Consider the following 88,146-nt stretch of genomic DNA (forward strand, 5'->3'; position numbering starts at 1 on the left):
CTGAATACCGTCTGATTACTTTGTCGTTTTTATACATAATGTTTAAAATTATGTAGCCTTTATTCAGGACGGGTCAAAATGTTGTACAACGGTCTCGTATAACCGTCAGTTACGGGTTAATATACGTTAAATTTTCGGTTAAGCACTGACGTTAGCAATTCCGAGTGGATTCGGACGCAGTCGAATCCGCCGTAATTGCGGTTATACATTGTTGGCATTAGTAATTTTTATTCGGTTTTTTGTTTTTCCGTTGTCAGATATTAAAGTCAGTCCATTATTTCCGTCCTTTTCTATACTCCAATGGAATGACTTTATTCCAGTCTCCAAAACTTTGGTTTTATTTTTTAATCGGTCGTAATAAATCAAGTCATTATTCGCTTTAGTATGAACTCCGCTTTTAATCGGATTTGAATTCCATTTTTGAAGATAAACTCCGTTTTCTGTTCTAAAAAACCAGTCTCCGTAAAACTCCTTTCCGAACGCATTTTTTGGTTCCGTTTTGATGTGAATAAAAGCAGGTCCAAATCTTAATTCACCAGCATATTTACTCAATATCTTTAATTCCGAAAATGAAGTCAATTTAGACCATTCATTTTTTTCGTCAGCATACGAGTCAAATTCCTCATTTTTGTCAATCCGCTTTTTTTGTAATAGAAGGACAAGGACTAAAATTCCAAGGATTATATATAAAATTGTCGATGTTTCCATTATTAATGCCAACGTGTTTGTATATGGTTTGTTGCGTGTTTTAAGCACATAATTTAGTAAATACAAACCGAATAGAAAATCCGCGAGGATTTTCGTAAGTAGGCTAGAACTAGCAATAAATTATATACGTTGTTGCCAGTAGTTTTTTAATTTTCAAGTTTTAAATCAGAAACTTTGTATGTTTCCATTGCTTGTCCTAATCTGTCAAAATCTCCGTAGCCACAAACTGCAAATCCGTTCTTAATTTCAAATACCATCATTATTCCCTTTTCATTATCAATATCCGAGTCTTTGTGTCTTACTCGACTTCCTTTTTGTATCATAATTCTATGCTCTAATTCTTGTTATAAAATCTTGAACTCCTGAAATCAGAAGTTTTACTTGTTCGGATTCATATTCATCATAATTTCCGTGTGCAGCATTATTCCGCAAATCTAACCAAGCTGTCACGTTTTTTTGGTCAAGTAATTCATAAGCTCCAGCTTTAGTTAAATCAGCATTTAATTTATTCGCTTTTATTGGTCTTCCGTTATTCTCAAATGGAACAGAAGCTTTATCAGCAACTTTTCTTAAATGACTTTCCAATGTTGAACCAGCAATTACAGCTGCTGCATTTTTATATCCATTATCATTTAGATATTTTGCCATTTCTAAAAAATCAGAAAAAACCTCGGAATGAACAATTTCTGCTAAATTTTGAAGGTAACCTAATTCTAAATCTTCTTTTAAGGCTTTCACAACACCAATTACTGATGAAGTATGCAAATGTAAATGAGGTTGCTTTTGAATTATTCTTTCAATTTCTAAACTGTAAGTTGAATTATTTCCAGAAATTCGATGAACCGAAGCAATTCCTCTTGTAACTAAACTTTGTCTGTCAGCTTTTGGTAAATCACTTAAATCGTTGTGTTGAGATTTGCGTCCCATCTCGTCAAACTTTTCAATAATGGCATCTAATTGTTTTTTAAAAAGTTCTTTATTCATTTATTATCTCTGTTTTTTTAAATTACTGGCAACGTTCTCGTATAAGATTAGTTGCGTGGTTTAAACAACTAATTTAGCAAATAAAAACCGAATAGAAAATCCGCGAGGATTTTCGTAAGTAGGCTATTACCAAGCAATTAATTTTATACATTGTTGTGCATAGTTTTTTATTTCAGTTCAGGTTTATTTTTAATTGCTTCTTTAACAACCAAAGCAACTGTATCTTTTGTAATTCCTTTGTTTTTACAATATTTACTTTCAAGCCATACTTCTAATAACTTAGCACCTTTACTTGCATTACAAGACATACAACAAAGCGCAATATTGTCAACTCCATTTATTCTAATGTCATTAACTATATGTTCCCACGATTGTTTTGTTTTTCTAGATTTGTCGTCTTTCGTAAAAGTGATTCCACAATACACGCAAGATTTATCTCTTGATAACACAAAGTTTTCCACTTCAATTGGAATTCCCCATTTATTAGCCATATTTATTATTCATAAAGACTATTTATTAACTTCTTCCATTTCTCAGAAGCAAATAATATTCTTCTATTTGTCAAAACATTAGATATTCTTTGAGCTAACAGTCCGCCATAAACCATAAGCTCTTGTATATTCATACTACTTTGAATGTGTTGGTTACATCTTGCTGAGTAAAGTCCAATATTTTCAATTGAACTACTTTTTTCAGGCATTTGATTTTGTGAAAGTAAATGTCCCCATTCATATTTTATATAATCAATATTCCAATCTGAAGGTCTATTCCAACAAAGAGGTAATTCAGTTCCTTCTACGTGAAAAAAAGGTCTATGCTCTTGTGCCTCAAAAAGTAGAATTACTATTTCTCTTAAAATTTCTCTTTTCTGTTGGTCAAATCTGATATTTGAAAAATCATTACGAATATGATTAATGATTGATTTAACTAATCGTTCAGATTCTAAATCCGTTTCGTAAGCTTGAGGATTCTTATTTATTATTCTTCTATGTTCAATTAGTTTCATCGGTCAAATTATGCACAACGGTTTTGGCTATGGTTTCGTTGCGTGAAAATCCGCGAGGATTTTCCGCCGTAAACCGAAGATAGCAAATTTGCGAGGACTTTCCGAAAGGAAAGTCAGAAGCAATGAACTATAGCCGTTGTTGTGCATAGTGTTTTTTTATTCAGTTCGTTTGTAATTCAGTCCAGTTTTTATTCCGCTTATTGCTAGCAGAATTATTAAAATCAGTTGGATTATTAATAAAACGAAATAAGCATTATTCCATCCATTTCCAGCATTTTCCACAATTCCGCCACTCAAAGGTGGATATTCGGTTGAGCCAGGAATTTCTCGGATAGAATTAACCAATGAGATTAGAAATGTGAAAATTAATATCAGGCTTATGTCCGAAATCATAAAAATCAGATTTGCGGTCAAGTTTTTAAAATTCCGCCGTAACATTCGGGTTAGGTAAACACCAAAGAAAGTCAGCGATGCAATCAGAACAATCAGATGAATATTTGCAATTACATAATAAGTATCGTGAACATTTATGTCAGTAACTGCGTCAGATTTTAGTCCGTCAATTCCAAAAAGTCCGATTATTAAAATCAGAAGGAAAGTTATTGTTCCAATTAGCCAAAATGTTTCTTTTTTTCTCAAATTTTAATTCGGATTTCGTTTTTCGGACATTATGCACAACGGTCTCGTATAACCGTCAGTTACGGGTTAATATGCGTTAATTTTCGGTTAAGAACTGGCGTTAGCAATTCCGAGTGGATTCGGACGTAGTCGAATCCGCCGTAATTGCGGTTATACATTGTTGTAAACAGTTATTTTTTCAGTGATGTATTTTTCAATCCGTTCTTTGTCCGCTTTATTTTTTAAAATTAATAATTCATTGTTTTTATGTGTCCGATAATTCATTAAGAACTTCGTTTTTCCACTCCGAGTTAACTCAGTATATTGAAATCGATTTGGGTCAAATTTATCACATATCAATTCCGTTTTTTGAGTTCGGTCGAGTATTTTTTTCAGTCGAGTTAATTTTCCACTTTTCTCATCAATTTTTAGTTCCGAATAATAAATCCACGAAGCAAATCGGTAAAAAGTATAACAGATTAATGTCAGAATTGCGATAAAAAGTCCCACAAACCAACCAAAAAATAGAATCAGGAAAATGAAAGAAGCAGAAGTAAAAATCATCAATTCTTTCCATTTAAAAGGAATTCTGTCACTCAACGTGTGAATGTTTCCATTTTTAGAAATTCTAAAGTAATCTTCGCGTTTGTTCATAATTGTTTACAACGGTCTCGTATAACCGTCAGTTACGGGATTAAAGTTAATTATTTTCGGTTAAGCACTGACGTTAGCAATTCCGAGTGGATTCGGACGTAGTCGAATCCGCCGTAATTGCGGTTATACATTGTTGTAAACAGTTTTTTATCCGTCATAACCGAACCATTCATTCAAGCATTTAACTTTGTCTGTCTCAATTTCTTTAAACTTATTTTCGTTTAAATCAATAACCCAAGTTTTTAATATTTTATCGAAATATTCAACTTCATCATTTTCAACAAGGCTAAATATTATTTTTTCATCAGGATTTTCAATTAACTCACAATGAGTTAAGGCAATATATTGGTCGGAATTTTCAAATGTCAAACTCACTTCATCAAGAATTGAATAATTGGGTTTAGGTGATGAGTTTTTTATTATTTTTTCTAGAATTAAGACTTTTAAACTGTCCTTTTGAATATAAACCAAAGCTTTGTCAGAATTACCTAAAACTTGTCCGCTGATTTTTTTAAATCCGTTATACTTTTCCAATTCTGTAATATCCCGAAAAATCGCATTTTCAGAATTCGTTTTTGAGATTGAATTGTTGTCAGATTTTGGTTCCGCTTCTGAATTATTTTTACCAAGTTCAATTTTTGAGTCAGTATTTCTTTCTGATGATTTCTTTTCTTGTTGACAACTTAAAGTCAAAAAAAGAACTAAAATTATTATGCTTTTTGTGGTTTTCATAAATTGTTTACAACTCGTTATATATCAACGAATATAAGGTTTTATTTGTTAAAATCACGGGATAAACCAAGTTTTAAACTTGCTTTATCACATTAGTCAATGTTCATTAATAGCACTAACCAAAATTCGTGTTTTCAAATCAACAAGTCAATACGTAACCATACGTATTTTTTTAAAACTATACCTCTAAAACCTCATCACCCCCCTAATCAACATCAGTTCCTATACAGTACGCCAGCATTTTGTATCAAGAACCTCCACAACCTCAAAACCACAACTCAACCACCACTAACTTAAGGTTCAGCCGTATGTCCTTCGGGTCTCCTTCGGCTCTCCTCCGGGTCTCCTCCGGATCTCCTTCGGGTTAATTCGGGTAAGCAAAGCACAATAACCATGAGCCAACCACAGCAAAAAACAGACAAAAAGTCACTACAAACCCAATAAAACCAGCCATTTTGTCGTTTTTACACCATCAATTACAAATGGTAAGATAATTGCCTATAGCATACCAAACACAACAACAAACAATTAAAAAACAATAAAGATGTCATTAAGAGCAAACAGTACACCGAAGCTATAATCAAGCTAAAAGCAGAAAACCACGCCACAGCTTCCCTCCTACTGCATACTCAAAATAACACTAAAACAGAACACCATATGAACTTTAATAACTATACAATAAAGTCGCAAGAAGCCATACAGCAAGCACAACAGCTCGCTCAAAGCCATAGTCATCAACAAATAGAAAACGAGCACATATTCAAAGCACTCTTCGAGGTTGATAAAAACGTACTACCATTCATCCTCAAAAAACTAAACGTCAATGTCTCATTACTACAACAAATATTAGACAAAGAGCTACAAAGTTTTGCAAAAGTCTCAGGCGCAGACCTCATAATTTCCAGAGAAGCAAGCAAAGCCTTAAACGAAGCCTCAATCATCGCCAAAAAGATGAATGACGATTACGTATCCATAGAACATTTAATCCTGGCTATTTTTAAGTCCAAAAGCAAAATTGCTCAGATTCTAAAAGACCAAGGAGTCACAGAAACCGGACTAAATTCTGCCATTGAAGAATTACGCAAAGGAGATAGAGTAACCTCTCAAAGTCAAGAAGAAACCTATAACTCCTTAAACAAATATGCCAAAAACCTCAACCAGTTAGCCCAAGATGGCAAGCTAGACCCAGTTATTGGTCGAGATGAAGAGATTCGTAGAATACTCCAAATCCTGTCTCGTCGTACCAAAAACAATCCAATCTTGGTTGGCGAGCCTGGCACAGGTAAAACAGCCATTGCCGAAGGCTTAGCACACCGTATCATAGATGGTGACGTACCAGAAAACCTAAAAGACAAACAAATCTTTGCACTAGACATGGGAGCCTTAATCGCTGGCGCAAAATTCAAAGGAGAGTTTGAAGAACGCCTCAAAGCCGTCATCAAAGAAGTCACCACTAGCGAAGGAGACATAGTACTTTTTATAGACGAGATACACACCCTTGTAGGCGCAGGCGGTGGCCAAGGCGCTATGGATGCCGCAAACATCCTTAAACCTGCATTAGCACGTGGAGAACTAAGAGCCATTGGCGCAACCACTCTAGATGAATACCAAAAGTACTTTGAGCAAGACAAAGCGCTAGAACGTCGTTTCCAAAAAGTAACCGTTAATGAGCCAGACACAGAGAGTGCCATTTCCATCCTTCGTGGTATAAAAGAGAAGTACGAAACACACCACAAAGTACGTATCAAAGACGAAGCCATAATTGGCGCAGTAGAGTTATCTAACAGATACATCACAAACCGTTTTTTACCAGACAAGGCAATAGACTTAATGGATGAAGCAGCATCTAAATTACGAATGGAAATCAACTCTAAACCCGAAGAGCTAGATGTATTAGACCGTAAAATTATGCAGCTCGAAATAGAACACGAAGCCATTAAACGCGAGAAGGATGAAACCAAATTAAAGTCCCTAAAGGCAGAATTAGCTAACCTTAAAGAAGAACGAAACGAGCTTAATGCAAAGTGGAAATCTGAAAAAGAAACAGTTGAAAACGTTCAAAATATCAAGCAAGAAATAGAAAACTATAAGCTTGAAGCAGAACGTGCAGAGCGCGAAGGTGATTACGGCAAAGTAGCAGAGCTTAGATATGGTAAAATTAAAGAAGCAACAGAAAAGCTAGAAGCCTACCAAGAGCAACTCGCAGAACAGCAAGAAACAGCATTAATTAAAGAAGAAGTAACCTATGAAGATGTAGCCGATGTTGTAGCAAAATGGACAGGCATTCCAGTCACCAAAATGATACAAAGCGAGAGAGAAAAGCTACTTAAGCTAGAAGACGAATTGCACAAGCGTGTTGTAGGCCAAGAAGAAGCTATAGAAGCGGTAAGCGATGCAGTACGTAGATCTAGAGCTGGTTTGCAAAATCCCAACAGACCCATAGGATCGTTCCTATTCTTAGGTACAACAGGTGTAGGTAAAACAGAACTTGCAAAAGCGTTAGCAGAATACCTCTTCGATGACGAAAATGCAATGACACGTATCGATATGAGCGAATATCAAGAACGCCACGCAGTAAGCAGATTGGTAGGTGCACCTCCAGGATACGTAGGTTATGATGAAGGCGGTCAACTAACCGAAGCCGTAAGACGCAAACCGTATTCTGTTGTATTGCTAGATGAAATTGAAAAAGCGCACCCAGACACCTTCAATATATTATTACAAGTATTAGATGAAGGCCGTCTAACCGACAACAAAGGTCGTATTGCAGATTTCAAAAACACCATTATCATCATGACCTCAAACATGGGAAGCCATATTATCCAAGAGCGTTTTGAAGCTACAAAAGATATAGAATCTGCCATGGAAGCCGCAAAAGTAGATGTGCTAGGTATATTAAAGCAAAGTGTAAGACCTGAGTTTTTAAACCGTATAGACGATACCATAATGTTTACCCCTTTAACCAAAGAGAATATTATTGAAATTGTAGACTTGCAGCTCAAAGGCCTCACTAAGATGATTGCACAACAAGGCATTACTTTTGACGCCACACCAGAAGCAAAAGCCTATTTGGCAGACAAAGGTTACAATCCAGAGTATGGTGCAAGGCCTGTAAAACGAGTAATACAAAAAGAAGTACTAAATCAGTTGAGTAAAGAAATCTTAGCAGGTAGAGTAACCACAGACAGTATTATTCTTTTAGATGAGTTTGATAACAAACTGGTTTTTAGAAACCAAGGAAACATAGTTGTAGAAGAATTATAAACAGACTGTAACAATACAGTCCGTAAAGAGTCTTTATAATGATTGGTTGGTCCTGCTATATTAGCAGGCAGGTAAAGCAACACTGAAGTAAATTCGAAAAGCTATCGAACTACAGACGTGTTGCTTGCTTTTTTTGTAACAAATAACTTCTTCAAACTACTAACAGTTATATTTATAAGCATTTACTAAACAAATCTTCTTACATGAAACGCATTTTATCATTACTTGTTGTAGCAGCTCTTTCAATATTTTCAACAACAGCTCAAAATCTAGAAAACTCTACACTATGGAAAATTGAAGGAAACGGATTAGAAAAACCATCATATCTTTTCGGTACTATTCATATCACATGCAATGCCACACTAGAAGACGATGTAAAAAAAGCTCTGGATGAAACCACTCAAATTGTAATGGAATTAGACATGGATGATCCAAGTATGCAAATGAAGATGATGAAAAGCATATACTTTAAAGATGGAAAAACACTAAAAGATTTTGTTTCAGAAGAAGACTACAAATCAATTGATTCTTTATTTATAAATAATATGGGAATGCCTGTAAAGATGCTAGAAAAGGTTAAGCCTTTCTTTCTTAGTTCTATGTTTTTCCCAAAAATGTTAGACTGTCCTATGCAGTCTTTCGAGTTAGAACTAACAAAAATTGCAAAAGAGCAAGAAGAAGAAATCTATGGTCTAGAAACCCTTGAAGAGCAAATACAGGTTTTTGATGATATACCTTTAGAAGACCAGTATGCAGATTTAGTGCGTATGGCTAAGGACAATCTAGAATACGACAAAGAAACTTTTTCAAAAATGCTAAAACTTTATGAGGAAGAAAACATTACAGCTATTCTAGATATGATGGACGATGACACCAATAAAACAGTTTCAGAGCATCAAGATGTGTTGCTAAAGCAAAGAAATGAAAACTGGATTTCTAAAATTGAAGAATACGCAAAAGATCAACCAACCTTCTTTGGTGTTGGTGCTGGCCATTTGCCTGGTAAAAACGGAGTTATTCAACTTCTTAGAAATGCAGGATACACAGTTGAAGCTGTACTTAACTAAGTAAAAAAAAGAGCCTTTTAAGGCTCTTTTTTTATTGGATAACTGTCTAGATTAAAACTTCAGACCAACACCAAGACCAACTATTAATGGATCTATGCTAACCTCTGATGTGTCTGGATCTCCATTAACAGTAACATCTGTCTTAAGAAATAATTGCTTTATATCTAAGTTTAAAAACCATTTGTCGTTAAGGGTATAGTCTAAACCTGCTTGCAAAGAAAACCCGAATGCATTATCATATTCAATATCATCTAAATCTCCCTCGTCAACACCATAAAATATAGTATAGTTAACACCTGCGCCTACATAAGGTTTAAAATTACTAGCATAAAAATGGTATTGCAGATTCAGCGTTGGTGGTAATAACCAAACATGGCCCAAATCTAATGCTCCTACTCCATCAACATCTAAATCCACATCATGTTTTGTAGTACCCAAAATTAGTTCTGCTGCCCAATTCTTGTTAAAAAAATAAGTAAAGTCCAACTCAGGAACAAAAGCTGTACTTAAATCTACATCTGCGCCATCTATATCATCTCCTGGAGAAGGTATTACAGAAATTAATCTTAAACGTGCTTGCCACTTATTATAATCATTGGCAGCATCTGTATCTTGTGCATTTAGACTAAAAGTTAACCCTATTAATAATGCGAATAATAATAAATTTTTCATGTTAAAGTATTTAAATTTCTCACAAAAATAGATGCTTAAAAAGCCTTAAATACTAACAATTATCATGTACTATTAAAAATAGAAAACGTAACCAACCCTTACTATTTAGAAATAAAAAGCTATATTTCAAACAATTAACACCAAAAAAGGCTCTTTTCGACGAAATGCGCAATTAATTTTTACACAAGCAATGCATTTTAACGGATTTATTATTAATTTTGTCGAGCTATTTAATTCCAACCATACTTAAGAAACGATTAATCTTGTTATAGTTTTTCCCTCAAAAATGGGAATTACTATAGGCAAATATTTTATTAACCTACTTATAAAAACATGGAATTGAACAAATATATAGATCACACCTTACTAAGCTCATCAGCTACAGAAACCGACATTTTAAAGCTATGCGAAGAAGCTCTAAAACATAATTTTTACTCTGTTTGTGTAAACAGTTGTTATGTTCCTATCGCCAAACAAGCCTTAGGTCGTTCTGAGGTAAAGGTCTGTACTGTTGTTGGTTTTCCTCTAGGTGCTATGTCTACGGAAGCTAAAATTTTTGAAGCCAAAAAAGCAATAGAGCAAGGTGCTTCTGAAATAGATATGGTAATGAATATTGGTCGTCTTAAAAGCAAAAATTATGTTGCTGTACTTAAAGACATCAGTGATGTTAAACGTGCTATTGGTCTAACACCTCTTAAAGTTATTTTAGAAATAAGCGAACTTTCTAAAAATGAAATTGTAAAAGCATGCGAAATCTGTATTGATGCTAAAGCAGATTTTATAAAAACATCTACAGGTTTTTCTAAAAGCGGCGCTACGCTTACTGCTGTAAAAATCATGAAAAAAACCGTAAAAGATCAATTAAAAATTAAAGCTTCTGGAGGTATTAGAGATGCAGAAACTGCTCTAAAATACATAGAAGTTGGTGTGCACAGAATAGGTGCTTCTTCTGGTGTTGCTATGATGACAAATCTAACTTCAAATTCGGCTTACTAATTTAAAGCGCTTTGCTTAACTTTACAGCATGAGTGTACATATTGGCGCCAAAAAAGGCGATATAGCAGAGACTATTTTATTACCTGGAGATCCTCTTAGAGCTAAGTGGATAGCTGAAACTTTTTTTGAAAATCCCGTTTGTTTTAACGAAGTAAGAGGCATGTATGGCTATACAGGTACTTATCAAGGCAAACGCATATCTACAATGGGTTCTGGCATGGGAATACCTAGTATTTCTATCTATGCCAATGAACTTATAAAAGACTTTGGTGTAAAAAACCTTATAAGAGTTGGTAGTGCTGGTTCGTATCAAAAACACGTTAAAATTAGAGATGTTGTATTAGCCATGGCTGCATCATCTACATCTGGTGTTAACGAGTTGCGTTTTGGAGGTGCAGACTACGCTCCTACCGCAGATTTTGGTTTGTTCTTAAAAGCAGTAAAAGCTGCCGAAGCTAAGAATATTCCCTTCCATGCTGGCAATGTTTTGTCTTCAGATGAATTTTATGAAGACAATATAGAGGCCTATAAAAAATGGTCTAAGTTTGGTGTACTTTGTGTAGAGATGGAAGCTGCAGGACTTTACACTGTTGCTGCTAAGCACAATGCAAATGCGCTTGCTATTCTTACCATTTCAGATTCTTTAGTTACAGGAGAAAAAACCACAAGTAAAGAACGAGAGACCACATTTAAGCAAATGATTGAAATTGCACTAGACCTGGCATAGATTTAACATTTTACCCAAGGCAAAAACAATATTAAATCATTAATTTTAAGCAATTTAACATCAATCAACTTAAAAAATGAAGTCATTAGTTCTTTCACTACTATTATTAGTCTCGGTTAATATTTTTGCTCAAGAAACCCAAAACAATATTCCAGAAACAACAACGTATTATCTCATAAGACACGCTGAAAAAGATAAGTCTGACAAAGCAGATAAAAATCCACATCTAACCGAAGCTGGTAAAAAGCGTGCAGAAAAATGGGCTAGTGTTTTTGAAGAGATTAAATTCGATATCGTCTACTCTACCAATTACAACAGAACAATTGAAACAGCACAACCCACAGCCAAGGCCAATGATCTAGAGATTACTTTGTATGACCCTAGAAATCTAAATTCTGAAGATTTTACAAAAGAAGCCTATGGAAAAACTGTATTAATTGTTGGGCACAGCAACACAACACCAATGCTAGCAAATGCTTTACTGAATGACAAAAAATACAATCAAATAGACGAAAGCAATAATGCCAACCTCTACATTGTAACAATAACAAGCAACAGCAAGAGTTCTACACTTCTTAAAATTGAATAAAAAACTTTCGTTTCTTAAACCCATATTTTTGCATTTTACCTATTTACCGTAAATAGTATCAATACACAGATAAAAAAATTAATTTCTAAAAATAAATAACTAGTTTTGAGAACATTAATTATAAAAGATTGATTTAAACTATTTATGAAAACTGTAATGTTGTTAGGTGGCACCAAAGGTGTTGGAAAAGAAATACTTAAGGCCAGCTTAAAAAAAGGATATAATGTAGCTTTTTGTAGTAGAAACACAGAAGAAGGTAAAGAAATTATAGAATCCTCTAACAACAAAGATCAGTTATATTTTCATAAAATTGATCTTAATTCTATTGAAGGAATAGAAGATTACTACAAAGAAACCATAAAACGTTTCAAAAAAATTGATGCATTAATTATATATGCTGGTATTACACCTGTGGCTTCATTAATAGATACAGACGAAGACACTTATGATAAAGTGTTTAACGTTAATCTTAAGGCACCCTATTTTTTATTAAAACATGTTTTAAGATCTATGATAGAAAATAATGGAGGCTCTGTTGTTTTCTTTGGTTCTGCACACATGGATTATGGGCAGGAAGACCGTACAGCATATGCATTAACCAAAGGAACATTATATACACTCTCTACTCATATTGCTCATCATTATGCCAAACATGGTATCAGATCTAATTATCTGGTAATGGGATGGACAAGTACAGAAGGTGAACTTCAACTTCGTAAACAAGAAGGTATAAGCGAAGAACAATTAAAAAACGACGCTGGAAACATAATACCTATGGGACGTATGCTTACACCTAACGATCCTGTACCAGCCGTTATGTATTTTATTTCAGACGATTCTGCAATGACAACAGGATCTATCATTAGAATAACTGGAGGAGAGTATATTTAAGAAACATGTAATGACAAAAAACTTAATTTACTTTTCTCAATCTGCAGAACTTTTTGAAGGTCCTATTTTCGATTTTAAACATCAGCTATTATATTTTGTTTCAATCCTAGATGGATTGGTATATTGTTATAATCCTAATACTAAAGAAATTTTAAGTATAAAGTTAGATTCACCTTCAAGCAACGTTTATGTTGTATCTAAAAAAGTTGTTCTGGTTGCTTCAAAAAATGGATTTTACGAAATAGATTTTAATACCCTAAAATCTACTTTCAAATTTCAGATAGATATAGCTAAAAATGCACGCTATAATGATGGTATAGAAGACTCCTCAGGAAGATATATTATTGGCACAATGGGATATCCTGAAGTCATTAACGGAATAGGAAATGTGTATTCTTACCATAATGGTGCATCTAAAGTGATTATTGAAAACACTACTATTTCTAACGGATTAGCATTTTCTGACGATAATAAAACGCTTTATTTTATTGACACACCAACAAAGAAAGTTGCCAAGTACAACTATAACATTGAAACAGGTAATGTTGAGTTTATTGATTATGTCATAGAATTTAATGGAGATGGCAGTCCGGACGGAATGTGCATAGACAAAAACGGTATGCTATGGATTGCAGAATGGGGAGGAGCTTGTGTTTCGCAATGGAATCCTTCAACTGGAAAAAAAATTAATGAAATTTCCCTTCCATTTATAAATGTAACATCTTGTTGTTTTGATGATAAAGCAAACTTATACATCACAACAGCGAAAAATGATAAAGTTAATGGCTATGAAAAAGGTAGTGGGTTATTTTATGTAGAAATAAATCAAGATATATAAGTATGAGCTCTATAAAAATTAGTGTTATTGTTCCTATTTATCGTATAGAAAAATACTTAGCACAATGTATTGAAAGTCTGTTAGAACAATCGTTTAAAGACTTTGAATTAATATTGGTAGACGATGGCAGTCCCGACAATTGCCCTCAAATTTGTGATGATTATGCAAAGAATGATAACCGAATCAAAGTAATTCATAAACCAAACGGAGGTTTATTATCAGCCAGAAAGGCTGGATTAGAAGCCGCGTCAGGCACACACATAGCGTACGTTGATGGAGATGATTGGGTAGATCATTTTTATTTAGACACACTGTACAAACTTGCCATAGCCAATGATGCAGATTTAGCTGTTACTGGTCATTTTAGAGAATTTGATGGTAAAATTGAAACCGTAAAACCAAAAAATCCTGGGTTTTATGATGAAACTAAAATTAAATCTGAGATTTTACCAAAAGCCATATATAATGGCGAGTTCTGCGAACACGGAATGTCTACTTATGTTTGGAATAAGCTCTTTAAAAAAGAACTTTTAGAAAAAGTACTTTACGATGTACCAAACGATGTTGTAATGGGAGAAGATGCTGCTATTGTATATTCTTACTTAGCTTTTACAAAACGATTAGCCATAAGTAAAATTCCTCTGTATTATTACAGACAACGACACGATTCGATTGTAAAATCTGTTGAAAACCCAAAGACAGAATACTACAGACTTGGACTTTTAATGAATTTCCTTAAAACTAAATTAAGCAATGTTTTAGATGAGGAAAATCTAGATACACAAATCACATTCTATCTCTATTCGCAAATCTTAGTAAGGTCTGGTGGACTCATATACAATGAGAAAAACGACACCTGGTTTAATCCTTTTTTAAAAGCAGAAAAAGACTCTAAAGTTGTAGTATATAGCTCTGGGTCCTTTGGCCAGCATATACTTTCTACCAATCTTAAAACAGATTATTTCAAAATCGTAAAATGGATAGATGTAGATTATCACGATTTAAAAATTGGTAAAAACACTGTCAATCCTATCAGTAGTATTTACAACGATGAGTTTGATTATCTAATAATAGCAACCATTAACCCTTCAACTCACAAATCTTTAAAAGAAGAATTAGAATTAATGGGTATTAACCAATCTAAAATCGTTAAAACCAATACAGACGAAGCAAAAATCAATAGCCTACTAACAGACATAGGCTTTGATGAAAATTTTATATTTAATCAAAATAACTAATAATAATTCCCTAACACTAAAAGTTAATAATCTATAAAAATCAACAACAATGAAAAAAATAATTATTCTTGGTGGCAACCCAGAAACAGGTGTTTTAGTAGAATTTGCTAATAACATGGGACTACATACTATTGTAATAGACCCAAACCCAGATGCACCTGCTAAAAAATTTGCTGCCGAAACTTACGACATAGATGGTTTTAACATTGATGGCATTGTAAAGATTGCTCAAGAACAAAATGTTGATGCTGTACTTGTTGGTGTTGCTGATATATTAGTTAAACCTTACAAAGAAATTTGCGATAGACTTGGCTTACCTTGCTATGCTACAGATGGTACAATTGAAGCTTTTTGCAGCAAAGATGGTTACAAACGCTATTGTGAAAAATATGATGTACTAGACATACCTGGAATTTATCTTAAAAAAGACGAACCAATAAGAAAGCCAAAAAACGTAGAACTACCACTAATGGTAAAACCAGTAGATAGTGGCGGAGGTGTTGGTATGAAAATATGTAGGGACGAAGAAGATTATAACGAAACTGTAAAAAATGTTCTTAAATTCTCTAAAAAGGGTGTTGTACTCGTAGAAAAATATATGGATTCTAGTTGCCATGATATGGCTGCATACTATACTTTTAAGGATGGTGTCCCTTATTTATCTGCAGTGTACGATAGAACTTTAACAAGATTGCAAGGCAACTCAAGCCCTATAGGTTTAGCGACATTATACCCTTCTAAATTAGCTAAAGAATTTGTAGAAACTGTACACCCAAAGTTGAGTGAGTTATTTAAAGCTACGGGAGTTAAAAATGGTGTTTTAAACGTTCAGTTTTTTGTTGAAAATGGTATATTCTACAGTTACGATCCTGGATTTAGATTACAAGGAGAAGCGCCTCACATTCATTTAGCACATATCAATGGTTTTGACCATAGAAATATGCTTTTAAATTTTGCTTTAACAGGTGTTTTTGGTGATGATAATTTTGCAGAACAAAACGATTACATGCTACGTGGCAAAAAAGCATGTTCTATTTGGGTACTTTTAAAAGCTGGTAAAATCACATCAATAAAAGGCTTAGAAGAACTTAAGAATCATAAGAATGTAATTTTTGTTGTAGAGCGATTTAAAGAAGGTGACGAAGTATTACCTGCTATGATTGGTACAGAAAGACAAGTTTTGTACAGAATATATACAGTTTCAGACTCAGTTGCAGAAACTAACCAAACCATTTTAGACATTCAAAACATATTAGATATCCGAGACGAAAACGGTGAAGATATGGTATTAGAATGGACAGATTTATGGAATACAGATGAGTATAGTCATCATTAACTATAAAATCAAACTATCAATCAACCAGAAAAAATGAGTATTAACATTTTAGAAAAATTTAGTTTAAAGGACAAAAAATCCATTGTTGTCGGAGGTGCTGGAGATCTCGGTAAAGCTATGGTAGAAGCTCTTGCAGAAGCTGGAGCGCAGGTTGTTGTCATAGATATTGACGACAGAATGTACGATTTATGCAATGACTTAAAAGCTAATGGTTTCAATGTAGAGCCTGTAAAAGCTGATGTTAGCAAAATTGAAGACATCAAAAGCTCTTATAAAAAGGCTTTAGAAATTCTTGAAGGCAAACTGGATATTTTAGTGAATTCTGCAGGAATTCAACGACGCTATCCTAGCGAACAGTTTCCAGAAGAAGAATGGAGCAAAGTTATTGCTATTAATCTCGACGCTACATTCTACTACTGTAAGTATGCAGCCAATACAATGCTAGAAGGCAATGGAGGAAAAATTATCAATGTTGCATCATTAATGAGCTTCTTGGGCGGAATTACAATTCCTGCTTATGCAGCATCAAAAGGTGGTGTTGGTCAGTTAACAAAAGCACTATCAAATGATTTAGCCGAAAAAGGCATTTGTGTTAATGCTATTGCACCTGGTTACATGGACACACAATTAAACGTCGCTTTAATTAACGATAAAAAACGAACTGATGAAGTTTTTATGCGTGTGCCAATGAAGCGTTGGGGAACTGGTGAAGATTTAAAGGGACTTACTGTCTTTTTAGCATCGTCTGCAAGCGATTATGTTACTGGTACTATAATCCCTGTTGATGGTGGTTATTTAGGTAGATAAAAGATTATTTTCTAATAAAAAAAGAAACTGTTGTCTAAAAAAATCTCAAAACAGTCATTCTGAATTTATTTCAGAATCTTTTTGAATTAATTTACAAGAATCTGAAACGAGTTCAGATTGACAAAAACATGAAGTTTGAGACAACAGCTTCTTCTTTTATTGGTTGAGCAATTCAACCTCAATGTTTTTCAATTCAATTTTAGATAATAATTTTAACTCATTTTCTTCAAAAGCTTCACCTAAATCAAACAGTTCTAATTCTTTGTTTTCAGTCTTATAATTGTTATAATCTACAAAACGCATTCCTTCAATATTTTGTTCATTATAAGCCTCTCTAAAACGCATTCCTACTCCATTATCTTCACTGTAGGAATACGCTAAATAATCTAAACCAAAATCCTCTTTATCAAACCAATACACAAACACATCTTCATAGTCCTCACCTCCACCTTCAGCATTAAATGTTACTTTAACTTTATAATAATCCTTGTTTTTTATTTTTTCGCTACCTAACAATGTCTTGTTCACCGCTTCAGCATTTAAACCATACGGTAAAACCGAAAAATAATGCACCGAGTTTACAGAAGCAGAAAACTTAGCCTTCATACTGTCTTCAATAATAACACGACTTTCGTTTATAAAGCGGTCAAAATTATTGTTGGTCAGTAAGTCAAAAACCGAATCATTATCATCTTTAAACATTCTTATTAAAGAAAACTGGCCTTTATCTCGTCTTGCCACATAAAACTTATCTCTAAAATTAAATCTGATAATAGAATTATCAAAGGCTTCACCTCCGGATTTTTCTATTGATTTGGTTACAATCTCATCTGCAGAAAGTTTGATCTCTGCCTTTTCTTCTTTGCAGTTAAAAAGCATTAATCCAAATAAAACCAAGTATAAATATTTCATGATATTGATTTAGGTAATTAAAGTCGTAAAGCTAAGTAATAGTTTACAATAAAACATACTTGATGCTTTTGTACTTTGTACTTTGTACTTGATACTTTCTTATTATCTTTGCCAACTATGCAAAAAAAGGTAAACATACTAAACAAGAAGGCTAAATTTCAGTACGAGATACTAGATAAGTACACAGCCGGAATTGTTTTATCTGGCACTGAGATAAAATCTATAAGAGCCAGTAAAGCCTCTATTGCCGAAAGTTTTTGCGAATTTAATGAGCGTGGAGAACTGTTTGTTATTAATATGACTATAGAAGAATACGCTTTTGGTAATTACTACAACCATAAACCTAAAGCTGAGCGCAAATTATTACTTAACAAACGTGAGCTTAAAAAGCTTGAAAAAGAAGTTAACGTTAAAGGAAACGCTATTATTCCGCTTCGTTTATTTGTTAACGAAAAAGGATTAGCAAAAATTGAAATTGCTTTAGGAAAAGGTAAAAAACTCTACGATAAGCGCGAAACGATAAAAGATCGTGACAATAAGCGTAATTTAGACCGTATTAAGAAAAGTTTTCGATAATTTTAGGATTGCTATAACTTTTACATATTTCATTTTGCTCTAAGTTTGATGCAGTTACAGGCAACCATTAGTGGTAAAATAGCGTCTGTAATTATAAAGGCATGTTTTTTGTGAGATAAACGAAAAAATGTAAATCTCGATTATCGAATAAAATTTATGTCTAAGTTTAACCATCAATCAATATCTATGAATCTAAAACTACACGCTCTTTTTTTACTTTTCTTTTGCACTTTTGCATCTGCACAAATCACAGGAACCATTACAAACACTAAAGGAGAACCGCTTACCTTTGTAAACATCCTTATAGAAAACACCTATAAAGGTACTACCAGTAATGACGATGGTTATTATGAATTATCTATTTCTGAAGAAAAAACCTACACTATTCTATACACTTATTTAGGCTACAAAACAGTTAAGAAAACTGTAGATGTTACATCAATGCCTTTTAATATTAATGTTACTTTAGAAGAAGAATCTGTTTCTCTAAATGAAGTTGTTGTAGCATCAGAAGACAATCCTGCAAACGCAATCATTAGACAAGCTATAGCCAAACGAAAAGAGAATCTTGAAAAAATTGAATCTTTTAAAGCCGACTTCTATTCGCGTGGATTGATAAGAATTAAAGATGCTCCCGAAAAAATACTAGGTCAAGAAATTGGCGACCTTGGAGGTGGCTTAGACTCTACCAGAAGTGGTATTATATATCTATCCGAAACCATTTCAAAAATTCAATATTTACGACCAAATCAACTCAAAGAAAAAATTACAGCCTCTAAAGTAAGCGGAGACGATAATGGTTTTAGTTTCAACAATGCACAAGATGTAGATTATAATTTTTATAACAATACAGTTGAATTTGGTAATCAAATCGTGTCACCAATAGCTAACAATGCCTTTGGTTATTACCGCTATAAATTAGAAGGTATCTTTTATGATGAACATGGCAACCTCATCAATAAAATAAATGTAATTCCTAAGCGCGAAAATGATCCTGTATTTTCAGGTACCATTTACATTGTAGAAGACCAATGGACGCTTTATGCTATTGAACTAGACATTACAGGAACACAAGCCAGAATTCCTGCTGCAGATATCATCTCTTTAAAACAAAGTTTTTCGTATTCTAAGACTGACGATTTATGGGCTTTAATATCGCAAAGTATTGACTTTAAATACGGCATTTTTGGCATTAAAGGAGATGGTCGTTTTACTGCTGTTTATAGCAATTACGAATTCAACTCTAATCTTACTCAAAAAGATTTTGGTGCAGAGCTTGTTTCTTTCGAAAATGAGGCTAACAAAAAAGATTCTCTATTCTGGAAACAAATACGACCTGTTCCATTAACTGAAGAAGAACGTACAGATTATGTAAAGAAAGACAGTATACAAATTGTACGCGAATCTAAAACGTACTTAGATTCTGTAGATCGCGAAAAAAACAAATTTAAACTTGGTGATGTTTTAGGTTACACCTATAACAATTCTTACAAAAAGTATAGTCTTGGTTACAGCATTCCGTTTGGAGGCGTTCAGTTTAATACTGTACAAGGATTTACAACACAACTCAATTTATTTTACACCAAACAACTAGACGAATTTAGACGCTATTTTAATGCCAGTGCAAGCGTGCAATATGGTTTTTCGGATGAACGCTTACGAGCTACAGCATCATTACGATATAAGTTTAACAACACTAACAGACGTTTCTTAACGCTTTCTGGAGGTACAAAGGTAGAACAGTTTAATCCTGCCAATCCTATTTCGCCAATAGAGAACTCGGTTGCCAGCTTATTTTTTGAAGAAAACTACATGAAATTATACGAGCGTCGTTTTGTTCAACTTAATTATTCTGAAGAATTATTTAACGGTTTTAATCTGTACTCTAACATTTCTTACGAAAACAGAACTGCGCTTTTCAACACAACAGATCAGGCATTTTACCCAAGAGGAGATCAGGAATATTTAAGCAATAACCCAATAAATCCAACAAGTACAGATGCACCTTTTGAAAACCATAACATTGTAAAACTTAATGTTACTGGTCAGATTAATTTTGGTCAAAAATATTTGAGTTATCCAGATAGTAAATTCAATATTAACTCAGAGAAATATCCAACTTTAGTATTGAGTTACGAAAAAGGTCTGGGAGCTACAAATAGCGATTATAATTATGACCAAGTTAAGGCAAGACTCTATCAAAGCTTTACCATAGCTGATAAAGGGCGTTTTAATTACAATATTAGAGCAGGCAAATTCTTCAATGCAGACGATATTGCTTTTATGGATTACCAACATTTTAATGGCAACCAATTAGCAATTAGCCAAAGAGGCAATTACACCAATGTCTTTAATAACCTAGGTTATTACGATTTAAGCACCAATGACAGTTATCTAGAAATGCATGCCGAACATGATTTTAATGGTTATATTTTGGGAAAAATCCCTGGTTTAAACAAGCTGAATTTCAACCTTATAGTAGGTGCACACAACTTAGCAACACCAGACAACAAACCGTATCAAGAATTTACAATTGGAATAGATAATATTGGCTGGGGAAAATGGCGTTTCTTAAGGTTTGATTATATTCGCTCTTACCAAGGAGGATTTCAAGGTGATGCTATTTTATTTGGCTTGAAATTCTTTTAAAATTAACTTAAAAAAATGAAAGTTCAGATCTTATCATTATTATTTATTTTTAGTTTAACTCATTCATTTGCTCAAAAAAATAGTGAAATGATAACACCTGAAAACGCTAACGAATTATTTAAAGAATTTATTGCAAAGGAAAAGTTTATAAAAGAAGGAACTTATCCAGGCATTTCAGATGAGAAACTGAAACCAACATTAACAGAAAAAATAAATAGTGTTGCCAAAGACTTTCAAAAAGTTTCTGAAAGTAAAAAGCCTAAAAAAGAAAATTATCTCAATGTCATAAAAAGTGGATTAGCTAAGTTTCCTGAAATTGAACTTGGTTATGATTCAGAAGATAGGGAACGTATTTGTTCTTATTTTGAAGAGCTTATGGATATTGTAAATTTAGAAAGTTCAAACGGATTATTAAATAAATTCTACTATGGTTTCAACCCAAACAATTGATATGTCAAAATATAAATTATTACTACTAATTATTTTTCTAGGGAGTTCGCTAAATATCATAGCCCAAGAAGAAAAAAAAGATTACAGCAAAAATGTAGCTACATTAGATAGCACCATTGAAACTCTATACACCGTCATTTCTGGCGACAAAGGCTTTGAACGCGATTGGGCTTTATTTAAGCATTTGTTTCACAAAAATGCAAAGCTAATTCCTACTGGTAAGAACAAAGAAGGAAAACAAATAGCGCGCTACATGACACCTGACGATTACATTAACAGCTCAGGAAAATGGTTAGTAGAAAACGGATTTCATGAAGTTGAAATTAACAGAGAGGTACAAACATTTGGAAACATTACACAAGTGTTCAGTACTTATGAATCTTTCAAAAATAAAGACGATGATAAATCATTTATGCGAGGCATTAACAGTATTCAGTTACTAAATGATGGCGAACGTTGGTGGATTATCAATATTTACTGGATGCAAGAAACCAAAGACAACCCAATTCCTGAAGATTATTTGCCAAAGAATTAATCTTATTTTTATCAAAAGTAAAAACAACATCATGCTAAAAACACTCAAATTCAATTTCATTCTAGCGCTTGCAATGGCTTTTTCTTTTCAAAGCTTTGCTCAAGATAAAACAGAAAAAGCTACACCCATTTTCAAAGATGGTGAAGCACAAATTGTTGAAGCCTTTAACAATCCCGAGAAATGGATACATCACGATCTTTGGGTAGAGACCGAGTTTGATACAGATGGTGATGGTGATTTAGACAGAATGCATGTTTCTGTTACCAGACCAGAACAAACTGATACCGAAGATTTAAAATTACCTATCATATATGTTACAAGTCCTTATTTTGCAGGAGTGGCAGGTGATACACCAGGTATTATGTGGGATGTAGAAAGAGAATTAGGTGGCAAATCTAAACAACGTACACATCCTGAAGTAAAAAGACGTGCAGCGCAAAGACCAATGATTTCATTTTCTCATATTAAAAAATGGTTACCTAGAGGCTATATTGTTGTACACTCATCTTCACCAGGAACAGGTTACTCTGATGGTGCGCCAACCTGTGGAGGTCCTAATGAATCTTTGGCACCAAAAGCCGTTATAGATTGGTTATGTGGCAGAGCAAAAGGTTATACTAAACGCGATGGAAAAAAAGAAGTAAAAGCCTATTGGTCTACCGGAAAAGTAGGTATGACAGGTACGTCTTACAATGGTACTTTACCTCTAGCTGCAGCAACAACTGGTGTTGATGGCTTAGAAGTTATTATTCCTATTGCACCTAACACCTCGTATTATCATTATTACCGTTCTAACGGTTTGGTGCGTTCACCTGGTGGTTATTTGGGAGAAGATATTGATGTGCTTTACGATTTTATTCACAGTGGTGATGAAGAAAATAGAGCCCACAACAACAAAGTAGTTAGAGATACTGAGATGATGAACAATATGGATCGCCAATCTGGAGATTATAGCGATTGGTGGGCAGCCAGAGATTACCTCAACCAAATGGATAATATGAAAGCTGCACTACTAATGTCTCATGGTTTTAACGATTGGAATGTAATGCCAGAACACAGCTACAGAATATACAAAGCTGCAAAAGACAAAGGGCTTCCTGCACAGATTTATTACCATCAAAACGGTCATGGTGGTCCACCACCAATTTCAATGATGAACAAATGGTTTACCAAATATCTTCATGGTGTAGATAATGGAGTTGACAAAGAAGAAAACAAAGCATATATCGTAAGAGAATATGACGACCCTTCACAACCTACAGCTTATAAAGATTATCCAAACCCAAATACACAAGACGTTGTTTTACATCTTACAGCTGGCGGAAATACTAAAGGTGGATTAACTTTAGATAGAAATGTTCGCGAACATACCGAAACACTATCAGACAATGTTTCGTTATCTGGTACTGATCTTGCCAAAGCGCAAAACTCACCACATAGACTTATTTATGTAACACCAAAACTTCAGAAAGACATACATATATCTGGAGTTCCTAAAGTGAGTATAACACTGTCTAGCAACAAACCAGCAGCAAACCTGAGTGTATGGTTAGTATCTCTTCCATGGGATGATAGTGCTGCAAAAATTACAGATAATATTATAACGCGTGGTTGGGCAGATCCAAAAAACCATAAATCAATATCTGAAGAAGAAGATTTAAAACCAGGTAAATTTTACACTGTTAATTTTGATTTACAACCAGACGATCAAATTATAAAAGCAGGACAACAAATTGGCTTAATGATTTTTTCTAGTGACAAAGAATTTACTATTCACCCAAAGCCAGGTACAGAACTAACTGTTAAGCTACACGAAACAACATTGACGTTGCCAGTTGTAAAAGGTGAAGACTATTTTAGAAAGTTTGCAAACTAATTTTTGTCCTCTAACATAGGTACAAAACGGAATTCACCAAACTCATGCTTTTCAAACTCTTTAGGCCCTTTTCTTATGAAAAGGGTCATTGTTTGTACATCATCTCCAACAGGAATAACAAGCCTACCTCCTATCTCTAACTGACTTAATAAAGGCATAGGCACAAAAGGTGCTCCAGCAGTTACAATAATACTCTTAAAAGGCGCTTCTTTTGGCAACCCTTTATAACCATCTCCAAAAATTAACTTTTTAGCACGATAACCTATTTTAGGCAAAAACTTAGACGTCTTTTTAAACAATTCTTGCTGACGTTCTATACTATAAACTTTTGCTCCAAGATCTATGAGTACAGCACATTGGTAGCCACTACCAGTACCGATTTCTAGAACTTTGTCACCAGGTTTTATTTGTAATAATTCAGATTGAAAAGCTACAGTGTAAGGTTGAGAAATGGTCTGATCTGCCGCAATAGGAAACGCCTTATCTACATAAGCATGGTCTATAAAGCCAGAATCCATAAATAAATGTCTAGGTATTTTACCAATTGCATTTAAAACAGCCTTATCCTTTATTCCTTTTTTAATCAGAGTGTCAACGAGTTGCTGACGCATCCCTTTGTGCTTAAATGTATCTTTCAAATCTTAGTTTAGTTTCAGGCTAAATTAATTCAAACAAAAGCAAAATGCAATTGCAATTTTCAATTATTAAATTCTCATTATTTTAGATTTTCTTTCTTAAATATCTCGTTCAAATCAATTATTTTTGAAAAAAACAGAAAAACATGCTAAAAGCTGGTGTTTTGGGTGCTGGTCACCTAGGAAAAATACATTTAAGACTACTCAATCAATCCAAAAAATATGACCTTGTTGGGTTTTATGATGCCGATTCTGAAAACGCTAAACGTGTTGTAGAAGAGTTTGGTTATACATATTTCGATTCTATTGAAGCTTTAATTGAAGCTGTAGATGTTGTAGATATTGTAACTCCTACCCTTTCGCATTACGATTGTGCCAAGCAAGCCATAAAAAAAGGAAAACATATTTTTATAGAAAAGCCAATTACCAATACTGTTGAAGAAGCTGAAGCCATTAGAACTTTAGTTGCAGAACATGGTGTAAAAGGGCAAGTTGGCCATGTAGAGCGTTTTAATCCTGCATTCATCGCAGTAAAGGATAAAATAGAAAATCCTATGTTTATAGAAACGCATCGTTTGGCAGAGTTTAATCCTCGTGGCACAGATGTTCCTGTGGTATTAGATTTAATGATTCATGATATAGATATTATACTAAGTGTTGTAAACTCGCCTGTAAAACATGTTTCTGCAAGTGGAGTTTCTGTCGTTAGTGATACTCCAGATATTGCTAATGCACGTATTGAATTTAAAAACGGCTGTGTTGCAAACCTTACAGCAAGTCGTATTTCATTAAAGAATATGCGAAAAACACGTTTCTTTCAAAAGGATGCTTACATCTCTGTAGATTTTCTTGAAAAGAAATGTGAAGTCGTAAAAATGAAAGATGCACCAGAAAATCCTGGTGATTTTGATATGATTCTTCAAAATGCAGAAGGTATAAAAAAACAAATCTATTTTGACAATCCTGAAGTTGCAGGTAACAACGCCATTTTAGACGAACTTGAAACATTTGCAGATGCCATTAACAACAACACAAAACCAATTGTAACATTGCACGATGGTACAGAAGCACTACGTGTTGCCACAATGATAATTAATCAGTTTTAATAAAGCCTTCTCTCCTTCCAAAGGAAGGGAACTAGAAGCGCTCTTTCAAATATATATTACTAACAAAATTCTTATCAGCCCAAGTAAGAATTCCTTCCCTTTGGGAAGGTTAGGATGGGCTTATATTATGAAAAACATAGCAGTTATAGGAGCAGGAACAATGGGAAATGGAATTGCCCACACCTTTGCTCAGTCAGGATTTAAAGTAAATCTTATAGATATTAGTGAAGCGTCTCTAGAACGTGGTTTGGCTACAATTTCTAAGAATTTAGACAGAATGGTAGCTAAAGAAAAAATCACTGAAAACGATAAAGCAGAAACCTTAGGAAACATTACAACCTATACAAACACGGTTGATGGTGTTAAAAACACTGATCTTGTGGTTGAAGCGGCTACTGAAAATGTAGATTTAAAACTAAAGATTTTTAAGCAGCTTGACGACGCTTGTGATGAAGCTACAATTTTGGCTACAAACACATCCTCAATATCAATAACACAAATTGCAGCTGTAACATCACGTCCTGAAAAAGTAATTGGTATGCACTTTATGAACCCTGTGCCAATCATGAAATTGGTAGAAATTATTCGTGGATATAATACAAGCGATGAAGTAACTAACACCATTATGGAGTTATCTAAAACGCTCGGTAAAGTACCAACTGAAGTTAACGATTATCCTGGTTTTGTTGCTAACCGTATTTTAATGCCAATGATTAATGAGTCTATCGAGACTTTATATAATGGTGTTGCTGGTGTTCAAGAAATTGATACCGTAATGAAATTAGGAATGGCGCACCCAATGGGACCATTACAATTAGCAGACTTTATTGGTTTGGATGTATGTCTTTCAATCTTAAATGTAATGTATGACGGCTTTAAAAACCCTAAGTATGCACCTTGTCCTTTGCTTGTTAACATGGTACAAGCTGGTAAATTGGGAGTAAAGTCTGGAGAAGGTTTTTACGATTATTCAGAAAGCCGTAAAGCAGAAAACGTATCTAAGCAGTTTGTTTAATTCTTGTATTTAATGTGATTTGACTTGTATCAGGATTTTTGTAATTGTAATGCTTTTTGTTTCGTGTAAACAGAACAAACCAAAGCATAACTCTACTACTGATATACAAGCCAAAGAAACCATTAAAGACAGTGTTAATAAAGCCGACAAAAAGAGCTACAAAACACTTTTTAATGAAAATACAGAGTTTATAGCCAAAGGGTTTGATTTTCCTGTAGGCAAACCAAATGCTCAAGGCTATTATAATGCACAAAAGTTTCAAGAAAATAATCACTTAGGTGATGACTGGAATGGTGTTGGAGGTGGTAATTCAGATTTAGGCGACCCAATTTATGCTATTGCTAATGGTTATGTATCATCTGCTAAAGATCTAAAAGGTGGTTGGGGAAATGTGATACGAATTATTCATTTTCATGAAGAAAAATTGTATGAATCTGTATATGCTCATTGCGATTCAATCATTGTAACAGCGAATACATTTGTAACCAAAGGAGAGCAAATTGCTACAATTGGTAATTGCGATGGTGCCTATTATGCGCATCTTCATCTAGAAATTAGAGATGCTGTAGATTTGGATATAGGAGGAGGATATTCTACAGATACAACGGGTTATCTTAATCCTACTGAGTTTATAACTAAAAATAGATAAAGCATGGCTAAAATAATTCCTTTTAAAGCGGTTAAACCAACCAGAGCTATTGTTGGTCTTGTAGCAGCACGTCCTTATCAAAGTTATACTTTAGACGAACGTGAATCTAGAATGGGATACAATCCTTACAGTTTTCTTCATATTGTTAATCCAGGTTACAAATACGACCAGGAAGTCACTGGTGAAGAACGTTACCGCCTCGTAAAAAGTCGTTATGAAGAATTTAAGGAAGATGGCATTTTTGTTACCGAAAACAAACCGTCACTTTATGTTTATAAAATTGTAAACAGATACGGACAGGAATTCAACGGAATTATTGCTGCAACAAGTGCTGAAGATTACGAGAAAGATGTTATAAAAAAACACGAGGATACCATTGCTAAACGTGAACAAACGTTTAAAACCTATCTACAAACCGTTGGCTTTAATGCAGAGCCTGTGCTCCTCACCTATCCTGATAATGTGGTTATATCAAACATTATAAAAGAAACTCAAAAAGAATATGCCGAATTTGAGTTTACTATGACTTATAGAGACACACATTATTTATGGAAACTAGATAATGATGAAACCATTAATAAAATTCAAAATGAATTTAAAAAAATGGAAACTATATACATAGCAGACGGTCACCACAGATCGGCTTCATCGTATTTGTTGTATAAGGATGAAAAAGAAAAAAACCCAAACCATAACGGTTCTGAGTCTTACAACTTTTTCATGTCTTATTTAATCCCAGAATCCGATTTGGTGATTCAAGAATTTAACCGACTAGTAAAAGATCTAAACGGATTAACAAAAGAAGAATTTTTAATAAAACTGGATGCTGTTTACAGAATTGAAAACAGAGGCATAATGCCTTACAGTCCTTCTAAACCACATCATTTTAGCATGTATTTAGATGGAGAGTTTTATTCGTTATATTTAAGAAAAACGAATTATAATTTTGAAAATGCGCTTGATAAACTTGATGCGCAACTCTTGTACAGCACAATTTTAGATCCTATACTTGGTATTAAAGATTTAAGAAACGATAATAGGATTGAGTACGTACACGGCAAACACGAAATGATAACGATTAAAAGCAGTGTGGATAGTGGGAAGTTTAAAGTTGGTTTTGGCATGTGTCCTGCAACTGTACAGCAAATGAAAGAAATTGCAAACGAAGGCCTTACAATGCCTCCAAAAAGCACCTATATTTTACCAAAATTGAGAAGCGGAATTACAATATATGAGTATTAAAAACAACCTTCAAAACATAATATCTAGCATACCAGAACATGTTACTTTAGTTGCGGTTTCCAAAACCAAACCTATAAGTGATTTAATGGAAGCTTATAATGCTGGTCAGCGCATTTTTGGAGAAAACAAAATCCAGGAAATGGCAGATAAGCATGAACAAATGCCAAAGGATATACAATGGCATATGATTGGTCATGTACAACGTAACAAAGTAAAATATATGGCTGAGTTTGTAAGCTTAATTCATGGTGTTGATAGCTTCAAACTACTTAAGGAAATTAATAAACAAGCCAAAAAACACGATAGAGTTATTGATTGTCTTTTTCAAATAAAAATTGCTGATGAGGATAGCAAATTTGGTATGTCTGCAAATGATGCTTCTGCGCTTTTTCAATCAGATGAATTTTCAGAATTAAAAAATATTAAAATTGTTGGTCTCATGGGAATGGCTACATTTACAGATGATATGACACAAGTAGAGAATGAATTTAAGTTCCTTAAAACTACTTTTGACCAACTTAAAACTCAGAACTCAGAACTCAAAATATTAAGTATGGGTATGAGTGGAGATTATAAACTGGCTATAAAATGTGGTAGTACTATGATACGCGTAGGAAGTAGTATATTTGGTGCAAGAAATTATCAATAGACAGTAGACAAAGTTTACACTTTTAACTTTTAACTTTTAACTTTTAATAAATTTACGCAATACTAGACATAGAAACCACAGGTGGCAAGTACAATGAAGAAGGTATAACGGAGATTGCCATCTACCGTTATGATGGGCATAAAGTAACTGACCAGTTTATTTCATTGGTAAATCCAGAGCGTGAGATTCAACCTTTTGTGGTTAATCTTACTGGTATTAACTCTAACATGCTTAAAAATGCTCCTAAATTCTATGAGGTAGCAAAACGTATTGTAGAGATTACTGAAGATTGCATTATTGTGGCTCATAATTCTAGCTTTGATTATCGCATCCTTAAAACAGAGTTTAAACGTTTAGGATTTCCCTACAAAAGAAAAACGTTATGTACCGTAGAATTATCTAAACAGCTTATTCCAGATATGGAATCTTACAGTTTAGGTAAACTTGCTAGAGCACTTGGTATTCCTGTGAGCGACAGACATCGTGCTAACGGAGATGCTATGGCTACTGTAAAGCTTTTTAAAATGTTACTTAACAAAGACTTAGAAAAAGTAATAATTAAGAGCTCTGTTAAGAATGATAAAAAGCCAAAAATGGCTTCTAATCTAAAGGATATTATAGAAGAGCTACCAACCGAAACTGGTGTATATTATATACACAATGACAAGGGTGAAATTATATACATCGGAAAGAGCAACAACATAAAAAAACGAATAACGCAACACTTTACAAACAAAAGCTCTAAGTCTAAAAAAATACAAGCATTAGTAAGCGCTGTTACTTATGAAAAAACAGGTAGCGAACTTGCTGCTCTTTTAAAGGAAAGTGCAGAAATTAAGAAGAATAAACCTATTTTTAATCGTGCTCTTCGCAGAACCATTTTTACACATGCGCTTTACAGTTTTACTGATGATAATGGCTATATAAATTTAAAAATTGACAAGTCTAATATTGAAGACACTCCTATAACAACCTTTAGTACAAGACCTAGTGGAAAAAACTTTATTCATAAAGTTACAGACGACTATAATTTATGCCAAAAACTTACAGGTATTTATGCTACTAAAACAAGCTGCTTTAACTATGAAGTAAAAGAATGTTTAGGCGCTTGTGTTAATGAAGAACCTCCGTCTGAGTACAATAAAAGAGTACAAGCATTAATAGAAAAATACAGTTATAAAAACAAGGACATGCTCCTCATAGACAGAGGTAGAGATATTGACGAAAAAAGTGTTTTTCTTATAGAAAATGGTGTTTTTAGAGGTATGGGATTTTTTGATCTAAATCACCAGATAAATAACCGTGAAATTTTAGAATCGCTTATTACTCCAATGGAAAATAACAGAGACACTCAGCATATCATTCATAGCTATATGCGAAGAAACAAGCGTCTTAAAATTATTCAACTATAAACAAATGAAAAAAAAATTCCTTTCAATCTTTGCTTTCCTTTTAATCTCAGCACTTTCTTTTGCTCAAAATTATAATGTAGACATGAATGTTAGCAAAAGTGACTTGGAACTTAACTCATATAAAAGAGACTCAACTGCTAATGCTCTTGTTATTTATGATTATGGAAATACCTTTATAGACAGAGAAACGTTTTGGCTGAAATCCCAAATTAAACAAAAAGTAAAAATATTAAGAAAAGAAGGTATTGACTTAGGTGTCATAAAAATAAAATTGTACAAAGGGAAATCGTCGAGCGAAAAAATAGAAAATATTATAGGTACTACATATAATCTAGAAAATGATGAGATTGTTAGAACCCAACTACAACCAAGTGCTATTTTTAAAGAAGAAAATGAAGATTACACCTTAGTAAAGCTTGTCTTACCAAATTTAAAAGTAGGTAGTGTTTTCACTATCAGTTATGAAAAGCAATCTCGTTTTATTACAAAATATCAGCCATGGTATTTTCAAAGTTCAAACCCTGTACTTTATAGCGAATACAATACAAGTATTCCAGGAAACTACAAATATCACGTAAAACTTGTAGGTGGATTTCAGTTAGATGTTAATGAGTCTAAAATAGAAAAAAACTGTTTAAAAGTGGCCGGAGGTGGTTCTGCAGATTGTGCTGTAAGCAAGTATGTAATGAAAAATATTCCTGCCTATAAACAAGAAGGATACACAACTACCGACTTTAATTATATCTCTAGAATTGAATATGAGCTTAATGAAATTTTGTATTTTGATGGTCGAGTAGATAAAATTTCAAAGACATGGAAAGATGTTGATAAAGAGCTAAAAACTGATGCAAATTTTGGCAGGCAAGTAAGTAAAAAGAGTCTTATTAAAAATGTACTTCCCAAAGACATCTCTAAGATTAGCGATAAATTAGAAAAAGCTAAAGCCATTTATCAATTTGTACAAAATAATTACAAATGGAATGAGAAATACGATAGGTATGATGTATCAGTAAAAAAAACGGTTAAGGAAAAAATAGGAAATGCTTTTGAGATTAACCTATTGTTAGAAAACCTATTAACCAGTGAAGGGTACACTATTTATCCTGTTATGATTTCCACCAGAGCTAATGGCTTGCCAACCAAGATTTATCCTGTACTAACAGACTTTAATTATCTAATTCTAAAGGCAACAATCGATGGGAAAGATTATTATCTAGATGCAACAGAACCCTATCTATTTTTTGGAGAACTACCCTACAGATGCTTAAATCAATATGGAAGATTAATGGATTTTGAAGACGGAAGCTATTGGGAAGATATTAAACTAGAAGAATATTCTACAATATCTCACAGAATATCTCTTAACACTTTTTCTAATGACGAATTTAATGGATTACTAGGAAGCAAATTTTCCAGATATCATGCTCATAACCCGAAAAATGCATATCAACAAAACCCAATAAGCTATAAAGAAAACAAAGCAAATAAATACAAAAATATTATAATTGAGGATCATGATGTTATAGACACTGGTAGTGATAGTGAAAATTTTGAAGAAACCATCAATTTCACCCAAGAGCCAGAGTTAATAGCTGATAAAATCTACTATAATCCCTTTATCTTAAAATTCTTTGAAGTCAATCCATTTAAATTACAAGAACGAACATACCCTATAGACTTTGGATACAAAGATTCTTTCGCATATATGCTAAATATAGACTTAGGTGAAAATCTCAAAGTTGTAGAATTACCAGAATCAGAAAATTATATTCTACCTGAAAAAGCAGGCTCTTTTATTTTTAGCACAGAGGTCAACGACAATAAATTAACTTTAATTTTTAAGATAAAATTCAGTAAGGCTATATATGAACCAGAATATTACAATTATCTTAAAATATTCATGAGTAAAGTAGTTAAAATTCAAAATAATACTGTAATAGTACTAGAGAAAAAATAAAATCTACTTTTTGTATTTTTAAAACGTGAAAACAGAAAACAAACATACCTGGAGAACAAGACTGCATGAAATTATTTATGAAGCAGATACTCCTGCAGGAAAATTGTTTGATGTTGTTTTACTCATAGCTATCCTTGCCAGCATTATTTTGGTAATGCTCGAAAGCGTAAGTAGTTTTGATGAAAAACATCATGACCTATTAAATCTCGGTGAATGGATTATTACTATTTTATTTTCTATTGAGTATATCCTAAGAATTATAACCGTAAACAAACCTATAAAGTATATTACTAGCTTTTACGGCATAATAGATCTACTATCTACTATACCAAAATATTTATCCCTAATTTTTGTAGGCACACACGCATTAGTAGCTTTACGAGCGCTTCGCTTAATACGAATTTTCAGAATTTTGAAATTAGCGCGTTACATGGGTGCTTCTAATCAATTGGCAAATGCTATAAAAGCCAGTAGAGCAAAGATTTCTGTTTTTTTATTTGCCGTACTTATTGCCTCTGTAATTTTCGGAACCATTATGTACATGGTAGAAGGTGCAGATAGTGGTTTTACTAACATACCAAAAAGTGTGTATTGGTGTATTGTAACAATGACTACTGTAGGTTTTGGAGACATTGCACCTGTAACACCTTTAGGACAATTTATTGCAGCCGTTATAATGATTATGGGTTATGGTATTATTGCTGTACCAACTGGCATTGTTTCTGCAGAATACACAAAAGCTTCTGGTAGCGATAAAAAAGTATCTGATGAAGAACATAAGCATATACAAACTGTTGTGCTAAACTCTCAATGCTGTATTAACTGCTTGGCAGAAAAGCACCAAGACGATGCTATATTTTGCCACAAATGTGGATGCAAACTACATCATGACTAAAACACTTATATCTATTGTTGGCCCTACAGCCATTGGTAAAACTGCGCTTAGTATAAAGCTTGCGCAACATTTTAATACAGAGATTGTCTCGGCAGATTCTCGTCAGTTTTTTAAAGAAATGAATATCGGAACTGCTGTGCCTTCTACAGAAGAACAAAACGCAGCAAAACATCACTTTATTCAACATATATCAGTAAAAGACAATTACAGCGTAGGTGATTTTGAACGTGATGCCATGTCTAAAATTGAAGCTATTCACAAAAAAAATGATATCACCATAATGGTAGGTGGCTCTGGACTTTATGTAAAAGCTGTCACGAAGGGTTTAGATAATTTTCCTAATGTTGATGAAAGCATACGAACTGAGCTAAATAAAAGACTTATAGATGAAGGTATTGAAGCACTTCAAAAGGAACTAAAGTCATTAGATCCTATAGCTCATGAATCTATTGCAATAGATAATCCACAACGATTAATAAGAGCTTTAGAAATTTGTATTGGCTCTGGACAACCATATTCGTCTTTTTTAACAAATCCTGAAAAATCCCGACCTTTTAAAACCCTATCTATAGGTTTAAATGCAGAACGATCTACAATCTATGATAGAATTAATCAACGTGTAGATATTATGGTGAAAAATGGTTTGCTAGAAGAAGCTAAAACTCTATTAAAACACAAAGATTTAAATGCCCTTAATACTGTAGGCTACAAGGAACTCTTTAATTATTTTGAAGGTGAATGGACTTTGGATTTTGCCATTTCAGAAATAAAGAAAAATACCAGACGATTTGCAAAGCGACAACTGACGTGGTTTAGAAAAGACGAAACTATAAAATGGTTTGATTATACTACGGACATTACTCACATAATCGAATATATCGAGAAAAACATATAAAAAAATCCGATGCTTATTGCATCGGATTTTTTAATCTATAATAGAATTAACTTTCTTTTCCGTTAACCACTAGCCTAAACCCTTCACCGTGAATATTTAAAATTTCAACTTTTGGATCTGGTTTTAGGTACTTACGTAACTTAGCAATATACACATCCATACTACGAGAGGTAAAATAATTATCATCTCTCCATATTTTTGTTAATGCTAATTCTCTTGGCATTAAATCATTTTCGTGTAAGGCAAGTAAACGTAATAATTCGTTCTCTTTTGGTGATAATTTTGTTGGCTCTCCACCATCAAACTTTAAGAAACGAAGCTTAGAATTAAGATCAAAACGACCAATTTTAAACTCAAACTGCTTACTATCTGCAACAGAATCTGTAGCCTTACGTTGCATAATTGCTTTTATTTTCATTAAAAGCACTTCGCTGTCAAAAGGCTTGTTAAGATAGTCATCTGCACCAACTTTGTACCCTTTAAGTACATCTTCTTTCATTGCCTTTGCAGTTAAGAATATAATTGGCACATCTGTGTTTTTTTCTCTTATTTCTTTGGCTAGAGTAAATCCGTCTTTGTAAGGCATCATTACATCTAAGATACAAAGATCGAAATCGTCTTTTTTGAACTTCTCAAAACCTTCCATTCCATTTTTGGCATGGACAACGTCGTAATCGTTCATCATTAAATAATCTTTTAAAACGGTTCCAAAATTTGGATCGTCTTCTACCAAAAGAATTTTCTTGTTTTGCTCTTCCATAATTCGGTTTTATGATATTAACGGCAGCTTTATTATAAAAGTACTACCCTTTCCTTTTTCACTTTCTACTGATATATGACCTTGATGGTCGTCTATTATTTGTTTTACATAGGCTAATCCTAACCCATGACCTTTTACATTATGTACATTTCCTGTGTGTTCTCTGTAAAATTTTTCAAACACACGTTTTGCCACTTGCTTAGACATTCCATTACCTTGATCGGCAATTTTTAAGATAACATTGTTTCCAACATTTTCTGTATAGACATCTATTTTTGGCTCATCTTCTGAATACTTAACAGCATTATCTAGAATATTAACTATAACATTTGTAAAGTGCGACTCGTTTGCTAAAACTGAGGTTTGAGTAGCCTTAAGATGTGTTTTTACATATCCTTTTCTATCTTCTACTATTAACTCTATGTGCGTTATAGCATCTTCTACTAGGTCGTGCAACTCTAAACGCTCCTTACTAATATTAAGTTCGTTTTTTTCTAGTTTAGATATACGTAATACATTTTCTACTTGTGCATGCATACGCTTGTTTTCGTCCTTGATCATTCCTAAATAACGCTTTACCTTATCTTGGTCTGCTATTATTTTAGGATTCTTTATTGCATCTAATGCCAAGTTTATTGTAGCTATTGGTGTTTTAAACTCATGCGTCATATTATTAATAAAGTCTGTCTTTATCTGCGATATTTGACGTTGTCTTATTAATTGGTATATGGCACTAGAATAAGCCAAAATGATAACTCCCGTAAATACTATTGATAATACTATCATTTTTAGTATTGTTGATATCAAAAACTTTTTCCTTTCAGGAAAATCTACGTAAAGCCTATAACTGCTCTCGTTGTTGGTATCTAAAAAAATAGGAACACCTAAAAAGGCATTACTTTTTTCAAAATTTCTTGTTTGTACTTTAGTTGCTAAATCATCGTCGTATATAGCAAATTCAAAGTTTATGTCTATTCCTTCATCTTTTAAATGTCTTTTTAACAGAGTTTCAACCTGAACAGCTGTAACCCTCTTATATATAGGCACTTCTCTTAAAAAGGTCTTAAAAGTATCTTCATAAGCCTTTTTATCTATATCAGAGAGATGAGAAAATTCTACAAGAGTTTTGCTTGGTTTACTGCTTTGATTACCATCTAACGTATTTCTATCAAAATATTCTGTTGTACGCTCGCTGGTAAAATTACTTATATCTATACTGTCTGTATCAATTTCAAAGAACAATGAAGGCACTTTAAAGCGCTCTTCTAAAATGGTGTTACGATGAATTATTGTTTGATCGTTAACAACATCTTCTGTTGTGATGTACAATTGTCTTATTGCTGTGGAATCTGGCTCTCTATTGTTTGCAATGTAAGGTTGAATTAAACCATAAAACTTCCTAATCTCGTAATCTTGAATATCTCTAGATACGAAACTTAAAGCTCTGGTTACACTTCGAGTAAAATTATCTTCCTCATTTTTTAAACTATTATTAATAAAAAATGATTGCACAAAAATGATACCGATGAGCGATAAGCTCATTAAAACCACCAATAAGATGAATAGTTTTTTACTCATCAGCCAAATTTAACATTTTAACATTTAGCATAAATTATGTTTAACCTTACATTAACAAACCGGAGGTTACTATTTTTTTGATTTTTCTAGTAAAGTTTGATGAATGGACAGCGCTTGAGCCTTTGCTTCTTCTAATTTATTGTTATTAATAACGAAGTGAGATTTTTTAATTTTCTCGTCATCAGACAGTTGATTACTTATGATAGACTCTACTTTTTCTTTTGAAGCGTTATCTCGCTTCATAACGCGTTCTATTCTTAATTTTTTGTCGGCAACAACTGTAATTATATAATTGTATTGGTACTCTAAATTGTTTTCAAAAATTATAGCAGCTTCTTTAATAACATATGGAGAATCTTGCTTTTTTAACCACCTGTTAAAGTGTGATGCAACTTTAGGATGAACTATAGCATTCATCTTAGCCAATAATGTTTTATCATTAAAAATTTTTGAAGCTAAGTATTCTCTGTTTAATTTACCTTCTTTGTATGCGTCTTCCCCAAAGAGTGCTACAAGCTTTCGCTTGATTACCTTAGAACGGTTCATTAATGCTTTAGCCTCTTTATCTGCTATATAAACAGGTATACCTTCAGATTGAAACCACTTTGCAATGGTCGTTTTTCCACTTCCTATACCTCCTGTTAAACCAACTATCATCATTACAACCTTATAAAATCTATGCGTTTTTGTTTTATGTTAACGCGTTTAATAAATTTAGGCTTTTTAGCAATTTTAGGTACAAAATATGTTTGATTGCTATTGATAAGACTATAATCGCACTCTACAGAAAATTCTGAAGGTGTAATAGAATTAAAACTCTCTAAATCTACGTAGTAAGAAAGTGTTACAGTTTTTGGAAAGTAGTTAACCAATACATTTTCTGGCTTATTAACTATAGTAAGCGGTACATCTATTTTACCTTCGGTAAAGCGCTTCACTTTTGCTTCTACATTGATTGATTTTGGAAATACCTCAACATCTTTAATTGTATTGAACTTAAGATTGGTCTTTATATCTGTATTTACTTCAGTTAACTTTAATTCATTAGTAATTACAGATGTTATACCTGTAATTTTATCTGTTGGTCCTACAATTTTTACACTATCGCTACTTAGCGTAAAATTACCATACAAATCATATCCTGTTGCATACTTTACATTAGAGTTAAGCTTAACTGACACAAACTTAGACGCTCTTTTAGAATAAGCTATATGCAATAAATCTGGCTTTAAAGATCGTATTTTGTAAGACGTTCCAAGTTGTTCTTCTAGTAAGAAGTTATTTTTTTGTACCTCGAAAACAAATTCATTTTCATTAACAATTACATCTTCATTAGCATTTAGACTAATAGTTTCTGTATTATTAAATATATAAGGTATTAAAGCAAAACCCTTAGCTTCTACTATAGCTTCTATAGTACTAGAAGAATCTGATTTAATTATTATTTCTTCAGCTAAGTCAGTAAACTTTATTTTTAGCTTAATTGGCTGGTTGTAATCACTAGAAAGTTTTGAGAAAATCAAAAAGACAAAAGCTATACCCAAAAAGACACCAAAGCGATTGATGTTTCGCTTTTTGAGGAATTCTAATATATTTGCCTTTTTTTTAGAACACATACTATCTAAAGAATAAATGAGGAAATGCTTTCTCTGGTTGCTTTTTTAACACCACAAGACTAAAGGTAGATCTTATAAAACCGTAACCATAACCAAAAAACTGAACCAAAATAGCCACTAAAGCCAATACCGCTACGACTAAATTTTTACTACTGAATAGCGCTAAAATAAAGGCTACACTAAAATAAAACGCGTATAAATATAATGGCAACATAATACCTAGCAAACTAAATACACCTGCCATGACTAAACCAAACGCAAACAACGTTGGCAACCAATATGTAATACTTTTTGAGGCTGGATGCCATTGATTAAGTATGGGTCTTACCATACCAAACTTATTTACTTGCTTATAGAACTTAGACCAGGATATACGTCTTTTATGAAATACAAAAGCCTTGTCTATTAAAGTAGTTTTAAATCCCAACTTTAATAATCTAAGTGATAAATCTGGATCTTCACCAGGATGAATTTTCCCAAAACCACCTGTTTCTAAAAATGCTTTTTTAGACAATCCCATATTAAAACTTCTAGGCTGAAAATCTTCAATCTGTTGCTTCCCTCCTCTTATACCTCCTGTTGTTATAAATGAGGTCATTGCAAAATTTATTGCTTTTTGTAGATTTGAAAAGGAATGATGTGCTGCATCTGGTCCGCCAAAACAATCATAGTAAGTTTTTGAAAGAAAATTATTAACCTCTATTAAGTAGTTTGAAGGTAAAATAACATCAGAATCCAGGATAATAAAATAATTTCCTCTGGCATGTCTCATACCATAGTTTCTGGAATCTCCAGGACCTGAGTTTTCTTTATAAAAATAAGCGATGTTTAAATCCTCATTATAACTATTGGCAACTTCATCTGCTTTTATGGAAGAACCATCCTCTACAATTACAATTTCATAGTCGAGATTACCTTCTAAATTTTTAAAACTATCTAGAAGTTCCTTAATCTCATCTGGCCTATTGTACACAGGAATTATAAAAGAATAATATATCTCGTCCATAGCTACAAAAGTAACTAAAGAAAACACAAAAGCCACCTTTAGAGGTGGCTTTTGATAAATTATATTAATCTAAAATTACTGCTTAATTACTTTTATTGTTTTAGTAATATTAGCGATAGTTACCTTAACAAAGTAAGCACCATCTTGTAAGCTAGACATATTTAATTCACTATTAACAGCGTTTGGTGTAGCTCTTAAAACTTCTTGACCTAACATATTATACATTGTAACATTCTCAATAGTATTTTGAGCATTTAATGTTAATGTATTTTTTACTGGGTTAGGGAAATATGTGAATGCTGATTCATTTTCAAAGCTACCAGTAGAAAGCGTTGCGCTAAATGCAGATACTTGGAAATTAATTATAGCATCTCCACTATACTCCCATACTCTTACGTATACTGTTTGATCTGCTAAACCATCTGCTGGCTCTATAACAACTTGAGAATAATTACCATCAAGAGAATCATCATCATCACACTCTAATAGACTTAAAGAACCGCAGGTACCAGTGTAAACAGCCATACCACTATCTCCTCCATTTCCAGTAGGATCAGCATTGGTTTCTATTGTTAAATTTCCATCAGATGGAACCGTAACAGCATACCAAACATCTCCACCATTTCCTGTACTATCAGCAGGATCATAAGAAGCGCAGCCTGGTAAAGGTAACTCTCCTGAACCTGTTGCACCTACGTTAGTTTGTCCTGTAACCGGACTATCTTCAAAAGTTCCTCCAGGAGTTAGTGTAATTGCGTTAGCACAATCGTTGTTTACAGGTGGTGTAGCTGGTGTGGTGTAACTTATCATAGCCCATGAGCTATAGGTACCACCACAATCAACTCTTATATAAAAATCATAATCAGTTTCTGGCGTCAAATCCGTGAATCCTACAGAAGTATCCATAGTAGATGTACCACTTGCAGGTTCAGCAGAAGGTGAAGGTAAGTTTGCATATTCCCAAGTAGTCTCAGTACCAGCTACAGACCAAGAAAAATCTGCTGTCATGTCTGTTAATGAAGTCATCATTAATGATGCTGGATCTGGACAAGATGGTATTTCACGAACTATAAATTCACCTATATGAAAATCATAATCCTCACTATCGTCTACTGCACCATCTGTAGCGTATATAGCAAACTGTACATTTCCTGTAATTGCAGTTAAATCTTCAACATATTCTATACCTCCAACTGGTGGCTCATTACCTGCATTCCAAGTCGTTAAGTTTGACCACGAAGCACCTCCATCTGTACTCATAAGTAATTGTACTTCATCATCACTTCCCATGGTATCATCTTGTGTTCCATTATTCCAGTTAGTTACCGCTACGTTTAATTCCAATTGATACGGTCCTGCAACTGATAAATCAAATATTGGAGACAATAACCATTCTTGATCAACATTAGAATATAGATTAATAGCATTACTAGAACCTAGCGCATAAGACGTACCTTGTCTCCAGTCTGAAGCACCTAAATCCATAGGACCAGTTGTGGTATCACCAGAACCAGCTTCATTCCAACAAGAGTCAGGCACATTTACCGACATATCTGCAGTATAATCTGGCACTAATGCAGAGCACAATGTTGTAAATGCAAAAGGACCAACCCATCCGCTAAGACTTCCGCCAGTACAATCTGCTTGAACATAAAATTCATAATTTGTAAAAGAAGTTAATCCCATTTTTGTAAATCCATTAGCAACACCTGAATCTGTTGCTGTACCCGTAGGAGCATCTCCTGCAAAAACAACTTCTACATTGTAAAGAGCAGCATTTCCGTTTTCTGTCCAGTTTAAATCAGCTTGATTAATCCCAATATTAGTAGCATTTCCTCCCGAAGGATCTAAACAAGGTACCGTTATTGATTGCTCTACACAACCTGTAGCAGGACCATTATCGTTGTAAGGCACAATAGTAACATATACAACATCTCCAGGGCTAAGCGCTCCTACATTGTATGTAAGCACATCTCCTACATCAACGTTATCAGCTAAATCATTACCTCCTGATGTAGTACCTACAGTTATTGTATATCCTGTAGGAAGACCTGTCGCTGATGTCCAACTTATATCACCATCATATGTAATGTCTGTTAACGTAGCATCACAGTTTGGAGGATCAACAGCCGCTTGCATTACTACAAAATTATCTACATAAAAATAGTAGTCTCCCGCAGCCCATGTATTGATAATTTGTAATTTCACATCTGACCCATTAGGTAAACTCGCCGCAGGGACAGTTACCATCATAGTTGCACAAGTTGAGGAAGCTGTATGGTTACCATCATCTATTGTAAGTGCGGTCACCCAATTAACACCATCATCAGTTGAGTACTGAAGCTCCGCTGTTCCCCAGCCCACAGGTGTAGGGTTGTCCGAAGCACCAAAGGTAGAACTATCATAATCTACAATTTTATAATCAAAACTTACATCTAAATCTGTTCCATTAGATGAACCGACTTGATTAGAAGTTGTTAGATTAGCACTTGCATTAGAGGCATACAAATTAACACGTGCCGAAGTACCATCACACGAAAATGAAGTTGAAGTAGAGTAAGTAGCTGACCAATCGCCAGGCATACCTGCTTCAAAATTCTCATCAATATTAACTTGAGCAGATGCTAAGAAACCAATTAATGAAAATAGCAAAAAAGTAATTTTTTTCATACGAGAATGAATTTTAAGTTAGTAATATGTTAAAAGTATATTAATATTTTAAAAGAATTGGTGAGAACATCTCTAAATCGATTAAAGTAAAAAAAACATCGCTATAATACATGTTGATGCAATTCAATTATAACAACAAAATCTTTTTAGTAAAACTCTTATTATCCCTAACAATTTTTAACACATAAACACCTGTATTAAAACCTCTTAGAATAAGATTTGTTGAGTTATTAATTATGCTATAAACTGAACTATAAGATTGTATTTTTCTACCTCCAACATCATAAATCTCAATAGTCTCAGAACCATTTGTATTTGTTATAGTTATTTCACTGTTTGTAACAGGATTTGGATAGACATGCATATTAAGATTAAGATCATCAACACCTAACGAACCATTAAAATATGGCACGGCAAAATCAAAAGTATCACCAGCAACTTCCTGACCAATAAAACGACCAGGAATATCATCTGCAGGTGGATGAATTCCGCCCCAAATTCTACTTAAACTTGTTTGGTCTGACGCGTCTCTATATGTAGCCCATTGCAACACGACATCAACTGAAGGTCCTTCTTCAAAAACTAAAAATTCATTTGCTTTAGCTGTAAATTCGCCTAATCCACCTGGAAAAAACTCACTACCTGTCATCATGGTCATTAACTCTGATGCTGTTCTCGAAAATGTAGAATGACCAGATACATACCCAGCAAAAGGTGGTGTTACAAATGTTGGTCTTTGATAAGGATACCAATCATCTGCTAAAATCCAACCTACACCTGCTTGATCTGTTTCTGTATTACTTATATAGTCATGACCTCTCCATGTATATAATTTTATTTTCCCAACATGTTGATTAGCAAAACCTGCTAATGGATCACCTGCTTCTACAACTTCTACATAACCATCAATTAATTCTATACCTCCTACATGATAATTATCTAAACTACTATCTGTACTTTGTCCACGCTTTGCCATAGAACGTATAGCAGATATTGGCCTAATATAATCATACCAACCTTTTACTCCCCAAGCCGAAACAGCAGCATCATGCATACCTCCACCTAAAATGAAATAAGCTTTGACATCCCATTCTATTGGATCTAAAATATCTCCCTGACCTTCAAATCGTCTTTCAAACATTGGATGATCATTTACATAATTTAATATCGAGAACCAATGTCCTGGAGGAGTCTCAGAATCTGGTCCGTCTGCCCAAAACTCTGCCAATACTCTTGCATAATCACCTCTAGGCACCATATTAACCTCATAAGGATTACCTGTTATTGGATTTATTGTATATCCATCACCAATAGCACCTCCATCGAAAAAATTATAGAAGCTCGAATAATCTGTATAACTGGTTGGAAAAGTACTTATATCAACATTTCCAATGGAATTTGGTGAAATATCCCACATAACTCCATCGTTTTGATCTAGATGAGATTGCCATACAGACACCATAGAAAAGCCCCATTTATAGGCATCACTTGCTGTATTTTCTTCTGATAGACTTATGTAAGGAGGATCTGAAGGGTCATGAAATACTTGATAGTTATCTCCATCTCTTTGGTAAGTAACCATATCTGCATCACTTAACGCAAAACCGTAAACATTTCCCCATTCTGGACTTAAAAATGGTGGCACATTGCTATCTATAATATTTCCTCCCTGATCAATAAAAGAATCTAAACCTAAAGGTTGCCAACGGTTAGGATATTGAATAGGCGGATTATTATTATCATCTAACGCATAAGCCTGATTTGCCGGTTGGTAATAGGCATTGTCGTAACCTGTTGCTTCTCTTGATCCGTCTTGTAAGCCGTAATCTATAATAGACTGAGCTATAAAATTACCCAAAGCAGCAGCATCACCATCTTCATACATTAGAGATGTATTATTGATATCGTAACCCAGTTTATCCATCAACAAATCAAATCTTGCTTGAGTCTCTTCTAGTCCTGGCGAATTTTGAAAACGATGTGTCATCAAACGATACATCGCATAGCTAATAGCCTTACTGATAGATGTATCGATATCCTCATTTGGTGTAAACTCTTCTAAAACCGTTGTAAAACCATGAACTGTATTTCCTATAAAATATGGTACTGCAGTATCGTCATAAATTGCCCAAGCATCGTACATTGCAACGCTTGTGTGAAACAAGTTTCTTGCATGTACTGTAGGCCTTGCAAAATCGTCTCTTATAGCTTCAAGTAAAGCTTCGTTCCATAATCTAGCAATTGAAACATTGTCAGGAAGATCATCAACACCTAATTCAATATCTATTGCTACTTCTTGACTAGAACATTGGTCATCTGTTTCTGTAATAGCTACGCTTCCAAATTCTTCTAGATGCCATTTTACTGTTATTGAGTTTGTGCCTTGACCACTTATCAATTCACCACCAGACACAACCCAATTAGCCGTAGAACCTGTATCAATATTATAAGTATAAGTTTCTGTACTCAAAAAAGAAGAACTCGTATTACCAACAATAGTTTGAGAAGGCAAATACACACAAGAACCATCATTTAAAGTAGCGTTTGGATTGTAGTTGCAAGAAACAGGGTCTGTACATCCATACACTTTTTGACTAGGCTCAATATTTAAAACTTCCATTCCACTTCCTTCCGTTAATTTTACTGTAGTGTTTGAAGAAATATTAGAATAATTTTCAACTAATCCTGAAGGCCATTGTACCTCTAAAGTAAGTACTTCTGTTGCATCATCTAAACCAAAATGCACAGCTTGCAGACTTTGGCCTAAAAACCCAACACCTGTATAATAACGTTTTAGTGTTCCGTTGGCAGTGGTTAATGTTAGTGTAGTACCGATTGCATCTCTGTTAGATGTTGTGCCTTGTAAATGAATTTTAAACCAATTTAAAGTCGTCTCAGTATCATCAAAGTTTAACTCCTTGTTTTCATAAAAAAAACATCCTCTATCACTATTTGTTACTAATAGATCTAGATCTCCATCATTATCATAATCAAAATCAAGCGCTTCTACACTAACCGATAGTTCATTCAACCCTAAAGAACTTGATATGTCACTAAAAGTTGCATCACCTTGAGTTGCATTATTTTTAAAGTAAAAATTTGGTTCTTCCGATCTTCCATTCAAAACATATCCATTAGACACAAATAGGTCTTCATCTCCATCTAAATCAAAGTCGGCAAACTTTGTGCCCCAAGACCATAATGTATTTCCTACACCATTTTCTACAGCATTTTCTGTAAAGGTGTTATCTCCATTGTTAGTTAATAAAAAGTTGATATCTATTGCTGTTACAAAAATATCTATGTACCCATCTAAATTGTAATCTCCATAAGCAATAGCCATATCGTCGCCTTGTGTATCGACATTATAAGATAATCCTTGTTCTACAAAATCTAACCCATTCTGATTTATATATAAATGATTTGGATCATTAAGATCATTAGTGACATACAAATCCATAAGACCATCTTCATCAAAATCAAAAGGAAAACCTACAAAAGAATGAAAAATGAAGCTATTTGTAATCCCAGCTGAAACACTAACATTGGTAAATGTTTCATTACCGTTATTTAAATAAAGAGAATTTCCGGCGCAACGTCTCCAATCTGCAATAAAAAGGTCTAAGAAGCCATCGTTATTATAATCAAACCAAGTGGCTCCAGTGTTTCCACAGTCATTACTTTCGGTAATTCCCGAAATACTTGTTACATTAGAAAATGTACCATTACCCATGTTTCTCCAGAGTTGAACACTATCTAGGAAGGTCATAAACAAATCAGGGAATCCGTCATTATTATAATCGCCCCAAAACGCTCCGTATTTAAAACCAGATAAACCATAAAACTCTTCAGGGTTATTTTCAGAGGGATATAAATTTGAAAACCCTGCACTTTCTGTTACGTCGGTAAAAGATCCATCATTGTCGTTTCTAAACAGTCGACTAACTGTCTTTTCATTATTTAAATTGTCTTTTGCTTTAGCTACGACAAAAATATCTAAATCGTTATCTCCATCATAATCTGCGACAGCGACACCATTATTATCTTCTAATATTCCCAAACCAACGAGACTTTCTACTCTTTCAAAAGATTGGCTAGAAATAATACTACTAAATAAAAACAAACAAGCTAAGGGGTAATATTTATTCACAAGTAATAGTTTTAATTTTAAATATAGTTTATTGATTTTTAGGATAAAATTAACACAAACAACAATCGTTGAAACGGATAAATCTACGACAAAAGACTTTGAAACATCTAACTATTTCTTAATCAACTTTAAAGTTTGGGCATAGCTGTTATTGAACTTTAACTTACAGAAATATAAGCCTGATTCTAAAAAACCTATATCAACATCTAATGTAACACCATCATTTACTTTATTTATGATCGTTTTTCCTAATTCATCATAGATTTCATACTCATTTATTTCTTGTGAGGATATAACTAAAAGTTTATCTGAAATAGGGTTTTTAAATTTAACAACTGGTACAAATTGGTTTTCATAAACCGATAAAGTAGACCCTTCTACTATATTTAATGTTTGATTAACTGGCACATCATACAAAACATCTTCTATACCACTTAACCAAGTAACCTTAACGTAATCAACCACTAAATTTGAGCTTAATCCAAAAAACTCAGACCCACTATTTTGCCCTAAGTAACCTTCTCCGCAAAGTGTATATCTGTATTGCTCTTGCCCATTAACACTGATTTCTATCCTTGAGCCAACACCTTGTCTATTGCTGGTAACACCTTGTAATTTTACTTTTAACCAATTATTTGTAGTTGTAGTTAGGTTTTTCCAAAGAAATAAATCTTCATTACTAGAATTACTAACAACAATCTCTGGATAGCCATCGTTATCTATATCTCCAATAGCGTTGGAATAACTCTCTCTATTATCATTATTAAAACTTCCATTATTTAAAACGGTAAATGTATTATTACCCAGATTTTCATAAAAGGCAGCAGGCATATATTCTGGATTTATACCGCTGGACTCAGAGCTTACGTAAAGATCTAAATCTCCATCATTCTCTGCATCTAAAAACACAGAACTCCATGCTGAACTGTTGAAAGTAGTTCCGGAGTCTTCTGCCATATTGGTAAAAGTACCATCTCCATTATTTTTAAATAGCACATTACCATTAGGTCCATTTGTTACATATATATCAAACCATCCATCATTATTATAATCTCCAATGGTTGTACTCATTGCATCTATAGCGACATTTGTACCAGAAACCTCACCCATTTCGGTAAAAGTTCCATCTCCGTTATTATGATATAGAAGATTCACTGTTTGTATTTTATCGTTAGACACATATATGTCTTGCCAGCCATCATTATTATAATCAAAAAAAGCGGCACATAGAGATAAATGACTACCTGAGCCAATACCAGAAGTCATACTTACATTAACAAAAGTACCATCCCCTTTATTTTTGAATAAATAATTTGGAATCTGTAAGCTAAGATCTCTATTGCAGATAAAGACATCTAAAAACCCATCATTATTATAGTCTCCCCAAGAAGCACCAAATGTGTACAAATTATCTAATGGAAGTCCTGAGGAGGCAGTAACATCTACTAACTCAACTGTATCATTTCTATACAGTCTATTACCATTTGTAGTACTTGTTATAAACAAATCATTATCCCCATCATTATCAAAATCTACCCATAAAACTTGTTTTTGCTGAAAATTATTAAAAGGAATTAATGCTGTGTCTGGAATAAAAAAACCATCTTGTGTATTCTTAAATATTTTTAAATTCTCATTGTTTTCGGTAGCAAGAGTTATATCATCCCAACCGTCATTATTATAATCATAAAAAGAGATACCTCCTCCATAATTTATAATACCACATGTTTCACCAACACCTCTGGCAGAGGCTTGATCTTGAAAAGAAATCTGTCCGTTAGCCATCATAAAACTTAACCATATTAGCAAATACACACTTTTCTTCATAGATTTCTATTGTTTAATAACTCTCTTTGTAATTTCGCCCTCTGTTGATTTAATTTTTACAGTATAAACACCATCACTATAGTTTTTAATATTTAAAGAATAGTTTAAAGAACCTGGCTTAGCAACGTTAAGTAGTTTCCCCATTGAATCATATATACTTAGTGTTAACATCGGTTGCACTGACTCTATTTTTATAGTTTCGGAAGTTGGATTAGGATAAACTTTTACATGTTTTTCTAATTCAAATGTATTGTTTGAAAGCGTAACTCCTTCAACAATATTTAATGTTTGATTAACTGGCACATTATACAAAATATCTTCTATTCCACTTAGCCAAGTTACCTTCACATAGTCCACTACTGTAAAATGTTCTGTCCCAAAAAACTCTGCTTGTGAATTTTGTGATAAATAACCTTCACCACAATGTGTATATCTATACTGTTTTTCTCCATTAATAGAAATTTCGATAACAGAACCTATACCTTGCTTATTACTTTCTGTTCCTTCTAACTTCACTTTTAACCAGTTGTATATATCTGGCGTCTCATTTTTCCATAGAAATATGTTGCTATGGTTAATGTTATTAACTATCATTTCTGGATAGCCATCGTTATCTGTATCTCCTATAGCATTGCTATAACTGTGAGCAAAATCATTAGGAACTGCATCATTATAAAGACTAAAATTATTATTGCCATCATTTATATAAAAACCAGATGATAATAGACTGGTATTACTTCCGTTTCCCTCTCCGCTAACATATAAATCTAAATCCCTATCATTATCTGCATCTAAAAATACTGCTCCCCAACTTGTACTATTAAATGTAACATTATAAGATTGAGCCATATCAGTAAATGTGCCGTCTCCATTATTTATAAAAAGAACATTATTATAAGGATCATTAGTAATATAAATATCTATCCAACCATCATTATTAACATCTTCTACTGTTACCGTCATAGCATCGATACTTACATCTGTACCTGTTTCTTCAGCAACTTCGGTAAATGTACCATCTCCATTATTTCTATACATTAGGTTTCTAACCACATATTTATCGTTAGAGACGTATATATCTTGATCTCCATCATTATCATAATCTAAAAAAGCTGAGCAAAACGACATATAACCAGTATTAAGCAGACCTGCTTCATTATTTGCCAGAGTAAATGTATTGTCACTGTTATTTTTGTATAAGATATTTGGAATAACATTGTGTCTAATGCTTAAAAAAACATCTAAAAACCCATCATTGTTGTAATCTCCCCATGACGCTCCATAATATGGAAATTCATCAAGAAGCATTCCTGAAGACTCAGTAATATCTTGCATAATCATATTACCAGTGTTTTCGTACAGTTTTACACCTGCATTCTCACTTGTAATAAATAGGTCATTATCTCCATCATTATCTATATCAACCCAATTTACTTGTTTTGCACTAAGATTGTTTGTTATAATATTGAGTGTATGAGGCACAAAATTTCCGTTGATATTTTTATAAAAATAGACAGGATCTCCATTAGATGAAGCTATAGTTATATCATCCCAACCATCATTATCATAATCATAAAAGCTTATGCCATTACCCAAATATGTGTTTCCACAACTTGCTGAGACTCCTAGTTGTTGAGAACTTTCTGTGAAAGAAATCTGTGCTAAAGAAAATTTAAATGCTATTAAAGTCCAAATCCATACTCTTTTCATAACCTGTAAAACATATTCTATAACCGAGAAATAAAACACTCATGACCAAAATATAATATTAACATCTATTTAACAAAAAAAGCGCAACTTTTTTAGAGTTGCGCTTTTACTATTGAATTATTATTTAAAAACAAGCTATTCTTCTGTGAATTTCTCCATAACAGCATCACTTACTCCCATATTACTAAATCCTCCATCGTTATAAAGGTTTTGAAGTGTAACACGACGCGTTAAATCACTAAATAATGTAACGGTATAATTAGCACAGTCCATTGCTGTTGCATTTCCTAATGGAGACATTTTTTCTGCATAAGAAATAAAACCATCAAAACCTTTTACTCCACTTCCTGCTGTGGTTGGTGTTGGTGATTGAGAGATTGTATTAACTCTTACCTTTTTGTCCCTTCCAAAGAAATAACCAAAACTACGAGCAATACTTTCTAAGTAAGCTTTATTGTCTGCCATATCATTATAATCTGGAAATACGCGTTGAGCAGCCATATATGTTAGTGCCACAATACTTCCCCATTCATTCATTGCATCTGCTTTATAAAGTGTTTGCATTACTTTATGAAAAGACATTGCTGACACATCTGTTCCCTTTTGGGTCCAGTCGTATTTTTGATCTGTATAATGCTTTCCTTTTCTAACATTGATAGACATACCAATAGAGTGCAATACAAAATCAATTTTTCCGCCTAAAATTTCCATAGACTTCTCTACAAGGTTCTGTAAATCTTCTTCTGAAGTTGCATCTGCAGGAATAATTTGAGAACCTGTTTTCTCTGCCAAGGCGTTAATTTGTCCCATACGCATTGCCACAGGTGCGTTAGTTAATACAAACTCACCACCTTCTTCATGTACGCGCTCTGCGGTTTTCCATGCTATTGAGTTCTCATCAAGAGCTCCAAAAATGATTCCTTTTTTTCCTTTTAATAAGTTATACATAGTGTATTATTTTAGTCAGTTTTAATGCTGTAAATATAGTATTAATTCAACAATTGCTTAGCATGAGCCATGGCAGATTCTGTAATATCTGCTCCACCTAACATTTGCGCTATCTCAACAATACGCTCTTCTTCTGTTAAACGTTTTAAGTTGGTCTCAGTAATGTCGTTGTTGTCTGTTTTATATACTTTGAAATGCGAATTTCCTTTTGCGGCTATCTGAGGTAAATGGGTAATAGCATAAACTTGCATTCTTCCGCTCATCTGCTTCATAATATCTCCCATTTTATTTGAAATTTCACCAGACACTCCTGTATCTATTTCATCAAACATTATAGATGGCAACTGGATATATTCTGACAATATTGATTTAATAGCCAACATTATTCGAGATAACTCACCACCTGATGCAGATTTCTTCAATTCGTTATAACTAGATCCTTTATTAGCCATGAATAAAAACTGCAAACTATCTTTTCCGTTAGGTAAAAATCGGTCTACTTCTGCTAAGTCTATTTTAAATTTTGCATTAGGCATCCCTAAATCTGACAACAAACTTTCAAGTTTTTTAATTAAAACTGGCAATACAGATTGTCGTTTTTTAGTGATTTGACCTGCTATTTTATTCAGCGTCTCCTTAACATTAGATAGCTCTGCTTCTTTTTCTTTTATAGCCTCATCTAAACCTTCTGTATCAGATACCTTAGACGCCAACTCATTTTTAATAGAAATTAAATCTTCTATCTGAGAAACCGAATGTTTTTGAAACAGGTTATTAATAATTTGAAGTTGAGAATTTATACGCTCTAACTCTTGAGGATCTGTAGACAAGGATTCTTCTAAATCATCTAACTCCAGTAACAAGTCATCTAACTCTATATGAACGCTTGTAATACGCTCTGCGATTGCTTGATAAGATTTCCCAAAACCAGATATCTTATTAAGCTCATGCTTTAAAACATTTAATTGATCTATAACACCTTGATCCTCCAAGCTTAATACCCCTTTAGCATTAGCTAGTTTCTCTCCTATAATTTCTACATTATTGAGCTGCTCGTACTGTGTTTCTAAATCTTCAAGATTAATCGATTCTAGCTTTATTTCATTAAGTTCGTTTACCAAAAAAAGATTGTAATCATATTCTTTAATCAACTCTGCTTTAGAATCCATTAAAGCCTGTAACGTTTTCTGCAACGCTTTATAATCTGACAGTTTCTTAGAATACAATTCTAAGTTTTCTTTATGATCTGCTAGAGCATCTATAACCCTAAACTGATAATCATTCTCAACCAATTGCTGTGTTTGGTGCTGCGAATGAATATCTATAAGGTGTGAACTTAAATCAGACAACGCATCTAGCGTTGTTGGTGTATCATTAATAAAAGCACGAGACTTGCCTGATGGTAAAATCTCTCTTCTTATAATAGTTTGCACATCATAATCTAAGTCTAACGCTACAAATAGGTTCTTTAGATTGTAATTAGCTATATCAAAACTTGCTTCAATTATACATTTTTCGTCTTTATCTTTTACCTGGCTTAAGTCTGCGCGTTTACCCAAAACTAAAGACAAGCCTCCTAATAAAATAGACTTACCAGCTCCTGTTTCGCCTGTAATAATAGTTAATCCATTATTAAACTGAACATTGAGCTCGTCAATTAAAGCGTAATTTTTTATGTAAAGTGAGGTTAGCAAAAATCTATAATTTGTTTTTTACAAAAATATAGAATCTCAGTTAAGTTGAGAATGGCTATTGAAAAAATAAACAGAAAATTAAAACTTAATTTTTCGCCATTTCTGAGAGTGCATTGGCGCAATTTTATTGAGTATATCTACAGCTTCTGCAATATTAACACTTGGTCCTCCTGAGAGAACATCCATAATTTCATCTGATTTAGCATCAAAAAACACACGTAGCAAGTACGAGTTAGGTCTTCTTTTATGAATTTTTTGCAACTCTGATAATGAAGAAATAACTTCAGATTTACCTTTTTTAGTATCGTCTGCCATAACATCCATACCTAGCATATGGTAGTTATACATGGTAGTTCTTATTTCTTTAAATGTTGGCGAAAGCAAGTTATCTATTAAAGCAAAACGCGATTGTAAACCATCTTCTAACTTCCAGCCTTGTCCACTTAATTGCTGTGAGTAATTAGCTATAGTTTGCGCTTGAGAAAAATATTCATCTCCTCCATTTAATGCAAACGAATCTGCGTCCATTCCTAAAATCATAAACACATGAAACGAAAGTACAGACACTAAGTTAGACTCAAACTGCAGTGGATTAAATACCATATTTTGATATTCTATATACTGAAAATTGAAATCCTTATCATTATAGTTGTATACAGGTGAGCTGTAAGTAGAATTAAAAACAGGTCTTGATGATGACACCTGCAATGTTGCACTAAAACTATCGTTTTCGTAGCCAGTTACATTGATAACCATACTACAGTTGATTCGTTCTTCAGCGCCAAAGTTTTTTTCGGTCCATTTGGTGTTGTTAATAAACTCATTCAGCTGCTTTTCTAATGTTTTAAAAACAACATTATTATCATTACCTGTTTGTTGAGCTATAACATTAACGGTACAATTCAACTCTTGCGAAAACACAACGGCTGAACATAAAAAGGCGAATAAAACTAGTAATCTACGCATTTAGCTGTTTTAAGATCTGTTGCATTAAATCTTTAGCAACTTCTGCCTTAGATTTAAGCGGATTTTCTATAACATCGTTAGTCGATGTTATAAATGTAACTTTATTTGTTGATACTCCAAAACCTGCTCCTTTATCTTGCAATGAATTGAGAACAATTAAATCTAAATTTTTAGATTGTAATTTTCCTTTAGCATGCTCTAACTCATTATTGGTTTCTAGTGCAAAACCTACAAGTAGTTGGTGCGCTTTTATGGCACCTAAAGATTTTAGAATATCTTTTGTTTTTTCTAACTCTATACTAAACGTAGCATCCTTCTTTTTTATTTTTTGACTCGCTACATTTTTTGGTCTGTAATCTGCAACAGCTGCAGAAAGAATTGCTATATCTGAAGCTTCAAAATGCTTATGAACTTCATTATACATATCCTCTGCGCTTACTACAGGCTTTACTGTAACTAAACTGTGTGTAATAGTTTGATGCGTTGGTCCTGATACAAGAACAACCTCAGCACCAAGGTTTGCTGCTGCTTTTGCAATTTCAAAACCCATTTTTCCGCTAGAATGATTTCCAATAAATCGCACAGGATCTAATGCCTCATAGGTTGGTCCAGCTGTAATAAGTACCTTTTTGCCATACAAAGGCAATTGCTTCAAAATATCTTTTTCTACAAAACTTACAATATCTTCTGGTTCTGCCATACGACCTTCTCCTACCAAACCACTAGCCAATTCTCCAGTTCCTGCTGGTATCATTTTGTTGCCATAAGCGGTTAGTTTTTCAAAAGATGTTTTTGTAGACTCGTGTTTGTACATATCTAAATCCATAGCAGGAGCAAAATATACAGGACACTTAGCAGAAAGATAGGTTGCTAAAAGGATATTATCGCAAACACCATTAGCCATTTTTGCCATAGTATTTGCTGTGGCAGGAGCTATTATAAAATAGTCTGCCCATAATCCTAATTCTACATGATTGTTCCAAACCTCATTATCATCATCTTCGTCAACAAAAGATGAATATACAGGATTCTTAGATAAGGTTGAAAGCGTAAGTGGAGTTATAAAATCTTTAGAAGCAGGCGTCATAACAACTTTAACGTTAGCGCCTGCTTTAATGAATAATCTGACTAAACTAGCAGATTTATATGCGGCAATACCTGCGGTAATGCCTAATAAAATATTTTTGTCTCTTAGAATAGACATCTAAGGATTATTGTTTTGAATCCTCAGTGTTTCTGTGGTAAATCTTACCATCTAACCACTCTTTTACTGCTAACGCATGTGGCTTTGGTAATTTTTCGTAAAACTTAGAAACTTCGATTTGCTCTTTGTTTTCAAAAATTTCTTCAAGACTATCGTTGTAAGTTGCAAACTCTTCTAGCTTGTCTATTAACTCACGTCTTATGTCTGTGTTAATTTGCTCAGCACGCTTAGAGATAACCGAAATCGCTTCGTAAATGTTATCTGTTGCAGCATCAACTTCATTTCTGTTATACGTTACAGTTGAAACAGGTGCATCTGTCTTTTTTAAATCCATCGTTATAATGATTAACTTTTAGTAAATGTACTTAATTCTTGTTCTAATTCTTGATTCATTTTAGTAGCGTCTTCCATTAATTCTGAATTTGGATAAGCTTTCTTAAATGAATTATAGTATCCTATAGCATCTTTTAGTCGCTCTTCTTTTAGTTGATCGATACTTAAAATAGCTAAATTGTACGAAGCATCAAATCTGTAAAACATTGCTTCATCTCTTAGTGATGTACCAGGAAAATCTAACAAAAAGTTGTTGAACGATTTAATTGAGGCTTTATAATCTGTAATAAGGTCGTATTGCTTTGCAATTTCAAACGCCTTCTTTTCTAATTTAAAATCTAATTCCTTAACTAAAGTATTAGCTTCTGCCAAATACTGAGATTCTGGATATTGGTTAACAAACAACTGTAATTTTTCAATGGCTTCTACAGTTTCTTTTTGCTCTTTAGAATATACTGGCGAATTAAAATAATACCCTTTTGCTGCTTTAAAAGCTGCTTCTTCTGCCTTTTCACTTTGAGGGTATATGTCTGTAAACTTATCAAAATGATAACTAGCTATGTAGTAATCTCCCATTTCGTAAGAACAGTTAGCATGCATGTACGTTAACTTCTCTGCCTGAGGTTTCCCTCTATACTTTGGTAAAATTTGATCTAAAAGTCTCTTAGACTTACTCCATTTTCCAGCTTCGTACAATTCATCAGCCATAGTAAATTTCTTTGCAACATCTTCAGATTTTAAGGCTTTCTGAAAATCGCTACATGAAACTAATAAAAGTGTTGCGAAAAGTATGTAAATTCCTTGCTTCATAAATTTTAAACAGGATGCAAAAGTACGCATTATTAACGGATTTTAAAAACAAAAATTGTACGCTAAAATAGTGGTTGTTTTAGATGCGCTGTGTAATTTAAACTAAGTTTAACTTTTACCTAAATCTTTTAAGGCACTTTTAATATCATTTTTAAGCTTATCTGTTGCCTCTACTAATGGTAAACGCACGTGAGATTCTGAAATATTCAATGCTTCTAAAACTGCTTTGATACCAGCAGGATTGTTTTCAGAAAAAATTAAACGTGTTATTGGCATTAGATCAAAATGCGTCTTATATGCTTCTTTGGCTTTACCAGCAATACCTAATCTAATCATCTCAGAAAATTCTTTTGGTAAGGCTTGCCCTATAACTGAAATTACGCCAGAACCTCCTGCTAATGCCACACCTAATGCTAAATCATCATCTCCTGACAATACCAAGAAATCATCTGGCTTGGTTCTTAACAACTCTAAATATTGATGTACATTATTACCTGCTTCTTTAACCGCAATAATATTTTTAAAATCATTAGCTAATCTTATTGTGGTTTCTGGCAATACATTAGATGATGTTCTTCCTGGAACATTATATAAAATAATTGGCTTTGGAGACACCTCTGCAATAGCTTTAAAATGCTGATAGATTCCTTCTTGTGTAGGCTTACTATAATACGGAGATACAGATAAAATAGCATCTATGCTAGACAAATCTGTATTATTAATTTCGCTAATTATAGACGCTGTATTATTACCTCCAATACCTAAAACCAATGGCACTCTTCCGTTATTAACTTTAGATATAAACTCTACTAACATTTTCTTTTCTTCAGCAGTAACTGTAACACTTTCTCCTGTTGTACCACTTATTACCAAGTACTCTGTACCATTGTTTATATTATGCTCTACCAATCGCTCAAGCGCTTCAAAATCTATACTTAAATCTGCTTTAAATGGTGTAATTAGCGCTACTCCTGTTCCTATAAATTTGGTCATTATAATTTGTTTAAAATGTTTAAATATTTTTTTAATTCGTTTTTAAAGGTTTTTACGTCTTTAGGATCTATATCTATGATTAAATCATACAGACGCTCATCCTTTCGGCTTAATCCAACTTTTAAATTTGCCTTTGATGCAGCTGTTATAAGGTCTAACTCTGGAGTTTCTGTTTTGTAATAACTCACCAACACATCAAAAGGGTCATCTATAAAAGCTTGTAAGTCTATGTTGTTTATTTTTCCCTTCCATCCAAAATGTTTTGGAGAAAAATAGGTTTCCCACTGGCTTCCTTCATACTTATCATCTTTTGTAAAAGCAACGATTTTGTGCTTTGGAGATGTTAAGTTTAGCTCTTTAAAATAATTTCTAAAGACCTCAAAATCTTTAAATTCGCTAGCATTAAATAAAATCGCAATTACCTTAACCTTATTGTTATTTACTGCAGCTTTACGAGCAGACAACAATTTGTTTACATATTTTTGATTTGATTTTTCCTTAAATGCTTTTAAAATCATTTACCTTTAGCCTTTGATGCAAATTTAACAAAAGCACAAGTATTATTTAATTACTATTTCAACTAAATCGATGATAAAAAATTCACTTTTATTAGTTCTTTTTTTGAGTATTGCTTATTCATGCAAAGAAATACCAAACAGAGTTGAAGGTAGCCGTTTAGAAATTAACGACTCTATTACCTTAGACAAAGAGATTGAAAACTTCATAAGTCCTTACAGAGATAATGTAAACAAAAATTTAGACAGTGTCATTTCTTATGCTCCAGAAACCTATTCTAAATCTAATGGCGAATTTAACACTGCTATTGGCAACTTAATGGCTGACGCTGTATATAATGAAAGTAATCCTGTCTTTAACAAACGTACAGGTAAAAATATTGATTTTGTAATACTAAACCATGGAGGAATTAGAGCTATAATTTCTCAAGGAAATATAACATCAAGAACGGCTTACGAAGTAATGCCTTTTGAAAATTCTGTTGTGGTTGTTGCATTAAAAGGAAAACAAATCAACGAACTCTTTGACTATCTTTCTAAAGCCAAACGCGCTCATCCTGTTTCTAAGCAAGTTGAATTATTATTAGATAAGGATTACAATATTAAAAAAGCACTTGTTAACAGCAAGCCTGTTTCGGAAGACGAAACATATTATATAGCTACAAATGACTATTTATATAACGGAGGAGATCGTATGACGTTTTTTCACCCAAACGATAGCCTATACACACTAGATTATAAAATTAGAAATGTATTGATAGATTATTTTAAAAGAAAAGATACTATCCGTCCTAAAATTGACAATCGTTTCACAAAGTTAACTGCAGAATAAGAATGAAAAGAAGACACTTTATACAACAAACAACAGCTGCTACAGCATTAGCTGGTTTAGGAGCTTTAAATCTTCAATCTTGTGTTTCTAACAGAAAACACATTACTATTCTGCACACCAATGATGTGCATAGCCACATAGATCCTTTTGGGCCCAACGATAAAAGAAACCCTAACAAAGGTGGTGTTGCAAGACGCGCCTCTTTGGTAGAAAATATTAGAAAAGAAAATCCTAATACATTATTATTAGATGCTGGTGATATTTTTCAAGGCACTCCTTACTTTAATTATTACGGAGGTGAATTAGAATTTAAGCTAATGAGTATGCTTAATTACGATTTAGCTACCATTGGTAACCATGACTTTGATAATGGTATAGACGGACTTTATGCTCAATTACCACATGCAAAGTTTGAATTTGTTTCTGCCAACTATGATTTTTCAAATACTGTAATGGACACACATGTAAAACCTTACAAGATTCTTGTAAAAGATGGTGTAAAAATTGGTGTGTTTGGACTAGGTATTCAACTAGATGGTTTGGTAGACAAACAAATGTATAAAGAAACTGTTTACCATAATCCTATTGAAGTTGCGCAAGATATGTCTCGTATACTTAAAGAGGAAGAATCTTGCGATCTTGTGATTTGCCTGTCTCATATTGGCTACCACTATAAAAACAGTCCAGATAGAGCCAGCGATTTAAACCTGGCTAAAGCCACAAAAAACATCGATTTAATTATTGGTGGACACACGCACACTTTTTTACCTAAACCTACTGTTGCACAAAATAGTGAAGGTAAAAATGTACTTGTTAATCAGGTTGGCGCTTACGGATTATATTTAGGTAGAATTGATTTTTATTTTGAAAAAGGAAAGCCACTTTATTCAGACAGCACAACAATTATTGTTTAGCAACTAATGTAAGTTTCTAAAAATGAAACGTCTAAGATTTCAACTAAACCAAAGTTTATGAAATCTGACAAAATCATTTTTATACTTAGAATTGCTGTAGCTGTAATATTAATTCAAACACTACGGTTTAAGTTTACCGCACATCCTGATAGTGTATATATTTTTGAAACCGTTGGTTTAGAACCTTACGGAAGAATTGGAATTGGAATATTAGAATTAATCGCAGGAATTTTGCTCTTAATTCCAAAAACAGTTTGGATCGGTTCACTTTTAACCCTAAGTCTTATTGGAGGTGCTATTCTAATGCATCTAACACAGTTAGGAATAAACGTAAATAATGATGGAGGTCTGCTGTTTTACACAGCAGTAATTACATTTTTACTAAGCGTAGTGATTCTTTATTATTACAGAAAGGACATTCCGGTTATAGGACAAAAATTAAGCTTCTAACTGCTCGTCCATATCCAAATATGTAGGCTGTGGTCCTGTATGCTTAAGTTGCGACTGTAGATAGAAAAACACAAAAGCTACAACAAGAAAAAACGAATAGATAAACCCTAAATTTCTATTTTCTAGAATGTAGTAATACGCTAACTGTATAATTTCAGAAAAAACAATACAAATAGAGCCTAAAAGAAATAGCATTGATTTGTTATCATTTCTGTACATATAATCAACTAGAGCTGCAGATAATAATGCCATTATAACACCATTATATATAAACTCTAAAGCATACTCATACGCAGAAAGCTTACCTTCGGTTGCATCTGTAACAATAACAACGCAGAAAACATCTAACACAACAAGAATAACAATAGGTATTGATAATTCTTTAAAGACCTTTTTAACATCAATAGCAGACAAAACCTTTACTATTAATAATACGTAAGCAACTATAAAAAGAGCATTGGCACCATAATAGTGAATATCTAATTGATCCTCTTCTAACAATGGCATAAACCAACCTGTGTAACTTAACAGATGACCGATTGAAAAAAACACAAGAAACCAAAAGAAAAGCTTAGACCTCTCATCAGTCCAAACACAGTACAAAATGGTTAATAGCACGAGCATTATAGCACTTACAGCGGCACCTTGAACTTCATAGGCCAAACCTTGAAGTATTATAAAAATACCACCTAAAAGCAATAGCAATGCTTTTAAGATTTTATTCGCTAACATTAATTAATCCCTTATTATTGAAGCGAATATATAAAAATTCTACAATTAAACGATAAAAAAATACTTTTTATCGATAAATATTTCATTATTTGTAGGAATTTACTCTAAAAATTGTAAAAACTCCTCTTCAGAAAGGATTGTAATACCCAAGCTTTCGGCTTTAGTTCGCTTACTTGGTCCCATTTTATCACCTGCTACAACATAACTTGTTTTAGACGAAATAGAAGACGACACTTTACCTCCATTATCCTCAATTAGCTTTTTAAGATCATTTCTAGAAATGGATTCAAACACACCTGAAACCACAAAAGTTTGTCCTTTTAGTTTTTCAGTTTGGTTAGCTAATTTCTCTGCAGAGATTTCTAATTGCACTCCGTATCCTTTTAAGCGCTCAACCATCACTTTATTCTCTTCTGATGAAAAGAACTCTACAACACTTTCTGCAATACGCTCACCAATCTCATCTACAGTTACCAAATCTAGTACCGAAGCAAACATTAATGCATCTATAGATTTGTAATGCTTTGCTAATTTTTTAGCAACAGTTTCTCCAACATATCTAATACCCAAAGCAAATAAAACACGCTCAAATGGAATTTGCTTAGAGGCTTCAATGCCATTTACCAAATTCTCAGCACTTTTCTCTGCCATGCGTTCTAACGGAATAACTTGTTCAACCGTTAACTCATATAAATCAGCATAGTTTGTAATTAAGCCTTCTTTTACTAAAAGTGCTACGGTTTCTCCACCAAGACCTTCAATATCCATAGCTTTTCTTGAAATGTAATGCTGAATACGACCAACAATCTGTGGTGGACAACCATTATAATTAGGACAATAATGTTTAGCTTCGCCTTCTGGTCTTACCAATTCAGTTTGACACTCTGGACAATTTGAAATATAAGTTGTTACCTGAGAATCTACAGGACGTTTTGCAAGATCTACTGCAATAATCTTCGGAATAATTTCACCACCTTTCTCTACAAACACCTCGTCTCCTTCCCTAATGTCTAACTTTTCAATCTGATCTGCATTATGCAACGATGCTCGTTTTACTATTGTACCAGCCAATTGCACTGGCTCTAAATTAGCCACTGGTGTAATAGCACCTGTACGACCAACTTGATAGGTAATTTCGTTTAATCTTGTAGAAACTTGTTCGGCTTTAAACTTATAAGCCATAGCCCAGCGTGGCGCTTTTGCAGTAAAACCTAACTCATCTTGCTGATATAAACTATTCACCTTTACCACTACTCCATCTATTTCGTATGGCAGATTGTGTCGGTGTTCATCCCAATAATTTACATACTCTAAAACCTCATCAATAGAATTAACCAATTTTGCTTCTTGTGGTACCTTAAATCCCCATTCTCTGGCTTTTTCTAAACCTTCAAACTGTGTAGAAATATTAAGATTATTACCTTTTATACTGTATAAAAGACATTCTAAAGGTCGTTTTGCCACCTCAGAACTATCTTGAAGCTTTAAACTTCCTGAGGCTGTGTTTCTTGGATTTCGATAGGGTTCTTCATCATTAGTAATACGCTCTTCATTCATTTTTAAAAACCCTTCAATAGGCAAAATGATTTCACCTCTTATATCAAAACGCTCAGGATAATCTCCTTTTAACTGAAGTGGTACCGTATTAATGGTTTTTACATTAGCCGTAACTTCATCACCTTGAACACCATCTCCTCTGGTTACAGCTCTCACGAGTTTTCCGTTTTCGTAAGTTAAGTTCATGGATGCACCATCGTACTTTAACTCACACGTGTACTGCACATCTCCATCTACCATTTTTTTGATGCGCTTTTCCCAATCCATTAAATCTTCTTTAGAATAAGAATTGTCTAAAGAATACATTCTGAAATCGTGCACAACCGTATTAAAATTCTTAGTAATTGTACCACCTACACGTTTTGTCGGCGAGTTTTCATCATAAAATTCTGGATGTGCTTCTTCTAAAGCTTGAAGCTCTTTCAACTTCATATCAAACTCGTAATCGCTAATGGTAGGATTATCGAGTATGTAATAATTATAATTGTGTTGACGAAGTTCGTCTCTTAAGGATTGTATTTTTTGTTGTGTGTTCATTTTACATATCATTCCTACACAAGTAGGACTCTTTTAATTTTCAGATTTTTAATAGATTCCTGCTTTCTCAGGAATTTTAGAGACCTTCTTTATTCAACCACTTTGGAGCTGGCAATGGTTTGTAATTATTCATTTTATTTAAAAGTCCTTCAATTGTTGTGTCTATAACAACAGCATCTAAATTTTCTTGTTTTAAAAAGCCTCGTTCTACCATCACTTTGCATTGTTCTATCAAAGCATCGTAATAACCATTGATATTTAAAATCCCAATTGGTTTGGTATGTAAGCCTAATTGTCCCCAAGTTGTGATTTCAAAAAACTCATCCATTGTACCAAAACCACCAGGAATAATAATGAAGCCATCGCTTTTTTCATACATAATAATTTTTCTATCATGCATATTGTCTGTCGTAATCAATTCCGTTAGTTGAGTATGAACGATTTCTTTAGTTTTAAGAAAGGTTGGAATAACTCCTATTGTTTTACCACCATTTTCTATAACACCTTCTGCCACCTTTCCCATGATACCAATCTTAGCCGCACCATAAACAAGCGTTATATTTTTTTGAGCAAATTCTTTACCCAAAGCATAAGCTGTTGTGATAATTTCGTTGTCATTTCCGTCGCTACTTCCGCAAAAAACTGATATACTTTTCATATTTATTTCCCATGAAAATGGGAATCTTTTTAGTTTAGATTCCTGCCTTCGCAGGAATATCATTCATGTTACTTTTTTGTTCCTTTTAGCATTCTGTCATTACCATTTAAATCTTCTCTCAATTCAATCGCTTTAAATTCGGCATCAACTAAAAGTTGCTTTGTTTCTTGTCCAAGATACTGGTTAATTTCAAAATAAAGTGAGCCATTAGACTTCAACTTATCAACAGCAAAATCAGTTATCGCTTTGTAAAAAATCAAAGGATTATCGTTTTCTACAAATAGTGCTAAATGAGGCTCATTATCGAGAACGTTTGGTTTTATTTCTTGCTTTTCGAGTTCACGAACATATGGCGGATTTGAAACGATGATATCGAAAGAGCCCTTCTGTCGCAAAGCGACATCTTCCCAAAGGGAAGACTCTAAAATATCAGCTTTAATAAACTTAACCTCAACACCATTACTATCCGCATTCTCTTTGGCTATTTCTATAGCAGACTCTGATATATCAACTGCAAAAACCTGAGCTTCTGGCAAGTGCTTTGCCAACGAAATTGCAATACAACCGGAACCTGTTCCTATATCAAGGATTTTTAATTGACGATTGACGATTGACGATTTGGGATTAGAAAGCTCTGAACTCAGAACTCTAGACTTATAACTTTTCAAAATCCAATCTACAAGCTCTTCGGTTTCTGGCCTTGGGATGAGTACATAATCATTCACTTTAAATTGCAATCCGTAAAACTCGGTTTCTCCCAGCAAATATTGAATTGGTTTTTGCTGTTTTAACCCTTCTAAAATTTCAAAAAAGAAATCAACTTCAGTTTTAGATAAGGTAAACTCAGGCTCTAATTGCAACTGAATTCTGGCCACATTAAGATGGTGCTCTAAGCCTAAATAAAAAAAGCTTGCCACCTCATCTTTGCCATAAATTTGGTTTAATTCTTTATGAAATATGTCTTTTAAATCCTTTGCTTTCAAAATTAAAATGTTTTAAGCATCCATACGGTACACGAATAATGGCCTGTATTGCCAAGTGGTTTTTCTAAAAATTCGAAACCAACTTTTTTGTATAATTTTCTGGCATCATCCATATATGGCATGGTTTCTAAATAACAACTTTCAAAACCAGCGCTTTTGGCAAATTCTAAGCAAGCATTCATCATTTTAGTTCCTAATCCTTTTCCTCTTGCCTCTGGCATAAAATACATTTTTTGCAACTCACAAACATTGCCTTCGTAGTGTTCTAAAGGTGCAATACCAGCACCTCCGAGAATCTCTTCATTCTGAGCTAAAACAAAATATCGGGTTTTAGGATGACTATACGTTTCTGTCATACAATCTAACGACACATCTTCGTATGCAGTACCAACTTTTGGCACTCCCATTTCTATTAAAACACTTCGTATAGCCTTGGCTATTTTAGGATTATCCTTTTGTTCTATTTCTCGAATAACTATGGTATCTTTACCCACCTTTTTTAAACTTTTATACCGTTTTTTTCACGGTATGAAGATAGTTATTATTACGTTTTTATGAAGAAAAGCATCGTATTCATTTTAGTAATTTGTTCACTTGTTTTTAACTGTACAGTGAAAGAAAAACCTCAATTTATTGGCATTGATAATATCAAGGTTTTAGATTCTAATAGTGAGAACATTACTTTTAGTGCAGATGCTGAGTTTAGCAACCCAAACAATGTTGGTGGCACGCTTCAAACAGATGCATTAAAGGTGCTTGTTAACAACAGAGAGGTGGCCACATTTACATCAAAAGAATTTAAAGTACCTTCTAAAGACAAGTTCAAAATTCCGCTTACGGTTTCTATCGCTACAGATAGCATTATTAACAAAGGTAATCTTAGTGGTTTATTGGGTAGTTTATTATCTAAAAAACTAAAAGTGCAATATATAGGAGATATTAAGTACAAGATTTTTGGCTATGCTTCTACCTATACTATCAATAAAACTGAAGACGTAAAAATAAAATTATAGTTGCAAACACACGAGTACTACATAAAACGTTGCTTACAAATTGCCAAAAACGGATTGGGAACCACCAGGCCAAATCCTATGGTTGGTGCTGTTATTGTGCATAACAACAGTATTATTGGAGAAGGTTTTACCAGCGCTTATGGCGGACCACATGCCGAAGTTAATGCTGTAAATTCTGTTAAAAACAAATCCTTACTAAAGGACAGTACAATGTATGTCCTTTTAGAACCTTGTAGTCATTACGGAAAAACACCTCCTTGTAGTGATCTCATTATACATCACAATATCCCAAATGTGGTAATTGGCTGCGCAGATGATAATCCTGAAGTCGCAGGAAAAGGCATTGCCAAATTAAAGGCACATGATTGCAATGTTATTGTTGGTGTTTTAGAAGCAGAATGCAAAGCGCATTTAAAGCGTTTTTTTGCCTATCACAATAAAAAACGACCATATATAATTTTGAAATGGGCCGAAACCGAGGATGGTTTTATTGCACCAGAAACTAAGGATGAACAAAAACCAGTTTGGATTACAAACACTTATTCAAGACAATTGGTACACAAATGGCGGGCTGAAGAACAAGCCATTTTAGTAGGAACAAATACAGTTATAGAAGACAACCCAAGTCTTACTGTTAGAGATTATACTGGTGAAAATCCTGTTAGAATTGTTATAGACAAGACTAATAAACTTGATGAGAGTTATAGAATTTTTGACTCCTCAGCTAAAACCATTAAACTCACTAAAACTGAGCTTAATTTTGACAAACCTCTGGCTTTTCAGATTTGTAATTACCTACACCAACATAATATAAACTCTGTGATTATTGAAGGTGGCGCTAAAACGCTTCAAACTTTTATTGATGAAAATCTATGGGACGAAGCTCGAATTTTTATTGGCAAAACTGAATTTAAATCAGGTACAAAAGCACCACAACTAAACGGTAGATTAATTTCTGAAAAAAAATTAAAAGAAGACCGCATAAAATTCTACATAAATGATTGATACGCTTATTTTCGACTTTGGAGATGTTTTTATCAACCTAGACAAGGAAGGTGCTATGCAAAACGCACTTAATTTGTTTAAGCTAGACACGTTTGAAGAAGACATGACTAACACCAATATCTTATATGAAATTGGCAAAATTTCAACGGAAGAGTTTATTGCGTTTTACAGTTCTAAATTTCCTCATTTAACGAAACAACAACTCATTGATGCCTGGAATTTTATTTTAAGAGATTTCCCAAAATATCGCTTAGAATTTCTTCAAAAATTAGCAAAAGAACAACGCTATAAACTCATATTATTAAGTAATACCAATGATATGCATATAGATTTCATAAAAGCTAATGTTAGTTTTTATGAAGACTTTAAAAACTGTTTTGATCAGTTTTACTTATCTCAAGAAATTCATCTTAGAAAACCTAATAGAGATATTTTCGATTTTGTTTTAGACAACAATAATCTAAAACCAGAACAGTGCTTCTTTGTTGACGACACCAAAGACAACACTGATACAGCTAAATCTTTAGGCATAAACGTTTGGAATATTGATGAAACCAAAGATGATGTCATTAATTTGTTTAACCAAAATCATTTACGCTCTTGATTTATCTATTACTAAGCGTTTTATCTTCTACAGCTATTTTTGTACTCTTTAAGCTTTTTAACAAGTACAATGTAGACACATTACAAGCTATTGTATTTAATTACATTACCGCATGCTCTTGCGGAATTTTGCTATACAACAAACCTATAAACATTGACAGCTTTATATCAGAAAATTGGTTTTATGCAGCTTTAGGTTTAGGCTTTTTATTCATTAGTATTTTTAATGTTATGGCACTTACAGCTCAAAAGAATGGACTATCCGTTGCTTCTGTTGCTAGTAAAATGAGTATGATTATTCCAATAGTGTTTGGAATTATTGTTTATAACGAAAGTATTGGCTTCCAAAAGGTCTTAGGTATAATATTAGCACTTTTAGCTGTTTACCTTACCTCAATAAAACCAAAATCTAACGTTGTACTAACTAAGACTATTTATTTACCTATTATTTTATTTTTAGGTTCTGGTGTTATTGACACAAGTGTTAATCATTTTGCACCAAAAGGTAATTTACCATTATTTTTATCAATCATTTTTGCCTGCGCAGGAGTTATAGGTTTAGTTTCTGTAAGTGTAAAAGCAACAAAATCCAAGCAAAAATTCAACCCTAAAAGCATACCTTTTGGAATAGCTCTAGGAATCGTAAATTACAGCTCAATGTATTTTTTATTAAAAGCACTAAGAGTAGATGGCTATGAAAGCTCGGCTATTTTCACAATAAACAATGTTGCTATTGTTGCTGTATCATGTTTAACAGGCTTATTACTTTTTAAAGAAGTGATATCTTCTAAAAACTGGATTGGTATTGGCTTAGCTTTAATTTCTATAATATTAGTAACCTTATAATGCATACCGAAGACACATACAAAACCATTTCCAAACCTTCAATAGGAGAATTATTTAAAGATAAGAACAGTAAATTTATTGGATATGCGTTTCATGTTGAAAACGAAGATGAAATAAAAACTCATATTGAAGAGGTTAAAAAAGAACACCATTCTGCAAGACACTGGTGCTATGCATACCAACTAGGAACAGAAACTATAACCTTTAGAGCAAATGATGATGGAGAGCCAAACAATTCTGCAGGTATGCCAATATATGGTCAAATTCAATCTTTTGACTTAACAAATGTTTTAGTAATTGTTGTACGATATTATGGAGGTGTAAAACTTGGTGTTGGCGGATTAATTAATGCTTATAAAACTGGTGCACAATTAGCACTTGAAGCTTCAGACATCATAGAAAAAACTATTAACACTAACTTCTCTCTCAAGTTTGAATATAAAAACATGAGTAAAGTAATGCGAATCTTGAAAGAGAACCAAATAGACATTATAAACCAAACATTAGAACTTAATTGTTTGTTAGAAATATCTGTCAGAAAAGGTAACGCTTCAAGAGTATTTGAAATATTTAACCAATTTTACGGTGTAAAAATTGACGAATTATAACGAATAATTTTGCAGTTTGTCTAAAAGATATTTTGGGCAACGTGTAGGTCTATTTCGAGTAGAATCTATAAATGCTAAAACTGTATTTCCTGTTGCCAGCAATTGTCCTTTATCATTTATCAATTCATAATCAAATTCTATAGAAGCTGTTGGCATTTTTTTTAACTGAGTTTTTACTTTAAGCACATCGTCATAACGTGCTGAATTTTTGTAGTTTATACTCAATGAAATCACAGGAAGCATTATCCCTTCTTTTTCCATAGCATTGTAACTAAGTCCAAACTCTCGCAACCATTCTGTTCTACCTACCTCAAAATAAACAGCATAGTTAGCATGATACACAACACCCATTTGATCTGTTTCGCCATAGCGAACGCGTATTTCTGTTTCGTTATAATTCAAAATTTAAATAATTTTAAATAAAAAATTTGTAGTTTTAAAGGATTTTAAACATGGGAAAAAAAATCTTAAAATTCAATATTAATTGATTTTTTTTTTTAATTTTTTGTTCACATATTTGTCATGTTCAAAACGCAAAGAGAATCCTAGTTCTCTTTTTTTTTGCTAATCTAACTAACAACATAAATCTAAATTTAACTAATGGAGATCACAGCGGAATCTGTATGGAGTAATTGTCTCTCATTTATAAAAGATAACATACAACCTCAAGCCTACAAAACATGGTTTGAACCCATACAAGCTGTAAAACTTACTGGCAATGCACTTAGTATTCAGGTACCTAGTAAGTTCTTCTATGAGTGGTTAGAAGAGCATTATGTTAAAATCTTAAAAGTAGCACTTACTAAGGAGTTAGGAGACGATGCCAAATTGGTATACGTTATTAAGATGGAGAACACTTACGGTAACAAACAACCGTTTACAGAAAAAATTCCAAGTTCTAACAGAACACCTGTAAAATCTCAAGATGTTGATGTTCCTTTCAATAATAAAAGTCCAGAACTTAAGAATCCGTTTATAATTCCTGGAATTAGAAACGTAAAAATTGAGTCTCAACTTAACCCAAGTTATACTTTTGAAAATTTCCTGGAAGGTGACTCTAACCGTTTAGCAAGAAACGCAGGTATTGCAGTTGCTAACAAGCCTGGAGGAACATCTTTTAATCCACTTTTAATTTTTGGTGGAGTTGGATTAGGAAAAACACACCTAGCACATGCTATTGGTGTAGATATTAAAGACAAGTATCCAGAAAAAACAGTTCTTTATATCTCTGCTGAAAAGTTTACACAACAATATATTGATTCTGTAAAAAAGAATAACAGAAATGATTTTATTCATTTTTACCAAATCATTGATGTTTTAATTATAGACGACGTACAATTCTTATCTGGTAAAACAGGTACGCAAGATGTATTCTTCCATATCTTTAACCACTTACACCAAAATGGTAAGCAAGTTGTATTAACAAGTGATAAAGCACCTGTTGATATGCAAGATATTGAGCAACGTTTATTATCTCGTTTTAAATGGGGACTTTCTGCAGAGTTACAAACTCCAGATTTTGAAACCAGAGTTTCTATTCTTAAAAACAAACTCTACAGAGATGGTGTAGAAATGCCAGATGAAATTGTAGAGTATGTAGCTAAGCACATAAAAACTAATGTTAGAGAACTTGAAGGCGCTATCATATCTTTAATAGCACAATCATCTTTCAACAAAAAAGAAATTACAATAAACTTAGCTAAGGATATTGTAGATAAGTTTGTAAAAAACACTAAGCGCGAAGTATCTATAGACTATATTCAAAAGGTGGTTTCAGATTATTTCCAGATGGATGTAAGCACACTGCAATCTAAGACGCGTAAACGTCATATTGTACAAGCACGTCAGTTAGCTATGTTCTTTGCAAAAAAATACACAAAAGCCTCTTTAGCCAGTATTGGTTCTCAAATAGGACAACGTGATCACGCAACAGTATTACACGCATGCAAAACTGTAGATAACCTATCTTCTACTGATAAGCAGTTTAGAAAATATGTTGAGGATTTAGCCAAGAAATTATCGCTTTAAATTACCAGAAACATGACTAAAATTTTAATGGTGTGCTTGGGCAATATTTGTCGTTCGCCATTAGCTCATGGTATCTTAGAATCTAAACTAAATACTTTTAAATTTTATGTTGATTCTGCAGGAACAGCAGCATATCATGTAGGCCACCAACCAGATCACAGATCGATTAAGGTTGCAAAAAACAATAACATAGATATTAGTCACCAAACTGCCAGACAATTTAATGCTTCAGATTTTGATAAGTTTGATTATATCTATGCAATGGATGCCTCTAACTACACCAATATTATAAGCTTAGCGAGAAACAATTCTGATATTGGTAAAGTGAAACTATTCCTTGAAGAAAACCCTAATATCTCCAACAAAAATGTACCAGATCCTTATTACGGAGATATGAGTGATTTTGAATATGTTTTTGATTTAATAGAAACTACTTCTACAATTATTGCCAAAAAACTTCTTGAAGATTGAGTAAATCTTTAAAAGCAATTATTTGATTTTTCGTAACTTAGAATCGTTAACACTTCCAAAAAACTAAGCTATGAAAAAAACAACTACGTTTTTATGCCTTTTGTGCTTTTACTTCTCACTTTCTCAAGACATAGAATTAGAATCTTTTGCCACAGGATTTAATAGACCTGTTAATATTAAACACGCTGGTGACGACAGACTATTTGTTGCAGAACAAGATGGTATAATTAAAATTGTAAATTCTGATGGCTCTGTAGAACCTACAAATTTCTTAGACATAGATGCTATTGTTGGCAGCAACGGAAACGAGCAAGGATTACTTGGCTTAGCTTTTCATCCAGATTTTGATACTAACGGCTACTTTTTTGTAAACTACACCAATAATTCTGGAGATACTGTAATTTCAAGATTTTCGAGAATTGGTATTAATCCTACCATTGCAGATCCAAATTCAGAATTAATAATATTAACCTATTCTCAACCTTACAGCAATCACAACGGAGGTGAATTGCAATTTGGACCTGATGGCTACTTGTATATTTCAAGTGGTGACGGAGGTTCTGGTGGTGATCCTCAAAACAACGGTCAAAACCTCAACAGCTTACTTGGTAAACTTTTAAGAATAGATGTTAATAATGCTTCTGCTTCAAATCCTTACGATATTCCTGCAGACAACCCTTTTGTTGGTAACGCAAGTGCAAGAGATGAAATTTGGGCCTACGGCTTACGCAACGCTTGGAAGTTTTCCTTCGATAGCGCTAATAATGACCTTTGGATTGCTGACGTTGGGCAAAATGCCAGAGAAGAAATTAACATGGTTGCTTCTACCAATGCTGGACTCAATTATGGATGGAGATGTTACGAAGGCAATAATACCTATAATACAAGTGGCTGTCCAAGCAGTAGCACATTGACTTTTCCTGTAGCTGAATATTCTCATTCTGGAGGACGATGTTCTATCACTGGTGGATATGTTTACAGAGGTACAACTTACCCAAATCTGGTTGGCACATATCTATTTGGTGATGTATGTACACAGGAGATTGGCTATTTAAAATTTGAAGGAGGAAGTTGGAATTCAACTTTCGAAAATTTTTCTGGCAACTGGGTAGCTTTTGGTGAAGACATAAATGGAGAACTCTACGTGTCTAGCCTTGGTGGTACTATTTATAAGGTTACAGACTCTCTTCTTAGCATTGATGAAAACACACAAAACTCATTATCAATCTATCCAAATCCAGCAAACACTATTTTGAATATTGACCTTCCCGATAGTACTTCTGGAAATTCAACAACTTTTAATATTTATGATGTTCAAGGAAAGTTAATAAAGTCTATTTTAAAAGATAATAATGATACCTTTACAAGCATAAATATTTCAGATCTAAAAAGTGGTTTTTATGTCCTTGAAGCAAAGTTAGACGAGGATGGAAAAATCACTAAAAAATTCGTGATAAATTAAAATGACAAGCTCAAAAGGCCAACTTTATCTTATTCCTACTCGATTAGGAGACAATCCTCCTCTAGAGGTTTTACCTATTTCTATTAAAAAAGTAATTGAAGATATTGATTATTACATTGTTGAAAACGAAAAAACTGCACGCAGATTTATAAAACGTATTTCACCAAGTAAGTCTCAGCCTTCTCTAAAACTAAGTGTACTTAATAAATATACAACCGAAGAGGAACGCAATACGTTTTTAAACCCATGCTTAGAAGGCCACACCATTGGACTACTTTCTGAAGCTGGATGTCCAGCAATTGCAGATCCAGGCTCTGATATTGTTAGTTTAGCACATAGCATGGATATAAAAGTTACACCTTTAGTTGGACCATCTTCAATAATATTAGCTTTAATGGCTTCAGGAATGAATGGGCAAAGCTTTTGTTTTAACGGCTATTTACCAATAGATAAAGCTGAAAGAAAAGCTAAATTAAAAAGTCTGGAACGCTTATCATCAGAGCATAATCAGTCTCAGATTTTTATTGAAACTCCATACCGAAATACAAAAATGCTAGAGGATTTATCTAGTGTGCTACACCCAGAAACAAGAGTCTGTGTTGCTTGCGATATTACCTTGCCTAGTGAATTTATAAAAACGAAACCTGCCAAGGAATGGAAAAACAATAAAGAAGACTTACACAAAAGACCTGCAATCTTTATTATTCAAAAAAGTTAGATTCTAGCTTTAGCCTTTTTGTTTGGTTTTATAATTGTAGTATCGTAACCCGAAAACTTTTTCATGTAGTATTTTACAGTAGAGCCATACGCATCAGAAAGATTATAGCCTCCATAGCTGCGTAAAAACTTTTTTACGGTACCAGGACCAGCCAAATGTGCTGCTGCTAAAATACCAGATTCTGTTACTTTTACACCTGCTATAAACTTACCTTCAAAACGCTTAATGTCTTTTCTTAAAATCCATTTGTTTCGAGAGGCATTAGCCATAAATGCTTTTTCTTGAAGTTCTGGGTTGTATAAAAAGTGATTAGGATTGTAAATACCAATTAATTTCAAAGTTTCAGCTCCAAACTGATACTTACCTAAATATCCTAATGTATTTACTGTAAAATAATCTCCTCTAGATTCTTTAAAAGCTAAAGCTTCTTTAAAACCTTCAAAAGACTTTCCTAAATGTGGAGTAAAAACATCTAGCTTAGCTAAATCTACCCCTTCTGCCATTGCTAAATCAGACTTAATATTATAATTTAAATCTAATCCATCTGTAGAATACAAGTCTGTATTTAAAGAGGAATTTGGGTACAGTGCCAAAGCAGCAACTAAGCAAATTGAAAATGGCAACAAGTAATTCTTAACGCTATTTTTTATCATAACAGCCAATTTTTAACTGATAAAACTTTCCCCATAAGCTTTTATCAAAATCGCGTGCAAATATACAACTTTTATTTAAATATTGAAAATCAACATGTTAACGTTTGTTAAAAGTTTCAATAGTAGAAATAATGCATCTTTAAGCGCCCTTTACTATTTAGCTCTACAGCTGGGAAAGGCACCTTAATTACGTTTAAAACGTCAAAAATGGTTTTCAGAAAATGAGATTTTGTTTTAATTCTACTTAAATCTATATCGAGACTTAGATAATATTGCCTTGTTCTGTTTTGGTTTATAAATAAAGGATCGTTTGGCTCACCTGTTAACATACCATCTGCTCCATAGCCAACTGCAAGATTTAACCAATTTGGAATATAATCAGTTTTTAAAAACGAATTAATATTAGCACTCAACCAATAGGTCTGACCATTATAATCTTTTAAAAATTCTTCTGATAATCCATTTCCCAATTTGTCTGGTCGTTGTTTTGCAAACCGTGTTTGATGAAATGAATATTTTAAGAGTATACGTTGTTCTTGCCACAATAATTCCTGACCAACAAAAAGTCCTGAACCCAGAGTATTTGCAGCCATATCTGTCCACGAAAATCCCCATTCTTCAGAAAAACCATCCATAAGCTCCACAGCTGTTAAAAATCCTAAGCCTAATGTAGAGCCATAAATGATTTGATTTTTTTTACTTACACCAGCCCAATTAAGTGTATTTGCTCCCAACCTACCTAACTGATACGAAGAAAACACATGACCTAACTTATCCATCTGTAACCACTCTCCACTATCGTCTAGTGTCTTAAATTTTGATCTTGGATAATCAGCATACCATAACTGGTCTAAGCCAATGAGTGCAGTGGTAGCTAATGATACCTCAGAAATAAGAACAGCATTTCTTCGAGATTTATTGAGAGAGTCACTTGGTTTTAAAAACTGATTGATCTTAGATTGTGCAAAAAAAGATCCACTAACACAAAGCAGAAATATGATATGTGTTATAGCTTGCCTCAAACCCTGACCTTATCTATTAATTCCTTGCGAAGATAAATACCTCTGATATTCTCTGGCATTGTTATTATGCTGCGCCAAAGTTTTTGCAAACTTATGATAACCTAAACGTTTTGCATCTGCCGCAAAATAAAGATAGTTGTGCTTTTCTGGATTTAGAACAGCATTTATGGCAGACAAATCTGGCATTGCAATAAGTCCTGGAGGTAAACCTAAATGTTTATAGGTATTGTAAGGAGAGTCTATTTCTTTATGAATATTCAATACACGTCGTATTACCGTATTCTTATATTCTGGCAACTGATATGCGGCATACTTTAAGGTTGGATCTGCTTGTAATGGCATACCAATTCTTAGCCTATTTAAGTAAACACCAGCAACTCTTGGCTGTTCATCGGCTTGCTTAGATTCTTCATGCACAATAGACGCTAAAGCCATTACTTCATTTGGAGATAAGTTTAATTGTTTTGCTTTTTTTAACCTTGTTTCATTCCAAAAACGGTTATACTCTTTTAGCATTTTATCTCTAAAACCTTCAGCAGATGTGTTCCAAAAAAACTCATAACTATTAGGTAAATACATACCTAATGCTATTGCATTTGTAAAACCATTCTTCTTTAAGAAGTCTTCATCTGTCATAGCTTTTAACAGAGAAACGCTATCCGCTTCAATCTGAATGCTAATTCTTCCTGCTAAATCTTCTAAACTATGCTGATTATTGAAAGCTACTTTTACAGGAAGATTTTTGCTTCGGATAGAATTAATAATCTCGTTATTATTCATCCCTTTAGAAATAGCAAAACGACCTGCTTTAATGTTAGATATATATTTTTTCTGTTCTGCAACCGCATCAAAAGAGTCAATATTATCTAATAAAGGCTCTAATTGCTGTCTTACCTGAATGTAATTAGCATTGGTTGGTATAAATACGTAAGCTGTTTCATTTTGAAATTTTGTATTTGGTTGAAACATGGCACCATAGATATAGTAAGCTATACCACCAAAAATTAACAACCCTATAATGGCAACTGCCCAAAGTATCTTTTTTATATACATCTTATTCTAGTGAATTTTGAGACAAAAATATTAGAAAATGTTAGTTGGAATGATTCTGAAGGATGAAAAATTAATCCTTAGTCACTAAATTTTTCGAAAAAAGCAACACAAATTTATGTGCTATTAGTTGTTAATTCGCTGTAACATATACTCGTTTGAAAATTTTTGACCATCAAAACTCCAGTCCTTTTTTAAACCTATTTTTTTGAAACCATTGTTTTCAAACAGCGCTAAACTTGCTGCATTAGTTTCTGAAATATTAGCATAAACCTGATGCAAATGAAGCGTTTTAAAACAATAATTTACCAACAAGTTTAAAGCTTCTTTGCCATAACCCTTATAACGATTGGCTTGGTCTTTTATTAAAATACCAATACCTGCACGCTTGTTTTTAATATCAAAATCAAACACATCTATTAAACCAATTGCTCCTCCTTCAGCAGTACAAATAACTAAGCGCAATTGTTTGGCTTCAAATATATCTTGCTGCGCGTTTTCTAGGTATTGCTTTATTAAAAATCGAGAATAAGGTGTTTGCGTATCACTCAACGTCCAAAGAGAAGTGTCGTTTTCTATTTCATAAACAAAATCGAGATCCTCTGGCTCTAAAGCTCTTAGATAGATATGTTCTCCTGTTAAACTTACCATGCTACCTCACCCTTAAACACCTGCTCAGCAGGACCAATGAGCCAAACATCTTTGTAACCATTAGCATTTTTAGAAAAATGTACTTTAAGTTCACCACCTTCTACTTTGAGCTCTACTTGATTGTGAGGTGTTTTATTTAAATTGTGCATGGCTAATGCTACAGCCGTAACACCTGTACCACAAGACAAAGTCTCGTCCTCTACTCCACGCTCATAGGTTCTTACCGCAAACCTGTTTTCTGCTAATTGCTCTACAAAATTAACGTTACTTCCTACTTCATTATATGGCTCACCATATCTAATTGCAGACCCTTTAGACTTAACATCTAATGTTTCAATACTAGATACCATCTCTACATGATGCGGAGAACCTGTATCTAAAAACATATGATGGTCATAAACTTCAATCGTATCCACATCTTGCATGTGCAAATGCACAATACCATCTTCAACTTTAGCTTTATGCAAACCATCAATGGCTAAAAATTCGGTTTCATTTTCTATAATTCCCAAAAATTTAGCAAATGCTACAATACATCGTCCTCCATTGCCACACATTGTGCTTTCATTGCCATCAGAGTTGTAGTACACCATCTTAAAATCCGAAGAATTGTCATTTTCTAATAGTATAAAACCATCTGCTCCAATGCCAAAACGTCTGTCGCATAATTCTGCTATGCGTTTGGTATTGTTTTTGTCTATTTGTTGTAAACGATTATCTGCAATAATAAAATCGTTTCCTGTGCCTTGATATTTATAAAATGTCATTGTCATAATTCTACGCAAATATAAGAATTATAGACGGTAACAAGCGATGTTAAAAGGCAGTTAAAGTTGACGTTAAATAGTCGTTAAAATGAAAATTAAAATTCAATATATATCTAAATTTAAACGTTAAAAAGAAAAACTTAAATCCTGAAAAATTATGAAGAAGATTCTATCATTAGTCGGTGTTTCGGTATTAGGTGGTCTGCTAACCTTAGGCGGTTACAAGCTTTTTATTGAAAAACAACAACCCGAGCAGTTAGCTGTAGAGCAGGTTTCTGACTTACCTGTATATGTACCTACAAACACAACTTTAAACAACTCTGCTGCAATAACACCAAACTTTGTTGAAGCTGCAGAAAAATCTCTAGATGCGGTAGTACACGTAAAAAACACTGCCATTGTCTCTGCTCCTATAACTATGGGAGATTACTTCTTTGGAAGATCGCAACCTCGTGCGCAAGTAGGCACAGGAAGTGGTGTTATTATTTCACCAACAGGCTACATTGTTACTAACAACCACGTTATCCAAAATGCTAACGAGATCAGTATCACACTAAACAATAACAAGACTTACATGGCAGAACTGGTTGGAACAGATGAAGCCACAGACATTGCATTGATAAAAATTGAAGCTGACGAAGACTTGCCGTTCTTAGCATTTGGCGATTCTGATAATGCTAAAATTGGCGAATGGGTTTTAGCTGTTGGTAACCCTTTTAATCTAAACTCTACTGTAACTGCCGGAATTATAAGTGCAAAATCTAGAGATTTAAGCGGTAGAAATACGCAGTCTTTTATTCAAACAGATGCAGCAGTAAATCCAGGAAACTCAGGTGGTGCTTTAGTGAATACAGAAGGAAACTTAATTGGTATTAACACTGCTATTTCCTCTAGAGATGGCTCTTACATTGGCTACTCGTTTGCTGTACCTAGTAATATTGCTCGCAAAATTGTAAACGACATTATGGAATACGGAAATGTACAAAATGGTATTCTAGGTGTTGTTGGTAGTGCTCTAAACAGTCAAACAGCAGAACAAATAGGCACTGACATGACAGAAGGTTTCTACGTTAGTGATGTTACCGAAGATACTGGAGCCGAAAAAGCAGGTATTAAATCTGGTGACATTATTAAGAAAATAGATAATGTTGAAATCAATAAATTCTCAGACTTATCGGGTTATCTAAAAACTAAAAGTCCAAACGACGAAGTTAAAGTAACACTTATAAGAAATGGTAATAAAGAAATTGTACCTGTTACACTTTTAAAACCTTCGCAAACCATAATACAGACTATTGGTATGGTAAAAAATGCTTCAAAAACAGATTTGAAAAAATTTGATATTGACTATGGTCTGAAAATTTATGAATTTGATGAACGCTATAAAGCTTACTGGAACAGAGAAGGCATTAAAGAAGGAAGCATCGTTACACGTATTAATGGCAAAAAATTATATTCGGTAGATGATGCGCAAAACGCTATAAAAACAAGAAGCCTAAATGAACCTCTACAGATTGAGGTTATAAATAGCCAAGGAGAAAAGGTGGTCTATAACTTTAGATAAAAGACTAAAACAAATAGATTAAAATTACCCTTCAAAGTACATTTCTTTGAAGGGTTTTTATTTTCGGCAAAAAGTGCTACGAAAACGTTTGAAATATGTATTTTTGCGCAAAATCAAAAACACTAAACCAATAAAAAATGGGTTCTAACGACACTTACGAAAAAGAGTTAGCGTTTCAAGCAGACCGTCGCAGAGCAACGGTTGAATTTATTAAAACAGTAAGCGACCTTTGGTACGATAATTCCATTGAGCTTGTTTTATTCAGAAATCAATTAATTGATAGAAAAGTGAGCGAAATTTTAAATCTGCATGAATATGCTGGTGAATTTGTTCAAAAACCAATTTCAATTTTTGATTCTGTAGAAATTGCTCAGGCAATCAAAACATTAAATTTACCTCCTGCTAAATTAGACATTGGTAAATTAACGTACGAGTACCACTTAGAAGATCAGAAGTACAATAATGCAACTGCTTTTGTTGCTGCTAAGTTAAATGAAGCTAACAACTCTAAAGAGTTAGAGCCAAAAGATGTTGTTCTTTATGGTTTTGGTAGAATTGGTAGATTGGTAGCACGTGAGCTTATGACACGTACTGGTAAAGGTAACCAACTACGTTTAAGAGCTATTGTAACTCGTGGAGAGATTAACGAAACTGTTTTAGAAAAACGTGCTTCTTTATTAAGAAACGATTCTGTACATGGAGATTTCTCTGGTATGGTTAGTGTTGATGTAAAAAATAGTGCACTTATAATTAATGGTACAACGGTAAATATTATTTCTGCCAATGCACCAGAAGATATAGACTACACAAAATACGGTATTAATAATGCTTTAGTTATTGATAATACAGGTGCTTTTAGAGATGATAAAGCTCTAGAAAGACACCTAAAATCTAAAGGCGTTGAGAAAGTTCTTTTAACAGCTCCCGGAAAAGGAGTACCAAATATTGTACATGGTGTTAATCACTTAGAACACAATCCAGACGAAGTAAAAATCTTCTCTGCGGCTTCTTGTACAACAAATGCAATAACACCAGTTTTAAAAGCTGTTGAAGATTCTTTTGGTGTAAAATCTGGTCATTTAGAGACAATTCATGCTTACACCAATGACCAAAATTTAGTAGATAACTTCCACAAAAAGTACAGACGTGGTAGAGCTGCTGGCCTTAACATGGTAATTACAGAAACAGGTGCTGGCAAAGCAGTAAGCAAAGCTTTACCATCATTAGAAGGTAAATTAACATCTAATGCTATTAGAGTTCCTGTACCAAATGGTTCTTTGGCTATTCTAAACCTAGAATTAGAAAAAGAAACTTCTGTGGAAAGTATGAATACCATTATGAAAAAATATGCTCTAGAAGGGGATTTAGTAGAGCAAATTAAGTACGAAATGAGCGACGAGCTAGTATCTAGCGACATCGTTGGTAGCTCTGCACCTTCTATCTACGATAGCAAAGCAACCATTGTAAGAGCAGACGGTAAAAATGCCATTTTATATATATGGTATGATAACGAATATGGTTACAGCCATCAAGTTATTAGACTTGCAAAATACATATCTAAGGTAAGACGTTATACTTACTATTAGGATCATTTGAAAAAGGGGAAAGTGAAAAAATCTTGTCGTAAGGCAAGATTTTTTTTGCTTTAAAAACATCCAAAGCAACACTAAGAGCGTATATCAAATGTTGAGTAAAAATGATGCTACATTTGTTTTATAATTTATTAAACCAAATGCATATAAAATCATTATCTTGGCACCTAGTTAATCGAAGTCAACCAAAATAATTACAATATGAAGTTTTTAGCTAAAGTCGCTGTAATTCTTATAGTTACCTTTAACCTACAAACCTTAATCGCACAAACTCAGCAAGATGATGCTGATGAACAATACTCATTAAGCAGTGGTAATATTGATAGTCAATTTGAGTATGTTTTTAGAAAATCTGGAAACTTTAAAGGCACCAATGGCCAACCTTACGAAGCCGTAAAACAAGCTTGGTTATTAAAACTAAAAGCCAACGTTTTAGATTCTCTTAAAACAACTTACAAAGATTTAGCTAATTCAGAAGCTACAGTTGCCAACCAAGTTAAAGAAATAGACGATCTTAAAGCAAAACTTGGTAACACACAGACCACCTTAAACGAAACCAACGAAGAAAAAAACAACATGGCATTGTTAGGTATGCAAACCAGCAAAACCAATTATAATGTCATTATGTGGACGATTATTGCTGCTCTTACTGCATTATTGTTGTTCTTTATATACAAGTTTAAAAACAGCAACTCATTAACCAAAGAAGCAAAACACAAACTTGAAGAAGTAGAAACAGAGTTTGAAGAACACAGACGCACTGCACTAGAACGTGAACAAAAAGTAAGACGTCAACTTCAAGATGAGATTAATAAGAATAAAGCTTAATAATTACCTTTTATAAATATTGAAAATCCGCAATTAGTATTGCGGATTTTTTTGTTGTTAAATGATTATTAAAGATTTAAGTTTACATAACTTAATTGACTACAAATGAAAACTGTTTTTACCCTTTTTTTATTTCTACTCTCATCAAATTCAATCAGTATTAAAACTGAAAAAATTTTTATTCAATCTGAAAGTCCAATAAACAATCGTTTATTAATTATTGAAGAAGACGAACATTCAGTTTATGCATATATAGTTAGAGAAGATCGAAGAAGCATCGAATTTGATGGCTTTTTGTGTTCTGTAACAAATCCATTTAACAACAATATAGACCTTGAAAAACATAAAGAATCTGGCTATCCACCTCCTTTAATAGAAAAATACGCTAATGAGCATAGCTATATTGAAAATCTTAAAGCTGAAGATATTAGTGTAAAATGGAGTGAAAATTTAGCAGAAATTTCAATCAAAGGAGTGAAATATTTAAAAATGGATTTAGCCAATAAAATAAGCTATTCAAAGAGTCTAAAAACAGATTGTCCTTATGGAAAACAATTAACTGAATAAATCAGGAAATAGAATAACTATTCTAAATCATCTAACTAAATTATTTTAATAAACCTACCTTTGCACATAATTTAGAAAGACCATGCGCATAGATATCATTACCGTTTTACCAGAACTTTTAAAAAGTCCGTTTGAAGCTTCAATACTTAAACGTGCCATAGAAGCAGATTTGGTTGAAGTTCATTTTCATAACCTTAGAGATTATACCACAGACAACTATAAATCTGTAGACGATTACCAATTTGGTGGTGGAGCTGGTATGGTAATGATGATAGAGCCCATAGATAAATGTATTTCTGGTTTGCAAGCAGAGCGCAACTACGACGAAATTATATACATGACACCAGATGGTGAGCGTCTTAACCAAAGTATAGCCAACCAAGTATCCTTAAAAGAAAACATCATCATACTTTGCGGTCATTATAAAGGTGTAGACCAACGCGTGCGCGATAAATTTATCACCAGAGAAATCTCAATTGGAGATTATGTATTGTCTGGTGGAGAATTGGGTGCAGCTGTACTGTGCGATGCAATTATTAGATTAATACCAGGTGTATTGGGCAATGAGACGTCTGCCCTAACCGATTCGTTTCAGGATAATTTATTAGCACCACCAATTTATACAAGACCAAGAGATTACAATGGTATGAAGGTGCCAGAAGTTTTGTTTAGCGGTAACTTTGGTGAAATAGAAAAATGGCGAGAAGAACAAGCCTACCAACGCACTAAAGAAAGACGACCAGATCTTTTGAATGAAGAATGAAGAATGATCAATGGCTAATGGCTAATGGCTAAAGGCTAATGGCTAAAGGCTAAAGGCTAAAGGCTAAAGGCTAAAGGCTAAAGGCTAAAGGCTAAAGGCTAAAGGCTAAAGGCTAAATTATTAAAGCCAAATCTCAAACAAAAAACTTTTCACTTTCTACTTTCTACTTTTAACTTTTTAATTATCTTTGCACCCACTTTTAGGTTAACCTCTGGCGAAAACCGTGAATGTTAATTTGAAACAACCATTATAAAAGAGAAAACATGGATTCTTTAGTAAAATTTGTACAAGACGAATTTGTAACCAAAAAAGATTTACCAGAATTTAGCGCTGGTGATACTATTACAGTATACTACGAAATTAAAGAAGGTAGTAAAACACGTACTCAGTTCTTTAAAGGTGTTGTATTACAACGTAAAGGAAGTGGAGCTTCAGAAACATTTACAATCCGTAAAATGTCTGGTACTATTGGTGTAGAGCGTATCTTCCCAATTAACTTACCTGCTTTACAAAAAATTGAAGTGAACAAGCGTGGTAAAGTACGTAGAGCACGTATATTCTACTTTAGAGGTCTTACTGGTAAAAAAGCAAGAATTAAAGAAGTTAGAAGATAATCTAACACACATAACAATAAAAAAGCCTTCAGTTTTGAAGGCTTTTTTAGTTATTAACTTTTGTTAATAACTGTGGTTTATAAATTGTGAATATCAAATTGTTAAATTTTTACACTTTTACTAACAAAAAGTGTAACTTAGCTAAACAATCAACAACAAACAGTGTTTGGTTTTAAATTAAATTTTAAATTTATGTTAATTGATTAAAGAAACGTTCTTTAAAATTAATGAGATTGTTTTTTGAGGTTAATGAACCGCTTGTGTAGGCAAGTGATGGATAGTTAACCATGAAACTTAAGTTTTATAGTATGCTTGCAGACTATAAAGTGAAAGTGGAAAGCTTTGAAAAAATAGCAGAATCGAAAGTGAATGTGAAAAAGATGAGCAATGTTTTTGGACATGTAGGACACGCAAGTGAATAACAAAGAAGAAAACATCAAGAAAAACAAATCTTGAGAAACAAAGTAGTACCAGGTCAATACATTTTGAAAGGTATGAAACGTTTCACTTGAAATAGGAACTCTTGAACCGAAAAAGATGATGATGATAATCATACAGCTGAGTTAGTGAGAGCTAAATAGGTCATGTTAGTACTGTTTCAAAAAGAAGCCATGTCAGCACAGTTTTACTGTAGTGATATGGCTTTTTGCTTTTCTACTCATTTTTATTACCTATTTTAGTTAAATGAAATTCTTACCAATAACCATATTTCTCTTTTTGAGTTTTTGTAGCTTTGCTCAGATTGATACTTTAAAGATTCTACACAAAAACATATGGACACCAAAAAAGCATATTTATACAAATTGGCTAGAAAGAGATACTATCAACCTTAAATCTCTTAAGTATTATCAAAAAATTAAAGACTCTCTATTTAAGAAAGAAGATTTAAGCAATGAAGATCTTAGTACTTTATTAGAATTTGTTAGGTTTGAAGACGAAAAAATTCAATTTGACTCTATAAACAATCTAAGACATACTCTATATATAACTTGTCCCGTTGGTGCTACTATGTATAATTTAAAAAGTTTAAAATATAAAAATGGTCTAGTTGATCTCAATTACTCTGTTAGAAATTGGGGAAAGAATGAGAAAACAAAACATTTTTCTTTTAATTATAAAATTATAATATGGAATGATGATGAGATTCTTTTATGCAAAATTAAAAAATGAACATGCAACTCATAGACGATCAAAATTTTAAAAACAAAGACTACACCTCCAACCCACTTCCAAAAGCTGAGTATAGTTACTGCACTTTTACCAACTGTAATTTTGAAAATTCTGATATTTCAAATATCAACTTTTTAGAATGTGAATTTACGGATTGTAACTTCAGCAATGTCAACACTAAGCATACAACGCTCAACGATGTAAGCTTCAGTTCTTGCAAACTTGTTGGTATTAATTTTAAAGATTGTAACGAGTTTTTACTATCATTCAGCTTTAGTAATTGCAATTTAAACCTATGCTCTTTTGCAGATGTAACTATTAATAAAACTCATTTTAAAGATTGTAAAATGCATCAGATAGATTTTACACGTACTGAAGCAAAAGAATCGTCATTTATTCAGTGCGATTTATTCAACGCAATTTTTAATAACACTAATCTCGAAAAATCTGATTTTTCATCAGCTTATAATTTCAACATTGACCCTTCAGAAAATAATCTTAAAAATGCGTTATTTTCTAAAAACAATCTAGAAGGGCTCTTAAATACTTTCAAAATAAAGATTAAATAAAATTTTATTCTTTTTGAGCACATTACACTAGAAATCCTTAAAATTCTACCTCAATTACTAGCAATCTCGCAATCGCTAAACTGTATCTATTTTGTATATTTGCACAGCTTAAAATAAGCTTAAGCATATTCACTTTATATCTAACAACCTATGACCAAAACAGCAAAGATTGTTTATACAAAAACAGACGAAGCGCCAGCTTTAGCAACACGTTCTTTTTTACCAATTGTTCAATCGTTTACCAAATCTTCAGGTATAACTATTGAAACCAAAGATATCTCTTTAGCAGCTAGAGTTTTAGCTGTATTTCCAGATTATTTAACCGAAGAACAAAAAGTAGCAGATACACTTACTGAGCTAGGCGAATTAGCAAAAAAGCCAGAGGCAAACATTATTAAATTACCAAATATAAGTGCTTCTATTCCTCAGTTAGAGGCTACAATAGAAGAACTTCAAGCAAAAGGATATAAACTTCCAGACTATCCAGACGAGCCAAAAAATGATATTGAAAAAGATGTTAAGGCACGTTACGACAAAGTAAAAGGTAGTGCTGTAAACCCAGTGTTAAGAGAAGGTAATTCAGATAGACGTGCACCAAAAGCTGTTAAGAATTATGCTAAGAAAAACCCACATAGTATGGGAGCTTGGTCGTCTGATTCTAAAACACATGTAGCAACAATGAGTGAAGGAGATTTTGCTCATAATGAAAAATCATATACTACACCTGCTGCTACTACAGTAAAAATAGTACACACAGATACTAACGGTAATACCACTGTTTTAAAAGATAATTTAGCATTACAAGCCGAAGAAATTATTGACGCTACAGTAATGAGTAAAAAAGCACTTTTAAGCTTCTTAGAAAGAGAAATTAAAGATGCTAAAGCTCAAGACATATTAATGTCATTACACATGAAAGCGACTATGATGAAGGTTTCTGATCCTATCATTTTTGGACATGCTGTAAGAACATATTTTAAACCTGTTTTTGAAAAACATGCTGATACTTTTAAAGAAATTGGTGTTGATGTAAATAATGGTTTTGGAAATTTAATTGATAATCTTGAAGAATTACCAGAAGCTAAACGCAAAGAAATTGAAGCCGATATTGAAACAGCTTTTAATGACGGACCAGACTTAGCAATGGTAAATTCTGATAAAGGAATTACAAACTTACACGTACCAAGTGATGTTATCATTGATGCTTCTATGCCAGCAATGATCCGTACATCAGGACAAATGTGGAACAAAGAAGGAAAACAACAAGATACTAAAGCTATTATTCCAGATAGTAGCTATGCTGGTGTTTATACAGCAACAATAGATTTCTGTAAAAAACATGGAGCTTTTGATCCTACTACAATGGGTACAGTTCCTAATGTTGGACTTATGGCTCAAAAAGCTGAAGAATATGGTTCTCATGATAAGACTTTCGAAATAGCATCTAACGGAAAAGTTGAAGTTATTGACGCCAACGAAACTGTTTTAACAAGTCATAATGTTGAGGCAGGAGATATCTGGAGAATGTGCCAGGTTAAAGATGCGCCTGTTCAAGACTGGATTAAACTGGCAGTGACACGTGCTAAAGCCTCTCAAACACCTGCTGTTTTCTGGTTAAATGAAAAAAGAGCACATGATGCTGAATTAATTAAAAAAGTAAATAAATATCTTCCTAATCACAATACTGAAGGTCTAGACATTAGAATTCTTGCGCCTATTGAAGCTACTAACTTTACGTTAGAACGTATCAAAGAAGGTAAGGACACCATCTCAGTAACCGGAAATGTTTTAAGAGATTACCTTACAGATTTATTCCCAATTTTAGAATTAGGAACTAGTGCAAAAATGCTATCTATTGTACCTCTAATGAATGGTGGAGGTTTATTTGAAACTGGCGCTGGTGGATCTGCACCAAAGCACGTACAACAGTTTGTAGAAGAAAATCACTTAAGATGGGATTCTCTTGGAGAGTTTTTAGCACTAGCTGTTTCTTTAGATCATTTTGCTGAAGTTAATAATAATTCCAAAGCAAGAGTTTTAGGTGAAACCTTAGATGAAGCTACCGAGAAACTTTTAGAAAATAAAAAAGGACCTTCTCGTAAAGTAAACGAACTAGATAACAGAGGCAGTCACTTCTATTTAGCTTTATATTGGGCAGAAGCTTTAGCCAATCAAGATATAGACACTGAATTGAAAGACGAGTTTACTACAATTTATAATGCACTTTCTTCTAAAGAAGAACAGATTGTAACTGAGCTTATAGATTGTCAAGGAAGCTCTGTAGAAATTGAAGGATACTATTTCCCCAACGAAACATTAACAAGTAGTGCAATGCGACCAAGCGAAACACTCAATTCCATATTAAATTAAGTTAAACTAAAAAAAAGCTTCATTTTTCAATGAAGCTTTTTTTTTAAATTTAATTGTAACTTTCACATGAAAATTAATAACTGATGTCATTTACTAAAACAACAGAACAAGATTCATTATACGACAATTTAGAAAAAATGTCTGTAAAAGATATTATTTCTAATATTAATAAAGAAGATAAAACTGTACCATTAGCTGTAGAAAAAGCATTACCTCAAATAGAGTCTCTTATTAATCAAGTAACCGACAAATTAAGTAATGGTGGTCGTTTATTTTATATTGGCGCAGGTACAAGTGGTAGACTAGGAATACTAGATGCTTCAGAGTGTCCTCCTACTTTTGGAGTATCTCACGACATAGTTATTGGTTTAATTGCAGGCGGTGATACAGCTATTAGAAAAGCAGTAGAAAATGCTGAAGATTCTATCACTCAAGGTTGGGAAGACCTAAAAACATTTAATATATCTAAAAAAGATATTGTAATAGGAATCGCAGCATCAGGAACTACACCTTATGTTGTTAGCACTTTAAAGATGTGTAATAATAAAAATATTACTACAGGTTGCATCACATGTAATAAAAATAGTCCTTTAAGTACAGAAGCTCTGTTTCCCGTTGAAGTTGTAGTTGGTCCAGAATTTCTAACAGGTAGTTCAAGAATGAAAGCAGGAACTGCTCAAAAATTAGTTCTAAATATGATTACAACAACTTCTATGATACAATTAGGAAAGGTAAAAGGTAATAAGATGGTAGACATGCAATTAAGTAATGATAAATTAGTAGAAAGAGGTGTGAAAATGATTATGAAAGAATTAAAAATTTCGTTTGAAGAAGCTACAAAATTACTTAATAAACATAAAAGTGTAAGAAAAAGTATTGACAATGCAAGAACAAAATAGAACAGATAAAAACATACTAAAAAAAGGACTGAAAAAATTAGCAATATGTCTAATACTAATGTTTCTCGGCCCTACTCTTCTTCATCTAACTCTTAATAATGATGATAAACCATTATACATTCCTCTTTTAATAACATCAATAATAATATGCATTTCTGCAGTTATAATCTTATTTCTAGGACTCACTACAATTATGGATAGCATGTTTAAGAGAAAAAAGTAGTTTTTCCGGTACCAGCTTTACCAGTAAGGAAAATATTTCTATTGGTAATTTCAACAAATTTATGAGC

Annotated in this window: 86 protein-coding genes; 47 read left to right on the forward strand and 39 right to left on the reverse strand. The window is 33.3% G+C overall.

Translation table 11 applies throughout. The annotated features are described in order from the left end of the window. Positions 1–201: 201 nt before the first annotated feature. From P7122_RS15140 to P7122_RS15175, 8 genes are all read right to left on the reverse strand, one after another. Positions 202–708: a hypothetical protein gene (locus tag P7122_RS15140; protein WP_278006644.1), complete on the reverse strand. Its 507-nt coding sequence runs from the start codon at positions 706–708 to the stop codon at positions 202–204. A gap of 146 nt (positions 709–854) precedes the next feature. Next, positions 855–1,031, reverse strand: coding sequence for a hypothetical protein (locus tag P7122_RS15145; RefSeq protein WP_278006645.1), 177 nt, complete (start codon positions 1,029–1,031; stop codon positions 855–857). A gap of 4 nt (positions 1,032–1,035) precedes the next feature. Further along, positions 1,036–1,692: a hypothetical protein gene (locus tag P7122_RS15150; protein ID WP_278006646.1), complete on the reverse strand. Its 657-nt coding sequence runs from the start codon at positions 1,690–1,692 to the stop codon at positions 1,036–1,038. Positions 1,693–1,859: 167 nt separating this feature from the next. Further along, a complete protein-coding gene (locus P7122_RS15155; protein WP_278006647.1) occupies positions 1,860–2,183 on the reverse strand; it encodes an HNH endonuclease in 324 nt (107 codons plus the stop codon). 5 nt (positions 2,184–2,188) lie between these two features. Continuing rightward, complete coding sequence (locus tag P7122_RS15160; protein ID WP_278006648.1) at positions 2,189–2,698, reverse strand: hypothetical protein; 510 nt, start codon at positions 2,696–2,698, stop codon at positions 2,189–2,191. A gap of 156 nt (positions 2,699–2,854) precedes the next feature. After that, entirely contained in the window at positions 2,855–3,337 is a 483-nt protein-coding gene (locus P7122_RS15165) for a hypothetical protein (protein WP_278006649.1), read from the reverse strand. 150 nt (positions 3,338–3,487) lie between these two features. Further along, complete coding sequence (locus tag P7122_RS15170) at positions 3,488–3,970, reverse strand: hypothetical protein (protein ID WP_278006650.1); 483 nt, start codon at positions 3,968–3,970, stop codon at positions 3,488–3,490. A gap of 147 nt (positions 3,971–4,117) precedes the next feature. Continuing rightward, a complete protein-coding gene (locus P7122_RS15175; RefSeq protein ID WP_278006651.1) occupies positions 4,118–4,702 on the reverse strand; it encodes a hypothetical protein in 585 nt (194 codons plus the stop codon). A gap of 657 nt (positions 4,703–5,359) precedes the next feature. On the opposite strand from P7122_RS15175, the gene clpB reads away from it, so the two are divergent. Together clpB and P7122_RS15185 are read left to right on the forward strand one after the other, a co-directional pair. Next, positions 5,360–7,966: an ATP-dependent chaperone ClpB gene (gene clpB / locus P7122_RS15180; RefSeq protein ID WP_278006652.1), complete on the forward strand. Its 2,607-nt coding sequence runs from the start codon at positions 5,360–5,362 to the stop codon at positions 7,964–7,966. Positions 7,967–8,169: 203 nt separating this feature from the next. Next, entirely contained in the window at positions 8,170–9,033 is an 864-nt protein-coding gene (locus P7122_RS15185; RefSeq protein ID WP_278006653.1) for a TraB/GumN family protein, read from the forward strand. 51 nt (positions 9,034–9,084) lie between these two features. Here the strand turns inward: P7122_RS15185 and P7122_RS15190 are convergent, their stop codons facing one another. Further along, complete coding sequence (locus P7122_RS15190) at positions 9,085–9,705, reverse strand: OmpW/AlkL family protein (RefSeq protein ID WP_278006654.1); 621 nt, start codon at positions 9,703–9,705, stop codon at positions 9,085–9,087. 333 nt (positions 9,706–10,038) lie between these two features. On the opposite strand from P7122_RS15190, the gene deoC reads away from it, so the two are divergent. The 8 genes from deoC (at position 10,039) to P7122_RS15230 (ending at position 17,127) form a co-directional block, all read left to right on the forward strand. Next, the gene (gene deoC / locus P7122_RS15195) at positions 10,039–10,701 is read left to right on the forward strand and encodes a deoxyribose-phosphate aldolase (protein WP_278006655.1); all 663 of its coding nucleotides are present in this window, start codon (positions 10,039–10,041) and stop codon (positions 10,699–10,701) included. A 28-nt stretch (positions 10,702–10,729) separates the two neighbouring features. Then, complete coding sequence (deoD, locus tag P7122_RS15200) at positions 10,730–11,428, forward strand: purine-nucleoside phosphorylase (protein WP_278006656.1); 699 nt, start codon at positions 10,730–10,732, stop codon at positions 11,426–11,428. A 76-nt stretch (positions 11,429–11,504) separates the two neighbouring features. Then, complete coding sequence (locus P7122_RS15205) at positions 11,505–12,017, forward strand: phosphoglycerate mutase family protein (protein WP_278006657.1); 513 nt, start codon at positions 11,505–11,507, stop codon at positions 12,015–12,017. Between the two features lie 144 nt (positions 12,018–12,161). Continuing rightward, complete coding sequence (locus P7122_RS15210; RefSeq protein ID WP_278006658.1) at positions 12,162–12,908, forward strand: SDR family NAD(P)-dependent oxidoreductase; 747 nt, start codon at positions 12,162–12,164, stop codon at positions 12,906–12,908. A 10-nt stretch (positions 12,909–12,918) separates the two neighbouring features. Next, on the forward strand, positions 12,919–13,746 hold the full coding sequence (locus P7122_RS15215) for an SMP-30/gluconolactonase/LRE family protein (protein WP_278006659.1): 828 nt from the start codon (positions 12,919–12,921) through the stop codon (positions 13,744–13,746). A 2-nt stretch (positions 13,747–13,748) separates the two neighbouring features. Next, the gene (locus P7122_RS15220) at positions 13,749–14,984 is read left to right on the forward strand and encodes a glycosyltransferase family 2 protein (protein ID WP_278006660.1); all 1,236 of its coding nucleotides are present in this window, start codon (positions 13,749–13,751) and stop codon (positions 14,982–14,984) included. A gap of 49 nt (positions 14,985–15,033) precedes the next feature. Continuing rightward, positions 15,034–16,320, forward strand: coding sequence for an ATP-binding protein (locus tag P7122_RS15225; protein ID WP_278006661.1), 1,287 nt, complete (start codon positions 15,034–15,036; stop codon positions 16,318–16,320). 33 nt (positions 16,321–16,353) lie between these two features. Beyond that, entirely contained in the window at positions 16,354–17,127 is a 774-nt protein-coding gene (locus P7122_RS15230; RefSeq protein ID WP_278006662.1) for an SDR family oxidoreductase, read from the forward strand. 156 nt (positions 17,128–17,283) lie between these two features. Here P7122_RS15230 and P7122_RS15235 read toward each other — a convergent pair whose 3' ends face one another. Further along, a complete protein-coding gene (locus tag P7122_RS15235; RefSeq protein ID WP_278006663.1) occupies positions 17,284–18,039 on the reverse strand; it encodes a DUF6503 family protein in 756 nt (251 codons plus the stop codon). A gap of 117 nt (positions 18,040–18,156) precedes the next feature. Here P7122_RS15235 and smpB point away from each other — a divergent pair, with 117 nt between their 5' ends. From smpB to P7122_RS15260, 5 genes are all read left to right on the forward strand, one after another. Next, on the forward strand, positions 18,157–18,615 hold the full coding sequence (gene smpB, locus P7122_RS15240) for an SsrA-binding protein SmpB (RefSeq protein WP_278006664.1): 459 nt from the start codon (positions 18,157–18,159) through the stop codon (positions 18,613–18,615). A 156-nt stretch (positions 18,616–18,771) separates the two neighbouring features. Continuing rightward, on the forward strand, positions 18,772–21,264 hold the full coding sequence (locus P7122_RS15245; protein WP_278006665.1) for a DUF5686 and carboxypeptidase regulatory-like domain-containing protein: 2,493 nt from the start codon (positions 18,772–18,774) through the stop codon (positions 21,262–21,264). An 87-nt stretch (positions 21,265–21,351) separates the two neighbouring features. Next, positions 21,352–21,714 (forward strand): DUF4844 domain-containing protein, encoded by a 363-nt coding sequence (locus P7122_RS15250; protein WP_278006666.1) that lies wholly within the window; start codon positions 21,352–21,354, stop codon positions 21,712–21,714. A 1-nt stretch (position 21,715) separates the two neighbouring features. Next, on the forward strand, positions 21,716–22,249 hold the full coding sequence (locus P7122_RS15255) for a hypothetical protein (RefSeq protein WP_278006667.1): 534 nt from the start codon (positions 21,716–21,718) through the stop codon (positions 22,247–22,249). 31 nt (positions 22,250–22,280) lie between these two features. Continuing rightward, on the forward strand, positions 22,281–24,125 hold the full coding sequence (locus tag P7122_RS15260) for a Xaa-Pro dipeptidyl-peptidase (RefSeq protein ID WP_278006668.1): 1,845 nt from the start codon (positions 22,281–22,283) through the stop codon (positions 24,123–24,125). Here the strand turns inward: P7122_RS15260 and P7122_RS15265 are convergent. Then, positions 24,122–24,763 carry a protein-L-isoaspartate(D-aspartate) O-methyltransferase gene (locus P7122_RS15265; RefSeq protein WP_278006669.1) on the reverse strand — a complete coding sequence of 214 codons (642 nt, stop codon included), beginning with the start codon at positions 24,761–24,763 and terminating at the stop codon, positions 24,122–24,124. The two genes, P7122_RS15260 and P7122_RS15265, sit on opposite strands and share 4 nt — an antisense overlap. A gap of 143 nt (positions 24,764–24,906) precedes the next feature. Between P7122_RS15265 and P7122_RS15270 the strand changes: the two genes are divergently transcribed. The 9 genes from P7122_RS15270 to miaA all read left to right on the forward strand — a co-directional run bounded on the left by P7122_RS15270 (position 24,907) and on the right by miaA (position 34,580). After that, positions 24,907–25,866 carry a Gfo/Idh/MocA family protein gene (locus P7122_RS15270; protein ID WP_278006670.1) on the forward strand — a complete coding sequence of 320 codons (960 nt, stop codon included), beginning with the start codon at positions 24,907–24,909 and terminating at the stop codon, positions 25,864–25,866. Between the two features lie 127 nt (positions 25,867–25,993). Next, complete coding sequence (locus P7122_RS15275) at positions 25,994–26,881, forward strand: 3-hydroxybutyryl-CoA dehydrogenase (RefSeq protein ID WP_278006671.1); 888 nt, start codon at positions 25,994–25,996, stop codon at positions 26,879–26,881. Between the two features lie 49 nt (positions 26,882–26,930). After that, positions 26,931–27,530 (forward strand): M23 family metallopeptidase, encoded by a 600-nt coding sequence (locus P7122_RS15280; RefSeq protein ID WP_278006672.1) that lies wholly within the window; start codon positions 26,931–26,933, stop codon positions 27,528–27,530. A 3-nt stretch (positions 27,531–27,533) separates the two neighbouring features. Further along, positions 27,534–28,772: a DUF1015 domain-containing protein gene (locus P7122_RS15285; RefSeq protein ID WP_278006673.1), complete on the forward strand. Its 1,239-nt coding sequence runs from the start codon at positions 27,534–27,536 to the stop codon at positions 28,770–28,772. Further along, positions 28,762–29,421 (forward strand): YggS family pyridoxal phosphate-dependent enzyme, encoded by a 660-nt coding sequence (locus P7122_RS15290; RefSeq protein ID WP_278006674.1) that lies wholly within the window; start codon positions 28,762–28,764, stop codon positions 29,419–29,421. Before P7122_RS15285 ends, P7122_RS15290 begins: the two co-directional genes overlap by 11 nt. 50 nt (positions 29,422–29,471) lie before the next feature. Beyond that, on the forward strand, positions 29,472–30,833 hold the full coding sequence (locus P7122_RS15295; RefSeq protein WP_278006728.1) for an exonuclease domain-containing protein: 1,362 nt from the start codon (positions 29,472–29,474) through the stop codon (positions 30,831–30,833). Positions 30,834–30,837: 4 nt separating this feature from the next. Continuing rightward, on the forward strand, positions 30,838–32,790 hold the full coding sequence (locus P7122_RS15300) for a DUF3858 domain-containing protein (RefSeq protein WP_278006675.1): 1,953 nt from the start codon (positions 30,838–30,840) through the stop codon (positions 32,788–32,790). A gap of 25 nt (positions 32,791–32,815) precedes the next feature. Continuing rightward, entirely contained in the window at positions 32,816–33,685 is an 870-nt protein-coding gene (locus P7122_RS15305; RefSeq protein WP_278006676.1) for an ion transporter, read from the forward strand. After that, the gene (gene miaA / locus P7122_RS15310; RefSeq protein ID WP_278006677.1) at positions 33,678–34,580 is read left to right on the forward strand and encodes a tRNA (adenosine(37)-N6)-dimethylallyltransferase MiaA; all 903 of its coding nucleotides are present in this window, start codon (positions 33,678–33,680) and stop codon (positions 34,578–34,580) included. Before P7122_RS15305 ends, miaA begins: the two co-directional genes overlap by 8 nt. Positions 34,581–34,626: 46 nt before the next feature. Here the strand turns inward: miaA and P7122_RS15315 are convergent, their stop codons facing one another. The 17 genes from P7122_RS15315 to P7122_RS15395 form a co-directional block, all read right to left on the reverse strand. Continuing rightward, on the reverse strand, positions 34,627–35,340 hold the full coding sequence (locus tag P7122_RS15315) for a response regulator transcription factor (RefSeq protein WP_278006678.1): 714 nt from the start codon (positions 35,338–35,340) through the stop codon (positions 34,627–34,629). Positions 35,341–35,349: 9 nt separating this feature from the next. Beyond that, the gene (locus tag P7122_RS15320; protein WP_278006679.1) at positions 35,350–36,918 is read right to left on the reverse strand and encodes a sensor histidine kinase; all 1,569 of its coding nucleotides are present in this window, start codon (positions 36,916–36,918) and stop codon (positions 35,350–35,352) included. A gap of 69 nt (positions 36,919–36,987) precedes the next feature. Beyond that, positions 36,988–37,578, reverse strand: a complete 591-nt coding sequence (gene coaE, locus P7122_RS15325; protein ID WP_278006680.1) for a dephospho-CoA kinase — start codon at positions 37,576–37,578, stop codon at positions 36,988–36,990. After that, complete coding sequence (locus P7122_RS15330) at positions 37,578–38,534, reverse strand: YbbR-like domain-containing protein (RefSeq protein ID WP_278006681.1); 957 nt, start codon at positions 38,532–38,534, stop codon at positions 37,578–37,580. The genes coaE and P7122_RS15330 overlap by 1 nt, the downstream gene beginning before the upstream one ends. A gap of 1 nt (position 38,535) precedes the next feature. Next, positions 38,536–39,540, reverse strand: a complete 1,005-nt coding sequence (locus P7122_RS15335; protein ID WP_278006682.1) for a glycosyltransferase family 2 protein — start codon at positions 39,538–39,540, stop codon at positions 38,536–38,538. A gap of 75 nt (positions 39,541–39,615) precedes the next feature. Beyond that, positions 39,616–42,210, reverse strand: a complete 2,595-nt coding sequence (locus P7122_RS15340) for a T9SS type A sorting domain-containing protein (RefSeq protein ID WP_278006683.1) — start codon at positions 42,208–42,210, stop codon at positions 39,616–39,618. Between the two features lie 127 nt (positions 42,211–42,337). Continuing rightward, a complete protein-coding gene (locus P7122_RS15345) occupies positions 42,338–46,360 on the reverse strand; it encodes an FG-GAP-like repeat-containing protein (protein ID WP_278006684.1) in 4,023 nt (1,340 codons plus the stop codon). Between the two features lie 111 nt (positions 46,361–46,471). Then, complete coding sequence (locus P7122_RS15350; protein ID WP_278006685.1) at positions 46,472–48,187, reverse strand: FG-GAP-like repeat-containing protein; 1,716 nt, start codon at positions 48,185–48,187, stop codon at positions 46,472–46,474. 6 nt (positions 48,188–48,193) lie between these two features. Then, positions 48,194–49,897: an FG-GAP-like repeat-containing protein gene (locus P7122_RS15355; protein WP_278006686.1), complete on the reverse strand. Its 1,704-nt coding sequence runs from the start codon at positions 49,895–49,897 to the stop codon at positions 48,194–48,196. A gap of 135 nt (positions 49,898–50,032) precedes the next feature. Beyond that, positions 50,033–50,845 carry an enoyl-ACP reductase FabI gene (locus tag P7122_RS15360; protein WP_278006687.1) on the reverse strand — a complete coding sequence of 271 codons (813 nt, stop codon included), beginning with the start codon at positions 50,843–50,845 and terminating at the stop codon, positions 50,033–50,035. A gap of 41 nt (positions 50,846–50,886) precedes the next feature. Further along, the gene (gene recN / locus P7122_RS15365) at positions 50,887–52,539 is read right to left on the reverse strand and encodes a DNA repair protein RecN (protein WP_278006688.1); all 1,653 of its coding nucleotides are present in this window, start codon (positions 52,537–52,539) and stop codon (positions 50,887–50,889) included. Between the two features lie 78 nt (positions 52,540–52,617). Next, positions 52,618–53,505: a type IX secretion system protein PorD gene (porD, locus tag P7122_RS15370; RefSeq protein ID WP_278006689.1), complete on the reverse strand. Its 888-nt coding sequence runs from the start codon at positions 53,503–53,505 to the stop codon at positions 52,618–52,620. Next, positions 53,498–54,709 carry a bifunctional phosphopantothenoylcysteine decarboxylase/phosphopantothenate--cysteine ligase CoaBC gene (coaBC, locus tag P7122_RS15375; protein ID WP_278006690.1) on the reverse strand — a complete coding sequence of 404 codons (1,212 nt, stop codon included), beginning with the start codon at positions 54,707–54,709 and terminating at the stop codon, positions 53,498–53,500. Before coaBC ends, porD begins: the two co-directional genes overlap by 8 nt. Before the next feature lie 7 nt (positions 54,710–54,716). Further along, the gene (locus P7122_RS15380) at positions 54,717–55,043 is read right to left on the reverse strand and encodes a DNA-directed RNA polymerase subunit omega (protein WP_278006691.1); all 327 of its coding nucleotides are present in this window, start codon (positions 55,041–55,043) and stop codon (positions 54,717–54,719) included. An 11-nt stretch (positions 55,044–55,054) separates the two neighbouring features. Further along, the gene (locus P7122_RS15385; RefSeq protein WP_278006692.1) at positions 55,055–55,852 is read right to left on the reverse strand and encodes an outer membrane protein assembly factor BamD; all 798 of its coding nucleotides are present in this window, start codon (positions 55,850–55,852) and stop codon (positions 55,055–55,057) included. A 108-nt stretch (positions 55,853–55,960) separates the two neighbouring features. Further along, entirely contained in the window at positions 55,961–56,845 is an 885-nt protein-coding gene (gene dapA, locus P7122_RS15390; RefSeq protein ID WP_278006693.1) for a 4-hydroxy-tetrahydrodipicolinate synthase, read from the reverse strand. Continuing rightward, positions 56,845–57,363 (reverse strand): DUF6913 domain-containing protein, encoded by a 519-nt coding sequence (locus P7122_RS15395; RefSeq protein WP_278006694.1) that lies wholly within the window; start codon positions 57,361–57,363, stop codon positions 56,845–56,847. Before P7122_RS15395 ends, dapA begins: the two co-directional genes overlap by 1 nt. Positions 57,364–57,433: 70 nt before the next feature. Here P7122_RS15395 and P7122_RS15400 point away from each other — a divergent pair, with 70 nt between their 5' ends. The 3 genes from P7122_RS15400 to P7122_RS15410 are packed head-to-tail and all read left to right on the forward strand — an operon-like array spanning position 57,434 to position 59,556. Beyond that, entirely contained in the window at positions 57,434–58,192 is a 759-nt protein-coding gene (locus tag P7122_RS15400) for a 5'-nucleotidase C-terminal domain-containing protein (protein ID WP_278006695.1), read from the forward strand. Positions 58,193–58,194: 2 nt separating this feature from the next. Further along, complete coding sequence (locus tag P7122_RS15405; RefSeq protein WP_278006696.1) at positions 58,195–59,106, forward strand: bifunctional metallophosphatase/5'-nucleotidase; 912 nt, start codon at positions 58,195–58,197, stop codon at positions 59,104–59,106. A gap of 57 nt (positions 59,107–59,163) precedes the next feature. Beyond that, on the forward strand, positions 59,164–59,556 hold the full coding sequence (locus tag P7122_RS15410; protein ID WP_278006697.1) for a DoxX family protein: 393 nt from the start codon (positions 59,164–59,166) through the stop codon (positions 59,554–59,556). Here P7122_RS15410 and P7122_RS15415 read toward each other — a convergent pair. The 5 genes from P7122_RS15415 to P7122_RS15435 all read right to left on the reverse strand — a co-directional run bounded on the left by P7122_RS15415 (position 59,545) and on the right by P7122_RS15435 (position 64,517). Then, entirely contained in the window at positions 59,545–60,288 is a 744-nt protein-coding gene (locus P7122_RS15415) for a hypothetical protein (RefSeq protein ID WP_278006698.1), read from the reverse strand. The two genes, P7122_RS15410 and P7122_RS15415, sit on opposite strands and share 12 nt — an antisense overlap. A 99-nt stretch (positions 60,289–60,387) precedes the next feature. Further along, positions 60,388–62,382 carry an NAD-dependent DNA ligase LigA gene (ligA, locus tag P7122_RS15420; RefSeq protein WP_278006699.1) on the reverse strand — a complete coding sequence of 665 codons (1,995 nt, stop codon included), beginning with the start codon at positions 62,380–62,382 and terminating at the stop codon, positions 60,388–60,390. Between the two features lie 76 nt (positions 62,383–62,458). Next, positions 62,459–63,040, reverse strand: coding sequence for an LOG family protein (locus P7122_RS15425; protein WP_278006700.1), 582 nt, complete (start codon positions 63,038–63,040; stop codon positions 62,459–62,461). A 68-nt stretch (positions 63,041–63,108) separates the two neighbouring features. Then, positions 63,109–64,023, reverse strand: a complete 915-nt coding sequence (gene prmC, locus P7122_RS15430; RefSeq protein ID WP_278006701.1) for a peptide chain release factor N(5)-glutamine methyltransferase — start codon at positions 64,021–64,023, stop codon at positions 63,109–63,111. 2 nt (positions 64,024–64,025) lie between these two features. Next, positions 64,026–64,517 (reverse strand): GNAT family N-acetyltransferase, encoded by a 492-nt coding sequence (locus tag P7122_RS15435; protein ID WP_278006702.1) that lies wholly within the window; start codon positions 64,515–64,517, stop codon positions 64,026–64,028. A 60-nt stretch (positions 64,518–64,577) separates the two neighbouring features. On the opposite strand from P7122_RS15435, the gene P7122_RS15440 reads away from it, so the two are divergent. Genes P7122_RS15440 through P7122_RS15460 form a run of 5 tightly spaced genes read left to right on the forward strand, consistent with a single transcriptional unit; the run spans position 64,578 to position 68,098 of the window. Continuing rightward, positions 64,578–65,036, forward strand: coding sequence for a hypothetical protein (locus P7122_RS15440; protein WP_278006703.1), 459 nt, complete (start codon positions 64,578–64,580; stop codon positions 65,034–65,036). After that, positions 65,037–66,041 carry a bifunctional diaminohydroxyphosphoribosylaminopyrimidine deaminase/5-amino-6-(5-phosphoribosylamino)uracil reductase RibD gene (gene ribD, locus P7122_RS15445; RefSeq protein ID WP_278006704.1) on the forward strand — a complete coding sequence of 335 codons (1,005 nt, stop codon included), beginning with the start codon at positions 65,037–65,039 and terminating at the stop codon, positions 66,039–66,041. It begins immediately after the preceding gene. Beyond that, positions 66,034–66,645, forward strand: coding sequence for an HAD family hydrolase (locus P7122_RS15450; RefSeq protein ID WP_278006705.1), 612 nt, complete (start codon positions 66,034–66,036; stop codon positions 66,643–66,645). The genes ribD and P7122_RS15450 overlap by 8 nt, the downstream gene beginning before the upstream one ends. Then, on the forward strand, positions 66,642–67,490 hold the full coding sequence (locus P7122_RS15455; protein WP_278006706.1) for an EamA family transporter: 849 nt from the start codon (positions 66,642–66,644) through the stop codon (positions 67,488–67,490). Before P7122_RS15450 ends, P7122_RS15455 begins: the two co-directional genes overlap by 4 nt. Beyond that, entirely contained in the window at positions 67,490–68,098 is a 609-nt protein-coding gene (locus P7122_RS15460) for an IMPACT family protein (protein ID WP_278006707.1), read from the forward strand. The genes P7122_RS15455 and P7122_RS15460 overlap by 1 nt, the downstream gene beginning before the upstream one ends. Here P7122_RS15460 and P7122_RS15465 read toward each other — a convergent pair. Then, the gene (locus tag P7122_RS15465; protein ID WP_278006708.1) at positions 68,093–68,500 is read right to left on the reverse strand and encodes an acyl-CoA thioesterase; all 408 of its coding nucleotides are present in this window, start codon (positions 68,498–68,500) and stop codon (positions 68,093–68,095) included. The two genes, P7122_RS15460 and P7122_RS15465, sit on opposite strands and share 6 nt — an antisense overlap. A gap of 198 nt (positions 68,501–68,698) precedes the next feature. Between P7122_RS15465 and dnaA the strand changes: the two genes are divergently transcribed. The 4 genes from dnaA to P7122_RS15485 all read left to right on the forward strand — a co-directional run bounded on the left by dnaA (position 68,699) and on the right by P7122_RS15485 (position 72,777). Next, positions 68,699–70,126, forward strand: coding sequence for a chromosomal replication initiator protein DnaA (gene dnaA / locus P7122_RS15470; RefSeq protein ID WP_278006709.1), 1,428 nt, complete (start codon positions 68,699–68,701; stop codon positions 70,124–70,126). Between the two features lie 12 nt (positions 70,127–70,138). After that, positions 70,139–70,597, forward strand: coding sequence for a low molecular weight protein-tyrosine-phosphatase (locus P7122_RS15475; RefSeq protein ID WP_278006710.1), 459 nt, complete (start codon positions 70,139–70,141; stop codon positions 70,595–70,597). Between the two features lie 70 nt (positions 70,598–70,667). Continuing rightward, positions 70,668–72,059, forward strand: coding sequence for a PQQ-dependent sugar dehydrogenase (locus tag P7122_RS15480; protein WP_278006711.1), 1,392 nt, complete (start codon positions 70,668–70,670; stop codon positions 72,057–72,059). A 1-nt stretch (position 72,060) separates the two neighbouring features. After that, on the forward strand, positions 72,061–72,777 hold the full coding sequence (locus P7122_RS15485) for an SAM-dependent methyltransferase (protein WP_278006712.1): 717 nt from the start codon (positions 72,061–72,063) through the stop codon (positions 72,775–72,777). On the opposite strand, the gene P7122_RS15490 is transcribed toward P7122_RS15485, so the two are convergent. From P7122_RS15490 to dapF, 5 genes are all read right to left on the reverse strand, one after another. Further along, on the reverse strand, positions 72,774–73,430 hold the full coding sequence (locus P7122_RS15490) for a peptidoglycan-binding protein LysM (RefSeq protein ID WP_278006713.1): 657 nt from the start codon (positions 73,428–73,430) through the stop codon (positions 72,774–72,776). The genes P7122_RS15485 and P7122_RS15490 overlap by 4 nt on opposite strands. Positions 73,431–73,546: 116 nt before the next feature. Beyond that, positions 73,547–74,452, reverse strand: coding sequence for a DUF2279 domain-containing protein (locus P7122_RS15495; protein WP_278006714.1), 906 nt, complete (start codon positions 74,450–74,452; stop codon positions 73,547–73,549). 9 nt (positions 74,453–74,461) lie between these two features. After that, complete coding sequence (gene mltG / locus P7122_RS15500) at positions 74,462–75,505, reverse strand: endolytic transglycosylase MltG (RefSeq protein WP_278006715.1); 1,044 nt, start codon at positions 75,503–75,505, stop codon at positions 74,462–74,464. A 123-nt stretch (positions 75,506–75,628) separates the two neighbouring features. Continuing rightward, positions 75,629–76,153, reverse strand: a complete 525-nt coding sequence (locus P7122_RS15505) for a GNAT family N-acetyltransferase (protein ID WP_278006716.1) — start codon at positions 76,151–76,153, stop codon at positions 75,629–75,631. Further along, positions 76,147–76,926, reverse strand: a complete 780-nt coding sequence (gene dapF / locus P7122_RS15510) for a diaminopimelate epimerase (RefSeq protein ID WP_278006717.1) — start codon at positions 76,924–76,926, stop codon at positions 76,147–76,149. The genes P7122_RS15505 and dapF overlap by 7 nt, the downstream gene beginning before the upstream one ends. Positions 76,927–77,077: 151 nt before the next feature. Here dapF and P7122_RS15515 point away from each other — a divergent pair, with 151 nt between their 5' ends. From P7122_RS15515 to P7122_RS15565, 11 genes are all read left to right on the forward strand, one after another. Next, entirely contained in the window at positions 77,078–78,484 is a 1,407-nt protein-coding gene (locus P7122_RS15515; protein WP_278006718.1) for a trypsin-like peptidase domain-containing protein, read from the forward strand. 137 nt (positions 78,485–78,621) lie between these two features. Beyond that, the gene (locus P7122_RS15520; RefSeq protein ID WP_278006719.1) at positions 78,622–80,070 is read left to right on the forward strand and encodes a glyceraldehyde-3-phosphate dehydrogenase; all 1,449 of its coding nucleotides are present in this window, start codon (positions 78,622–78,624) and stop codon (positions 80,068–80,070) included. A gap of 207 nt (positions 80,071–80,277) precedes the next feature. Further along, positions 80,278–80,904 (forward strand): tRNA (guanine-N1)-methyltransferase, encoded by a 627-nt coding sequence (locus P7122_RS15525; RefSeq protein ID WP_278006720.1) that lies wholly within the window; start codon positions 80,278–80,280, stop codon positions 80,902–80,904. A gap of 105 nt (positions 80,905–81,009) precedes the next feature. Continuing rightward, positions 81,010–81,471, forward strand: coding sequence for a hypothetical protein (locus tag P7122_RS15530; RefSeq protein ID WP_278006721.1), 462 nt, complete (start codon positions 81,010–81,012; stop codon positions 81,469–81,471). Between the two features lie 82 nt (positions 81,472–81,553). Further along, positions 81,554–82,234 carry a tRNA (guanosine(37)-N1)-methyltransferase TrmD gene (trmD, locus tag P7122_RS15535; RefSeq protein ID WP_278006722.1) on the forward strand — a complete coding sequence of 227 codons (681 nt, stop codon included), beginning with the start codon at positions 81,554–81,556 and terminating at the stop codon, positions 82,232–82,234. A 263-nt stretch (positions 82,235–82,497) separates the two neighbouring features. Beyond that, positions 82,498–82,848 (forward strand): 50S ribosomal protein L19, encoded by a 351-nt coding sequence (gene rplS / locus P7122_RS15540; RefSeq protein ID WP_076616552.1) that lies wholly within the window; start codon positions 82,498–82,500, stop codon positions 82,846–82,848. 684 nt (positions 82,849–83,532) lie between these two features. Then, a complete protein-coding gene (locus P7122_RS15545) occupies positions 83,533–84,018 on the forward strand; it encodes a hypothetical protein (protein ID WP_278006723.1) in 486 nt (161 codons plus the stop codon). Then, entirely contained in the window at positions 84,015–84,587 is a 573-nt protein-coding gene (locus P7122_RS15550; protein ID WP_278006724.1) for a pentapeptide repeat-containing protein, read from the forward strand. Before P7122_RS15545 ends, P7122_RS15550 begins: the two co-directional genes overlap by 4 nt. Positions 84,588–84,737: 150 nt before the next feature. Continuing rightward, a complete protein-coding gene (locus P7122_RS15555) occupies positions 84,738–86,957 on the forward strand; it encodes an NADP-dependent isocitrate dehydrogenase (protein ID WP_278006725.1) in 2,220 nt (739 codons plus the stop codon). Positions 86,958–87,040: 83 nt separating this feature from the next. Continuing rightward, the gene (gene murQ / locus P7122_RS15560) at positions 87,041–87,856 is read left to right on the forward strand and encodes an N-acetylmuramic acid 6-phosphate etherase (RefSeq protein ID WP_278006726.1); all 816 of its coding nucleotides are present in this window, start codon (positions 87,041–87,043) and stop codon (positions 87,854–87,856) included. Further along, the gene (locus tag P7122_RS15565) at positions 87,840–88,079 is read left to right on the forward strand and encodes a DUF6095 family protein (protein WP_278006727.1); all 240 of its coding nucleotides are present in this window, start codon (positions 87,840–87,842) and stop codon (positions 88,077–88,079) included. Before murQ ends, P7122_RS15565 begins: the two co-directional genes overlap by 17 nt. The last annotated feature ends 67 nt before the right edge of the window (positions 88,080–88,146 follow it).

This window comes from Winogradskyella marincola (assembly GCF_029624125.1).
Lineage (GTDB): Bacteria > Bacteroidota > Bacteroidia > Flavobacteriales > Flavobacteriaceae > Winogradskyella > Winogradskyella marincola.

Bases quoted from the DNA above. Each gene is read 5' to 3' on its own strand.
- P7122_RS15140 (WP_278006644.1), bottom strand. From the start codon at position 708: ATGGAAACATCGACAATTTTATATATAATCCTTGGAATTTTAGTCCTT.
- P7122_RS15145 (WP_278006645.1), bottom strand. From the start codon at position 1,031: ATGATACAAAAAGGAAGTCGAGTAAGACACAAAGACTCGGATATTGAT.
- P7122_RS15150 (WP_278006646.1), bottom strand. From the start codon at position 1,692: ATGAATAAAGAACTTTTTAAAAAACAATTAGATGCCATTATTGAAAAG.
- P7122_RS15155 (WP_278006647.1), bottom strand. From the start codon at position 2,183: ATGGCTAATAAATGGGGAATTCCAATTGAAGTGGAAAACTTTGTGTTA.
- P7122_RS15160 (WP_278006648.1), bottom strand. From the start codon at position 2,698: ATGAAACTAATTGAACATAGAAGAATAATAAATAAGAATCCTCAAGCT.
- P7122_RS15170 (WP_278006650.1), bottom strand. From the start codon at position 3,970: ATGAACAAACGCGAAGATTACTTTAGAATTTCTAAAAATGGAAACATT.
- P7122_RS15175 (WP_278006651.1), bottom strand. From the start codon at position 4,702: ATGAAAACCACAAAAAGCATAATAATTTTAGTTCTTTTTTTGACTTTA.
- clpB (WP_278006652.1), top strand. From the start codon at position 5,360: ATGAACTTTAATAACTATACAATAAAGTCGCAAGAAGCCATACAGCAA.
- P7122_RS15185 (WP_278006653.1), top strand. From the start codon at position 8,170: ATGAAACGCATTTTATCATTACTTGTTGTAGCAGCTCTTTCAATATTT.
- P7122_RS15190 (WP_278006654.1), bottom strand. From the start codon at position 9,705: ATGAAAAATTTATTATTATTCGCATTATTAATAGGGTTAACTTTTAGT.
- deoC (WP_278006655.1), top strand. From the start codon at position 10,039: ATGGAATTGAACAAATATATAGATCACACCTTACTAAGCTCATCAGCT.
- deoD (WP_278006656.1), top strand. From the start codon at position 10,730: ATGAGTGTACATATTGGCGCCAAAAAAGGCGATATAGCAGAGACTATT.
- P7122_RS15205 (WP_278006657.1), top strand. From the start codon at position 11,505: ATGAAGTCATTAGTTCTTTCACTACTATTATTAGTCTCGGTTAATATT.
- P7122_RS15210 (WP_278006658.1), top strand. From the start codon at position 12,162: ATGAAAACTGTAATGTTGTTAGGTGGCACCAAAGGTGTTGGAAAAGAA.
- P7122_RS15215 (WP_278006659.1), top strand. From the start codon at position 12,919: ATGACAAAAAACTTAATTTACTTTTCTCAATCTGCAGAACTTTTTGAA.
- P7122_RS15220 (WP_278006660.1), top strand. From the start codon at position 13,749: ATGAGCTCTATAAAAATTAGTGTTATTGTTCCTATTTATCGTATAGAA.
- P7122_RS15225 (WP_278006661.1), top strand. From the start codon at position 15,034: ATGAAAAAAATAATTATTCTTGGTGGCAACCCAGAAACAGGTGTTTTA.
- P7122_RS15230 (WP_278006662.1), top strand. From the start codon at position 16,354: ATGAGTATTAACATTTTAGAAAAATTTAGTTTAAAGGACAAAAAATCC.
- P7122_RS15235 (WP_278006663.1), bottom strand. From the start codon at position 18,039: ATGAAATATTTATACTTGGTTTTATTTGGATTAATGCTTTTTAACTGC.
- smpB (WP_278006664.1), top strand. From the start codon at position 18,157: ATGCAAAAAAAGGTAAACATACTAAACAAGAAGGCTAAATTTCAGTAC.
- P7122_RS15245 (WP_278006665.1), top strand. From the start codon at position 18,772: ATGTCTAAGTTTAACCATCAATCAATATCTATGAATCTAAAACTACAC.
- P7122_RS15250 (WP_278006666.1), top strand. From the start codon at position 21,352: ATGATAACACCTGAAAACGCTAACGAATTATTTAAAGAATTTATTGCA.
- P7122_RS15255 (WP_278006667.1), top strand. From the start codon at position 21,716: ATGTCAAAATATAAATTATTACTACTAATTATTTTTCTAGGGAGTTCG.
- P7122_RS15260 (WP_278006668.1), top strand. From the start codon at position 22,281: ATGCTAAAAACACTCAAATTCAATTTCATTCTAGCGCTTGCAATGGCT.
- P7122_RS15270 (WP_278006670.1), top strand. From the start codon at position 24,907: ATGCTAAAAGCTGGTGTTTTGGGTGCTGGTCACCTAGGAAAAATACAT.
- P7122_RS15275 (WP_278006671.1), top strand. From the start codon at position 25,994: ATGAAAAACATAGCAGTTATAGGAGCAGGAACAATGGGAAATGGAATT.
- P7122_RS15280 (WP_278006672.1), top strand. From the start codon at position 26,931: ATGCTTTTTGTTTCGTGTAAACAGAACAAACCAAAGCATAACTCTACT.
- P7122_RS15285 (WP_278006673.1), top strand. From the start codon at position 27,534: ATGGCTAAAATAATTCCTTTTAAAGCGGTTAAACCAACCAGAGCTATT.
- P7122_RS15290 (WP_278006674.1), top strand. From the start codon at position 28,762: ATGAGTATTAAAAACAACCTTCAAAACATAATATCTAGCATACCAGAA.
- P7122_RS15300 (WP_278006675.1), top strand. From the start codon at position 30,838: ATGAAAAAAAAATTCCTTTCAATCTTTGCTTTCCTTTTAATCTCAGCA.
- miaA (WP_278006677.1), top strand. From the start codon at position 33,678: ATGACTAAAACACTTATATCTATTGTTGGCCCTACAGCCATTGGTAAA.
- P7122_RS15315 (WP_278006678.1), bottom strand. From the start codon at position 35,340: ATGGAAGAGCAAAACAAGAAAATTCTTTTGGTAGAAGACGATCCAAAT.
- P7122_RS15320 (WP_278006679.1), bottom strand. From the start codon at position 36,918: ATGAGTAAAAAACTATTCATCTTATTGGTGGTTTTAATGAGCTTATCG.
- coaE (WP_278006680.1), bottom strand. From the start codon at position 37,578: ATGATGATAGTTGGTTTAACAGGAGGTATAGGAAGTGGAAAAACGACC.
- P7122_RS15330 (WP_278006681.1), bottom strand. From the start codon at position 38,534: ATGTGTTCTAAAAAAAAGGCAAATATATTAGAATTCCTCAAAAAGCGA.
- P7122_RS15335 (WP_278006682.1), bottom strand. From the start codon at position 39,540: ATGGACGAGATATATTATTCTTTTATAATTCCTGTGTACAATAGGCCA.
- P7122_RS15340 (WP_278006683.1), bottom strand. From the start codon at position 42,210: ATGAAAAAAATTACTTTTTTGCTATTTTCATTAATTGGTTTCTTAGCA.
- P7122_RS15350 (WP_278006685.1), bottom strand. From the start codon at position 48,187: ATGAAGAAAAGTGTGTATTTGCTAATATGGTTAAGTTTTATGATGGCT.
- P7122_RS15355 (WP_278006686.1), bottom strand. From the start codon at position 49,897: ATGAAAAGAGTATGGATTTGGACTTTAATAGCATTTAAATTTTCTTTA.
- P7122_RS15360 (WP_278006687.1), bottom strand. From the start codon at position 50,845: ATGTATAACTTATTAAAAGGAAAAAAAGGAATCATTTTTGGAGCTCTT.
- porD (WP_278006689.1), bottom strand. From the start codon at position 53,505: ATGCGTAGATTACTAGTTTTATTCGCCTTTTTATGTTCAGCCGTTGTG.
- coaBC (WP_278006690.1), bottom strand. From the start codon at position 54,709: ATGTCTATTCTAAGAGACAAAAATATTTTATTAGGCATTACCGCAGGT.
- P7122_RS15380 (WP_278006691.1), bottom strand. From the start codon at position 55,043: ATGGATTTAAAAAAGACAGATGCACCTGTTTCAACTGTAACGTATAAC.
- P7122_RS15385 (WP_278006692.1), bottom strand. From the start codon at position 55,852: ATGAAGCAAGGAATTTACATACTTTTCGCAACACTTTTATTAGTTTCA.
- dapA (WP_278006693.1), bottom strand. From the start codon at position 56,845: ATGACCAAATTTATAGGAACAGGAGTAGCGCTAATTACACCATTTAAA.
- P7122_RS15395 (WP_278006694.1), bottom strand. From the start codon at position 57,363: ATGATTTTAAAAGCATTTAAGGAAAAATCAAATCAAAAATATGTAAAC.
- P7122_RS15400 (WP_278006695.1), top strand. From the start codon at position 57,434: ATGATAAAAAATTCACTTTTATTAGTTCTTTTTTTGAGTATTGCTTAT.
- P7122_RS15405 (WP_278006696.1), top strand. From the start codon at position 58,195: ATGAAAAGAAGACACTTTATACAACAAACAACAGCTGCTACAGCATTA.
- P7122_RS15410 (WP_278006697.1), top strand. From the start codon at position 59,164: ATGAAATCTGACAAAATCATTTTTATACTTAGAATTGCTGTAGCTGTA.
- P7122_RS15415 (WP_278006698.1), bottom strand. From the start codon at position 60,288: ATGTTAGCGAATAAAATCTTAAAAGCATTGCTATTGCTTTTAGGTGGT.
- ligA (WP_278006699.1), bottom strand. From the start codon at position 62,382: ATGAACACACAACAAAAAATACAATCCTTAAGAGACGAACTTCGTCAA.
- P7122_RS15425 (WP_278006700.1), bottom strand. From the start codon at position 63,040: ATGAAAAGTATATCAGTTTTTTGCGGAAGTAGCGACGGAAATGACAAC.
- P7122_RS15440 (WP_278006703.1), top strand. From the start codon at position 64,578: ATGAAGAAAAGCATCGTATTCATTTTAGTAATTTGTTCACTTGTTTTT.
- P7122_RS15450 (WP_278006705.1), top strand. From the start codon at position 66,034: ATGATTGATACGCTTATTTTCGACTTTGGAGATGTTTTTATCAACCTA.
- P7122_RS15460 (WP_278006707.1), top strand. From the start codon at position 67,490: ATGCATACCGAAGACACATACAAAACCATTTCCAAACCTTCAATAGGA.
- dnaA (WP_278006709.1), top strand. From the start codon at position 68,699: ATGGAGATCACAGCGGAATCTGTATGGAGTAATTGTCTCTCATTTATA.
- P7122_RS15475 (WP_278006710.1), top strand. From the start codon at position 70,139: ATGACTAAAATTTTAATGGTGTGCTTGGGCAATATTTGTCGTTCGCCA.
- P7122_RS15480 (WP_278006711.1), top strand. From the start codon at position 70,668: ATGAAAAAAACAACTACGTTTTTATGCCTTTTGTGCTTTTACTTCTCA.
- P7122_RS15485 (WP_278006712.1), top strand. From the start codon at position 72,061: ATGACAAGCTCAAAAGGCCAACTTTATCTTATTCCTACTCGATTAGGA.
- P7122_RS15490 (WP_278006713.1), bottom strand. From the start codon at position 73,430: ATGATAAAAAATAGCGTTAAGAATTACTTGTTGCCATTTTCAATTTGC.
- mltG (WP_278006715.1), bottom strand. From the start codon at position 75,505: ATGTATATAAAAAAGATACTTTGGGCAGTTGCCATTATAGGGTTGTTA.
- P7122_RS15505 (WP_278006716.1), bottom strand. From the start codon at position 76,153: ATGGTAAGTTTAACAGGAGAACATATCTATCTAAGAGCTTTAGAGCCA.
- dapF (WP_278006717.1), bottom strand. From the start codon at position 76,926: ATGACAATGACATTTTATAAATATCAAGGCACAGGAAACGATTTTATT.
- P7122_RS15515 (WP_278006718.1), top strand. From the start codon at position 77,078: ATGAAGAAGATTCTATCATTAGTCGGTGTTTCGGTATTAGGTGGTCTG.
- P7122_RS15520 (WP_278006719.1), top strand. From the start codon at position 78,622: ATGGGTTCTAACGACACTTACGAAAAAGAGTTAGCGTTTCAAGCAGAC.
- P7122_RS15525 (WP_278006720.1), top strand. From the start codon at position 80,278: ATGAAGTTTTTAGCTAAAGTCGCTGTAATTCTTATAGTTACCTTTAAC.
- P7122_RS15530 (WP_278006721.1), top strand. From the start codon at position 81,010: ATGAAAACTGTTTTTACCCTTTTTTTATTTCTACTCTCATCAAATTCA.
- trmD (WP_278006722.1), top strand. From the start codon at position 81,554: ATGCGCATAGATATCATTACCGTTTTACCAGAACTTTTAAAAAGTCCG.
- rplS (WP_076616552.1), top strand. From the start codon at position 82,498: ATGGATTCTTTAGTAAAATTTGTACAAGACGAATTTGTAACCAAAAAA.
- P7122_RS15545 (WP_278006723.1), top strand. From the start codon at position 83,533: ATGAAATTCTTACCAATAACCATATTTCTCTTTTTGAGTTTTTGTAGC.
- P7122_RS15550 (WP_278006724.1), top strand. From the start codon at position 84,015: ATGAACATGCAACTCATAGACGATCAAAATTTTAAAAACAAAGACTAC.
- P7122_RS15555 (WP_278006725.1), top strand. From the start codon at position 84,738: ATGACCAAAACAGCAAAGATTGTTTATACAAAAACAGACGAAGCGCCA.
- murQ (WP_278006726.1), top strand. From the start codon at position 87,041: ATGTCATTTACTAAAACAACAGAACAAGATTCATTATACGACAATTTA.
- P7122_RS15565 (WP_278006727.1), top strand. From the start codon at position 87,840: ATGCAAGAACAAAATAGAACAGATAAAAACATACTAAAAAAAGGACTG.